112 protein-coding genes, 2 other RNA genes and 1 riboswitch (2 of these 115 running past the window's edge) are annotated in these 110,132 nt (G+C 64.4%); of the genes, 71 read left to right on the forward strand and 43 right to left on the reverse strand.

The window, feature by feature from the left end; all coding sequences use genetic code 11:
• From AT959_RS17360 to AT959_RS17400, 9 genes are all read left to right on the forward strand, one after another.
• Positions 1-317, forward strand: the 3' portion of a protein-coding gene (locus tag AT959_RS17360) for a riboflavin synthase (protein ID WP_066885847.1). The gene continues 277 nt to the left of window position 1, outside the view; the window shows 317 of its 594 coding nt (coding positions 278-594); its start codon lies off the left edge, out of view; the stop codon is at positions 315-317.
• A gap of 26 nt (positions 318-343) precedes the next feature.
• Positions 344-668, forward strand: a transfer-messenger RNA (tmRNA) gene (gene ssrA / locus AT959_RS17365).
• Positions 669-876: 208 nt separating this feature from the next.
• The gene (locus AT959_RS17370; protein WP_240481872.1) at positions 877-1,536 is read left to right on the forward strand and encodes an energy transducer TonB; all 660 of its coding nucleotides are present in this window, start codon (positions 877-879) and stop codon (positions 1,534-1,536) included.
• Between the two features lie 17 nt (positions 1,537-1,553).
• Positions 1,554-2,288 carry a MotA/TolQ/ExbB proton channel family protein gene (locus AT959_RS22045; RefSeq protein WP_066885853.1) on the forward strand — a complete coding sequence of 245 codons (735 nt, stop codon included), beginning with the start codon at positions 1,554-1,556 and terminating at the stop codon, positions 2,286-2,288.
• Between the two features lie 2 nt (positions 2,289-2,290).
• Positions 2,291-2,701 (forward strand): ExbD/TolR family protein, encoded by a 411-nt coding sequence (locus tag AT959_RS17380; RefSeq protein WP_066885856.1) that lies wholly within the window; start codon positions 2,291-2,293, stop codon positions 2,699-2,701.
• 29 nt (positions 2,702-2,730) lie between these two features.
• Positions 2,731-4,974 (forward strand): TonB-dependent receptor, encoded by a 2,244-nt coding sequence (locus AT959_RS17385; RefSeq protein WP_066885859.1) that lies wholly within the window; start codon positions 2,731-2,733, stop codon positions 4,972-4,974.
• Positions 4,961-6,151: a sialidase family protein gene (locus AT959_RS17390; RefSeq protein WP_240481873.1), complete on the forward strand. Its 1,191-nt coding sequence runs from the start codon at positions 4,961-4,963 to the stop codon at positions 6,149-6,151. Before AT959_RS17385 ends, AT959_RS17390 begins: the two co-directional genes overlap by 14 nt.
• Positions 6,148-6,615 (forward strand): TlpA family protein disulfide reductase, encoded by a 468-nt coding sequence (locus AT959_RS17395; protein ID WP_066885865.1) that lies wholly within the window; start codon positions 6,148-6,150, stop codon positions 6,613-6,615. The genes AT959_RS17390 and AT959_RS17395 overlap by 4 nt, the downstream gene beginning before the upstream one ends.
• A gap of 117 nt (positions 6,616-6,732) precedes the next feature.
• A complete protein-coding gene (locus tag AT959_RS17400; protein ID WP_066885868.1) occupies positions 6,733-8,301 on the forward strand; it encodes a bacteriohemerythrin in 1,569 nt (522 codons plus the stop codon).
• Positions 8,302-8,442: 141 nt separating this feature from the next.
• Here AT959_RS17400 and AT959_RS17405 read toward each other — a convergent pair whose 3' ends face one another.
• Positions 8,443-10,683, reverse strand: a complete 2,241-nt coding sequence (locus AT959_RS17405) for a TonB-dependent receptor plug domain-containing protein (protein ID WP_066885871.1) — start codon at positions 10,681-10,683, stop codon at positions 8,443-8,445.
• A 166-nt stretch (positions 10,684-10,849) separates the two neighbouring features.
• Between AT959_RS17405 and AT959_RS17410 the strand changes: the two genes are divergently transcribed.
• Positions 10,850-11,431 carry a tetratricopeptide repeat protein gene (locus tag AT959_RS17410; RefSeq protein WP_066885875.1) on the forward strand — a complete coding sequence of 194 codons (582 nt, stop codon included), beginning with the start codon at positions 10,850-10,852 and terminating at the stop codon, positions 11,429-11,431.
• Positions 11,432-11,473: 42 nt separating this feature from the next.
• On the opposite strand, the gene AT959_RS17415 is transcribed toward AT959_RS17410, so the two are convergent.
• The 6 genes from AT959_RS17415 to AT959_RS17440 are packed head-to-tail and all read right to left on the reverse strand — an operon-like array spanning position 11,474 to position 17,537.
• A complete protein-coding gene (locus AT959_RS17415) occupies positions 11,474-13,375 on the reverse strand; it encodes an ATP-binding protein (protein ID WP_083518467.1) in 1,902 nt (633 codons plus the stop codon).
• A complete protein-coding gene (locus AT959_RS17420) occupies positions 13,372-14,199 on the reverse strand; it encodes a phosphate/phosphite/phosphonate ABC transporter substrate-binding protein (protein ID WP_066885881.1) in 828 nt (275 codons plus the stop codon). Before AT959_RS17420 ends, AT959_RS17415 begins: the two co-directional genes overlap by 4 nt.
• Before the next feature lie 7 nt (positions 14,200-14,206).
• Complete coding sequence (ptsP, locus tag AT959_RS17425) at positions 14,207-15,949, reverse strand: phosphoenolpyruvate--protein phosphotransferase (RefSeq protein WP_066885884.1); 1,743 nt, start codon at positions 15,947-15,949, stop codon at positions 14,207-14,209.
• Positions 15,950-15,955: 6 nt separating this feature from the next.
• Positions 15,956-16,225 carry an HPr family phosphocarrier protein gene (locus AT959_RS17430; protein WP_066885887.1) on the reverse strand — a complete coding sequence of 90 codons (270 nt, stop codon included), beginning with the start codon at positions 16,223-16,225 and terminating at the stop codon, positions 15,956-15,958.
• 1 nt (position 16,226) lies between these two features.
• Entirely contained in the window at positions 16,227-16,616 is a 390-nt protein-coding gene (locus AT959_RS17435) for a PTS sugar transporter subunit IIA (protein ID WP_066885890.1), read from the reverse strand.
• Positions 16,617-16,637: 21 nt separating this feature from the next.
• Positions 16,638-17,537, reverse strand: a complete 900-nt coding sequence (locus tag AT959_RS17440) for a DMT family transporter (RefSeq protein WP_240481874.1) — start codon at positions 17,535-17,537, stop codon at positions 16,638-16,640.
• 89 nt (positions 17,538-17,626) lie between these two features.
• Here AT959_RS17440 and AT959_RS17445 point away from each other — a divergent pair, with 89 nt between their 5' ends.
• Positions 17,627-18,541: a LysR family transcriptional regulator gene (locus AT959_RS17445; RefSeq protein WP_240481875.1), complete on the forward strand. Its 915-nt coding sequence runs from the start codon at positions 17,627-17,629 to the stop codon at positions 18,539-18,541.
• Here AT959_RS17445 and AT959_RS17450 read toward each other — a convergent pair.
• Positions 18,525-19,091, reverse strand: coding sequence for a Tll0287-like domain-containing protein (locus tag AT959_RS17450; RefSeq protein WP_066885896.1), 567 nt, complete (start codon positions 19,089-19,091; stop codon positions 18,525-18,527). The two genes, AT959_RS17445 and AT959_RS17450, sit on opposite strands and share 17 nt — an antisense overlap.
• 125 nt (positions 19,092-19,216) lie before the next feature.
• Entirely contained in the window at positions 19,217-20,836 is a 1,620-nt protein-coding gene (locus AT959_RS17455) for a helicase HerA-like domain-containing protein (RefSeq protein ID WP_066885899.1), read from the reverse strand.
• A 167-nt stretch (positions 20,837-21,003) separates the two neighbouring features.
• Between AT959_RS17455 and AT959_RS17460 the strand changes: the two genes are divergently transcribed.
• The 17 genes from AT959_RS17460 to AT959_RS17540 all read left to right on the forward strand — a co-directional run bounded on the left by AT959_RS17460 (position 21,004) and on the right by AT959_RS17540 (position 34,982).
• The gene (locus AT959_RS17460) at positions 21,004-21,729 is read left to right on the forward strand and encodes a YebC/PmpR family DNA-binding transcriptional regulator (RefSeq protein WP_066885902.1); all 726 of its coding nucleotides are present in this window, start codon (positions 21,004-21,006) and stop codon (positions 21,727-21,729) included.
• A gap of 29 nt (positions 21,730-21,758) precedes the next feature.
• Positions 21,759-22,205, forward strand: a complete 447-nt coding sequence (locus AT959_RS17465) for a hypothetical protein (protein ID WP_066885906.1) — start codon at positions 21,759-21,761, stop codon at positions 22,203-22,205.
• A 19-nt stretch (positions 22,206-22,224) separates the two neighbouring features.
• Positions 22,225-23,079, forward strand: a complete 855-nt coding sequence (locus AT959_RS17470; RefSeq protein ID WP_066886468.1) for a DMT family transporter — start codon at positions 22,225-22,227, stop codon at positions 23,077-23,079.
• Positions 23,076-23,615: a crossover junction endodeoxyribonuclease RuvC gene (gene ruvC / locus AT959_RS17475; protein WP_066885909.1), complete on the forward strand. Its 540-nt coding sequence runs from the start codon at positions 23,076-23,078 to the stop codon at positions 23,613-23,615. The genes AT959_RS17470 and ruvC overlap by 4 nt, the downstream gene beginning before the upstream one ends.
• 49 nt (positions 23,616-23,664) lie before the next feature.
• Positions 23,665-24,243: a Holliday junction branch migration protein RuvA gene (gene ruvA, locus AT959_RS17480; protein WP_066885912.1), complete on the forward strand. Its 579-nt coding sequence runs from the start codon at positions 23,665-23,667 to the stop codon at positions 24,241-24,243.
• A complete protein-coding gene (locus tag AT959_RS17485) occupies positions 24,243-25,298 on the forward strand; it encodes an AI-2E family transporter (RefSeq protein ID WP_066885916.1) in 1,056 nt (351 codons plus the stop codon). Before ruvA ends, AT959_RS17485 begins: the two co-directional genes overlap by 1 nt.
• Entirely contained in the window at positions 25,295-26,356 is a 1,062-nt protein-coding gene (ruvB, locus tag AT959_RS17490; RefSeq protein WP_066885918.1) for a Holliday junction branch migration DNA helicase RuvB, read from the forward strand. Before AT959_RS17485 ends, ruvB begins: the two co-directional genes overlap by 4 nt.
• A gap of 119 nt (positions 26,357-26,475) precedes the next feature.
• Positions 26,476-26,898 carry a tol-pal system-associated acyl-CoA thioesterase gene (gene ybgC, locus AT959_RS17495; protein ID WP_066885921.1) on the forward strand — a complete coding sequence of 141 codons (423 nt, stop codon included), beginning with the start codon at positions 26,476-26,478 and terminating at the stop codon, positions 26,896-26,898.
• Positions 26,895-27,572 (forward strand): protein TolQ, encoded by a 678-nt coding sequence (gene tolQ / locus AT959_RS17500; protein WP_066885924.1) that lies wholly within the window; start codon positions 26,895-26,897, stop codon positions 27,570-27,572. The genes ybgC and tolQ overlap by 4 nt, the downstream gene beginning before the upstream one ends.
• Positions 27,573-27,587: 15 nt before the next feature.
• Positions 27,588-27,989, forward strand: a complete 402-nt coding sequence (locus AT959_RS17505) for an ExbD/TolR family protein (RefSeq protein WP_066885927.1) — start codon at positions 27,588-27,590, stop codon at positions 27,987-27,989.
• A gap of 6 nt (positions 27,990-27,995) precedes the next feature.
• The gene (locus AT959_RS17510) at positions 27,996-28,823 is read left to right on the forward strand and encodes an energy transducer TonB (RefSeq protein WP_066885929.1); all 828 of its coding nucleotides are present in this window, start codon (positions 27,996-27,998) and stop codon (positions 28,821-28,823) included.
• Positions 28,824-28,845: 22 nt separating this feature from the next.
• Positions 28,846-30,126, forward strand: coding sequence for a Tol-Pal system beta propeller repeat protein TolB (gene tolB, locus AT959_RS17515; protein WP_205629952.1), 1,281 nt, complete (start codon positions 28,846-28,848; stop codon positions 30,124-30,126).
• 18 nt (positions 30,127-30,144) lie between these two features.
• Complete coding sequence (gene pal, locus AT959_RS17520) at positions 30,145-30,687, forward strand: peptidoglycan-associated lipoprotein Pal (protein ID WP_066885935.1); 543 nt, start codon at positions 30,145-30,147, stop codon at positions 30,685-30,687.
• Between the two features lie 2 nt (positions 30,688-30,689).
• On the forward strand, positions 30,690-31,430 hold the full coding sequence (gene ybgF, locus AT959_RS17525) for a tol-pal system protein YbgF (RefSeq protein WP_066885938.1): 741 nt from the start codon (positions 30,690-30,692) through the stop codon (positions 31,428-31,430).
• 72 nt (positions 31,431-31,502) lie between these two features.
• The gene (gene queE, locus AT959_RS17530; RefSeq protein ID WP_083518492.1) at positions 31,503-32,141 is read left to right on the forward strand and encodes a 7-carboxy-7-deazaguanine synthase QueE; all 639 of its coding nucleotides are present in this window, start codon (positions 31,503-31,505) and stop codon (positions 32,139-32,141) included.
• A 17-nt stretch (positions 32,142-32,158) separates the two neighbouring features.
• Positions 32,159-32,521, forward strand: a complete 363-nt coding sequence (locus tag AT959_RS17535; protein WP_066885940.1) for a PilZ domain-containing protein — start codon at positions 32,159-32,161, stop codon at positions 32,519-32,521.
• A gap of 265 nt (positions 32,522-32,786) precedes the next feature.
• Positions 32,787-34,982 (forward strand): putative bifunctional diguanylate cyclase/phosphodiesterase, encoded by a 2,196-nt coding sequence (locus AT959_RS17540; protein ID WP_066885943.1) that lies wholly within the window; start codon positions 32,787-32,789, stop codon positions 34,980-34,982.
• On the opposite strand, the gene AT959_RS17545 is transcribed toward AT959_RS17540, so the two are convergent.
• From AT959_RS17545 to AT959_RS17570, 6 genes are all read right to left on the reverse strand, one after another.
• The gene (locus AT959_RS17545; RefSeq protein ID WP_088178995.1) at positions 34,983-35,687 is read right to left on the reverse strand and encodes an ABC transporter ATP-binding protein; all 705 of its coding nucleotides are present in this window, start codon (positions 35,685-35,687) and stop codon (positions 34,983-34,985) included.
• A gap of 2 nt (positions 35,688-35,689) precedes the next feature.
• Positions 35,690-36,445 carry an ABC transporter ATP-binding protein gene (locus AT959_RS17550; protein ID WP_066885946.1) on the reverse strand — a complete coding sequence of 252 codons (756 nt, stop codon included), beginning with the start codon at positions 36,443-36,445 and terminating at the stop codon, positions 35,690-35,692.
• The gene (locus tag AT959_RS17555; protein ID WP_066885949.1) at positions 36,442-37,386 is read right to left on the reverse strand and encodes a branched-chain amino acid ABC transporter permease; all 945 of its coding nucleotides are present in this window, start codon (positions 37,384-37,386) and stop codon (positions 36,442-36,444) included. The genes AT959_RS17550 and AT959_RS17555 overlap by 4 nt, the downstream gene beginning before the upstream one ends.
• A complete protein-coding gene (locus tag AT959_RS17560; RefSeq protein WP_066885952.1) occupies positions 37,386-38,312 on the reverse strand; it encodes a branched-chain amino acid ABC transporter permease in 927 nt (308 codons plus the stop codon). Before AT959_RS17560 ends, AT959_RS17555 begins: the two co-directional genes overlap by 1 nt.
• A gap of 103 nt (positions 38,313-38,415) precedes the next feature.
• Positions 38,416-38,709 carry a GIY-YIG nuclease family protein gene (locus AT959_RS17565; RefSeq protein WP_066885955.1) on the reverse strand — a complete coding sequence of 98 codons (294 nt, stop codon included), beginning with the start codon at positions 38,707-38,709 and terminating at the stop codon, positions 38,416-38,418.
• Between the two features lie 90 nt (positions 38,710-38,799).
• Complete coding sequence (locus tag AT959_RS17570; RefSeq protein WP_066885958.1) at positions 38,800-39,966, reverse strand: ABC transporter substrate-binding protein; 1,167 nt, start codon at positions 39,964-39,966, stop codon at positions 38,800-38,802.
• 97 nt (positions 39,967-40,063) lie between these two features.
• Here AT959_RS17570 and queC point away from each other — a divergent pair, with 97 nt between their 5' ends.
• A complete protein-coding gene (gene queC / locus AT959_RS17575) occupies positions 40,064-40,741 on the forward strand; it encodes a 7-cyano-7-deazaguanine synthase QueC (protein WP_066885961.1) in 678 nt (225 codons plus the stop codon).
• A gap of 2 nt (positions 40,742-40,743) precedes the next feature.
• Positions 40,744-41,847, forward strand: coding sequence for a YeeE/YedE family protein (locus tag AT959_RS17580; protein WP_066885964.1), 1,104 nt, complete (start codon positions 40,744-40,746; stop codon positions 41,845-41,847).
• A 31-nt stretch (positions 41,848-41,878) separates the two neighbouring features.
• Here the strand turns inward: AT959_RS17580 and AT959_RS17585 are convergent, their stop codons facing one another.
• Together AT959_RS17585 and AT959_RS17590 are read right to left on the reverse strand one after the other, a co-directional pair.
• Complete coding sequence (locus AT959_RS17585; RefSeq protein ID WP_066885967.1) at positions 41,879-42,097, reverse strand: hypothetical protein; 219 nt, start codon at positions 42,095-42,097, stop codon at positions 41,879-41,881.
• 154 nt (positions 42,098-42,251) lie between these two features.
• On the reverse strand, positions 42,252-44,861 hold the full coding sequence (locus tag AT959_RS17590; protein WP_066885970.1) for a PAS domain S-box protein: 2,610 nt from the start codon (positions 44,859-44,861) through the stop codon (positions 42,252-42,254).
• 358 nt (positions 44,862-45,219) lie between these two features.
• On the opposite strand from AT959_RS17590, the gene AT959_RS17595 reads away from it, so the two are divergent.
• Together AT959_RS17595 and hybE (AT959_RS17600) are read left to right on the forward strand one after the other, a co-directional pair.
• Positions 45,220-46,719, forward strand: coding sequence for a protein adenylyltransferase SelO (locus tag AT959_RS17595; protein WP_066885973.1), 1,500 nt, complete (start codon positions 45,220-45,222; stop codon positions 46,717-46,719).
• 72 nt (positions 46,720-46,791) lie between these two features.
• The gene (gene hybE / locus AT959_RS17600) at positions 46,792-47,298 is read left to right on the forward strand and encodes a [NiFe]-hydrogenase assembly chaperone HybE (protein WP_083518493.1); all 507 of its coding nucleotides are present in this window, start codon (positions 46,792-46,794) and stop codon (positions 47,296-47,298) included.
• 9 nt (positions 47,299-47,307) lie between these two features.
• Here the strand turns inward: hybE (AT959_RS17600) and AT959_RS17605 are convergent, their stop codons facing one another.
• From AT959_RS17605 to AT959_RS17645, 9 genes are all read right to left on the reverse strand, one after another.
• Complete coding sequence (locus tag AT959_RS17605; RefSeq protein WP_066885978.1) at positions 47,308-49,011, reverse strand: ABC transporter ATP-binding protein/permease; 1,704 nt, start codon at positions 49,009-49,011, stop codon at positions 47,308-47,310.
• A gap of 240 nt (positions 49,012-49,251) precedes the next feature.
• Positions 49,252-50,145, reverse strand: a complete 894-nt coding sequence (locus tag AT959_RS17610; RefSeq protein WP_066885980.1) for a Tim44 domain-containing protein — start codon at positions 50,143-50,145, stop codon at positions 49,252-49,254.
• Between the two features lie 105 nt (positions 50,146-50,250).
• The gene (locus AT959_RS17615; protein ID WP_088178996.1) at positions 50,251-51,531 is read right to left on the reverse strand and encodes a cobyrinic acid a,c-diamide synthase CobB; all 1,281 of its coding nucleotides are present in this window, start codon (positions 51,529-51,531) and stop codon (positions 50,251-50,253) included.
• Between the two features lie 26 nt (positions 51,532-51,557).
• Positions 51,558-53,183, reverse strand: a complete 1,626-nt coding sequence (locus tag AT959_RS20700; RefSeq protein ID WP_083518468.1) for an adenosylcobinamide amidohydrolase — start codon at positions 53,181-53,183, stop codon at positions 51,558-51,560.
• 10 nt (positions 53,184-53,193) lie between these two features.
• Positions 53,194-53,802 (reverse strand): cob(I)yrinic acid a,c-diamide adenosyltransferase, encoded by a 609-nt coding sequence (cobO, locus tag AT959_RS17625; RefSeq protein ID WP_066885986.1) that lies wholly within the window; start codon positions 53,800-53,802, stop codon positions 53,194-53,196.
• Complete coding sequence (locus AT959_RS17630) at positions 53,799-54,596, reverse strand: ABC transporter substrate-binding protein (RefSeq protein WP_066885989.1); 798 nt, start codon at positions 54,594-54,596, stop codon at positions 53,799-53,801. The genes cobO and AT959_RS17630 overlap by 4 nt, the downstream gene beginning before the upstream one ends.
• 28 nt (positions 54,597-54,624) lie before the next feature.
• Positions 54,625-55,401: an ABC transporter ATP-binding protein gene (locus AT959_RS17635; RefSeq protein WP_066885990.1), complete on the reverse strand. Its 777-nt coding sequence runs from the start codon at positions 55,399-55,401 to the stop codon at positions 54,625-54,627.
• A complete protein-coding gene (locus AT959_RS17640) occupies positions 55,398-56,375 on the reverse strand; it encodes a FecCD family ABC transporter permease (RefSeq protein WP_066885991.1) in 978 nt (325 codons plus the stop codon). The genes AT959_RS17635 and AT959_RS17640 overlap by 4 nt, the downstream gene beginning before the upstream one ends.
• Before the next feature lie 6 nt (positions 56,376-56,381).
• The gene (locus AT959_RS17645; RefSeq protein WP_066885993.1) at positions 56,382-58,244 is read right to left on the reverse strand and encodes a TonB-dependent receptor domain-containing protein; all 1,863 of its coding nucleotides are present in this window, start codon (positions 58,242-58,244) and stop codon (positions 56,382-56,384) included.
• Positions 58,245-58,350: 106 nt separating this feature from the next.
• Positions 58,351-58,555: riboswitch (cobalamin riboswitch) on the reverse strand.
• Positions 58,556-58,670: 115 nt separating this feature from the next.
• Between AT959_RS17645 and AT959_RS17650 the strand changes: the two genes are divergently transcribed.
• From AT959_RS17650 to AT959_RS17675, 6 genes are all read left to right on the forward strand, one after another.
• Positions 58,671-58,868 carry a hypothetical protein gene (locus AT959_RS17650; protein ID WP_066885995.1) on the forward strand — a complete coding sequence of 66 codons (198 nt, stop codon included), beginning with the start codon at positions 58,671-58,673 and terminating at the stop codon, positions 58,866-58,868.
• A 1-nt stretch (position 58,869) separates the two neighbouring features.
• Complete coding sequence (locus AT959_RS17655; protein WP_066885998.1) at positions 58,870-59,205, forward strand: cell division protein ZapA; 336 nt, start codon at positions 58,870-58,872, stop codon at positions 59,203-59,205.
• A gap of 34 nt (positions 59,206-59,239) precedes the next feature.
• Positions 59,240-59,419: non-coding RNA, 6S RNA (gene ssrS / locus AT959_RS17660), on the forward strand.
• Between the two features lie 15 nt (positions 59,420-59,434).
• Positions 59,435-59,857, forward strand: a complete 423-nt coding sequence (locus AT959_RS17665) for an META domain-containing protein (protein ID WP_066886000.1) — start codon at positions 59,435-59,437, stop codon at positions 59,855-59,857.
• A gap of 9 nt (positions 59,858-59,866) precedes the next feature.
• The gene (locus tag AT959_RS17670; protein WP_066886003.1) at positions 59,867-60,331 is read left to right on the forward strand and encodes an EVE domain-containing protein; all 465 of its coding nucleotides are present in this window, start codon (positions 59,867-59,869) and stop codon (positions 60,329-60,331) included.
• The gene (locus tag AT959_RS17675) at positions 60,331-61,131 is read left to right on the forward strand and encodes a sulfite exporter TauE/SafE family protein (RefSeq protein ID WP_066886006.1); all 801 of its coding nucleotides are present in this window, start codon (positions 60,331-60,333) and stop codon (positions 61,129-61,131) included. Before AT959_RS17670 ends, AT959_RS17675 begins: the two co-directional genes overlap by 1 nt.
• A 2-nt stretch (positions 61,132-61,133) precedes the next feature.
• On the opposite strand, the gene AT959_RS17680 is transcribed toward AT959_RS17675, so the two are convergent.
• Positions 61,134-61,820 (reverse strand): GntR family transcriptional regulator, encoded by a 687-nt coding sequence (locus tag AT959_RS17680; protein ID WP_066886009.1) that lies wholly within the window; start codon positions 61,818-61,820, stop codon positions 61,134-61,136.
• A gap of 196 nt (positions 61,821-62,016) precedes the next feature.
• Between AT959_RS17680 and dctP the strand changes: the two genes are divergently transcribed.
• From dctP to AT959_RS17735, 11 genes are read left to right on the forward strand one after another with little or no spacing between them, the layout of a single operon-like run.
• A complete protein-coding gene (gene dctP, locus AT959_RS17685; protein WP_066886011.1) occupies positions 62,017-63,042 on the forward strand; it encodes a TRAP transporter substrate-binding protein DctP in 1,026 nt (341 codons plus the stop codon).
• The gene (locus tag AT959_RS17690) at positions 63,039-63,590 is read left to right on the forward strand and encodes a TRAP transporter small permease (RefSeq protein ID WP_066886014.1); all 552 of its coding nucleotides are present in this window, start codon (positions 63,039-63,041) and stop codon (positions 63,588-63,590) included. Before dctP ends, AT959_RS17690 begins: the two co-directional genes overlap by 4 nt.
• 1 nt (position 63,591) lies before the next feature.
• A complete protein-coding gene (locus AT959_RS17695; protein ID WP_066886017.1) occupies positions 63,592-64,944 on the forward strand; it encodes a TRAP transporter large permease in 1,353 nt (450 codons plus the stop codon).
• A gap of 13 nt (positions 64,945-64,957) precedes the next feature.
• Positions 64,958-66,622, forward strand: a complete 1,665-nt coding sequence (gene mdcA, locus AT959_RS17700) for a malonate decarboxylase subunit alpha (protein ID WP_066886019.1) — start codon at positions 64,958-64,960, stop codon at positions 66,620-66,622.
• Between the two features lie 5 nt (positions 66,623-66,627).
• Positions 66,628-66,942 (forward strand): malonate decarboxylase acyl carrier protein, encoded by a 315-nt coding sequence (gene mdcC, locus AT959_RS17705; RefSeq protein ID WP_066886022.1) that lies wholly within the window; start codon positions 66,628-66,630, stop codon positions 66,940-66,942.
• Positions 66,939-67,841, forward strand: a complete 903-nt coding sequence (locus AT959_RS17710) for a biotin-independent malonate decarboxylase subunit beta (RefSeq protein WP_066886025.1) — start codon at positions 66,939-66,941, stop codon at positions 67,839-67,841. Before mdcC ends, AT959_RS17710 begins: the two co-directional genes overlap by 4 nt.
• Positions 67,838-68,560: a biotin-independent malonate decarboxylase subunit gamma gene (gene mdcE, locus AT959_RS17715; RefSeq protein ID WP_066886028.1), complete on the forward strand. Its 723-nt coding sequence runs from the start codon at positions 67,838-67,840 to the stop codon at positions 68,558-68,560. The genes AT959_RS17710 and mdcE overlap by 4 nt, the downstream gene beginning before the upstream one ends.
• A gap of 4 nt (positions 68,561-68,564) precedes the next feature.
• Positions 68,565-69,233, forward strand: a complete 669-nt coding sequence (gene mdcG, locus AT959_RS17720) for a malonate decarboxylase holo-[acyl-carrier-protein] synthase (protein WP_066886031.1) — start codon at positions 68,565-68,567, stop codon at positions 69,231-69,233.
• Positions 69,226-70,119 (forward strand): triphosphoribosyl-dephospho-CoA synthase MdcB, encoded by an 894-nt coding sequence (gene mdcB, locus AT959_RS17725; RefSeq protein WP_083518471.1) that lies wholly within the window; start codon positions 69,226-69,228, stop codon positions 70,117-70,119. Before mdcG ends, mdcB begins: the two co-directional genes overlap by 8 nt.
• 2 nt (positions 70,120-70,121) lie before the next feature.
• Complete coding sequence (gene mdcH, locus AT959_RS17730; RefSeq protein ID WP_066886034.1) at positions 70,122-71,063, forward strand: malonate decarboxylase subunit epsilon; 942 nt, start codon at positions 70,122-70,124, stop codon at positions 71,061-71,063.
• Positions 71,064-71,078: 15 nt separating this feature from the next.
• Positions 71,079-71,885: a sulfite exporter TauE/SafE family protein gene (locus tag AT959_RS17735; protein WP_066886037.1), complete on the forward strand. Its 807-nt coding sequence runs from the start codon at positions 71,079-71,081 to the stop codon at positions 71,883-71,885.
• Positions 71,886-71,894: 9 nt separating this feature from the next.
• Here AT959_RS17735 and AT959_RS17740 read toward each other — a convergent pair whose 3' ends face one another.
• Positions 71,895-72,671, reverse strand: a complete 777-nt coding sequence (locus AT959_RS17740) for an enoyl-CoA hydratase/isomerase family protein (RefSeq protein WP_066886040.1) — start codon at positions 72,669-72,671, stop codon at positions 71,895-71,897.
• A 127-nt stretch (positions 72,672-72,798) separates the two neighbouring features.
• Here AT959_RS17740 and AT959_RS17745 point away from each other — a divergent pair, with 127 nt between their 5' ends.
• The 4 genes from AT959_RS17745 (at position 72,799) to AT959_RS22050 (ending at position 76,701) form a co-directional block, all read left to right on the forward strand.
• On the forward strand, positions 72,799-73,119 hold the full coding sequence (locus tag AT959_RS17745; RefSeq protein WP_205629953.1) for a DUF485 domain-containing protein: 321 nt from the start codon (positions 72,799-72,801) through the stop codon (positions 73,117-73,119).
• Positions 73,116-74,783: a cation acetate symporter gene (locus tag AT959_RS17750; protein ID WP_066886043.1), complete on the forward strand. Its 1,668-nt coding sequence runs from the start codon at positions 73,116-73,118 to the stop codon at positions 74,781-74,783. The genes AT959_RS17745 and AT959_RS17750 overlap by 4 nt, the downstream gene beginning before the upstream one ends.
• Before the next feature lie 141 nt (positions 74,784-74,924).
• A complete protein-coding gene (locus tag AT959_RS17755) occupies positions 74,925-75,443 on the forward strand; it encodes a PAS domain-containing protein (protein ID WP_066886046.1) in 519 nt (172 codons plus the stop codon).
• Positions 75,418-76,701, forward strand: a complete 1,284-nt coding sequence (locus AT959_RS22050; protein ID WP_066886049.1) for a methyl-accepting chemotaxis protein — start codon at positions 75,418-75,420, stop codon at positions 76,699-76,701. The genes AT959_RS17755 and AT959_RS22050 overlap by 26 nt, the downstream gene beginning before the upstream one ends.
• A gap of 57 nt (positions 76,702-76,758) precedes the next feature.
• Here the strand turns inward: AT959_RS22050 and AT959_RS17765 are convergent, their stop codons facing one another.
• The gene (locus AT959_RS17765; RefSeq protein ID WP_066886051.1) at positions 76,759-77,427 is read right to left on the reverse strand and encodes a GntR family transcriptional regulator; all 669 of its coding nucleotides are present in this window, start codon (positions 77,425-77,427) and stop codon (positions 76,759-76,761) included.
• Positions 77,428-77,593: 166 nt separating this feature from the next.
• Between AT959_RS17765 and scpA the strand changes: the two genes are divergently transcribed.
• Genes scpA through accC form a run of 4 tightly spaced genes read left to right on the forward strand, consistent with a single transcriptional unit; the run spans position 77,594 to position 84,355 of the window.
• Entirely contained in the window at positions 77,594-79,744 is a 2,151-nt protein-coding gene (gene scpA, locus AT959_RS17770) for a methylmalonyl-CoA mutase (RefSeq protein WP_066886054.1), read from the forward strand.
• 6 nt (positions 79,745-79,750) lie between these two features.
• Positions 79,751-80,761 carry a methylmalonyl Co-A mutase-associated GTPase MeaB gene (gene meaB / locus AT959_RS17775; protein ID WP_066886057.1) on the forward strand — a complete coding sequence of 337 codons (1,011 nt, stop codon included), beginning with the start codon at positions 79,751-79,753 and terminating at the stop codon, positions 80,759-80,761.
• A gap of 33 nt (positions 80,762-80,794) precedes the next feature.
• The gene (locus tag AT959_RS17780) at positions 80,795-82,330 is read left to right on the forward strand and encodes an acyl-CoA carboxylase subunit beta (RefSeq protein ID WP_066886060.1); all 1,536 of its coding nucleotides are present in this window, start codon (positions 80,795-80,797) and stop codon (positions 82,328-82,330) included.
• A gap of 21 nt (positions 82,331-82,351) precedes the next feature.
• Positions 82,352-84,355 carry an acetyl-CoA carboxylase biotin carboxylase subunit gene (accC, locus tag AT959_RS17785; protein ID WP_066886063.1) on the forward strand — a complete coding sequence of 668 codons (2,004 nt, stop codon included), beginning with the start codon at positions 82,352-82,354 and terminating at the stop codon, positions 84,353-84,355.
• 106 nt (positions 84,356-84,461) lie between these two features.
• Here the strand turns inward: accC and AT959_RS17790 are convergent, their stop codons facing one another.
• Positions 84,462-85,994 carry a hypothetical protein gene (locus AT959_RS17790; RefSeq protein WP_066886067.1) on the reverse strand — a complete coding sequence of 511 codons (1,533 nt, stop codon included), beginning with the start codon at positions 85,992-85,994 and terminating at the stop codon, positions 84,462-84,464.
• Positions 85,995-86,023: 29 nt separating this feature from the next.
• On the opposite strand from AT959_RS17790, the gene AT959_RS17795 reads away from it, so the two are divergent.
• Entirely contained in the window at positions 86,024-86,287 is a 264-nt protein-coding gene (locus AT959_RS17795; protein WP_066886070.1) for a hypothetical protein, read from the forward strand.
• Here AT959_RS17795 and AT959_RS17800 read toward each other — a convergent pair whose 3' ends face one another.
• The 12 genes from AT959_RS17800 to AT959_RS17855 all read right to left on the reverse strand — a co-directional run bounded on the left by AT959_RS17800 (position 86,288) and on the right by AT959_RS17855 (position 95,541).
• Positions 86,288-87,220 (reverse strand): exopolyphosphatase, encoded by a 933-nt coding sequence (locus AT959_RS17800; protein ID WP_066886073.1) that lies wholly within the window; start codon positions 87,218-87,220, stop codon positions 86,288-86,290.
• A 79-nt stretch (positions 87,221-87,299) separates the two neighbouring features.
• Positions 87,300-87,779 carry a ferredoxin-type protein NapF gene (gene napF / locus AT959_RS17805; protein WP_066886075.1) on the reverse strand — a complete coding sequence of 160 codons (480 nt, stop codon included), beginning with the start codon at positions 87,777-87,779 and terminating at the stop codon, positions 87,300-87,302.
• A gap of 3 nt (positions 87,780-87,782) precedes the next feature.
• Positions 87,783-88,625 carry a c-type cytochrome biogenesis protein CcmI gene (ccmI, locus tag AT959_RS17810; RefSeq protein WP_066886078.1) on the reverse strand — a complete coding sequence of 281 codons (843 nt, stop codon included), beginning with the start codon at positions 88,623-88,625 and terminating at the stop codon, positions 87,783-87,785.
• Positions 88,622-89,104, reverse strand: coding sequence for a cytochrome c-type biogenesis protein (locus AT959_RS17815; protein WP_066886082.1), 483 nt, complete (start codon positions 89,102-89,104; stop codon positions 88,622-88,624). The genes ccmI and AT959_RS17815 overlap by 4 nt, the downstream gene beginning before the upstream one ends.
• Entirely contained in the window at positions 89,101-89,685 is a 585-nt protein-coding gene (locus AT959_RS17820; protein ID WP_066886086.1) for a DsbE family thiol:disulfide interchange protein, read from the reverse strand. Before AT959_RS17820 ends, AT959_RS17815 begins: the two co-directional genes overlap by 4 nt.
• Complete coding sequence (locus tag AT959_RS17825) at positions 89,682-91,670, reverse strand: heme lyase CcmF/NrfE family subunit (protein ID WP_066886089.1); 1,989 nt, start codon at positions 91,668-91,670, stop codon at positions 89,682-89,684. Before AT959_RS17825 ends, AT959_RS17820 begins: the two co-directional genes overlap by 4 nt.
• Positions 91,671-91,672: 2 nt before the next feature.
• A complete protein-coding gene (ccmE, locus tag AT959_RS17830) occupies positions 91,673-92,158 on the reverse strand; it encodes a cytochrome c maturation protein CcmE (protein WP_066886091.1) in 486 nt (161 codons plus the stop codon).
• Positions 92,155-92,355 carry a heme exporter protein CcmD gene (gene ccmD / locus AT959_RS17835; RefSeq protein ID WP_066886094.1) on the reverse strand — a complete coding sequence of 67 codons (201 nt, stop codon included), beginning with the start codon at positions 92,353-92,355 and terminating at the stop codon, positions 92,155-92,157. The genes ccmE and ccmD overlap by 4 nt, the downstream gene beginning before the upstream one ends.
• Complete coding sequence (gene ccmC / locus AT959_RS17840) at positions 92,352-93,110, reverse strand: heme ABC transporter permease CcmC (protein WP_066886097.1); 759 nt, start codon at positions 93,108-93,110, stop codon at positions 92,352-92,354. Before ccmC ends, ccmD begins: the two co-directional genes overlap by 4 nt.
• Complete coding sequence (gene ccmB / locus AT959_RS17845) at positions 93,107-93,775, reverse strand: heme exporter protein CcmB (RefSeq protein ID WP_066886100.1); 669 nt, start codon at positions 93,773-93,775, stop codon at positions 93,107-93,109. Before ccmB ends, ccmC begins: the two co-directional genes overlap by 4 nt.
• A 10-nt stretch (positions 93,776-93,785) precedes the next feature.
• Entirely contained in the window at positions 93,786-94,403 is a 618-nt protein-coding gene (gene ccmA, locus AT959_RS17850) for a cytochrome c biogenesis heme-transporting ATPase CcmA (RefSeq protein ID WP_066886103.1), read from the reverse strand.
• A 130-nt stretch (positions 94,404-94,533) separates the two neighbouring features.
• A complete protein-coding gene (locus AT959_RS17855; protein ID WP_066886106.1) occupies positions 94,534-95,541 on the reverse strand; it encodes a cytochrome-c peroxidase in 1,008 nt (335 codons plus the stop codon).
• 170 nt (positions 95,542-95,711) lie between these two features.
• On the opposite strand from AT959_RS17855, the gene AT959_RS17860 reads away from it, so the two are divergent.
• Positions 95,712-96,617 (forward strand): hydrogen peroxide-inducible genes activator, encoded by a 906-nt coding sequence (locus AT959_RS17860; RefSeq protein ID WP_066886109.1) that lies wholly within the window; start codon positions 95,712-95,714, stop codon positions 96,615-96,617.
• Here the strand turns inward: AT959_RS17860 and AT959_RS20705 are convergent.
• On the reverse strand, positions 96,599-101,605 hold the full coding sequence (locus AT959_RS20705) for an EAL domain-containing protein (RefSeq protein ID WP_169795482.1): 5,007 nt from the start codon (positions 101,603-101,605) through the stop codon (positions 96,599-96,601). The genes AT959_RS17860 and AT959_RS20705 overlap by 19 nt on opposite strands.
• Positions 101,606-101,882: 277 nt before the next feature.
• On the opposite strand from AT959_RS20705, the gene AT959_RS17870 reads away from it, so the two are divergent.
• From AT959_RS17870 to hypB, 12 genes are all read left to right on the forward strand, one after another.
• On the forward strand, positions 101,883-102,974 hold the full coding sequence (locus AT959_RS17870) for a hydrogenase small subunit (protein WP_066886112.1): 1,092 nt from the start codon (positions 101,883-101,885) through the stop codon (positions 102,972-102,974).
• A gap of 1 nt (position 102,975) precedes the next feature.
• Complete coding sequence (locus AT959_RS17875) at positions 102,976-104,772, forward strand: nickel-dependent hydrogenase large subunit (protein ID WP_066886116.1); 1,797 nt, start codon at positions 102,976-102,978, stop codon at positions 104,770-104,772.
• A 22-nt stretch (positions 104,773-104,794) separates the two neighbouring features.
• Positions 104,795-105,499, forward strand: coding sequence for a Ni/Fe-hydrogenase, b-type cytochrome subunit (gene cybH / locus AT959_RS17880; protein WP_066886119.1), 705 nt, complete (start codon positions 104,795-104,797; stop codon positions 105,497-105,499).
• A 68-nt stretch (positions 105,500-105,567) separates the two neighbouring features.
• Positions 105,568-106,182, forward strand: coding sequence for a HyaD/HybD family hydrogenase maturation endopeptidase (locus AT959_RS17885; protein ID WP_066886122.1), 615 nt, complete (start codon positions 105,568-105,570; stop codon positions 106,180-106,182).
• A 1-nt stretch (position 106,183) separates the two neighbouring features.
• On the forward strand, positions 106,184-106,486 hold the full coding sequence (locus tag AT959_RS17890; protein ID WP_066886125.1) for a HypC/HybG/HupF family hydrogenase formation chaperone: 303 nt from the start codon (positions 106,184-106,186) through the stop codon (positions 106,484-106,486).
• Positions 106,483-106,941: a thioredoxin domain-containing protein gene (locus tag AT959_RS17895; RefSeq protein WP_066886128.1), complete on the forward strand. Its 459-nt coding sequence runs from the start codon at positions 106,483-106,485 to the stop codon at positions 106,939-106,941. The genes AT959_RS17890 and AT959_RS17895 overlap by 4 nt, the downstream gene beginning before the upstream one ends.
• Positions 106,938-107,801, forward strand: a complete 864-nt coding sequence (locus tag AT959_RS17900; RefSeq protein ID WP_066886131.1) for a hydrogenase expression/formation protein — start codon at positions 106,938-106,940, stop codon at positions 107,799-107,801. The genes AT959_RS17895 and AT959_RS17900 overlap by 4 nt, the downstream gene beginning before the upstream one ends.
• A gap of 212 nt (positions 107,802-108,013) precedes the next feature.
• Positions 108,014-108,214: a rubredoxin gene (locus AT959_RS17905; RefSeq protein WP_066886488.1), complete on the forward strand. Its 201-nt coding sequence runs from the start codon at positions 108,014-108,016 to the stop codon at positions 108,212-108,214.
• Positions 108,211-108,678 (forward strand): [NiFe]-hydrogenase assembly chaperone HybE, encoded by a 468-nt coding sequence (gene hybE, locus AT959_RS17910; RefSeq protein WP_066886134.1) that lies wholly within the window; start codon positions 108,211-108,213, stop codon positions 108,676-108,678. The genes AT959_RS17905 and hybE (AT959_RS17910) overlap by 4 nt, the downstream gene beginning before the upstream one ends.
• Positions 108,675-109,577: a hypothetical protein gene (locus AT959_RS17915; protein WP_066886137.1), complete on the forward strand. Its 903-nt coding sequence runs from the start codon at positions 108,675-108,677 to the stop codon at positions 109,575-109,577. Before hybE (AT959_RS17910) ends, AT959_RS17915 begins: the two co-directional genes overlap by 4 nt.
• Positions 109,570-109,911: a hydrogenase maturation nickel metallochaperone HypA gene (gene hypA / locus AT959_RS17920; RefSeq protein ID WP_066886141.1), complete on the forward strand. Its 342-nt coding sequence runs from the start codon at positions 109,570-109,572 to the stop codon at positions 109,909-109,911. The genes AT959_RS17915 and hypA overlap by 8 nt, the downstream gene beginning before the upstream one ends.
• Positions 109,912-109,924: 13 nt before the next feature.
• Positions 109,925-110,132, forward strand: the 5' portion of a protein-coding gene (gene hypB / locus AT959_RS17925; RefSeq protein WP_066886144.1) for a hydrogenase nickel incorporation protein HypB. Its footprint extends 815 nt past the window's final position; 208 of the gene's 1,023 nt are visible here — the first part of the coding sequence; the start codon lies at positions 109,925-109,927; its stop codon lies off the right edge, out of view.

Consider the following 110,132-nt stretch of genomic DNA (forward strand, 5'->3'; position numbering starts at 1 on the left):
GCGGCCACCTGGTCTCCGGCCATGTCGACGGCGTCGGCGAGGTGCTGCGTTTCGACCCGGTCGGCGACAACCGCCTGCTCGAAATCCGCGCCCCGAAAGACATTGCCAAGTTCATCGCACGCAAGGGTTCGGTCACCGTCAACGGCACTAGCCTGACCACCAACGAGGTGGCCGGCGAAATCTTCACCATCAACCTGATCCCCCACACCCTGGAAAACACCACCCTGCATCTGCTGCAGGCGGGCTGCCGGGTCAATCTCGAAGTCGACCTGATCGCCCGCTACTGCGAACGCCTGCTGAGCGCCGAGCGCGGCTGAGGGTTACAAACAGTAACCATTTGTTTGCCGGCAAATCTTGTAAAACCGGCCACCCGCCCCCATAATTCGATGCATGGTTGTAACTCCGGCGAGCTGGAGACGTTCTGGACAGGGGTTCGACTCCCCTCATCTCCACCTAAGCGCATCGCGGTGCGTTTAGATGGGGGTGTACCGGTTTCGACAGGGCGGGTGAAGGTGAGCAGGCAACTCGTCAGGCGATCGACGTTAATGAAGCAAATTCATAAATGCCAATGATGAGCATTTCGCTATTGCCGCCTAAAAACGGCTAGCCGGGGCTGCTAGAGCCTTGTTACCAAAGATAGCCGGCGGGGACTTCGGTCCCCGTCGTCAATTCCGGCGCCGGGTTTGCGCCGGCCACGGACTGCCCCCCCCCCGCTGATTTCACAGTTGCCAGCCTTGCCGTGGCGACGCGCTCCCCTGTGACAATTTGCCGCATCGGCAGCGCCGTCCGGATCAAATAGAATTCGCGCACTCCAAAACATTGTTTTTAAAGTGTTTTTGATCTCCGTCAATATTAGGGAATGCTGTGGTTTCTGCCGTGCTGCCGCCTCTGGATTGTTCCGAAGTTCCGCCGTCGACATTCGAGCGCCTGGCGCACCTGAGTCTGGTCGTCGGGCTGCATCTTCTATTGGGCTACGCGGCGCTCTATCTGTCGGTCAAGAACGAGTTGATCCAGTTGCCGTCGAGCATCAGCGTCCGGCTGCTGCCGATGATCGAGGAAAAAAAGCTCGAACCGGCCAAGCCCCTGCCGCCACCGAAGCCGCTGCCGCCAGCCCGCCGGCCGCCGGTGGCGCAACCGCAGCCGGTCCTGGCCGTGGCCAGCACGGCACCGGCCAGCAGCAGCTTTGCCGTGCCGCCGCAGCCGCCGGCACCGCCCGTCCAGCCGATCGCCGCCGCCCCGGCGCCGGTGGCGACGTTGGTCGCGGCCCGCTTCGACGCCGATTACCTGCATAACCCGAAACCGGTCTACCCGGCGATGTCCCGGCGCAATGGCGAGGAAGGCAAGGTCCTGTTGAAAGTCCGGGTCAGCGCCCAAGGCACGGCGCTCGATGTGGCACTCGCCAAGTCGAGCGGCTTTGCCCGGCTCGACGGGGCTGCCGCCGAGGCCGTCACGCGCTGGCGTTTCGTGCCGGCGCGGCGGGGTGAGGAAGCCGTTGAATCTTCGGTGGTCGTCCCGATCACCTTTGCACTTGATTGAGTAAGGAAAGGGAAAACATGCAATCGCAAATGGGCATCGCCCACTTCTGGAGCCAGGGCGACCTGGTGACCCATAGCACCGCCTTCATTCTGGCCCTGCTTTCGCTGGCTTCGTGGACGGTGATCCTGAGCAAGCTGATGTCGGCCTGGCGGGCCTCGCGTTCGCAGGAGCGGGCGCTGAACAGTTTCTGGAGCGCCAATTCGCTGCCCGAGGCGCTCGAAGCGCTGCGCCGCGACGACCCGTCGGGCATCTTCGCCGGCCTGGCGCTGACCGGCGCCCATTCGGCGCAGGCCCACCAGCAGAACGCGGCGCGCGGCATCGGGGCCGGCGTCAATGCCAGCGAGTTCGTCACCCGCTCGATGCGTTCGCATATCGTCAATACCCAGGCCCGCATCGAGCGCGGCCAGACTTTTCTCGCCTCGGTCGGCTCGACGGCGCCTTTCATTGGCCTGTTCGGCACGGTCTGGGGCATCTATCACGCGCTGGTCGGTCTCTCCGGCGCCACCCAGGTTGTCCTCGACAAGGTGGCCGGCCCGGTCGGCGAGGCGCTGATCATGACCGCGGCCGGCCTCTTCGTCGCCATCCCGGCCGTGCTCGCCTACAACGCCTTCACCCGTGCCAACCGCCTGGTCGCTGTCCAACTGGACGGTTTCGCCCACGACCTGCACGCCTACCTGACGACCGGCGTCCGCGTCGGTGGCAGCGTCAATCTGGTCGATATCGGCGCCGCCCGCGCCAGTCGGCAGGGTTGATCATGGCCTTCGGCAGCTTTGACGAAGGCGGCAGCGGCCAGCCGATGGCCGAAATCAACACGACGCCGCTGGTCGATGTGATGCTGGTGCTGCTGGTCATCTTCATCATCACCGCACCCCTCTTTCACCAGGCAGTGCCGATCGACCTGCCGCAGGTCAGCGCCAGCAAGCTCGACGACAAGCCGGAAGTGATCCAGCTGGCGATCGATGGCGACGGGGGGCTCTTCTGGAACGGCGAGGCCATCCCGCGTGACGGGCTGGATGCCCGCTTTGCCGCGGCCAGCGCCCGTCAGCCGGAACTGCATCTGCGGGCCGACCGCAAGGTGGCCTACGAAAAGGTGGCCGATGTGATGGCCGCGGCGCAACGGGCCAGCATTGTCAAGATCGCTTTCCTGACCCAACCCAATTCCTGATTCCTGATTCCGATTGCCGAGACAAACCGATGAAACACCCGCGCCCCAAGCCGCTCGCGCTGGCGATTGCCGCCCTGATTACTTCCGGTCAGTTGCTGGCGGCCGACGATGAAGATGCCAAGCAGCTGTCCGAAATGACGGTGCGCCAGAGCCGGCCGAGCGCCGTCGTCCAGAACCCTTCGCCGCAGGCCGAAGTGACCGGCGAACAGGCGCGCAACATGAACGTCGTCAATACTGAGGACGTCGTCAAATACATGCCCAGCCTGCAGATCCGCAAGCGCTACGTCGGCGACCGCAATGCGATCATCGCGGCGCGCACCACCGGCACCGTGCAGAGCGCCCGTTCGCTGGTCTATGCCGACGGCCTGCTGCTCTCCAACCTGCTCGGCAATAGCTACGCCTACCCGGCGCGCTGGAACCTGGTCGGCAGCGAGGAGATCGATACGGTCAACGTGCTGTACGGGCCGTTTTCCGCGCTGCTGCCGGGCAATTCGGCGGGGGCGACGATCCTGATGACGACGCGGCAGCCGGAAGGGGCCGAGGCGCATGTCCGGACCCAGATGTTCTCGTCCAATTTCAAGCTCTACAACACCGACATGACGGCGCACGGCCATCAGGAGCAGGGCAGCGGCGCCGTGCGCTACGGCAAGCTGAGCATTTCGGCGATGGCCAACCATCTCGACAGCTACGGCCAGCCGATGAGCTTTGCCACGGCGACCCCGGTGACTGGCGGTTCGGGCGGGACACCGGTCAGCGGCGCGGTGATCGACAGCGACCCGACCGGCGCCCGCCGCGTCATCGTCGGCGCCTACGGCATGGACCACACCATCCAGGACGTCGGCAAGGTTCGCCTGGCCTATGACTTCGCGCCGGGTACCCGGCTCGCCTTTACCTTCGGCGAATGGCGCAACGATTCGACCAGCCGCCAGGACAGCTACCTGAAGAATGCCGCCGGCCAGACGGTGAGCAGTGGCACGGTGCTGATCAACGGCCAGCGCTATACGCTGACCGCCGGCAATTTCGCGCCGTCGCGCAGCGATACGGTGAACCGCCTGTACGGCCTGACTTTCGATAGCCGACTGGCCGACGACTGGCGCTTCGAAAGCGCCTTCTCGGTGTACCAGACACCGACCGACCTGACGCGGACGGCAAACACGGCCAGTTCGAGCGCCGGTTCGCTGGCCTATAACGACGGTTCCGGCTGGAACAACGCCGACCTGCGCCTGATCTGGAAGCCGAGCGGCAGCGGCCACGCAGTGACGGCCGGCTTCCATCAGGATGCCTACCGCTACGACTACAGCAAGTACAACGCCAGCAACTGGCTGAACGAGGCCAGCCGGACGACGCTGAGCAACCGCAACGAGGGGCGGACGCAGACGCAGGCCTTCTATCTGCAGGACGAATGGAAATTTGCCCAAAACTGGACGTTGACCGCCGGCGTGCGCCAGGAATCCTGGCAGGCCACCGATGGCCGGATCTATACCCCGGCCCTGGGCAACAACAGCTTCAACGACCGCGAAGAAAGCGGCACCTCGCCCAAGCTCAGCCTGGCCTGGCAGGCGACCGCCGACTGGACGCTGCGCGCCTCGCTCGGCAAGGCCTACCGCTTCCCGACCGTGACCGAACTGTTCCAGACCGAAACCACCGGCTCGACGACCCGGATCAGCGACCCCAACCTGAAGCCGGAAAAGGTCTTCGCCAAGGATCTGAGCGCCGAGGGGGCGGTCGGCCAGGGCATCCTGCGCCTGTCGCTGTTCGAGGAAGTGGTCGAGGATGCGCTGTACAGCTTCACCGACTACAGCAACACGACGCGCAACCAGAATATCGACAAGCTGCGCGCCCGCGGCACCGAAGCCGCCTACACGGCACCCGAGGTGCTGCGCGGCCTCGACCTGACGGCCAGCCTGACCTACGTCCATTCACGCGTCCTGGAAAACCAGCTCAATCCGGCAATGGTCGGCAAATGGATGGTCCGCGTCCCGGACTGGCGGGCCTCGCTGCTGGCGATCTATCGCTTCAACGAGCAATGGACCGGCTCGCTCGGCTACAAGTACAGCGGCCGCCAGTACAACAACCCGGACAATTCCGACCAGTGGCCCGATACCTACGGCGGCAACAGCAAGTTCTCCACCTTCGATGCCAAGGTCTCCTACCGGCTGGCCAAGCAGGCCGCCGTCGCCTTCGGCGTCGATAACCTGACCAACGAAAAATACTATGCCTTCCACCCCTACCCGCAGCGCACCTTCCATGGCGAAGTCCGTGTCGATTTCTAGGCTGCTCGCTGCCGGGCTGCTGCTCGCTCTGGCCGGGGCCGGCGCGCTGGCGGCGGACGGCATGCCGGGCATGGCCAAGGCCAAGGCCGCCAAGCAGGAACTCGGCGCCTCGGCCATTTTCACGCCGGACGGCAGCCTGCTGGTCGCCGCCAAGCAGGGCGAGCACGTCATGCTCTACCGTAGTCGCGACGAGGGCCAGAACTGGTCGGCGCCGGCTGCGGTCAACGCCCGGCCGGAGCCCATTTCCGCCGACGGCGAGAATCGCCCGAAGCTCGCCTTCGCGGCCGATGGCGGCTTGCTGGTGTCCTGGACGCGGCCGCTCGGCAAACCGTACAGCGGCGCCATCCGGCTGGCCCGGGCCGACGACGGCCAGAACTTCGCGGCGCCGCTCACCGTACACAAGGACCCGGCCGAAATCACCCACCGTTTCGAATCGCTGCTGACGACGCCGGACAACAAGGTCATCGTCGCCTGGATCGACAAGCGCGACCTCGAAGCGGCCAAGGCTGGCAAGAGCACCTACCGCGGTGCCGCCATCTACAGCGCCGTGTCGACCGACGGCGGGCGCAGCTTCCAGGCCGAGCGCAAGCTGGCCGACCATTCCTGCGAGTGCTGCCGGATTACCAGTGCGCTGGACCATGACGGCACGCCGCTCTTCATGTGGCGCCACGTCTATGCCCCGAACGAGCGCGATCATGCGCTGGCCCGCCTGGCGGCTGACGGCACGCCGGCCAGCGTGCAGCGCGCCACCTTCGACCGCTGGAAGGTCGATGGCTGCCCGCATCACGGCCCGTCGCTGGTCGTTGATGAGGCCGGTGTCCGCCATGCCGTCTGGTTCAACCAGAAGGACGGTGAAGGCCGGGTCTTCTACGGTCGACTGTTGCCCGGGGCCGAAATCCGCGTCGAAGCTCAGCGGCCGGTCGGCGGGCCGCGCGCCGCGCATGCCGATCTGGCGACGGCGGGCGGCAAGCTGGCCATCGTCTGGAAAGAGTTCGATGGCGAACGGACCCAGTTGCGCGGCCTGCTTTCCGGCGACGGCGGCCAGCGTTTCGACGAACTCCAGCTCGCCGCCACCGAAGGCGCCTCCGACCAGCCACGCCTCATCCAGCGCCAGGACAAGCTGTACGCTTTCTGGCACACCGAGAAGGAAGGCTTCCGCGTGCTGGTGCTGCCATGAGCCGCCGCCTGCTCGCCGGGCTGGCCCTGGCCCTGGCCGTCATGCCCTTGCTGGCGGCCGGATTCACTCCGCTCGATCGGGCCGCCGCCCGGCAACTGACCGAGGCCGGCAGCTATCGGCAGCCGACCGTCGTCGCACTGTGGTCGGCCGACTGCAGTCACTGCAAGAAAAACCTGCAACTGCTCGCCGGCCTGGTCAAACGCAACAAGCAGTTGCGGGTCATCACCGTCGCCGCGGAAGTGGCCGAGGCCGGCCATGTCCCGTTGCTCGACCGCTACGCCTTGCCCGGGCCGCGCTATGCCTATGGCAGCGACAGCCCGGAGGCGATTGCCTACGCCATCGACCCGAGCTGGGCCGGCGAGTTGCCGCGGACGTTTCTGTTCGACGGGGCCGGCGGCAAGGCAAAACTGTCCGGCGTCCTCGACCAGCCGACCATCGAAAAGGCCACCGGCTTGCGTTTCTGATCCGCGCCGTTCCCGGATGGCATCTCAAAGCTCTTCTGGCACAAGCATCTTGCCGCCCTGAGCCGGGGCTTTCCGTGTAATCTTCGATCCTTACTTTGGTACTAGCCCAAAAAGATAATGGACAAAGATCAGGAGATTTTGGCGATCAGCCGGCTGGTGTTCGAGTTGACCAAAATTGGCGATGCCGATCCGGACAAGATGCTGGCGCGCCTGTTCGATTTGCTGCAAACCTTGCCCGGCATCCGCGTTCAGCCGCGTAGCCTGATCCTGTTGCGCAATTCGCGCGGGGCGCTGATCCAGGTCGCCCAGCATGGCCTGCCGCCGGTCTGGGCGCAGGCCGAGATGACGATTCCGCCGGCCGGGCCGACGGCAGCCGACGCGGCCGAGGCTTTCCTGGCCACCCCGGCCAGCCTCGACCCGCCGCTGGCCCTGCCCGAGGTGGCGGCCGAGGCGCCCTGTTTCGTCCTGCCCTTGAACGAAGGGGAGCAGGTCGCCGGGCGGGCATTGCTTTTCATCGACCCGGCCTGGCAGCCCGATGCGATCGAGTTCGAATTCATGACCGACCTGGCCAAGGCGCTGTCGGTCCTCGTCTCGCGTTGCGTCATCAACGAAACCCTGCGCGTCCGCGAGGTCGAGCTGGAGGATGCCCGCACCGACGCCATCCGGCGCCTGGGGACCGCCTCCGAGTACCGCGACAACGAAACCGGCATGCACATCATGCGGATGACGCATTTCGCCACGGCAATCGCCAAGGCGATGGGCCTGCCGGCCGAAACCCGGGAACTGCTGACCATCTGCGCACCGATGCATGACGTCGGCAAGATCGGCATTCCCGATGCCATCCTGCTCAAGCCCGGCCGGCTGTCGAGCGACGAGTTCGAGGTCATGAAGCGCCATACCGACATCGGCAAGCGTCTGCTGACCGGCGAGGACAGTTTGATCCAGGTGGCACGCGACATTGCCGCCAGCCACCACGAGCGCTGGGATGGCACGGGTTATCCCGACGGCCTGGCCGGCGAGGCGATTCCGCTGCTGGCGCGCATTTGTGCGGTATCCGATGTGTTCGATGCGCTGACCTCGGTCCGCCCCTACAAGCGGCCGTGGCCGCTGGACGAGGCGGTGGCCTGGGTGCGCGAGAATTCCGGCACCCATTTCGACCCGGCCGTGGTCGCCGCCTTCGATCTGGCCCTGCCGGAAATCATGCGCATCCGCGAACTGTACCGGGACGACATCATCGATCCCAACCAGGTGCTGAGTTTCCCGGAAACGCTGTACAACAGCGCCGACTGGGTGCGCTGGGAGGACAGCCTCCGGGTCGGTATCGACGTTATCGACGAGCATCATCGCTACCTGTTCGATCTGACCAACGATCTGTTCGAAGTGGTTTCCAACAAGCGCGGTGCGCGCGAAGTGGCCCGCGTGCTGAAGGCGCTCGACCAGTACGTCCAGGTCCATTTCCGGGCCGAGGAACGGATGATGGAGCACTACGGCCACCGGGCGCTGCAGCACCAGCAGCATCAGCACGGCCGGTTCGAGGAACGCCTGCGCGAGTTCTACACCGAACTGCACAGCAATCCGCTGACTGCGCAGTTCGATGTGCTGGTCTATTTGCGCCACTGGCTGGTCAAGCACATCGTGCATGAGGATGCGCAGTTGCGCGAGCTGGTGACCAGCCCCGCCGTCTGAGTTTCTGCCCGGCCAGAATGGCAAAAGCCCGGTGTCTGCTACGGTCAACCGGGAAAAACCGACTGATTTGAAAACGCCTGGCCTGAACGCCATCGCCCCGAGTTGTCTCGGGGCGATGGTTGGGGTGTGTTGCAGAGGCGATCAGAACTTCAGGTTGAACCCGGCATAGAACGAACGGCCCATGCCGGGAACGCCAATACCCCAGGGGATGCTGTTGATCCCCATGGTTGTTCCCTGGCCGGTGTAGGCGCCGCCCAGCGGCAGGTAGTAGAACTTGTCGAAGAGGTTTTCGACGCCGAAATCGATCCGTGCCGTCTTGTTCCAGGTATAGCTGGCACGCAGGTTGGTCAGGCTGTAGCCGGAAGTCTGGATTTCATTGCGCACGGCCGAGGTGTCGTGCTTGCCGGTGACGCCGATCACTTCGAGGGCGTTGTTCCAGCCGCCGAGTTGATGGGTGAGCGCCAGCTTGGCGTTGAGCGGCATGATGTTGTACAGGTTGCCGCCGGTATCGCGGTTTTCGCCATGGGTGTAGCCGAGCAGGCCGTTCAGGCCGAAGGCGCCGACGCCGGTGCTGGCCAGCGGCATGCGGCCGGAAAGATCAAGACCGTAGAGGCGGGCCGACTGGTTGGTGTATTTGAGGACGACAAACTGGTTGCTGGTCCTGCTGTTGTTCGCGGTGCAGGCGGCGCCGGAGGTACAGCGGACGGCGTCGATGTAGTCGTCGACGTAGGTGAAGTACGGCGTTGCCTTGAATTCCCAACTGCGGTCGGCGGCATGCAGGTCGAAGGTGGTCGAGGCGGTGTAGGCTGTTTCCGGCTTCAGGTCGGGATCGCCGACATAGCCGTTACCGTCGCCGACGAAGTTGTTCATGATCGCCATCATGCCGGCGGTCGACCAGGTGTAGCGCTCATAAAGATTCGGCGAGCGGACCTTGCGGGCGACACCGAATTCGATGTCGGTGGTCTTGCTCGGCGTATAGCGGGCCAGTGCCGTCAGGTCCAGGTTATGGTCAGCTTGGCTGCGGCTGCCATTGTTGAAGCGCACCGCGTCGGTGGTCTGACTCATCATGCCGCCCGAGCCGGAAACGGGGGCGCTCGCCAGGTTGTAGCCGTGGACGGGGTCGGTGCTGGTCCGGACGTATTCGTAACGGGCGCCGATCTGGGTGGTCCATTGCGCGTTCAGGCGGGATTCCCATTCGCCGAACAGGGCGGTGCGATCGCGCTCGCCGTTGTTGATGTTGAGGAAGTCGTTCGGCCCCATGCCCATGCTGCCGACGACGGCCGGCCACCAGTCGTCGAGCTTGTAACGCTGGAATTCAGCACCAACCCGCAACAGGTCCTGCGCCGTCAGGTCGATGTTAAACCTGGCGCTGGCGCCGGTGGTCGTGCTTTCCGAGCGCATCGGCATGCCTTGCGACGTATTGCTGGCGGTGTACTGGAATTTCTTGTCCGGTCCGAACTCCATGAAGTGCTTGACGTCTTCGTGGTAAGCACGGACTTCGGCACTACCCCAGTCGAATTGACCGAGGTAGCGCAGGTTGACGCGCTTCTGCTCGTTGCCCAGCATGTCCATGCGCTGGTTGGGGTAGAGCTGCTGGGGGACGTCCTGGTAGCCGAACTTGGCTTCGACGAGGTGGTTGCCGCCGCGTAGTGCGAAACCGAGGGTGTGCGTTTGCGTTTCGTAGGCCGTCGAGCCGACCTCGTCGAGCGGTAGCGTGTGGCCGGTGCGGCCGGTCGCGGTGGTGCTCTTGAAATCGCCGGCGGCTTTGTAGTTATCGGCCTTGGTGGTGGCACCGGTGTAGTTGATGCTGAAATTCTCGGTGGCCAGCGTCGCTCCGACATTGCCGCCGAGGGCATTGTTGTTGCTGCGATAAAAGCCGCCGATTTCGCCCTGGGTCAGCAGACCCTGGCCGGGCGCGGCGAATTTGGGGGCGGCGGTTTCGGCCACGATGCTGCCGCCGATGCTGTCGCCGCCCACGCTGACCGGGGTAATCCCCGCATAGACCTTGATCTTGGTTACGGCGTTCGGATCGAGGTAGGAAAGCGGCGGGTTCATGTGGTTGGGGCAGGTGGCGATGAAATCCATGCCATCGATCGAAATGCGCAGGCGGTCATCGGCCAGGCCGTGGATGGACGGCAGGCTGGAGATGCCGCCGGCGCCGTACAGGCTGACCCCGGGCACGTCCTGCAGCAAACTGGCGGTATCCCGCGTCACCGCGTGCTTGGCGGCGATCTCGGCCGAGCCGACCTGGCGTGGCGACGTCGCTTCCGGAATCCGGCTGGCGTTGACGACCACCTCGTTCAAGGTGCTCTGCGCGTAGGCGACGGGCGCGGAAAAAATGACGGCCAACGCGGCGGTCAACGGACGAATGCGGTACCCCATGAAACTCTCCCTGAATTATTGGTGTTTTTGCGCGGGGGGATTGTCCGGGATTAGCGGGGCGGTAGGAATGCGACAAATTGCCGCGCGACAATTTGTCTAGTTCCGGCGAGCTAGGGAAAGAACTAGGCTTTGGCAGGTAATTCGCCTCCTTTTCTGGAAGATCATCATGAAGCGACTGCTGGCCTCTCTCTGCTGCACTGTTCTATGGATTGCCGGCGCGCCGCAGGCGATGGCCGACGATGTTGAGCCTGCCCTGTATCGCGCGGCGATGCTGCACAAGGCCGGGGAAAGCGGGGCGGCGCTGGCGATCTGGCAGGACTGGGCAAACCGGGGCAGCGTCGATGCCGCCTACAATCTGGCGCTCATTTACCAGCATGGCGACGGCGTGCCGCTCGATTATGGCCAGGCGATGCACTGGTACAAGGTGGCGGCGGCCAAGGGCGACAAGGCTTCCCGCATCCAGCTTGGCTTGATGTACCAGATCGGACAGGGCGTGGCGGCCGACCAGGATGAGGCGCATCGCTGGTACACGATGGATCGGCGCCACCATCTGCACCATGAGCATGATCCGCAGCTTGTCGCCTGGCGTCGGCAGGCGCTGGCCCTGATCGACGAGCGCGACCGCCGGGCGCAGATAGCGGCCTCCCGTGCGTCATCAATCCAGATCGTGGCCGATCTGCAACGGCGCGCCGGCATGCTGGCTGAACCACCGGCAGCTAAGGCAATGCTGGCTTCTTCAGGGCGCTAGCCTTGGCGGTTTTTGCCTTTTCTGGCAGGTCGACTGCAGCAATCAGCAAAAACGCTGGATAACCTCAAGCATTTCATCGGCGCTGAACGGCTTGGCGATGAAATCATCCATGCCGGCTGCCAGGCAGTGCTCGCGGTCGGTGGTCAGTGCATTGGCGGTCAGCGCGATGACCGGCAGGCGCGGCAGGCCATGTTCGATTTCGTGGGCGCGCAGGTGGCGGGTCGCTTCCACGCCATCCATGTGGGGCATCTGCATGTCCATCAGCACCAGATTGAACGGCGTCCTGGTGCCGGCAATGGCACTCAGCGCCTGCAAGCCGTCTTCGGCCAGGACGACCTGGCAGCCGAACTTGGTGAGCAGTTTCTGGGCGAGCATCTGATTGACCGGCGTGTCTTCGACCAGCAGCACGCGCTTGTTGCGCAACAGGCCGATGGCCGCCGGCTGCGGCTCGCCCTGGTCGTTGGCAGGTTGCGTCGTGGCGGCCAGCTTGCAGTCGATGGCAAAGATAAAGGTGCTGCCCTGCCCCGGCTGGCTGTCGAGACGGATTTCACCACCCATCAGATCGACCAGGCGGCGAACGATGGCCAGCCCGAGGCCGGTACCGCCGTATTTGCGGGTGGTGGAACTCTCCGCCTGCGAGAAGGGGGCGAAGATCATCTGCTGCTTGTCGGGGGCGATGCCGATGCCGGTATCGCTCACCGTGAACTGCAGCCGCCACTCGTCCACTGCCGCCTTGGGTTCGGCCCGGACAGTGATCACGACGCCGCCCTGTTCGGTGAACTTCAGCGCATTCGACAGCAGATTGGTCAGGATCTGGCGCAGCCGGAAGGGGTCGCCAATAATTCGCTGCGGCAGGTCGCCATTTGCCTGCCAGCGCAGGCTCAGGCCCTTTTCCCGGGCCTGGACGGCGTAGATGCCGACCAGGCTGTCGAGCAGTTCGGGCAGGAAGAGCGGAATCTTTTCCAGGCCGAGATGGCCGGCATCGATCTTGGAAAAGTCGAGAATGTCGTTCAGGACCTGCATCAGGCTCTCGCCGGAGAGCTTCACCCAGGTCAGATATTCGCGTTGTTCGGCGGTCAACTCGGTGGCCAGCGCCAGATCGGTCATGCCGAGAATGCCGTTCATCGGCGTCCGGATTTCATGGCTCATCGTTGCCAGAAAATCGGTCTTCGCCTGGGCGCCCGCCTCGGCGGCCAGGGCCAGGGCCTTGGCTTGGTCGCGGGCGGTGGTCAGGTCGCGGATCCGTTCGTCGACGGCGCGCGACATCGCATTAAAGGCGGCACCGAGACGGCCGACGTCGTCGTCGCCCTCGGCCACCGGTGGCGGCGTCAGGTTGCCGGCGGTTACCGCTTCGCTGGCCCGGGTCAGGTCGCTCAGGTGGCGGGTCAGGAAATAGCCGAGCAAGCCCATCAGGCCGGCCGAAAAAATGATTTCGAGCAGCGCGATGCCGACCCCCTGCTTGAGCAACTGGCCGTGTGCTTCAATGATCTGCTTGAGGTCGAGGCCGAACTGCAGCACGCCCAGCTTCTGGCCGTAGGCTTCGACCGGCAGCGCGACGTCGTAGCGCGGCGCGTCGCCTTCCTCTTCGAAGAGGTGAAAGTCCTTGTCCGGCAAGGGCAGCGGCTTGTTGTCCGGCCAGCCGCTGCCGGCCAGGCGCCGACCACTGGCGTCGCTCACCGCCAGGTAGTCGATGCCGCTGGCCGCGGCGCTCTCGTCGAGCACGGCCTGGACGGTGGCGTAGTCGCGCTGGGCCATCGGCGCCAGGATGGCGGCGATCAGCACCGGGGCGATCTGTTCGGCATGGCGCCGGGCCTGGCCGCCCATGTGGTCGGTCAGCAGGCGCAGGCTGTTGGCGACGAGCAGGGTCAGCATCAGCGCTTCGACGGCAACAGCGAGGATTAGCAGGCGGCCGCGGACGGAACGCAAAGGAGAGATGGGGGTCATTTGCCCTTGATCTGGAGCAGCGTTTCCGCGGCGTAAGGTTCCATCGCCTCGAGCTCCTTCGGACGCAGCTTGCGATAGCCGCCAAGCTTGTTATCTTCAAAGTACTTTTTGCCTTCGGCCGTCTCGGCAAAGGTCCACAGTGCCGCGTCGATCTTGCCCTGTTGGCTGCTGCGCTGTCGGTTCAACACGTATACGCGGCCGGCCATCGGCTCGCTCTCGGCCAGAATGCGCAGGGCGGCCTGCTGCTCGGCCGGCAGCTTCTGGTAGTTGGCGAGCGAGGTGAAGGCAACGGCGGCATCGCCGGCCAGCACCTGCCGGCTGACGCTGTCGGCGGCGGAGATGTAACGCAGCGTGACGTCGTTCAGGTCGTTGATTTTCAGCCAGTGCTGGCCCCACAGCGTGACCAGCGAACTGCGCGACAGGCCGAGTCCCGTCGTCCCCCTGAGGTCGGCCGCCTTGCGGTATTTGCTCTGGCGGGCGACCAGCGCCACCGCCTTGAAGTCGGCCTTGTAGGTGAGCAGCGGCAGATAGCCGGCCTCCGTCTGGTAGAGGCGGGCCTGATGGCCGGTGGTGACGGCGAGGTCGTATTCCTGGTTCAGCGCGCGGCGGCCGAATTCGGTGAAATCCGGCGCGGTCTGTACCTCGACCGGCAGGCCCAGTGTGCTCTCGAGATGCTGGCGCAGCGGCTGGTACATTTCGAGAATGACCCGGGCGCTGGTGTGCGGGGCGATGCCCAGTTTGAAGGTGGCGTCCTGGCTGCGGGCCGGGTCGGCGAACAGCGCGAGGAGGGAAAACAGGATGGCGAAGGTCGGACGGGCCAGCATGCAATCCTTAGCCGTTCAGCTTGTCGAGCGCCTCACGCAGCTTGCCGGGCTCATCCAGGCGCAGCATGCGGCGAACGTTGGGGGTCAGCTCGCTGACGTCGGATTTGAGCACCCGGTTTTTCACTTCCAGCACCTGCGACGGGTGCATCGAGAAAATGCGCAGCCCCATGCCGAGCAGCAGGCGGGTCAGGTTCGGGTCGCCGGCCATTTCGCCGCAGACGGAGACCGGCACGCCGACCTTCTCGGCGCTCGACAGCGTGTGGGCGAGCAGCATCAGCACGGCCGGGTGCAGCGGGTCGTAGAGGTTGGCGACTTGCTCGTCGGAACGGTCGATGGCCAGCGTGTACTGGATCAGGTCGTTGGTTCCGATCGACAGGAAATCGAGGCGGCGCAGGAAGAGGCCGACGGCCAGCGCGGCGGCCGGAATCTCGATCATGCCGCCGACCTGGATGTTTTCGTCGAACGTCACCTTTTCGCCACGCAGGCTGGATTTGGCCTGCTCGAGCGCGGCCAGCGTCTGGTCGATCTCGTGGGCGTGGGCCAGCATCGGAATCAGCAACTTGATCGGCCCGTATTTCGAGGCGCGCAGGATGGCTCGCAACTGGGTCTGGAACATCCGCGGCTCGGCCAGCGACAGCCGGATGGCGCGGCGGCCGAGGGCCGGGTTGGTCTTGACGCGGTCGTTGACGATGCTGTCCGGACGGATGTCCTTGTCGTTGCCGAGGTCGAAGGTGCGGATGGTGACCGGGCGGCCGGCCATGCCCTTGACCACCTTCTTGTAGGCCTCGTACTGCTCGCGCTCGTCCGGCATGTCGCCGCGGTCGAGAAAGAGGAACTCGGTGCGGAACAGGCCGACGCCTTCGGCGCCGGCTTCGAGGGCGATCGGCACGTCGCCGGGCAGTTCGATGTTGGCAAACAACTGCACGTCAATGCCGTCGATTGTCTGCGAACGGGCGGTCTTCAGGCGCTTCAGTTTCGAGCGTTCCAGCTCGATCTGGTTCTTGCGAAGCTGGTATTCCTCGAGCACCCGCGGGTCGGGATTGACGATGACGACGCCGCGCTTGCCGTCGACGATGATCTGCTCGCCATCGCGGATCAGCGAGCGTGCCGTTTCGAGGCCGACGATCGACGGGATCGCCATGCTGCGGGCAAGGATCGCGGTGTGCGAGGTGGCGCCGCCGACATCGGTGATGAAGGAGGCGAAGCGGTGGTCCTTGAAGGCGATGACGTCGGCCGGCGACAGGTCGTGGGCGACGACGATCAACTGCTCTTCCTTGACTCCCTTGGCCGTCTTCATCACGGCCCGGCCGGGGTGACCGAGCAGTTCCTTGATGACGCGCTCGACGACCTGGACGACGTCGAACTTGCGCTCGCGCAGGTAGGGGTCGTCGAACTGCTCGAACTGGGCGACCAGCGTTTCCATCTGCTGGACCAGCGCCCATTCGGCATTGCAGCGTCGTTCGCGGATGATCTCGCGCGGCTTGTCGACCAGTTCCGGGTCTTCCAGGAACATGGTGTGGATGTCGATGAAGGCGGCGAGCTCGGCCGGCGCGTGCTCGGTGGTTTCCTTCATCGTCATCAGCTCGCCCTTGACGGCGTGCATGGCCGCCGCAAAGCGGGCAATTTCCTTTTCGACCATGCGCGGCGCGATGGTCAGGTGCGACACTTCCAGCGTCGCGTGCGACATCAGCATGGCCCGCCCGATGGCGATGCCGCCCGAGACACCGAGACCGTGCAGGGTAAAGCTCATATCGTCCTACTCTCCCTCGCCGAAGTAGTCGGCAATCAGCGCCAGCAGCGCCGCCATCGCCTCGGCCTCGTCGGCGCCGTCGGTTTCGATGCTGACTTTGGACCCCTTGCCGGCGGCCAGCATCATGACGCCCATGATGCTCTTGGCGTTGATGCGGCGTGTCCCCTTGGTCATCCAGACCTCGCATTTGTACTTGCCTGCCAGTTGGGTCAGCTTGGCGGAGGCGCGGGCATGCAGCCCGAGCTTGTTGATGATTTCGGCTTCCTGAGTCAGCATTTTAGTGATCCAGCATGTTGAAGACACCGTCGCGGCCGCCGTCGCGGGCTCGGGTGAGCAGAGTTTCCATGCCCTTGTCGCGGTAAGTCAGCGCGCGCAGCAGCATGGGCAGATTGACGCCGGTCAGGCCTTCGATACGGCCGGGTTCGAGCAGTTTGGTGGCGAGATTGGCCGGCGTCGCGCCGAAAATATCGGTGAGGACGAGGACGCCCCGGCCATTGTCGACCAGGCGGAGCATCTCACGGGCCAGCGGCAACAGGTCGAGCGGGTCGTCCTGCGCGGCAACGCCGAGCTGGTTGAGCTGGGGCGGGCGTTTGTTGAGGACGTGACAGGCATTCTGGACGAGCGCCTCGCCAAAGCTGCCGTGGGTGATGAGTAGAATTCCGATCATGCGCCGGATTCTACCGCCCTTTCAGCGTCGGCTGACGATCAGGATGCCGACGACGACAAGGGCCGCGCCGGCCGTCTGGGCCAGCGAAATATGTTCGGCGAGCAGCCACCAGCCGAAGCCGATGGTGAGCAGCGGTCCGACCATGCTGAACAGCGACGAACGACCGGCGCCGAGCCGGCGGATTGCCGCCGATTGGGCGAAGACCGGGATGATGGTGGCGAACAGCGCCATCGCCAGGCCCCAGCCATAAACCGGCAGCGGCTGGATGAAGGCGGTCAACGGGTGGGCGGCGGCAAAATGCAGCAGCGTCACCGCCGATGAAACCAGCGAGGCCAGCGCCGTGAAGCGCATGGCGCCGAGGCGGCCGATCATCGGCGCGCTGCCCGACAGGTAGATGGCGTAGGAGACGCTGGAGCCGAAGACCAGCGCGCCGCCGAGCCAGACGTCGCGGGCCTCGTTGAGGCCGAGGTCGTGCATGAAGGCGAAGCCGATGCCGCAGTAGCAGAGGACAAGGGCGATGCCTTCGCGTTTGGTGAACGCCCGGCCCTGGAAAAGGACGCCGATCAGGATGGTCAGCGTCGGGTAGGTGAACAGGATCAGCCGTTCCAGCCCGGCCGAAATGTATTCCAGGCCCCAGAAGTCGAGAATGCTGGCACCGTAGTAGCCGAAGCAGCCGAGCAGGATCAGCCGGCCCCAGTCGCCGCCGGACAGGCTGGCGCCGGCCCGCTGTTCGGCCAGGCCGATCCACAGGAAGACCGGCAGCGAGAAGCCCATGCGCAGCGCGAGCAGCGTGATGGCATCGACGCCATACGGGTAGGCCAGCTTGACGAAAATGGCTTTCAGCGAAAAACCGAAGGCGGCGAGCAGGGCGAGGGCTGCCCCGGCGGCGCTACTGTCTTTCCAGGCATTCGATTTTTGCAAAGTCATTCTCGGTGGGTGGGGGGCAGGTAGCCATTGAATACGCCACCCGAACGCCTGGCAATTGGTAATATCCAAAGCCTGCGTTCGTTATGGACGAAACCATGTATTACGACCTACCCGATTTGCGCCTGGTTGCCGCCATTGCCGACAGCGGCAGCCTGACCCGCGCCGCCGGCCGCGTCCATCTGGCGCCCTCCTCGGCCAGCCACCGGCTGACCCAGCTCGAGGCGGCGCTCGGCGTGCCGCTCTTCGCCCGCCACCATCGCGGCCTGACGCCGACGGCGGCCGGCGAATCGCTGCTCCGTCACGCCCGCCAGGTCTTTGCCCAGCTCGAACAGATGCATGCCGATCTGGCGCCCTACGCCAGCGGCCTGAACAGCCAGGTCACGGTGTTCGCCAATACCAATGCGATCAACTGCTTTTTGCCGGAAGATCTCGGCGATTTTCTGCGCGAACAGCCGCGTATCCGGGTCAGTCTGGAAGAGCAGCCGAGTCCGGCGATCATTCAGGCGGTGGCGGCCGGCCAGGTCGAGATCGGCGTCGTTGCCGCCGAACGCAGCCTGAACGGCCTGGAAACCCAGCCCTACCGGCGCGACCGGCTGGTGTTCGTGGTGCCGGCCGGGCATCCGCTGGCCGGCCGGGCCGCCGTCGATTTCGCCGACGTGCTCGACCAGCCCTTCGTCTGCCTGCATGCCGGCAGCGCCATTCACACCTTCATGATGAACGCTGCCGCCCAGCTTGGGCGTAGTCTCGACGTACGTATCCAGGTCCGCAGCTTCAATGCGGTGTGCCGGATGGTGGCAGCCGGGGTCGGCATCGGCATGGTGCCGAATTCATCGATTCCCGTGGTCGACGCGCTGGAAACCGTAAAAATCAACGACCCCTGGGCGCCGCGCGACCTGCAGTTGTGTGTCCGGGCGCGGGCGGCGCTCAGTCCGGCCGCCGCCGCCCTTTTCGACCATCTGGCCGGCAAGGGCCGGCTGGCGCTTACAGCGGTCGCTTGACGGTCAGCGCACCGCGAATCTGGCCCTTGCCGTAGCCAGTCGCCTGGTCGTGCGGGTAGCTTTCGGTCAGCTTCGCCTTCAGGCCGGCGTCCAGACCCTCGGCCGGGCCGTGGCACTGCAGGCAGACATCGCCGACCGGCAGCGCCTTCATGTAACGGAAGACCGGCTTGCCGTCGAGGCTGACAATCTCGCTCTTTTCCAGCGTGTCCGGCTTCTCGCCATTGGCGGCGCGAATATTGAACTCGGCCAGTTGGCGCGCTTCCCACAGATCCGGCGTACCGCGTTCGGCATTGCGCGTCTTCAGGCTGACCCGGCGGATATCCCAGCCGGTTTCCTGACGCTTGGCCTTGATCAGCGCCGGCGCCTGTTCCTTGCACACCGGAATCGCCCCGGCCACGCCTTTCTCGGCCACCGCTTCCTGCATCGCGCTGACCACCTTGGGGACGACCGGCAGCACGGCCTTCCTGGTTTCTGCGGTCAGCGCGCCGATGTCCTGGGCGAGGGTGGGCCAGGCGGCAAGCAGCAGGCTGAGCGGGAGAAAGGCTTTCATGGCGGACTCCGAACGTATATAAGAAAACACTTATTCTACGCCGGCTGGTGTGCGTCCGTCATGATGCTGTTGGGCGAGCCCTGCAGTCGACCGGAGAAAAAAGCCGAAAATGCTCCCGGGCTGGTTTAGCGGCGGCGGCCGCCGAGGATCGAGCCGAGCACACCGCGCAGGATCTGCTGGCCGAGTTCGCGGCCGATGGTGCCGGCCATGCCGCGGGCGGCGCTCTTGGCGGCCGCTTCGATCATGCCTTCACGCTTGCCGCCGCGCGGGCCGGTAGTACCGCCGAGCATGTCGCCGATCGTGCCAAAGATGCCGCCGGATTCCTGCGCGGCCGGGGCGCTCTGGCGCGGCTGCGATGTCGAGCGGGGGCGGGCTTCGGCGGCGCTGTGGTTGCCCCAGTCATTGACATCGGGCGCACCGTTGCCGGCCGGCGGGGCGGGGATGGCGCCGGGCGCCGGCTGGCTGGCGGCCGGTTTGCCGCGCAGGATTTCGTAGGCCGATTCGCGGTCGATGGTTTGGCCGTAGGTGGCGAGCAACGGCGAGGCCTGGATCATGGCCTGGCGCTCGGCAGCGGTCAGCGGGCCGAGGCGGGAGGCGGGCGGGAAGATGGTGCTGCGGTCGACCACCGTCGGCCGGCCTTTTTCGTCGAGGAAGGAAACCAGCGCTTCGCCGACGCCGAGTTCGGTGATCACCGTGGCGGCATCGAATTTCGGGTTGGCGCGCATGGTCTGGGCCGCCGCCTGGACGGCTTTCTGGTCGCGCGGCGTGAAGGCGCGCAGGGCGTGCTGGACGCGGTTGCCGAGCTGGCCGAGGATCTTTTCCGGGACGTCGAGCGGGTTCTGCGTGACGAAATAGACGCCGACCCCTTTCGAGCGGATCAGGCGGACGACCTGTTCGACCTTGTCGGTCAGCGCTTGCGGCGCATCGCTGAACAGCAGGTGGGCTTCGTCGAAGAAGAAGACCAGCTTCGGCTTGTCGAGGTCGCCGGCTTCCGGCAGTTGCTCGAATAGCTCGGAGAGCAGCCAGAGCAGGAAGGTCGAGTAGAGGGCCGGTGAGTGGATGAGCTTTTCGGCGGCCAGCACGTTGATGACGCCGCGGCCGTTGGCGTCCACCTGCATCAGGTCGTGGATGTCGAGCATCGGCTCGCCGAAGAAGAGGTCGCCGCCCTGCTCTTCCAAGGTCAGCAGGCCGCGCTGGATGGCGCCGATCGAGGCGGTCGAGACGTTGCCGTATTCGGTGGTGAATTCCTTGGCGTTTTCGCCGACGTACTGGATGCAGGCGCGCAGGTCTTTCAAGTCGAGCAGCAGCAGGCCCTGGTCGTCGGCGATCTTGAAGACCAGTTGCAGGACGCCGGTTTGCGTGTCGTTCAGGTTGAGCAGGCGGGCGAGCAGCAGCGGCCCCATGTCGGAAATGGTGGCGCGAACCGGAATGCCGCCCTGGCCGAACACATCCCAGAAAGCGACCGGGTTGGCGTAGGGCACGAAGCCTTCGAGGCCGAGATCCTTCAGGCGCGTTTCCAGCTTCGGCGTGACGACGCCGGCCGCCGCCATGCCGGAGAGGTCGCCCTTGACGTCGGCCATGAAGACGGGGACGCCGGCGTAGGACAGGCGCTCGGCCATCGACTGCAGCGTGACTGTCTTGCCGGTGCCGGTGGCGCCGGTGATCAGGCCGTGGCGGTTGGCCATCTGCGGCAGCAGCGCCGGGTAGCCGTCGTCGGATTTGGCGAGGTAAAGGGGCTCGGACATGGTGCGGACTTCTCCTGGATAGGTTGTTGGCATTCTAGCAATGCTTGGCCGGGCGCAATGTGAAAGAGCGTAACGGCACCGCCCGGAAAAGCGCGATCCCGGCCTGACGAGAGCGCCGGCTGCGGGTAAAATCCCGGCTTCTTTGTTTACTGCAGTGAGAGAAGACCATGGCAGGTCATTCCAAGTGGGCCAATATCCAGCACCGTAAGGGGCGTCAGGACGAAAAGCGCGGCGCCGCTTTCTCCAAGATCGCCAAGGAAATTACCGTGGCCGCCAAGATGGGCGGCGGCGATGCCGGTTTCAATCCGCGCCTGCGGGTTGCGGTCGACAAGGCGAAGGGCGTCAATATGCCCAAGGACAAGATCGACACCGCGATCAAGAAGGGCACCGGCGAGCTGGAAGGCGTCGATTACGTCGAGATCCGCTACGAAGGCTACGGTATCGGCGGCGCGGCGATCATGGTCGACTGCCTGACCGACAACAAGACGCGGACCGTCGCCGAAGTGCGCCACGCCTTCAACAAGTACGGCGGCAACATGGGCACCGAAGGCTGCGTCGTTTTCCAGTTCAAGCATTGTGGCCAGATGATCTTCGCCCCGGGCACCGACGAAGCGGCGCTGATGGATGCGGCGATCGAAGCCGGCGCCGAGGACGTGGCGACCAATGAGGACGGCTCGATCGAAGTGATCACCGGGCCGACCGATTTCATCACCGTCAAGGATGCGCTGGCCGCCGCCGGCTTCACGCCGGAATTCGCCGAAGTGACGATGAAGCCGGAAGGCGAGACCGAACTGGCCGGCGACGATGCCGCCAAGATGCAGCGTCTGCTCGATGTGCTGGAAGGCCTCGACGACGTTCAGGAAATCTACACCACCGCGGTGATGGACGAATAAATGTCCATTCAGCGCCGTCAGGAGTTGTCGTGAATCAAACCCGTGCCTTGCTTGCCGTGCTGCTTGCTTCACTGAGCCTGACCGCGTCGGCGACGACCCTGGTCTGCCCCGAATTGTCCGGGGCGGCCCAGGTCAATGCCTGCCCGCAGGAAGAAGAACTGAAATACACCTACAACGGCTATTGCAGCGATTCGGCCAAGGCCTACGCCAACCAGACCGATTCCTGCATCCGTTACGAAGACTACCGGGTGATGAAGAATGTCGCCCTCTGGGAGTCGAAGGATGGCGTCTTCGACGGCTACGTGTCGTGCGATCTGCCGCCGGCCCAGGTCAAGGCGCTGCGCCCGACCGGCATGCAACTCGAAAAGCAGGGCAAGCTGAACAAGCTGGTCTGCAGTTACCCGAACGGGGTGAAATTCACCTACCGGACCAAGGGCAAGTGCACCGTCGCCAACGCACAGGCGACTTGCGATTGAGTCTTGAGGCGCCTTGCTGATGCAGCGCCTCTACCCCTTCCTCTTCGTCTTCCTGTGGAGCACCGGCTTCATCGGCGCCAAGTACGGCCTGCCCGATGCCGAGCCGCTGTCCTTCCTGCTCGCCCGCTACGGTCTGGTCATCGGGCTGATGCTGGTCATCGCGCTGGCCACCCGCGCCCCGTGGCCGAAGCAGCCGATGCAGTGGCTGCACATCGGCGTTTCCGGCCTGCTCGTCCATGCCGTCTATCTCGGCGGCGTCTTCATCGCCATCAAGCACGGCCTGCCGGCCGGGGTGACGGCGCTGGTCGTGGGCATGCAGCCGCTGCTGACCGCGGTTGGTGCCGGCTGGCTATTGGGTGAAAAAGTGGTCGGCCGGCAGTGGGCCGGTCTCGGCCTCGGCTTGGTCGGCGTCGCGCTGGTCGTCTCCGGTAAGTTCGGCGAAGCGGCGGCGCTCGGCCCGATGCTGCTGCCGGCGCTGGTTGCCTTGCTCGGCATTACGATCGGCACGTTGTACCAGAAGCGCTTCTGCGCCAGCTTCGACCTGCGCACCGGTTCGGTCATCCAGTTCGTGCCGACGGCCATGGTCACGGCGCTGGCCGTCGCCGTCTTCGAGGATTTCCACATCGCATGGACCGGCGATTTCATCTTTGCGCTCGGCTGGCTGGTGCTGGTGCTGTCGATCGGTGCCATCAGCCTGCTCAACCTGCTGATCCGCAGTGGCAGCGCGGTCAATGTCGCCAGCCTGTTCTACCTGACGCCCTTGAGCACGGCGTTGATCGCCTTCGCGGTTTTTGGCGAAAAACTGACGTTGACCGCCGGACTCGGCATGCTGATCGCCGTCAGCGGCGTCTATCTGGTGGCGCGCAGCAAATGAGCCTGGCGGCGCCGCGCATCCTCGGTATCGACCCCGGCCTGCGGGTGACCGGCTTCGGCGTCATCGAAAAGCACGGCAACCAGTTGCTCTACGTCGCCAGCGGTTGCATCAAGTCGAACGACAAGCAGTCGCTGCCGGAACGGATCAAGACTCTGTTCGCCGGCATCAGCGAGGTGATCGCCACCTACCGGCCGGATCAGGCGGCGGTCGAGAAGGTCTTCGTCAATGTGAACCCGCAATCGACGCTGCTGCTCGGCCAGGCGCGCGGAGCAGCGCTCAGTGCGCTGGTTCATGCCGACCTGCCGGTTGCCGAATACACCGCGCTGCAGGTCAAGCAGGCCGTGGTCGGCCACGGCAAGGCGGCCAAGGAGCAGGTCCAGGATATGGTCGTCCGCCTGCTCAAGCTGCCCGGCGCACCGACCGCCGATGCCGCCGACGCGCTCGCCTGCGCCATTGCCCATGCCCATGGCGGGCAGGGGCTGGGGGCGCTGGCGACGGCCGGCTATCGCGTTAAAGGTGGGCGACTGATAGGATGAGAACCTGTGTGAAAATACAGTACTTTTTCCAGAAAGAGACCACCCCGCAATGATCGGAAGACTGACCGGCACCCTCGCCGAAAAAAATCCGCCGCAGATCGTGCTCGATGTGAACGGCGTCGGCTACGAGCTGGATGTGCCGATGAGCACTTTCTACAACCTGCCAGCCGGCGGCGAGAAGACCACCCTGCTGACCCATTTCGCGGTGCGCGAGGACGGCCACTACCTGTACGGTTTCCTGACCCAGGGCGAGCGCTTCGCCTTCCGCCAGCTGCTGAAAGTCTCCGGCATCGGCGCCCGCACTGCGCTGTCGGTGCTCTCCGGGCTGTCGGTCGGTGATCTCGCCGCTGCCGTCGCCCAGCAGGAACTCGGCCGGCTGATCAAGATTCCCGGCATCGGCAAGAAGACGGCCGAACGCCTGCTGCTCGAACTGAAGGGCAAACTGGCCGAAACGACCGGCGTTTCGCTGAGCGCTGCGGTCGACGATGCGAAACAGGACATTTCCAACGCCCTGCTCGCCCTCGGCTACAACGAGAAGGAAGCGGCGGCGGCGATGAAGCAGCTGCCGGCCGAGATCGGCACCTCGGATGGCATCCGGGCAGCCCTCAAGCTGCTGTCGAAGGTCTGATGTTCACCGAAGAAAATCCCAAGCGGCTGGCGCAGATCGCGCTGGTCGTGCTGCTCATCGTCGGCTGTATCGCGGTGCTGTGGCCGATGATCGGTGCCGTGCTCTTCGCCTTCGTGGTCTGGATTTGCACCTGGCCGCTCTATTCGGAAAAGCTGCTGCCCCGCCTCGGTGGGCGCGACACGCTGGGGGCCAGCCTGATGACGCTGCTGCTGGTCCTGCTGACACTGCTGCCGCTGGCCTTCCTGGCCGGCAGCCTGGCGAGCAGCGCCGACAACCTGATCGATTTCGTCCGACCTTATGTCGAGAACGGTCTGCCCAGCGCCCCGCCGGCCTGGATCAGCGGCCTGCCGTTGTTCGGCGCGGACATCGACAGTTTCTGGCATCAGCTGGCCAGCAACCGGGCCGAACTGAACGCCCTGCTCAAGCAACTGATCGCGCCGGCCCGCCAGTTCGCCCTGGCGCTCGGCGGCATCGCCGCCAATGGCCTGCTGCAACTGGCGCTGGTCCTCTTCGTCGTCTTCTTTCTTTACCGTGACGGGGCCAAGGTCAGCCATGCGCTGTATGTCGGCGCCCACAAGCTGGGCGGCGAACTGGGCGAGGAAATGCTGGAAAAGACGCGCGGCACCGTCGTCGGCGTCATGCTCGGCATCGTCGGCACTGCCGCAGCGCAGGGTACGGTGGCGATGCTCGGCTTTCTGATCGCCGGCATTCCGGCCGCCGTACTGCTCGGTTTCGCCACCTTCTTCCTGTCGATGATCCCGATCGGTCCGCCGCTGATCTGGGGGGGGGCGGCCGCCTGGCTCTATGCCCAGGACCAGACCGGCTGGGCGATTTTCATGGTGCTCTACGGCGTCCTGATCATCAGCAGCATCGACAATTTCGTCAAACCGATCCTGATGGCGCGCGGCGCCGGCATCTCCATCCTGCTCATTGCCCTCGGCGTGCTCGGCGGCGTGCTGGTCTTCGGCTTCATCGGCATCTTTCTCGGGCCGGTGCTGCTCGCCCTGGGCCACATGCTGTTCGGACGCTGGACGCGCGAGGAAAACCCGACATGATCGAAACCGACAAGCTGACCCCTACCGTCGACCGCATCATTGCGCCGCAAACCAAGTCGGCGCAGGAAGAAGCGCTCGAACGGGCGCTGCGCCCGAAGCGGCTGGCCGACTACACCGGCCAGGTGAAAATTCGCGAACAGCTGGAAATCTTCATCCAGGCCGCCAAGAACCGCAGCGAATCGCTCGACCACGTGCTGCTCTTCGGCCCCCCCGGCCTGGGCAAGACGACGCTGGCCCACATCGTCGCTGCCGAAATGGGCGTCAACCTGCGCCAGACCTCCGGTCCGGTGCTCGAACGGGCCGGCGACCTGGCCGCCATCCTGACCAATCTCGAACCGCACGATGTGCTGTTCATCGACGAAATCCACCGTTTGAGCCCGGTGGTCGAGGAAATCCTCTACCCGGCGCTGGAAGATTTCCAGATCGACATCATGATCGGCGAAGGCCCGGCGGCGCGTTCGGTCAAGCTCGATTTGCCGCCGTTCACGCTGGTTGGCGCGACGACCCGGGCCGGCATGCTGACCAACCCGCTGCGCGACCGCTTCGGCATCGTCGCCCGCCTCGAATTCTACAATGCCGAGGAGCTGAAGAGCATCGTCAGCCGCTCGGCCTCGCTGCTCAATGCACCGATCGACCCGGAAGGTGCCTTCGAGATCGCCAAGCGCTCGCGTGGCACGCCGCGCATCGCCAACCGGTTGCTGCGCCGGGTCCGCGACTACGCCGAGGTCAAGGCCGACGGCAACATCACCCGGCAAGTCGCCGATGCCGCGCTGCACATGCTCGACGTCGACCCGGCCGGGCTTGATCTGATGGACCGCAAGCTGCTGTCCGCGGTGATCGACAAGTTCGGCGGCGGCCCGGTCGGCGTGGACAACCTGGCGGCGGCGATCGGCGAGGCGCGCGACACCATCGAGGACGTGCTGGAGCCCTACCTGATCCAGCAGGGCTACCTGCAACGCACCCTGCGCGGCCGGATCGCGACGCCGGCCATCTACCGCCACCTCGGGCTGGTCGAACCGGCCAGCGCCATCGTCCGGGACGCCTTGGCCGACGAGTAATTCGGGCGATAAGGGACTTTTCTTCGCTAGTCGGCCATTTCCTGGCGAACAGGCCGCCGTATTTGCCGCAGAAACATCCCGTTACACATCTATGCTGCGGCGCAAGGTAAAATTCCCGGATGAAATACGAGCCCAAGCCCAACGCCTTCGCCATCCCCGTGCGCGTTTATTACGAGGATACGGACGCCGGCGGTGTCGTGTATTACGCCAATTACCTGAAATTCTTCGAGCGCTGCCGCACCGAATGGATGCGCTTCGCCGGCCACGATCAGTCGGCGCTGGCTGCTGAATCCGGCATCGGCTTCGTCGCCCGCAAGGCCAGTTGCGAATACCTGAAGCCGGCCCGCCTCGACGATGAATTGACGGTCGGGCTCGAAGTCGAAAAGTTGACCCGCGTCCGCGTCGTCTTCCGCCAGCATGTCCGCCGCGGCGATGTCGAGCTGGTCACCGGCACCGTCGAAATCGCCTGCGTCAACATGGCGACCATGACGCCGGCCGCCATCCCCGATTTCCTGCATCAAAAACTGGAAGCGCTTAAATGAACGTCACCCAGGATCTCTCCATCCTCCACCTGATTCTCCAGGCCAGCGCGGTCGTCCAGGCCGTCATGGCGCTGCTCGCCGGCGTCTCCTTCATGTCCTGGTACTACATCTTCATGAAGTGGTTCTCGGTCCGCCAGTCGCGGGCCAAGACCGAGACTTTCGAGCGCGATTTCTGGTCCGGCGGCGATCTCAACAACCTGTACAACAGTGCGGTCAACGACCGCCACCATGCCGGTTCCATGGAACGCATCTTCGAAGCCGGCTTCCGCGAATTCACCAAGCTCAAGGGCCAGAAGAACCTCGAAGCCAAGGACGTGGTCGACGGTTCGCGTCGCGCCATGCGCGCCACCTACCAGCGTGAGATGGATGCCCTCGAATCGCACCTCGCCTTCCTCGCCTCGGTCGGTTCGGTCTCCCCGTACATCGGCCTGTTCGGCACCGTCTGGGGCATCATGCATGCCTTCCGCGCCCTCTCCAATGTCGGCTCGGCGACGCTCGCCTCGGTCGCCCCGGGTATCGCCGAAGCGCTGGTCGCCACCGCCATTGGCCTCTTCGCCGCCATTCCGGCCGTTCTTGCCTACAACCGCTTTTCGCACGATATCGACCGCCTCGCCGTCCGCTACGAGTCGTTCATGGAAGAGTTTTCCAACATCCTGCAGCGGCAGATGCGTTAAGGAAAAGGTCAGGCCATGCGTCAGCGCCGCCTCAAAAACGAAATCAACGTCGTGCCCTATATCGACGTCATGCTGGTGCTGCTCGTCATCTTCATGGTGGCGACACCGATGATGACGACCGGCTCGGTCGAGCTGCCGAGTTCCGGCACGGCACCGCAAAAGCCGGACAAGTTCACCCGGGTGCAGATCAAGGATGACGGCTCGCTGTCGATCTTCGACACCAACGGCAAGGAAAGAAGTGTCAAGGGCATCAAGGAACTGAAAGGCGAACTGGCCGCGCTGAAGGAAGCCGACGAGAAAATGGCGATCCTGATCGCCGGCGCCAAGGAAACCCAGTACAAGAACGTCATCGAAGTGCTCGATGAGGCCAAGCGCGCCGGGTTCCAGAAGGTCGGCCTGGAAACCGCCAGCAAATAAGCCGCGATGATCGACGAAAAACGCGAAGAGCCCGGCAAGAAATACGCGCTGGCGTTCACCATCCTGGTGCACGTCGGGCTGCTGGTCGTGCTCTTTTTCGGCGTGCAGTGGAAGCGCAGCGCGCCGGAGGTGATGGAAGTCGAACTGTGGTCGGCCAAGCCGACGCCGGCGACCTATGTCCCGCCGCCACCACCGCCGCCGCCCGAACCCGAGGTCAAGCCGGAGCCGAAACCGGTGCCCAAGGTCGAGCCGAAGCCAGAACCGCCGCCGAAAAAGCCGGATATCGCGGTCAAGGAAGAAAAGAAGAAGCCCGAACCGAAGAAACCGGAACCCAAGCCGGAGCCGCCGAAGCCGGAACCGAAAAAGCCGGAACCCAAGCCAGAACCGAAGAAACCCGAGCCGGCAAAGCCGGAAGCCAAGCCGCAGCCGAAGTTCGATTTCAACAAGGAACTGGCCAATGAAACCAGCCAGTTGCGGTCGAAGAACAATCCGAGCGCCCAGCAGATGGCCAATGCCGCCGCCGCCGAGTCCGAGCAGCGCGCCTCATCGAACAAGCGCGGGCTGGCCGATTACGCGACCAAGATTCGCACCAAAGTGCGCGGCAACATCGTGCTGCCGCCGAATATCCAGGGCAACCCGGAGGCCGTTTTCGAGGTCAACCAATTGCCGACCGGGGAAGTGCTGGCTGTAAAACTCAAGCGCTCAAGCGGCAATCCCGGCCTGGATGCGGCCATCGAGCGCGCCATCCTGAAATCCTCGCCCCTTCCCAAGCCCGACGATGCGGCCCTGTTCCAGCGCACGCTGGAAATCAAATACAAGCCGTTTGAAGAGTAAAATCGCGCGAAACTTATTGAAAATGAAGACAATGCAACGAATTACCCGCCGTGCTTTTCTGGCTTTTGCGCTGTTGACCGCAGGCATCGCGCAGGCCCAGCTTTCGATCGAAATTACCGGCGCCGGCGCCAACCGCATTCCGGTGGCGATTGCCGATCTGCTCGGTGATGCCACCGCTTCGCGCATCATCACCTCGACCGTGCGCTCCGACCTCGAACGCAGCGGCCTGTTCAAGCTGATCGATACGACCGGTGCCGCCCTCGACGAGAACGCCCAGGTCAATCATGCCGACTGGAAGAGCCGTGGCGCCGATGCGCTGGCCGCCGGCAGCATCGGGCGCAGCCCGGACGGCCGGATGGAAGCGCGCTTCCGCCTCTACGACACGCAAAAAGCCGTGTCGCTCGGCGGTGCCGCCTACATCACCAGCAACGAGCAGTTGCGCGCCGCCGGCCATCGCATCGCCGATTACATCTACGAAAAACTGACCGGCGAAAAGGGCATCTTCTCGACCCGCATCGCCTACGTCGTCAAGTCGCGCGGCCAGTTCCTGCTGCAGATTGCCGATGCCGACGGCCAGGGCGCCGCCACCGCGCTGACCTCGACCGAACCGATCATCTCGCCGGCCTGGTCGCCGGATGGCAGCAAGCTGGCCTACGTCTCCTTCGAGAAGAAGAAGCCGGTGATCTACGTCCATTCGCTGGCTTCCGGCCAGCGCAGCATCGTTGCCAATTTCAAGGGCTCCAACTCGGCGCCGGCCTGGTCGCCGGATGGCCGCAAGCTGGCCATCGTCCTCTCCAAGGACGGCAATTCGCAGCTCTATGTGGTCAATGCCGACGGCAGCGGCCTGCAGCGCCTGACCCAGTCCGGCGGTATCGATACCGAACCGCGCTACGCGGCCGACGGCGGCACGATTTTCTTCACCTCCGACCGTGGCGGCAGCCCGCAGATCTATCAGGTCGGCGCCAGTGGCGGCGAAGCCCGCCGGGTCACCTTCGAAGGCAGCTACAACGTCTCGCCGCGGCCGTCGCCGGATGGCAAGAGCCTGGCCTTCATCAGCCGCCGCGAAGGCCGTTTCCAGTTGGCGACGATGGATCTGGCCAGCCGCCAGGTGCAGGTGCTGACCGACTCGAACAAGGACGAATCCCCAAGTTTTGCCCCCAATAGCCGCATGATCCTGATCGCCACTGAAGTCGGCGGGCGCGGCGTACTATCGGCTGTGTCCAGCGATGGCAGGATCAAACAGCGCCTCTCGGTTGCCGCAGGTGATGTGCGGGAACCGGCCTGGGGCCCTTTCTATAAATAATCCTCCCCGGAGAATGTTGTGAAAAAACTGCTAATTCCCGCTCTGCTGTCCGCCCTGATCCTCGGTTGCAGCTCGACCCCGATCCCCGATGAAAATGGTGGTGCCCCGGTCGAATCCCGCGGTGCCAGTTCCGGCGTCGCGCCGGTGACGGCGGGTGGCGTCGATGCCAACGGCCTGCCGCGCGAACTGACCGATCCGAAGAGCAAGCTGTCGCAGCGCAGCATCTACTTCGACCTCGACAAGTACGAAGTCAAGGACGAGTACAAGGATCTGGTCGCTTCCCACGCCAAGTATCTGGTCGCCAACCGCGGTTTCAAGATGCTGATCCAGGGCAACACCGACGAACGCGGCAGCCGTGAATACAACCTGTCGCTCGGCCAGAAGCGCGCCGAAGCCGTCAAGCGTTCGCTGGTCCTGCTCGGCGCCAAGGAAGAGCAACTGGAATCGGTCAGCCTCGGCGAGGAAAAGCCGAAGAACGCCGGTCATGACGAATCCGCCTGGTCGGAAAACCGTCGTGCCGACATGCTGTACAAGGCTGCCGACGGCCGCGGCGAGTTCTAATCATGCGCCCGGTTCGAATCGCCCTTTTCATCGCCGCGCTGGGGGCCGCCCAGGCCCAGGCCGGCATGTTTGACGACGAAGAAGCGCGTCGCCAGGTGACGGATCTGCGGATCAAGAACGAGGCGCGATTCGACCAGCAGGCCAAGGCCCAGCTGGATCTGGCCAGCCAGATCCAGCGCCAGGCCGAAGAAATCGCCCGCCTGCGCGGACAGATTGAAACGCTGAATTACGAGCTGGAAACCGCCAAGAAGCGGCAGCAGGACTTCTACCTCGATCTCGATACCCGCCTGCGCAAGTTCGAAGGCGGCGCCAGCCCGAGTGCTGCGGTCGACCCGGCCAGCGGGGCAAATTCCAGGCCGGCCGCTGATCCGGCCAAGGAAAGCCAGGACTACGAAGCGGCCCTGAACCAGTTCAAGGCCGGCAAATACAAGGAAGCCGCCGCCGGCTTCGGTGCCTTCGTGCAGAAATACCCGGACAGTTCGCTGGCGCCCAATGCCCAGTACTGGCTGGGCAATGCCTGGTACGCCCAGCGCGACTGCAAGCGGGCGATCGAGGCGCAGAGTGTGGTCACCACCAGGTATGCCGAGAGCGCCAAGGCGCCGGATGCCTGGCTGGCCATCGCGACCTGCCAGCAGGAACTCGGCAATCCGACCGGCGTCAAACGCTCGCTCGAAACCCTGATCGCCAAGTACCCGACTTCGCCGGCCGCCGAAACGGCGCAGCAGCGGCTGAAGAAAAAGTAAGCGGCAGCGCTTCCGGTGTTGGGAGCGCTGCGCAATTCCCCCGGCCGTGACGGCCATTCCCGAAAGCTGGCCGTGGCTCTACGTCTTACCGAAATTTTCTATTCCCTGCAGGGCGAGGCGTCGCGCGTCGGCCTGCCGACCGTCTTCGTCCGCCTGACCGGCTGCCCGCTGCGCTGCGTCTGGTGCGACACCGAATATAGCTTCACCGGCGGCGAGCCGGCTACCATCGAATCGGTGCTGGCTGAGGTCGGCAAGTACCCGGCCCGTCAGGTCTGCGTCACCGGTGGCGAACCGCTGTCGCAGAAGGAATGCCTGCCCTTGCTGCAGGCTCTGTGCGATGCCGGTTACGAGGTTTCGCTGGAAACCTCGGGCGCCCTCGACATTGCGGCGGTCGACCCGCGCGTGGCGCGAATCATGGACCTCAAGGCGCCCGATTCCGGCGAATCGGCCAAGAACCGCTGGGAAAACCTGGCGCTGCTCAATGGTCGCGACGAGATCAAGATCGTCATCGCCTCACGGGATGATTACCTGTGGGCCCGTGAGGTCCTGCGCGAGCGTTCGCTGGCGTCTATCTGCCCGGTCCTTTTCTCGCCGGCCCAAGGCCGTGTCGAGCCCGCCGAGCTGGCCGCCTGGATACTCGAAGACGGCCTCGAGGTGCGCTTCCAGCTACAGTTGCACAAGCTGCTTTGGGGTAACATGAAGGGCAAATAAAGCCCAGGGAGACACGCATGACCAGCAACCGCCGCCAGTTTTCCCGCATTCGCTTCGAGACGGACGCCCGCCTTTTTTTGCCGAGTGGCGAAGTGACCGTCGAGGTTCTCGACCTGTCGCTGAAAGGGGCGCTGATCAAGCCGGGTGAGCCGATTTTTGCCAATGTCGGCAGCAAATGCACGCTGAAAGTCCGGCTCGACGAGGTCGGTACGGTGATCCGCATGGAGTGCACCATCGTTCATCGACGGGGCCTGCTGGTCGGCCTGATCTGCCGTGAAATCGACCTCGACAGCATCACCCATCTACGCCGTCTGGTGGCGCTCAACCTGGGCGACGAAGCCCTGCTCGAACGTGAGTTCGGCCTGCTCACCCAGGCTTGAGATGGCCCCGGGCGCTGCCCCGGGGGGAATACCAAATAACTATGATTTGGCTGGGCAATCGGCTATGCAGGCCTTGATCGCCAAGGCTGGTTTTTTCCGCAAAAATAACTAATATAGCTAACTCGAACGATGGTCAGCATTTAGTACTTCGGTGCAGCATTTTCTTTCGGGGGGGAGAAATGTCGGGCGAACAGGGGCTGGTGGCTTCAGCGGTAGTGCGGGCGTGGTCGCATTGGGCGCAGGGCTCGATGGGAGGTGAAGCAGCATGAACGATATGCTGCCCATCCTCTGCGTCCGCGCCAGTCATGAAGTCCTACCCGGCAAGACCCTGCCGGAGCTTTGCGAAATCCAGCACGCCGTGCTCGAAAGCGCCGGCCGCTCGATCATTGCCACCGACGTCTACGGCACCGTCATCTATTTAAATCGGGCCGCCCAGCATCTGCTCGGCTATAGCTGGGACGAGGTGGTCGGCCACCAGGTGGCGGCAATCTTTCACCTCGAGGACGAGGTCAGGGAACGGGCACAGCTTCTGTCGGCCGAACTGCAGAGCGACATTGCCCCCGGTTTCGAGGTTTTCGTGGCGCGGCTGGCCCGGGGCGGCTGCGATGAAAACGACTGGACCTATGTTCGCAAGGATGGCAGCCGGCTGCCGGTGACGCTGTCGGTTAGCGCGCTGCACGACGGCCGCGGCCAACTGATCGGTTATGTCGGGGTGGCCAGCGATATCAGCGACCGGCAACGGCGCGAGCAAGACCTGCAAATCGCCGCGCTGGCTTTCGACTCGCAGGCGGCGATCATGGTCACCGATGCCGAGCAGCGCATTCTGCGGGTCAATCCGGCCTTCACAACGCTGACCGGCTATAGCGCTGAGGAGGCGGTCGGCCGCATCCCGTCGATGTTGAAATCGGGGCGGCAGGACGCCGATTTTTACCGCAAGATGTGGCTCAGCCTGAGCGCCACCGGCCACTGGCAGGGCGAGATCTGGAACCGGCGCAAATGCGGCGGCATCTACCCGGAATGGCTGACGATCAGCGAGGTGCGCGACGAATGCGGTCAGCTGACGCATTACGTCAGCACCTTTTCTGACATCACCGATTTGAAGCTGGCCGAATCCGAGATTCACAGCCTGGCCTTCTACGACCCGTTGACGGCGCTGCCCAACCGTCGCCTGTTGCTCAACCGGCTCGGCCAGGCCCGGGTGACCAGCAAGCGCAGCCAGCAGTACGGTGCGCTGCTGATCATCGACCTCGATCATTTCAAGAATCTCAACGACACGCTCGGCCACGATATCGGCGACCGTCTGCTGATCGAGGTGGCGCGCCGCCTCAAGCACTGCGTCCGGGAAGGCGACACTGCGGCCCGACAGGGCGGCGACGAATTCATCGTCATGCTCGAGAATCTCGGCCTGGAGGCGGCCGGGGCGGCGATCCAGGCTGAGGCGGTGGCGGAAAAGCTGCGCCTTGAATTGAACAAGCCCTATGTTGTCGCCGGCGATGTCGAAAATTTCCATTCGGCCAGCATCGGCATCAGCCTGTTCTGCGGCCACGACAAGAGTACCGAAGCGCTGCTCAAGCAGGCCGACATCGCGCTCTACAAGGCCAAGGATGCCGGTCGCAACATGATCCGCTTCTTCGACAACGAGATGCAGACCGCGCTCGATGCCCGGGCCTTGCTCGAATCGCAACTGCATCAGGCGCTGACCCGCAACGAACTGCTGCTCTACGTCCAGCCGCAGCTGGACAAACAGCGCCGGCTGGTCGGTGCCGAAGCCTTGCTGCGCTGGCGCATGCCCGATGGCAAGATGGTACCGCCGGGCGATTTCATTCCGCTCGCCGAGGAAACCGGGCTGATCATCGCCATCGGCAACTGGGTACTCGATACCGCCTGCGCCCGCTTGAAATGCTGGGCGGCCAATCCGCTGGCGGCCGACCTCTACATTGCGGTCAATGTCAGTGCGCGCCAGTTCCGGCAGGCCGATTTCGTCGAACAGGTCTGCCTGGCACTGGCCAAACACGAGGTCAATCCGGCCCGCCTGAAGCTCGAACTGACCGAGAGCCTGCTGCTTGACCATGTCGATGGCGTTGTCGCCAAGATGCAGGCCCTGCGCCGGATCGGCGTCCGTTTCTCGCTCGACGATTTCGGCACCGGCTACGCCTCGCTGTCCTATCTGAAGCGCTTCCCATTCGAGCAATTGAAGGTCGATCGTTCCTTCATCCGCGATATCGCCGTCGACCCCGACGATGCGGCGATCGTCCGGGCCATCATCGCCATGGGCAACGCCCTGCGCCTCAGTGTCGTGGCCGAAGGGGTCGAAACCGAAGCCCAGCTCGACTATCTGCTGCTGCACGGCTGCACCCGCTTCCAGGGTTTCCTGCTCGGCCGGCCGGTCTCCTTTGCCGACTTCGAGCACAGCCTGCAGAGCGGCGCATTGATCCCGGCTGCCGGCCGTACCGGCGATTAGTTACAGGCCCAGGTAGCGCTGCCAGACGCCGTGATCGGCATCCAGCACCGCTGATGAACCGTGCCAGACGACCTGGCCGCGTTCGATGATGGTGTGGTGGTCGGCCAGCCCAATCAGCTTTTCGACATACTTGTCGATGACCAGGATGCTTTGCCCGGCCGCCCGCAGGCGGCGCAGGCAGGCCCAGATTTCCTCGCGGACGAGCGGGGCGAGGCCTTCGCTGGCTTCGTCGAGAATCAGCAGGCGTGGATTGGTCACCAGGGCGCGGCCGATCGCCAGCATCTGCTGTTCGCCGCCGGAGAGCTGGTTGCCGAGATTTCTGCAACGTTCGCTCAGGCGCGGGAAGAGTTCGTAGACGCGGGCCGGCGTCCAGGCTTCGGCGACGCCGCGCCGGTTGGCGAAAAAGGCGACCAGATGCTCGTCCACCGTCAGATTTGGGAAACACTGGCGTCCTTCCGGGACCAGCGCGATGCCGGCCCGGCCAATGCGGTCCGGGCGCCAACCGTCGATACGCTCGCCGGCAAAGCGGATGGTCCCGCCCTTGACCGGCTGCAGGCCGCAGATGGCGCGCAGCGTCGTCGTCTTGCCCATGCCGTTGCGGCCGAGCAGGGTCGCCGCCTCACCTTCGTGCATCGCCAGGTCGAGGCCGAACAGCACCTGGCTGGTGCCGTAGGCGACTTCCAGGCCGCTGACTTCGAGCAGCATGCTCACAGGTGGTCTCCGAGATAGGCACGGCGGACATCGCCGTTCTGGCGCACTGCCTCCGGTGTGCCGGTACAGATCAACTGGCCGTTGACCAGCACCGAAATACGGTCGGCCAGCCGGAAGACGGCGGCCATGTCGTGCTCGACGAGCAGGATGGTGACGTGGCGGGCCAGTTGCTCGATCAGTTCGACCATGCGCGCCGATTCCTCGGGGCCGGTGCCGGCCATCGGCTCGTCGAGCAGCAGCAGTTTGGGGCGGGTGGCCAGCGCCATGGCCAGTTCCAGCGCCCGCTGTTCGCCATGCGACAGATTGCCGGCGACGGTCTCGACCTGGTCGGCCAGGCCGACTTGCGCCAGATAGTCGCGTGCCTCGTCGAACAGTGCCGTTTCGCAGCGCACCGGGCGCCAGAAGCGGAAGCTGCTGCCGCTATCGGCGCGCCCCTGGACGGCGAGTGCGACATTGTCGAGCGCCGACAGGCCGCGGAAGACATTGGTGATCTGGTAGGAGCGCGCCATGCCGGCGGCAACGCGCTGGTGCATCGAGCGCCGGGTCACGTCGCGGCCGGCGAAGTGGATGCTGCCCGAATCGGGCTGCAGGGCGCCGGAAACGTGGTGGATGAAAGTCGTCTTGCCGGCGCCGTTGGGGCCGATCAGCGCATGCACCTCGCCGGCCTCGACGCTGAAATTGACCGTTTTCAGAGCGTCGACCGCAGCAAAGCGGCGGGAAAGCTGGCGGACGTCGAGCAGGGCCTCAGTCATGTCTTTTTTCCGAACAAGGCGGCGACGCCTTTGGGGGCAAAGAGCACGACGCCGAGCAGCAGCAGGCCGAGGCCGATATGCCAGTGCAGCGTGAATCCGGCCAGCACTTCCTCCAGGCCGAGCAGCACGACGGCGCCAACAACACCGCCGTACAAGTAGCCGACGCCGCCGATGATCAGCATCACCAGCAACGTGCCGGACTGCGTCCATTGCAGCAGGTTGGGGCTGGCCAGCCCGCTCAGATTGGCGAGCAGGGCGCCGGCCAGGCCGGCCAGGGCGCCGCCGAGCGCGAAGCAGAGCAGGCGGTAGCGGAAGACCGGGTAGCCGAGCGCCTCCATCCGTGTTTCGTTTTCGCGGATGGCCTGGATGACGCGGCCGAAACGCGCCTCGGCCAGCCGGCCGAGCAGGACGATGACCAGCCCGAGGCAGCCGAGCGCCGTGTAGAACAGTGCGGCATCGCCGGCCAGCTGCAGGCCGCCGAGCGTCATCCGGGCCGGCAGCGGCAAGCCGTCGTCACCACCCCAGGCGCGCGCCGAAACGAACAGGTAATAGGCCATCTGGGCGAAAGCCAGCGTGATCATGATGAAATAGACGCCGCGCGTGCGCAGGCTGACGGCGCCGACCAGCAGGGCGAAGAGACCGGCGGCGAGCATGGCCAGCGGCAAGGCGAACAGCGCCTCGCTGATGCCGCTGTTCAGGCAGATCGCCGCGGCATAGGCGCCGGCCCCGAAAAAGGCGGCGTGGCCGAGCGAGAACATGCCGCCGAAACCGAGTACCAGATTCAGGCTGGAGGCGGCCAGCGCGAAGATCAGGATGCGCGTCGCAAAGCCGATGTAGAACTCCTGGCCAAAGGCGGTGAGCAGCGTCGGCAGGGCGAGCAAGGCCAGCAGCTGGATGGCGGCCAACGGCTTCTGATAGGGAGCGGGACGATAGAAGGCCATCAGGCGCGTGCCGGGAACAGGCCTTGCGGCTTGAAGAAGAGGATGCCGGCCATCAGCAGATAGATCAGGATCGAGGCCAGCGCCGGGCCGAGCGTCGACGCGGCGTCGGCCGGCAGCGCGGCGCGCAGCAGGGTCGGCAAAAGGGCCCGGCCCAGCGTGTCGACCGTACCGACGATCAGGCTGCCGACCAGGGCGCCGCGGATCGAGCCGATACCGCCGATGATGATGACGACGAAGGCGAGGATCAGCACGCTCTCGCCCATGCCGACCTGCACCGCGAGCAGCGGCCCGAGCAGGCCGCCGGCCAGTGCGCAAAGGGCGGCGCCGAAGACGAAGACGGCGGTGAACAGGCGCTGGACGTTGATGCCGAGGGCCTCGGTCATTTCCCGATTCGAGGCGCCGGCCCGCACCCACATGCCGACCCGGCTTTTCGCGACGAGCAGGTAGAGCAGGCCGCCGACGGCAAGGCCGACGGCGATGATCAGCAGCCGGTAGGCCGGGTAGAAGAAGGTTTCGCCGAACAGTTCGAATTCGACCGGGCCGGCCAGGGCCTCGGGCGGATTCAGCATCACCGGCTGGGCGCCCCAGATCATCCGCACCGCCTCGTTGGCGATCAGGATCAGCGCGAAGGTGGCGAGCACCTGGGACAGGTGGTCGCGCTTGTACAACCGGCGGAACAGCGACAGTTCGAGCAGCAGGCCGAGCACGGCAGCGCCAGCCACTCCGGCGCCGAGGCCGATCCAGAACGAATCGGCGGCCTGTGCGGCCGCGGCAACGAAGTAAGCGCCCACCATGTAGAGCGAACCGTGGGCCAGGTTGATGCAGTCCATGATGCCGAAGACCAGCGTCAGGCCGGCGGCAAGCAGGAAGAGCATGAGGCCGAATTGCAGGCCGTTCAGGGCCTGCTCGAGGATGAGCTGGGTCATTCGCCGAACTCCGTCACTCCCGCATAGGCGGGAGTCCAGTGCGGTGTTCGTGTATTTCGAGGCATCTCTGGATTCCCGCCTACGCGGGAATGACGGGGGCGGCTCATGCGCAAATCTCCGGCCACAGGTCGCGCCAGGTCGGGTTTTCCTTTTCGATCAGCGCCAATTTCCAGGCACGGTTCCATTTTTTCATTTGCTTCTCGCGCAGGATGGCTGCGCTCATTTCCGCATGTTGCTCAAAGTAGACCAGGGTGTGACAGCCGTATTCCTTGGTAAACCCCTCAGCCAGATTTTCCTTGTGCTCCCAGATGCGTTTGACAAGGTCGCTGGTGACACCGATGTACAAGGTGCCGTTGCGCTGACTGGCCAGGATGTAGACGGCGGGGTGCTTTGCCATGGTCGGCTGGGGTACGTCATTCCCGCGCAGGCGGGAATCCAGAATTCAAGGCACTGGGTCCCCGCCTGCGCGGGGACGACGATCGGATGGTCATTTCATCTTGCAGGAGGCGACATAAGCGTCCGCATGATTGGTGAAGATCGTGCCCATCGTCTTGTTCGTCACCCGGCCGGCGGCGTCCTTGCCGATGGCGCGCAGGTAGTAGTTCTGCACCGGGTAGTGGTTGCTGTTGAACTTGAAGTCGCCGCGTACCGACTTGAAGCGCTTGGCTTCGAGCGCCTTCTGTAGCGCCGCCTTGTCCTCGACCTTGCCCTTCACGTCGCGGACGGCGCCGTCCATCATCAGCGCGGCGTCATAGCCCTGCGAGGCGTAGAGCGAGGGCAGGCGGCCGTAGTCCTTCAAGAAATCGACGACGAAACGCTTGTTCTCGCTGTTTTCCATGTCGTGCGCCCAGTGCGAGGAATTGAACATGCCCATCATCGGCGCGCCAACCGCCTTGATGACGTCCTCGTCGGCCGAGAAGCCGGGGGCGAACAGTTGCGTGTCGCGCGACAGGCCGGCGGCGACGAACTGCTTGACGAAGTTGATGCCCATGCCGCCGGGCAGGAAGAAGAACAGCGCATCCGGCTTGGTGGCGCGAATCTGCGCCAGTTCGGCAGCGTAGTCGAGCTGGCCGAGCTTGGTATAGACCTCGTCGGCGACCTTGCCCTTGTAGTAGCGCTTGAAGCCGGCCACCGCATCCTTGCCGCCCGGGTAGTTCGGGGTGACGATCACGACATTCTTGAAGCCCTTGTCCTGCACCACCTTGCCGACCGCTTCGTGCAGGTTGTCGTTCTGCCAGGCGACGTTGAAGAAGAAGGGATTGCACTGCTCGCCGGCGTATTGCGACGGGCCGGCGTTGGCCGAGATGTAGAAGGTCTTGTTGTCGAAGACGGCCGGGCCGACGGCGAGCATGATGTTGGAGAAGACGATGCCGGTCATGAAATCGACCTTGTCCTTCTTCAGGAACTTGTCGGCCGTCTGCTTGGCAACGTCGGGGCTCTGCTGGTCGTCGGCGATCAGGATTTCGGCCGGCAGGCCGCCGAGCTTGCCGTTCAGGTGCTTCATCGCCAGGTTGAAACCGTCGCGGATATCGACACCGAGGCCGGCACCGGGACCGGACAGGGTCGACACGAGGCCGACCTTGATCTGCTCGGCGGCGTGAGCGGAGCCGGCAAGCATCAGGGCGGCGGCAAGGGCAGTCAGGCGAAGCGACATCGAAATCTCCGGGGCGGCGTCAAAGCGGCAAATTGTAGCGCAGGAACAAGCAGATACCGGCTGAGTCCAAGCCTGATTTCGGGTATATTCGCGCCCCATGATGAAGCCTGCTGTCGTTCTCCTGTCCGGTGGACTCGATTCCGCCACCTGCCTTGCCCTTGCCCGTAGCCAGGGTTTTGATTGTTATTGCCTGTCGTTCGATTATGGCCAGCGCCACAATGCCGAACTGCAGGCGGCCGAACGCGTCGTCAAGGCGCTTGGCGCCGCCGAGCACCGGGTGATCAACTTCGGCCTCGCCCAGTTCGGCGGTTCGGCCCTGACCGACACCAACATTGCCGTGCCGACCGCCGGCGTCCAGCCCGGCATTCCGGTCACCTACGTGCCGGCCCGCAACACCATCATGCTGTCGCTCGCCTTGGCCTGGGCCGAAGTGCTCGGCAGCCGCGACATCTTCGTCGGCGTCAATGCGGTCGACTACTCCGGCTACCCGGATTGCCGGCCGGAATACATCGCCGCCTTCGAAACGATGGCCAACCTGGCGACCAAGGCCGGCGTCGAAGGCGTCAAGCTGAGCATTCACGCGCCGCTGATCGACATGTCGAAGGCCGAGATCATCCGGACCGGTACCACGCTCGGCGTCGATTACGGCCTGACCGTCTCCTGCTACCAGGCGGACAGCGCCGGCCGTGCCTGCGGCGAGTGCGACTCCTGCCGGCTGCGGGCCGAAGGCTTCGCGGCGGCCGGTCTGGCCGACCCGACCATTTACCGCGTCTGAGCATGGAAGCCGGCAGTTCGGTCAACCTCGTTCTCTGGCTGGTCTTTGCAGTTTCCTTCGTGTTCGGCGCAATCGGCCAGAAAACCCATTTCTGCACGATGGGCGCGGTTTCGGACATCGTCAATATGGGCGACTGGAGCCGCATGCGGATGTGGCTGCTCGCCATCGGCGTCGCCATTCTCGGCGCGGCGGCACTGCACGCGGCGGGCCTGATCGACCTCGGCAAATCGATCTACCGGACGCCCAATTTCACCTGGCTGTCCTACCTGGTCGGCGGTTTCTGTTTCGGCATCGGCATGGTGCTCGCCTCCGGCTGCGGTTCGAAGACGCTGATCCGCATCGGCGCCGGCAACCTGAAATCGCTGGTCGTCTTCATGGTCCTCGGGCTGGTCGCCTACATGACGATCCGTGGCGTATTCGGCAGTTTCCGCGTCAACGTGCTGGAAAAGGCCGCCCTCAACCTGCCTGGCGGCCAGGATATCCCGGCCCTGCTGACCGCCGCCGGCCTCGAAGCGAAAACCGCCTTCATGTTGGCGGTACTGGCGATCGGTGGTGGCCTGACCGCCTTTTGCCTGCTTAAGCGTGATTTCTGGAGCTTCGACAACCTGCTCGGTGGCCTCGGCACCGGCCTGGCCGTCGTCGCCGCCTGGTACATCAGCGGCCACCTCGGCTATCTCGCCGAACACCCGGAGACGCTGGAAGAAGCCTTCCTCACCACCAACAGCGGCCGCATGGAAGCGCTGACCTTCGTCGCGCCGCAGGCCTACGCACTGGAACTGCTGCTGCTGTGGTCCGACGCCAGCCGCAAGCTGAGTTTCGGCATCGCCTCGCTGCTCGGCGTCATCGCTGGTTCGGCGGCCTGCGCCCTGCTGACCCGCAATTTCCGCTGGGAAGGCTTTGCCAGCGTCGAAGACACCGCCAGCCACCTGCTCGGTGCAGCGCTGATGGGCTTCGGCGGCGTCGTCGCCATGGGCTGCACGGTCGGCCAGGGGATCAGCGGGTTCTCGACGCTGGCCCTCGGTTCCATTATCACCTTCCTGGCCATCGTCGCCGGTGCCGCCGCCATGCTCAAAGTCCAGTACTGGCGACTGATGCGCGAAGCCTGAGCGGCAGCGCAGCTCGATCCAGCGGGGGCGCTCAGGCGCCCTCTTTTTCTTTCAGCTTCTCGATGACCAGCGGAAAGGCGCCCGAGCCGAAGAGGGCGATGGCCGAAACGACGAAGGCCAGCCCGGCCATCGGGTCGTCGAGCAGCGGGTGAATGGAAGCGCCGAAGCCGGCCAGGCTGAGCAGCCCGGGGATGGCGCACAGCACGCCGAGGGCGGTCAGGGCGATGAAGGAAAAGGGATAGCGGCGCATGGTGCTAGTTTAAGGCGATTACGGTTGAGCGCTAAGCGCCGGTCGCGGCCGGAAATTGCCCGAAAAAACGGGTTGACCGCCGGAGTGGCTCAAAGCAACCTTGGATTCGACCGGCCAAGAATCCGACGACAGGAATCGGCCATAAACCTACCGATTAGCCCCGCCCTTTCTCAAACCACTTCAGCAAGGTCTCGTAAAGCACTTCCGGTATGACCGGCTTGGAAATAAAGTCATCCATCCCGGCCTCGAAGCACTGATCCTTATTCTCGGCAAAGGCATTCGCCGTTATCGCCAGGATGGGCGTCGCCGTGCAGCCGGGCAGTTGCCGGATCTGCCGCGTCGCATCCAGACCATCCAGTACCGGCATCTGCATGTCCATCAGGATCAGGGCGTAATCGCCTGAACTTGCCTTTGCCACGGCTTCCTGGCCGTTCTCGGCCAGATCGAGCTTGAGTCCGACACTCTCCAGCAGCATCTGGGCGACTTCCCGGTTGACCGGCTCGTCTTCCGCAAGCAGGATGCGCTGGCCGACATGCTCACGCTGGATAAGCTGCTCGGCGGTTTCGCCTCCGGTCCTGGTGGTTTTCACTGCGGCCGGCAGCCTCTTCCTGAGCACGGCCGTTAACCAGAAGGTGCTGCCTTGGCCTTCGATACTGGTGGCGCCGGCGGTGCCGCCCATCACTTCGGCAATCTTCTTGGTGATCGCCAGGCCGAGGCCGGTGCCACCGTACTTGCGGGTGGTCGAGTTGTCGGCCTGTTCGAAGGCACTGAAGAGCTTGGGCAGGGCCTCGGAAGCGATGCCGATGCCGGTATCCTCGACTTCGAAGCGCAGGGTGGCGGTCGTATCGGTCTGCGCTTCTTCCTTCACCCGCAGGATGATGTGGCCGGTATCGGTGAATTTGAGGGCATTGGACGCATAGTTGAGCAGGGCTTGTTGCAGCCGGGTGGGGTCGCCATGGAGGTTGTGGGGCAAGGAGACGGTCTCGACCTGGAAGCGCAGCCCCTTGTTCTGCGCCTTCTGGCCGAGCATGGAGGCAATGTTGCCGAATATGGCCTCAACACGAATCGGGGCGTCTTCCAGCGTGAATTTGCCGGCTTCGATCTTGGACAGGTCGAGTACGGCATTGATGATCTCGAGCAGGTGATTGCCGGCATTTTCGATCTTGTCCAGCTTTTCAGCCTGCTGCGGGGTCAGGCCGCTCCGGCGCAAGATGTTGGACATGCCGGTGATGGCATTGAGCGGGGTGCGGATCTCGTGGCTCATGTTGGCCAGGAAGGCGCTCTTGGCCACGTTGGCGGTTTCCGCGACTTCCTTGGCGACGCGTAGCTCCTGGGTTTGCGCTTCGACCAGTTTCTGCAGGTGATGGCGATGCTGCACCAGTTCGAGTTCATCCTGCTTGCGCGCGGTAATGTCGGTATGGGTTCCGCACATGCGCACTGGCTTGCCATCCGCGTCACGCTGCATCACGCTGGCCCGGTCGAGAATCCACCGGATGCTGCCGTCCTTGTGGAGCATCCGGTACTCAAGCCGATGGAAGTTGGAGCGCTCTTCTATCACTGCCTTGATGGAATCCCATGCGCGCTCGCGATCATCCGGGTGAATGAAGTCGGTCCACTGCATCACCGTATGCTGGATTTCGCTATGTGAGTAGCCCAACATCACGGCCCACCGCTCGTTCCGGTCTACTTTGCCGGCTGCAATGTCCCAGTCCCAAAAACCGAGTTCCGACCCTTCCAGCACGAAGCGTAGCTGTTTCTCGCTGTTCTCCAGGGCAAGTTCCGAATGTTTGCGTTCGGTAATGTCCTCGACCATCGCTACGACATAATCGAGACTGCCATCCGGCTTGCGCACATGGCTGACCGCCAGTCGCGTATAGATCAGGTGACCATCCTTGTGGATAAAGCGCTTATCCATCGCATAGCTGTTGATTTCACCAGCCAGCATGCGGTTGAACTGGGCCAGGTCGGGCGCAAGATCCTCAGGGTAGGTCAGTTCTGTCCAGGTCATGCGGGTCAGTTCATCCCGCGTGTATCCCAGCGTCTGGCAAAGGGCGTCATTGACCTCGATCCAACCCTTTTCCAAGCTGGTGATGGCAAGACCGACAATGGAATGATCGAAGTAGGCATGGAAGCGTTCCATACTGGCGCGCTCTTCTGCTATGACGGCTTTCTGGGCCGCTTGCAACGCCTCCCGCTCCTCAAACTGCTGCTCGAAATTGCGAAAGATCAGGCACAGCAGGGCGGTCGCGAGAGGATAGAACAGCAACAGTACCCACCAGGCCTGTTCGATGAACGCATACCCGGCGCGACCGGGAACTTGCGTGAAGGCGGCCAACTGCATCAACTGCACCACCACCCCGAGCGCAAGGTAGTGCCCGTAGTGCGGAGGGGCGCTGCGTCGTTGCCACCACTGCCGTGCCAGCACCCCCAGCAACGCCGCAAGCAGAATGACCGTGATACCGACGGGGGCGCCGATGCCGCCCAATTGGTAGCGATAATAGGTGGCCATTCCTGCGGCGATGGCGGCGGCCAGGCTTCCGCCGACCACGCCGGCGACCGCCAGCACGATCGACCTCCCATCAAAAAACACGCCGGGGGCAAAGTTCACCGGATTCGCCATGCCGAGCAAAGCCACACTGCCAAACAGAACCCCGAACACCAGCCGGTATTTCAGAGAGGACTTGTGAAATCGTGAAACGACAAGCTGGCCTGCTGCTGCCAGAGCAATCAGGAAAGCGATGTTATCGATCAGGTTGGTCAGCATTTGTCAGCCGCTCTTGGGGTTAGCCAGCAGGATGTTCAGGAGCTTCATTCGGGGCAACCTGTCCTGCAATTAGCGATGGTTGAGTCTACTCCAGCATCTGCTTGCCAGAACTAAGCGGACCTGTTTGATGTGTATTGGCCGAATCCTGTCAGGTATCAAAAGACTTGCCGGGTGCCAAGCAGGCCGCTACGGTCAGAAATCACCCCAAAAAGCAGGTTGACCGCAGCACTGCCCAAAAAGCCGGGCTGGCCTGAACCAATTGCCGTTTTTCGCCTCTGATCAGCAGAAGGTTCGGCACGCCATTTGCTGCGTGTTCGGCCTGCCTGCCACTTTTGCCTGAAAACCGACAAAGCCGCCGATGAACGCCCCGGAATCCCTGCCGCTCGACCTGCCCGTCTTCGACAACAGCTTCGCTGCCCTGCCCGACGCCTTTTATACCCGCCTCAACCCGCATCCCTTGCCCGCCCCTTATGTCGTTGGGGTCAGCGACGAGGTGGCCGGTTTGCTCGGCTTGCCGGAGGCCCTGCTGAACAGCCCGGCCTTTGCCGAAATCTTTGCCGGCAACCGTTTGCTGCCCGGCAGCGAGCCGCTGGCGGCGGTCTATTCCGGCCACCAGTTCGGGGTCTGGGCCGGCCAGCTCGGCGATGGCCGGGCGCATCTGCTCGGCGGCCTGCGCAACGAACTCGGCCATTGGGAAATCCAGCTCAAGGGGGCGGGGCGGACGCCCTATTCGCGCGGCGCCGACGGTCGTGCCGTGCTGCGTTCGTCGATCCGCGAATTTCTCTGTTCGGAGGCGATGGCCGGCCTCGGCGTGCCGACGACGCGCGCCTTGTGCGTGATCGGCGCCGACCATCCGGTACGGCGCGAGGAAATCGAGACGGCGGCGGTCGTCGCCCGCGTCGCGCCCGGTTTTGTCCGCTTCGGCTCCTTCGAGCACTGGGCGTCGCGCGACCGTCAGGTCGAACTGAAACAGCTGGCCGATTATGTCATCGACACTTTCCGGCCGGCCTGCCGCTTCGCAGCCAACCCCTACGCCGAACTGCTGGCCGATGCCGCGCGCCGCACCGGGGAGCTGATCGCGCACTGGATGGCGGTCGGTTTCATGCATGGCGTGATGAATACCGACAACATGTCGATCCTCGGCCTGACGCTGGATTACGGTCCCTTCGGCTTCATGGAGGCGTTCGACGCCGGCCACATCTGCAACCATTCCGACAATCACGGCCGCTACAGCTACCGCAATCAGCCGGCGGTCGCCCAGTGGAATCTCTACCGGCTGGCCGATGCGCTGCTGCCGCTGATCGGGCGGCCGGCGCTGGCCCAGGCGGCGGTGGACGAGCAGTTCGGCCCGGCCTTCGAAGGCAAGTTCGAGCAGCTGTTCGGCGCCAAGCTCGGCTTGCGCGCCAAGCTGGACGGTGACGAGGACTTCATCGGCGAAACCTTCGGTTTCCTGCAGCAGCACCGGCCGGACTTCACGCTGTTCTTCCGCGCGCTGTCGCGGCTGCCTGGCGCGGTCGACCCGGAAAATGCGGCAAAAACCGATGCCCCGCTGCGCGACATGTTCGTCGACCGCAGCGCCTGCGACGTCTGGCTCGCCGGTTGGCGGGCCCGTCTGGCACAGACGCCGTGGGACGATGCCGAACGCCAAGCGGCGATGCTCGCCGCCAACCCCAAATACGTGCTGCGCAACTGGCTGGCCGAAGTTGCCATCCGCCAGGCCAAGGCCGGCGACTTTTCCGAAGTGCAGCGCCTGCTGGCCTGCCTGCGCCACCCTTACGACGAACAGCCGGAATTCGAGGCCTACGCAGCCTTGCCGCCGGACTGGGCGAACGGCCTGGCGGTCAGTTGTTCCAGCTGATTTTGATCCCGCCGGCTTGTTCGGCCGGCAGCGGCAGCGGACAATGCCGGCGACTTTTTATTGATCGCCGCCATGTCTGAGCACCTCTCACTGCCCACCACGCTCCACCGCGAAAATCCGTCGGCCTTGCTGGAAGCCCATTTTGGCGCCCGGCCGGCGGCGCATGCCGAGGCCCAGGCGCACAATCCGGCCTTGCGCGTCGAGGCGATCGGTTTCGTCCGTTATCGCGGCGATTGGCTCGGCGTGCTGGTCACGCCCTGGCGTCTCGACCTGCTGCTGCTGGCCGGCGGCGGCGACCTGTGGGGTGACATTCCGGCCGGCCAGCGGCGCTACCTCGATCTCTACGGCGCCACCCTGCCCTTCGTCGCGGTCGATGAACCGCGCTTGGGGCCTTACCAGTACAGTTCGCTGGTCGATCAGGTCGGCCGTATTCCCGACATGGCGGCGGCCCGGGAAATTGCCCTTGATGCGCTGCACTCCTACCTGCCGCCGCAGCCGCCACCGGTCAGCCCGCCGATAGCGCCGGCCGAGTCGGTTTCCCGCCGTGGCTTCTTCCGGCGCCTGGCCGGCAAGCACTGAGCGCCGGCTTCAGCCGGCGAACTGGTAGGTCGCCGCCGGCTCGGCCCGCCACTCGCCGTTGCCGGTCAGCTCCAGCACCTGGGCGTGGTATTTGAGGATGCCGGGGCGGTGCCCGACGCTGATCAGCGTCGTTTCGCTGTTCAGCAACTGCTGGTAGAGGTGTTCCTCATTGGCGATGTCGAGGGCGCTGGTTGCTTCGTCGAGCACCGCGTAGCGCGGCTTGCAGAGGAGGACGCGGGCGAAGGCCAGGCGCTGCTGCTCGCCGATCGACAGCAGTTTCTCCCAGTCATGAATGGCATCGAGTCCGCCGACGCGGGCGGCGAGTTCGGGCAGGTTGACGCGCTCGAGCAGGCTTAGCAGGTCGGCGTCGTGCACCGGACGGTCTTCGTTCGGGTAGAGCAGTTGGCTGCGCAGCGTGCCGAGCAGCATGTAGGGCTGTTGCGGCAGGAACAGCATATCTTGCGGCAAGGGGCGACAGATGGTGCCGCTGCCGGCATACCACAGGCCGGCCAGGGCGCGCAGCAGCGAACTCTTGCCGCTGCCGCTCTGGCCGACGATGATCAGGCCCTGGCCGGGCTTGATGTGCAGCGACAGTTCCTTGATCAGCGTCCGCTCGTAATTCGGCGTTTGCAGCGTGACACGCTCCAGCCACAGTTGGCTGCCTTCGACCGATTCGATGACGCCCAGCGCGCTGGCCCGGCTCGTTGATTCGCCAGCCAGGTACTGGGTGAAGGTGTTCAGGCGATCGACCCCGGCGGTGAACCGGCTGAGCGCCTCGAAGTTTTCAATGATCACCGAAATGGCGCTGAGTACGGCGGCAAAGGCACCGGCCGCCTGTACGGCACGGCCGACTTCGAGTTCCCCGGAGAGCACCTGCGGCGCGATGATGATGCTGGGCAGCACGATGGTGAGCAGGCCGAAACCGTACTGGAACAGGTTGAGGAAAAGCTGTGTCCGGATCAGCTGTTTGAAGTTGCGGAAGGCATTGGTGAAGCGCTGCCTGACCTGCTGCAATTCCTGCGCTTCGCCGTGATAGAGGGCGATCGCTTCGGCATTTTCACGAAAGCGCACCAGGCTGAAGCGGAAATCGGCTTCGCGGCGCAGTTGCTGGAAATTGAGGCCGATCAGCCGCCGGCCAAAGCCGAAGATGATGATGACGGTGCCGATCGCGGCATAAAAGACGAGGAAATAGACCAGTTCGCGGGAAATCGACCACAACACGGCACTGAAGGCGACCAGTTGCAGGATGGAACCGATCAGGATGAGCAGGAAGTACAGCGAGCGCTGGGTGAAGGTATTGATGTCCTCGGCAATCCGCTGGTCCGGGTTGTCGATCTCGGCGTGGGCGTTCAGTTCGTAGAAATGGCGATGGCTGAAGTACTTGTCGAGCAGGCGATAGGTCAGCCAGCGCCGCCAGTGCAGGGCCAGCGTGTCGCGCACGAAGTAGTAGGAGGCGAAGAAGGGAATGGCGACGATCAGCAGGCCGAGGCAGTACTTGATCGACACCCAGAAGCGTTCCTCGTCGCGCGCCGCCAGCGCCGAGGTGAATTCGCCGGTCTGCTCGTTGAACAGTACGGCAAAGCGGGTTTGCCCGAGCAGCAGCAGGATGGAGAGCAGGAGCAGGCTCCAGGCCTTCCATTTTTCCTCATGGCGCCAGTAAGGCGTTGCAATGGCCAGGAAGCGCTGCCACAAGTGGCGATCGACGGTCTTCATTGTCCGTTCTGATACTGAACCTGCGTTGGGGAGGCAAGGCAGCCGGCGCCGGCCGCCGTGCATGACGGGATTGTATGCCTCAATCCGGCCCGGAGATAAGCTTGGCTACTGTTTTCCGGGTAGTGCGAAGGGTGTTGAAAAATGCCCGATTGCCGCGGTCGACCGCAGCAATCGGGCAAATTCCGGTCGAAAAAAAGCCGGCTGGATTGCTCCGCCGGCGTTTGGGTGTTCAGTCCAGGATTACTGGACTTGCTGGATACCGGCCAGCACCCAGCCACCGCTGCCGTTGCGCGGCTTGGTCATGTGCCAGATTTCATCGAAGGCTTCGGCCGAAGCGGCCTTTTCTTCGCGGATCAGGCCATGGAAGCGAACGCTGACGATGTAGCGGCTGCTTTCCTCGGCAACATCGAGCACTTCGGCGTTGAGCTGGACGACGTCGGTTTCCTGCTTTTCGGTACCGCGTTCGCCCATTGCCAGCTTGATCTCGGCGAACATTTCCGGCGCGGTGAATTCGCGGATGTCGTCGAGGTTGCCGGCATCGTTGGCAGCCTGCAGGCGAATGAAGTTGACCTTGGCGTTACGGACGAAGCCATCGACATCGAAGTCGGCCGGGATATGGCCGCTGTTGCCGGTGTTGGCGGCCAGCGGGGCAGCGGCGGCGCTGCCGCCGGCCGGCGTGAAGTCAGGCTGGACCGGGGCGCGGTTGTCATAGTTGGCACCGGCACCGGCGTACTGCATGCCGTGGTTCGTGCCGGCCTGTGTCGCGCCGGCCTTCTTGCGCATGACGAAGCCGATGACCATGACCACCGCCATGACCAGCAGGCCGATCATCATCATGTTGGCGAGGCCTTCGCCGAAACCGAAGTGGGAGGCCAGGGCGGCCAGGCCGAGACCGGCGGCAAGACCGGCCAGCGGGCCCATCCACGAACGCTTGGGTTGAGCTTGCGGGGCGGCGGCCGGGGCGGCAGCCTGCTGCTGAGTCGGGGCGGCATTGGTCGCCTTGTTCGGGGTGACGGCCTGGCGCTGCATGCCGGACGAGCTGCCTCCGCCCAGACGGCGGGCGGCTTCGGCATCGCCGGTGGTCAGCGTGAAGCCGAGCACCAGGGCGGCGGCCATCAATGCAAAGGATTTCATGTTTGTCTCCATCGGGGTGAATGTTACGAGGCGAAGAATAGCCCTAATTCGGTTACCGAAAAATATGTATTAAGCGCAACAACGATTCGTAAAAATCGAATTGTTTCAGCCGAACAAGGCGGCCGTCGCCACCGGATTGGACGCGAAGTAAAAGTGGACATAGGAAGCGGTCAGTCGTTCCCGGCGGTAGATCGCCTCGCCCTCCCGGCCATCCTGGGTCTGGGCGCGCACGATCGGCGTCAGCGGCGTTTCGCTCTTCGAGTAATGGAAGGTGTGGCCCTGCAGGCGGCCTTCCGGCAGGTCGGCGAATTGCATGCCGAGTGCGGCCAGGCGTTTCTGCATCACCGAAATGCCGGGCAGCAGGCCGGCGAAGGCATGGGTGTCGCCGGCCTTGTCGGTGACCTGCTCGAACAGGCTCATCATGCCGCCGCATTCGGCGAGCAAGGGCTTGCCGGCGGCGACGTGGGCGCGCAGCTCGTTCCACAAAGGCTGGTTGGCCGACAGCGTCGGGGCATGCAGTTCCGGGTAGCCGCCGGGCAGCCAGACGGCATCGCAGGCCGGCAGCGGCTCGCCGGCGACCGGCGAGAAGTAGCGCAGTTCGGCGCCGAGGTCGGCCAGGGTTTCCAGATTGGCCGGGTAGATGAAGCCGTAGGCGGCATCACGGGCGATGGCGATGCGCTTGCCGGCGAGCAGCGGCGCGATGTCTGGTGGTGGAACATCGTCGAAAACGACCGGTGGCGGCAGGTCGACCGTGGCACTGGCGGCCAAGGCATCGGCCAGACGGTCGAGGCGCTCCTCGATATCGTCGATTTCGGCCGCCTGCAGCAGGCCGAGGTGGCGTTCCGGCAGCACCGCGTCCGGGTTGCGCGGTAGCGCGCCGAACCAGCCCATGCCGGCCGGCAGGCTGTCGCGGGCCATCGCGGCGTGGCGTTCGCTGCCAACCCGGTTGGCCAGCACGCCGGCAAAGGGCAGGCCGGGCCGGTAGGTGGCGAGACCGTGGGCAACGGCACCGAAAGTCTGGGCCATGGCGCCGGCGTCGATCATCGCCATCACCGGGATGTTGAAGCGGCAGGCGATGTCGGCCGCCGACGGTGTGCCGTCGAACAGGCCCATGACGCCTTCGACCAGGATCAGGTCGGAATCCTGTGCCGCCCGGCTCAGCCGCCAGCGCGCATCTTCCTCGCCGCACATGCCGAGATCGAGGTTCTGGCACGGTCGACCGCTGGCCACGGCATGAATCTGTGGGTCGAGAAAGTCCGGGCCGCATTTGAAAACGGTGACGCGCCGGCCTTGCCGGGCATGCAGCCGGGCCAGCGCGGCGGTGACGGTGGTCTTGCCCTGGCCGGAGGACGGGGCGGCGATCAAGAGAGCGGGACAGGCGGTCATTTTTCTTCCTTGGCGGTGCATCCGGCTTATCGGGTCGGCTGGCTGAAGCCTTGCCGGCGATCCCAATCGACGTAGAACAGCCGCGACTGGCTGGTACTGAACGAGTACAGCCGTTCGCCGCCAGCCGCGACGACGCTTTCGCCGCGCCTGAAATCGAGCTCCGGCTCGCGCCCGGTGCGGTTGTTGACGATCAGCGGTAGGCCGGTTTCGGCACTGCGCCGTTCCCACAGATCGTCCGGCCCCATGCCGTCGACTGGCGGCCAGTTGGCCGGGGCGAGCAGTATGGCGGCGCCCTGCTCACGGTAGCGGGCGGCTGGCTCCGGCTTGTAGGTGTCGGCACAGATCAGGACGCCGACGGGAATGCCGTCGACCATGAAGGGCGCGCCGCCGGTGCCGGGCGTGGACCAGCTTTCGGCGCCGCCATGCACGCGCTGCTTGCGGTAGGCGCCCTGAATGACGCCGTTGCGGTCGATCACCGCGACGCTATTGTGGAATTTGCCGGTCTTTCCATCGCGTTCGGCGAAACCGACGAACAGCGCCACCCGGTTGTCGCGGGCGATGGCCGCCAGCGTGCTGATCCAGGTATCGGGAAAGGGCGCGATCCAGTCGGTGCCGATCCGGCTGGCGAAGTTGTAGCCGGTCTCGGCCAGTTCGGGCGTCATCACCCAGTCGGCGCCCTGGCCGACCGCCTCCTGGATGCCGGCCTCGATCCGGGCGCGGTTGCCGGCGACGTCGCCGGGTACGGCATCGAGATGGAGCAGGGCGAGACGCAGCGCATCCGGCGCCTTGGCCGGGGCGACTGGCGCGGCGGTAAAACGCTTCGTTCCGGGCAGGAAAAAGCCGTTCTGCTTGCCGAGCGCTTCGAGCACCGCTTCGTAGCTGGCCTTGCCGATCAGTTCGCCGATCCGGCTGTGGCCGCCGGTATAGCTGGCCTGCGGGCCCTGCGTGCCGGAGACGACGATGATGCTGTCGGTGCCGGTCCCCGTCGCCTGCACGGTTTTGGTGTAGGTGCTCGGCACGTTGAGATCCTGCAGCGCTGCCGTCTTGCCTTCGGTGACGGTGATCAGGGCGCGGGCCAGCGCCGCGTCGGTCAGCCGGATATTGGTCAGCAGCATGATGTTGATGGTGCCGGCCGGCGTCTGGCCTTCGATATAGGTCCCGGCATCGACGCCAGTGCGGATGGCATTGGTCTTGGCGCCGGCCGTCGCCAGCACGGTGACGGTCAGCGGGCCGTAGTGCTTGGTGATCACCGCCAGATTGTCCATGTCGGCGGCGGTGGCCATCCGGGCGACGGCCGGCTTGTCCAGCTGCAACTGGCCGGCCATCTTGGCGTGCACATGCTCGGCATAGGCCTTGCCACCCCGGCCATCCTGGCCCATGAAGCGGTGGCCGAGCGTTTTCCAGAGCACCGGGTGGGCGGCATGGTTGAGTGCTGCCCGGGCATCGAGCAGGCCGTCGGAGGTCGACAAGGTGCGGCGCGCCTCGGGAAAGCGGACGAGCAACACTTTCTCCCAAAGCCCGTCGCGCTCGCTGCGCACGATCTGCGCCTCGGCCCGGATATTGGCCGGGAGATTGCTCAGAACATCGCTTTCCGCCGCCCAGGCGGCCGCGGAAAAGAACAGCAGGCAGGCCAGCCGGCCAAGCGCATTCATCGGCGCGGACTCAGAATTCGAGGCCGGGCATGGCCTTGATGCCGCTCTGGAAGGCGTGCTTCTCCATGCCGATGTCGCTGACCGTGTCGGCCGCCTCGCGCAGGGCTTGCGGCGCGGCGCGACCGGTGATGATGACGTGCTGCATGTGCGGGCGGGTGAGCAGCTTGGCGATGACTTCGTCGAGTTCCAGCCAGCCGTATTTGAAGGCGTAGGTCATTTCGTCGAGGACGACGAGGCCGATCTCCGGGTTGCTCAGGTGGCCGCAGGCGACTTCCCAGGCGGCCTGGGCGGCGCGGGCGTCGCGCTCCTTGTCCTGGGTTTCCCAGGTGAAGCCTTCGCCACCGACATGCCAGGCGACATTCGGCTGCTGGCGGAAGAAGGCCTCCTCGCCGGTATCCGAGCGGCCCTTGACGAATTGCACGACGCCGACCTTCAGGCCGTGGCCGAGGGCACGGGCGACGACGCCGAAGGCAGCCGAGGACTTGCCCTTGCCGTTGCCGGTGTTGATGACCAGCACGCCGCGTTCTTCCTGGGCGGCGGCGATCTTGCCGTCGACCACTTCCTTCTTGCGCTGCATGCGGTTGCTGTGGCGGGATTCCTGGTCCAGGGGTTCGGTCATGGCTTCAGCGCCTCCTTCAGTTCGTCCAGGCCTTCGAGCAGGCGGGGACCGGGGTAGAAAAAATTGTCGCCGGAGAGCATGACCAGCGGCACCGGCAGGCTGCCGAGGCTGGCGTCGCACTGGCTGGCTGCGGTCGACATGAAATTGATCACCAAATCCGGCCGGGTGGCCGCGACCAGGGCCGGAATGCCGTCGATGGCCTGGCCTTCGCGCAGATGGTGGATACCTTCGGCCGGGTCGGCCAGGGTCAGGCCGGCCTGCTCGGCGAGATCGCCGAGCAGCGTGTTGTGGCCGTAGGAATAGGGCTTCGCGGCGCAGGCCGAGAGCAGCAGCACGCGGCGCTTGCGGCCGGGAAATTCGCTCAGCCGGCGATGGGCTTCGCGGCTGAATTCGGCGGCCCGGGCGGCGCCGTTCGGCGCGCCGCTGGCTTCGGCGAGCGCCACCAGCATCTGTTCGGTCTCGGCCAGCGAGCGCGAACCGCCAACGCGCAGCGTACGGGTGCCGGCCGGCGTGACCTGCTGCAGCGTTTGCTCGCTGGTCAGCGTCGAGGTGACGATCAGGTCGGGGCGTAGCGCGGCGATGGCGGCGGCATCCGGATCGCTGACCCCGCCGGTGCGTGGCAGATCCTTCTTGTCGTAGCGCGAAACGCCGACGATGCACTCGCCACGGCCGAGCCAGTCGAGGGCGATGCTCAGATAGGGCGACTGGCTGACGATGCGCGGACAGGCGGCTTGGGCGTTCAGCGCGCTCAGGCCAAGCAGGAAACAACACAGGAAACGAAACAGGGGACGCATGGGGAATCCTTGCAACAAAGACGGCCGCTCAGCGCGGGATGAAGCCGATCCGGCCATCGATCTCGACGGCTTGCAGCGGGTGCTGGTAAAGGGCCGACAGGTGTTCGGCGGTCAGCATCTGGCGGACCGGCCCGAGTTCGTGCCGGCCATCGCCGTGAATGAGCAGGGCGCGGTCGCAATAACGCCAGGCCAGCGCCGGTTCGTGCAGCACCATGATGACGCCGGCGCCGTTGTCGCGCGCGGCACCGGCAAACAGTTCGAGGACGGCGATCTGGTGATTGAGGTCGAGATGGGCGAGCGGCTCGTCGAGCAGGTAGAGCGGCGCCGCCTGGGTGAGCAGGGTGGCGATGGCCAGTCGCTGGCGTTCGCCGCCGGACAGGGTCTGCACGTCGCGCTGTTCCATCTCGGCCAAGCCGACGGCACGCAAGGCGGCGCGGGCGATATCGGCATCCTGGGCGCTTTCCCAGTCCCAGCGCCCGAGGTGCGGGTGGCGGCCGGTCAGCGTCGTTTCCAGTACCGTTGAGGCGAAGGCGTCGCCATGGCGCTGCTCCAGCCAGCCGCGGCGGAGCGCTGCCTGGCGCGGGCCGAGTTCGGCGTAGGAAGTGCCGCCGAGCAGGATTTCGCCGGTATCCGGGGGGCGCAGGCCGGCCAGCACCGAGAGCAGTGTCGACTTGCCGGCGCCGTTGCGACCGAGAATGGCCAGCCGTTCACCGGCCTGCAGCGTGAAGTTGAGGTTGGTGCACACCTGATGCTGGCCGACACTGACGCTCAGCGTCTGGGCTTCGATCAACGGGGCGGTGCTCATCGCTGATGCCTCGAGAGCAGGAAGAGGAAGACCGGCACACCGATCAGCGCGGTCAGCACGCCGACCGGCAGTTGCTGCGGCGCAATCAGCGTGCGGGCCAGGGTGTCGGCCAGCACCAGCAGCGAGCCACCGGCCAGTACCGAGGCCGGCAGCAGCAGACGCTGGTCGTTGCCGGTGGCGAGGCGGACCAGATGCGGCACGACCAGACCGACGAAGCCGATCGAGCCAGCGGTGGTCACCGAGGCGGCGGTGGCCAGCGAGGCAAGCAGATAAATCGCATAGCGCAGCCGGTTGACCGCAACCCCCAGTGCCTGCGCCTGCATCAGGCCGCGCGCCAGCAAATTCAGTTCGCGGGCGAACGGCATGGCCAGCAGCAGGGCGACACCGAGCGCCAGCAGCGGCGGCCACCACTGGCCGCTCTGGCCGAGGTCGCCCATCAGCCAGAAGAGCATGCCGCGCAGCTTGTGTTCGGGGGCGATGGCCAGCATCAGCGCGACCAGCGCGCCGCAGCCGGCGGCAACGATGACGCCGGTCAGCAGCAGCCGCGTCTGCGTCCAGCTGCCGTCGCCGTGGGCCAGCCCGAAGACAATGAACATCGCACTCAGGGCGCCGAGGAAAGCCAGCCCATCGATGCCGAGCACCGGCAGGCCGAGCAGGATGGCGAACATCGCCCCGACCCCGGCGCCGCCGGAAATACCCAGCACGTAAGGGTCGGCCAGCGGATTGCGCAACAGTACCTGCATCAGCGCGCCGGCCAGGGCGAGCAGGCCGCCGCAGGCAAAGCCGGCCAGCGCCCGCGGCAGGCGCAGTTCGAGCACGACGTCGATACCCGCTACCTCGCGCCCGGCCAGGGCGGCCAGCACATCCGGCAAGGGAATGCGTAGACTGCCCACCGTCAACGCCAGCCCGATACTGAGCCCGGCGAGCAGGCCGAGGCTGACGAGGATCAGAAGAGCGCGGTGACGAGTGGGCACAGGAGCTTACTTGGGACTGTAGCGGACACCGACAAAGGCATTAACGCCCGGTGTCGCGAAATCGGCAGCGAGTTCGTAATCGCGATCGAAGACGTTGTTGACCCGGGCGAAGACAGACCAGTCGCCGGTAAAGCGGTAGGCCCCGTACAGGTTGGTGAGCGCGTAGCCGCTCAGCTTGCGGGTATTGGTCGCGTTGTCGAAACGACGGTCGCTGGCGACCATCTCGGCGCGCCATTCCCAGGGGCCGATCTGCTGGCCGATGCTGGCGGCGCCGAAATTGGTGGCGCGGCGTGCCAACTGGCGTCCGCTATCGGTGTCGCGCGGGTCGAGGTAGTTGTAGCTGGCCTGCAGGTTGAAGTTGCTGATCTGGCCGTCGTAGGCCAGGGTCGTGCCTTCCAGCCTGGCCTTGCCGACATTGACCGGTGTGTAGGCGAATGATCCCGGTGCCGTCTCGTTCCACGAGATGAGGTTGTCGACCTGGTTCAGATACCAGGTCAGGGAAACGTGATGCAGGCCCCGCTCGTAGTGAATCGCCGCCTCGCGGTTGCGCGAGGATTCGGGGAGCAGGTTCGGATTGCCGTAGCTGCCGAAGGTCAGCGGGTAGTAGAGATCGTTGAACGATGGTGCCTTGAAGGCCGTGCCGTAGCTGACGTTGGCCCGCCAGTTGGGATCGATGCGATAGCCGTAGGCGATCGAACCGGTCGTCTTGTCGCCGAACTGCGAGTTGTTGTCAGTGCGCAGGTTGGCCTGCAGGCGGTGCGCCAGGTAGCTGCCGCTCCAGCCGGCCAGCACCGAGTTGATGCTGCGTGAATCGACGCTGTAGTTGCCGGTGCCGCTGACCGTCTGGTCGAGTCGTTCGACCGCCAGCAGGAACTTGCCGACGCCGGTCTTGATGTCGTTTTGCCAGGAATACAGGTCCTGGTCGGTGCGGAACAGGCTGCTTTGGACCCCGTCGGTGGTGTTCATCGAATCGTCGGTGCTGTGGCCGATGCGCAGGGTGCTCGTCCAGTTGCTGGTAAAGGCATCCTTCAGGTAGGTACTGAAGTTGGAGACGGCGAGCTGGTTGCGGTAATCCATGGCGGCGGTCGTCTTCGAGAAACCACCGTCGTACTTGTTCTCGCCGTCGCTGTAGAGGAAGCTGGCGCCGGCTTCGTGGCCGGGTGCGAAGGCATAGCCGAGGCTGCCGCTGACGCTGTTGTTGTCGAAACCGTCGCGGTCGGGGTTATAGGCGCTGTTTTTCGGATTCTTGATGCTGTTGAAGCCTTCGGTCCGGTAGGTCGAGGCATCGAGCGCATAGCGCCAGCCGTTCTGGCTGCCCGAGAAACCGGCGCTGGCGGCGCCCGAGTGGTAGGTGCCGCCGCCGACTTCGCCATGGGCTTGGAATGGGCCATGGCCCTGGCGGGTGAAGATCTGGATGACGCCGCCGATGGCGTCGCTGCCATAGAGTGAGGAGGCCGGTCCGCGCAGGATTTCGATGCGCTCGATCTGGCTGGCCGGAAGGCGCGACCAGGAGGACATCTGGCCCAGGGTGGCGGAGCCGGTCCGCATGCCGTCGATCAGGACCAGGGTGTGGCCGCTGTTGGTGCCGCGCATGTAGACGCTGGCATTGGCGCCATTGCTGCCGTTCGTGCTGATCTCGATGCCGGGCTGGCGAGCGAGGATGTCGATCAGCGTCGACTGGCTGGCCTGCTCCAGTTCTTCACGATCAATGACGGAAACGTCGGAGAGCAGTTCCGAGGTGCGCGTTGCCTGGCGCGTCGCGGTGACCATGATGGGGTCGAGGCTGGCCACCTGCAGCGTTTCGGCCTGGGCCTGGGCGGTGAAAATGAAGGGCAGCAGCGCTGCCAGCGGTTTCAAGCGTGGATTCATGAATCTTCCTTTCCCGGCGGGCGTCCCCGCATGCCGGAACAGCATTGAGAAGGAAGCGCAGGGGGAACGGCGGCTCGCAGGAACCGGCGCCACACCCCCGTGGCACTTCCGTGATTTGTCTCAGGCCGGTATCCGGGCTCGCAAGTCTTGACGTACCGCCTTCCCAGGTTTGAACCCAGTGGCCTTGTGGTACGCCCGCACTTGTTACCGTTGCGGGGGCAGCAGCGGATTGGTCTCGTGGAGACGCACCGCTTTCCCGTTTAACTGCGCTTGGAAGAACCTTGCGCAGCACCTGACACGGCGCGCATTCTACATGGCAAGTTGTTGCGCCGCATCAGAAAAGTACTGTTAAATTCCGATAAAGCACTTTGAGAATAAAGGCTTAGTCCTTGACCACACGCTGTTTTTCCCTCTATAGTTCGCGCCATGAATACCGAACTCGAAGCGCTCGAAGCCAAGATTGAACAGGTGGTCGCCCTGGTTCACCAGTTGCGCGCCGAGAACGAAGTGCTGAAGAATCAGATGGCAGCGGCCGAAACCGAAAGACTGCACTTGCGCCAGACAATGACGGCCGCTCGCGAGCGTCTGGAAGGTCTGATGGACAAGTTGCCCGAGGATGCCTGAGATGAGCAGCGAGCCGAATTTCCTCGACGTCAAGATCATGGGCCGCGAATACCGCGTCGCCTGCGCCCCGGCCGAGCGCGATGCGCTGCTGTCGGCGGTCGATCTGGTCGACAACAAGATGCGTGAAATCGCCCAGCGGACCAAGAGCACCATCGCCGAGCGCGTTGCCGTGATGGCCGCCTTGAACATCGCGCACGAACACCTGTCCGGCGCCGCCGGCAATCCTTCGGAAACTGTTTTCGAAGCGGTTGATACTTCCGACGCAAAGCGTAGAATCAGCGACATGGGAGCACGGATCGATGCCGTGCTTGCGCCCCAGCAGAACTTGGACCTGTAGTCACTTTCTGCTGACCCCGGCGCCGCCCGCCGAGCGTCCCCTGCGGTGTTTGTTAAGACCATACATTCCTTGAACCAATGCTAATTGGCATCGGTTGTGGACCATCAAGCTGCTGTTGTGAGCGCCTCTAGTCAGGAGCTTCTGATGCAGCGGGAAAGCGACCATTCTGGACCCAGGTTCAGGATGCCGGTCTGACGGCACTTGCGGGGGCCTTTTTTTGGCCGAAGACATGAAAAATCTCCTTTCCGCTTTGGGCATTCCGCTGCTCCTGGCCGCCTGTGCGGTCGGACCGACGGTGCAGGATGAACCGCTGGTCGAACGTTACTGGCGGGTGCTCGCCATCGACGGCCAGCCGCTGCCGGCTGGCGTCAATCGCGCCGAGCCGCATATCGTGTTGACGGCGGCGCTGCGCACTCACGGTTCGGACGGCTGCAACCGCTTTCACGGCAGTTACGATACGGCGGCCGGCCTGCAATTCGGGCAGATGGCGAGCACGATGATGGCCTGTCCGCCGCCGCTCGATGCGCTGGCCCGCCAGTTCAGCGCCGCCATCGGGGCGACGGCGGATTACCGGATCACCGGCCGGGTCATGGAATTGCTGGACGCCCGGGGCAAGGTTCGCCTGCGCCTGGAAGCGACCGCGCTCAAGTAGGTCCGGCCGATGCACTACTGGCTGATGAAATCGGAGCCGGACGAGGTTTCGATCGACGACCTGGCGGCGGCACCCGGGCAGAGCGTGCCGTGGTTCGGGGTGCGCAATTACCAGGCGCGCAATTTCATGCGTAACGGCATGGCAATCGGCGATCTGGCCTTCTTCTATCACTCCGGTTGTGCCGAGCCGGGCATTGCCGGCATTTGCGAGGTTTGTTCCGAGCCTTATCCGGACGACACCCAGTTTGCGCCGGACAGCCCGTATTTCGATGCCAAATCCGACCGGGAAAAGCCGCGCTGGTGGCTGCGCGACGTCCGTTTCGTCAGTAAAACCCGCTATCTGCCGTTGGCCGAACTGCGCCGTTACCCGGAACTTGCTAACATGCGCCTCCTTGCCCGCGGCAACCGGCTGTCGATCACGCCGCTGAGCGCTGATGAATGGGCCTTTATCAATCGGCGTCTGGCAGAAAACTGATGACACTCTGGTGGTTGACCTACCCCTTGCTGGGGATTTTCGGCGGTTTTGTCGCCGGCTTGTTCGGCGTTGGCGGCGGCCTGACCCTGGTCCCCTTCATGTACATGCTGTTCGTCGCTCAGCAATTCCCGCCCGAGCATGTCATGCATCTGGCACTGGGTACCTCGATGGCAACCATCGTCTTCACATCGATTTCCAGCATGCGCGCCCACCACGCGCATGGCGCGGTGCGCTGGGATGTCGTGCGCAGCCTGGCGCCGGGCCTGGTACTCGGCACCTTCGGTGGTTCGCTGGTCGCCGGCCAGGTGCCGACCGGGCCGATGACGGCGATTTTCGTCGTCATCGTCTATTACGCCTCGCTGCAGATGATCCTCGACTTCAAGCCGCACGCCCATCGCCAACTGCCCGGTCCGCTCGGCCTGTTCGGGGTCGGCGGCATCATTGGTGTGATTTCCAGCCTGGTCGCGGCCGGTGGCGGTTTCCTGTCGATTCCTTTCATGCTCTTCTGCAACGTCGCCATTCACGCGGCGGTCGGCACCTCGTCGGCGCTCGGCTTTCCGATTGCGGTGGCGGGGGCGATCGGCTACATCGTCGCCGGCTGGAGTGACAGTGGCTTGCCGCCCTATACCCTGGGCTACATCTACCTGCCGGCTTTTTTCGGCATTGTCGTGATGAGCATTACGATGGCGCCGGTCGGCGCCCGGCTGGCCCACCGGCTGCCGGTCAAGAAGCTGAAGCGGGCGTTCGGCGGCTTTCTCGCCCTGCTCGCCAGCAAGATGCTGTACAGCCTGATCGGCTGAGTTTAGGCGCCGGCCTTGAAGTCGCGCAGCGTCGCGACGAGGTCGGCGAAACGCTCGCCCTGGACCGTGACATGCGCCCGCAGTTGGGCCGCGGCGAGGTCGCTGTCGCCCTTGATGATCGCTTCAACGATCGCCTGATGTTCGTTGAACGAGGTCGCCATTCGGTTGCGCACGCGCAACTGTAGCCGCCGGTAGGGGCGCAGCCGGCGGTGCAGCGCCGTGGCCTGCTCGACCAGGAAGCCATTGTGGCTGGCCTCGTAGATGCGCTGGTGAAACACTTCATTCAACTGGTAATAGATATCCGGTGTGTTCGCATCGCGCGCCGCTTCGCAGGCGCGGTGCGCTTCCTGCAGGGCCAGTTGTTCGCCCGGCGTGATCCGGCGAGCGGCCAGCCGGCCGCACATCGCCTCCAGTTCGGCCATCACCTCGAACATTTCGCAGACCCGGTCGGCGCCGACTTCCGGCACGGTGGCGCCGCGCCGTGGCCTGATCTCGATCAGGCCGACCGAGGATAACTGGATCAGCGCTTCGCGCACCGGCGTCCGCGAGACGCCGAAGGTGTCGGCCAGTTCCTGCTCGTCGAGCCGCGTGCCGGGGGGGTAGACACCGGTGACGATGCGTTCCTCGATCAGTTCGCCGAGGCGTTCCGACTGGCGGGTGGTGGCGGGTATTTCGGCAGGGCTGTTCACGATTGATGCTCCGGCTTGTGGCAGTGATTTAATTATACGAAATTAGTTGACCAGTATTCAATCATTGCCTATCTTGTATACACAACGGTGATTTTTGAACACAAAACAAGAGTGCGGTATTCCGGAAGTCAGGATAAGCCAGCCAGTGAGGTTTCACCGTCTTCGTTATTTGTTCATTTATCCGGAGGAGACAATCATGAACGAAACACGGCGCAATATCCTTAAAGGTCTGGCTGCCAGTCCCGCCCTGGCCCTTTCCCCCAATCTGCTGTGGGCGCAAAGCGCCGGCGAACTCAAGATATCCCACCAGTTTCCCGGTGGCACGGCGACCGAGGGTGACTTCCGCGACCGTCTGTGCCGCCGCTTCAGTGCCGAGATCGGCAAGCGGACCAACGGCGCGCTGCGTGGTACGGTCTATCCGGGCTCGTCGCTGATGAAGACCAATGCCCAGTTCAGTTCGGTGCGCAAGGGCGCCCTCGACATGACGCTGGTCCCGCTTTCCTATGCCGGCGGCGAAGTGCCGGAAACCAACATCGGCCTGATGCCCGGCATCGTCACCAATTACGACCAGGCAGTGAGCTGGAAGAAGGCCGAAGTCGGCAAGGCGCTGGCCAATATCCTGGCCGACAAGGGCGTGCTGATCGTCAGCTGGATCTGGCAGGCCGGCGGAGTTGCCAGCCGGACGGTGCCGATCGTCAATCCGGAAGATGCCAAGGGCCTCAAGGTCCGCGGCGGCAGCCGTGAAATGGACATGGTGCTGAAGGCTGCCGGTTCGACGGTGCTGACTTTGCCTTCCAACGAAATCTACGCCGCGATGCAGACCGGCGCGCTCGATGCGGCGATGACCTCGTCGACCAGCCTGATTTCCTTCCGCCTTGAAGAAGTGGCCAAGGCGCTGACCACTGGCCGTGGCAAGACTTACTGGTTCATGTTCGAGCCGCTGCTGATTTCGCGCACCGTCTTCGAAAAGCTGCCCAAGGCGCAGCAGGACGTCATCATGGCGGTTGGCGCCGAGATGGAAGCCTTTGCGCTGGAAGGTGCCAAGGCCGACGACCAGGCGGTGGCGGCGGTTTATCAGAAGGCCGGCGGCAAGGCCTACGACCTCAACGATGCCGCCGTCAAGAAGTGGCAGGCGATTGCCCGCGATACCGCCTGGAAGGATTTCGCCGGCAAGAACGAAAGCTGTGCCCGCATCCTCAAGCTGGCCGAGGCGACGCTATGAGCCACGGCTTCGAACTGGAGGGCGCCGTCAAGGCGCCCGAGATTCCCGAGGGAGGAATTCTGGAGGGCATCAATCGCCTGATGCAGGGTCTGCATACGGCGATCATGTTCCTGTCGTCGATCGCCTTGCTGCTTGCCTCGCTGATCCTGTGCAGCAGCGTCTTCCTGCGCTATTTCCTGAAGATTCCGACCGACTGGCAGGACGAGATGTCGGTCTTCCTGTTGGTCGGCGCCACCTTCATGTGCGCCGGCTATGTCCAGTCGCAGCGCGGCCATATCGGCATCGAGGCGGTCGCAAGCCTGTTGCCGCCCCTGGTCAATCGGTTGCGCCTGGTCTTCTGCGACCTGGTTTCCTTCCTGTTCTGCAGCTTCTTTTCCTGGAAGTCGATGCTGCTGTTGCATGAAGCCTGGGTTGATGGGCAGACCACCTCTTCGTCGTGGGCGCCACCGCTGTGGATTCCCTATGGCTTCATGACCACCGGCATGACCCTGTTGTCGCTGCAGATCCTGCTGCAGTTGCTTGCCGGTATCGTTCGGAAGGAGAAATAACATGGCCGAATCCACTATCGGCATGCTCTACGGGCTGGGCACCCTGATCGTGATGTTCTCCGGCATCCCGATCGCCTTTGCCCTCGGCACCATCGCCGTCCTTTTCATGCTGGTCTTCATGCCGGCCGCCGCCACCGATACGATCACCCAGAACGTGTTCGAGGAAATGGCCAACATCACGCTGCTCTCGATCCCGCTGTTCATCCTCAAGGGTGCGGCGATCGGCCGCTCGCGGGCCGGTGCCGACCTCTACCTGGCGATCCATGCCTGGATGCACAAGATACCGGGCGGCCTCGGCATTGCCAACGTCTTCGCCTGCGCGCTGTTCGCGGCGATGGCCGGCTCCAGCCCGGCGACCTGCTCCGCCATTGGCGGCGCCGGCATCCCGGAAATGCGCTCGCGTGGCTACTCGCCGGGCTTCGCGGCCGGCATCATCGCCGCCGGCGGTACGCTGGGCATCCTGCTGCCGCCGTCGATCACGATGATCCTCTTCGCGGTGGCCGCCGAGCAGTCGCTCGGTCGCCTGTTCCTTGCCGGTATCGGGCCCGGCCTGCTGCTGGTCGCCCTCTTTGCCGGCTATGCCGTGTTCCGCTTCAAGGTCGAATACAACTCGGCGCTCGACGTCTGGCATTCCGGCGGCGCCAAGTCGGCCTACCTCGACGAAATGAAGATGACCCGGGCCGACAAGACCCGCATGCTGCCGCGCGTCATTCCTTTCGTGCTGCTGCTGATCGGCGTCATGGCTGCGCTCTACGGCGGCTACGCGACGCCGTCGGAAACCGCAGGTCTCGGCGGCATCCTGGCCCTCGCCTTGATCGCCGGTATCTACGGCGTCTGGCGGCCGGCGCAGCTGAAGCCGATCCTCAACAGCACGTTGAAGGAATCGACCATGCTGATGTTCATCATCGGCATGTCGCTGCTCTACTCCTATGTGATGAGCTACCTGCACATCAGCCAGGGCGCCGCCGAGTGGATCGTCGCCATGCACCTGTCGAAGTGGCTGCTGCTCGCCGCCATCCTGCTCTTCGTCGTGGTCCTCGGCTTCTTCCTGCCGCCGGTGTCGATCATCCTGATGACTGCGCCGATCATCCTGCCGCCGCTGAAGGATGCCGGTTTCGACTTGATCTGGTTCGGCATCGTGATGACCGTGGTCATGGAAATGGGCCTGATCCATCCGCCGGTCGGGCTGAACATCTTCGTCATCAAGAACGTCGCACCGGATATTCCGTTGAAGGACATCGTCTGGGGCGTCATGCCTTTCCTTGGCCTGATGTTCCTCGCCGTACTGCTGCTCTGCCTCTTCCCGGGCATCGCCACCTGGCTGCCGGATCTGGTCATGGGCGTGGCGAGCTGAGAGGCCGATCATCATGAACGCACCGCTCCCCCGCAACTGGGACAGCCTGCGCCAGAGCCGTGGCCGCCGCCTGGAGCGGGCGGCGAGCCTCGGCCTGGCTGGCAAAAATGGCAAGGAAATCCCGGTCGACCGCATCATTGACCTGCTCGAAGCCGTCATCCAGCCGGGCGACCGCGTCTGTCTGGAAGGCAACAACCAGAAGCAGGCCGATTTCCTCTCCGAGTCCCTGGCTGATTGCAGCCCGGAACGTATCAATCACCTCAGTCTGGTCCAGTCAGTCCTGGCTCTGCCGAGCCATGTGGACCTTTTCGAGCGCGGCCTGGCAAACCGCCTCGACTTTTCTTTCAGCGGCCCGCAGGGCGCCCGGCTGGCCAAGCTGGTCCAGGAGCAGCGCATCGAGATCGGGGCGATTCATACCTATCTCGAACTGTTCGGCCGCTACTTCCTCGACCTGACGCCGAATGTGGCGCTGATCGCGGCGCAGGCGGCCGATGCCGACGGCAATCTCTACCTCGGGCCGAACACCGAGGACACGCCGGCCATCGTCGAAGCCACCGCCTTCAAGGGCGGCATCGTGATCGCCCAGGTCAATGAGCGGCTGGAAAAACTGCCGCGTGTCGACGTGCCGGCCGACTGGGTCGATTTCACCGTGCTGGCACCGAAGCCGAACTACATCGAGCCGCTGTTCACCCGCGACCCGGCGCAGATCACCGAAGTCCAGGTATTGATGGCGATGATGGCGATCAAGGGCATCTACGCGGAATATGGCGTCACCCGCCTGAACCACGGCATCGGCTTCGACACTGCGGCGATCGAACTGCTGTTGCCGACCTATGCCGCCGATCTCGGCCTGAAGGGCAAGATCTGCACGCATTGGGCGCTCAATCCGCACCCGACGCTGATCCCGGCCATCGAATCCGGTTTCGTCGAATCGGTGCATTGCTTCGGTTCGGAAGTCGGCATGGATGCCTACATTTCGGCCCGTTCCGACGTCTTTTTCACCGGCGCCGACGGCAGCATGCGTTCGAACCGGGCCTTCAGCCAGACGGCCGGCCTCTACGCCTGCGACATGTTCATCGGCTCGACCTTGCAGATGGACATGGCCGGCAACAGTTCGACGGCGACGCTGGGCCGGATCACCGGTTTCGGCGGCGCCCCGAATATGGGCTCCGACCCGCACGGCCGGCGGCATGCCAGTCCGGCCTGGTTGAAAGCCGGGCGCGAGGCCTACGGGCCGAACGCCATTCGCGGCCGCAAGCTGGTCGTGCAGATGGTCGAAACCTTCCGCGAGCACATGGCGCCGGTTTTCGTCGAGGAACTTGACGCCTGGCAGCTGCAGAAAACGATGGGCGCCGAACTGCCGCCGATCATGATCTACGGCGATGACGTCAGCCATGTCGTCACCGAGGAAGGCATCGCCAACCTGCTGCTCTGCCGTAGCCCGGAAGAGCGCGAACAGGCCATCCGCGGTGTCGCCGGCTTCACGCCGGTCGGCCTGGCGCGCGACAAGGCGATGGTCGAGAACCTGCGCGACCGCGGCATCGTCCGCCGTCCTGAAGACCTCGGCATCGACCCGCGCCAGGCGACGCGCGATCTATTGGCCGCCCGTTCCGTCAAGGATCTGGTGCGCTGGTCCGGCGGCCTCTACGCCCCACCGTCCCGCTTCCGCAATTGGTGAACGCCATGGAAACTCTCGATTTTCGTTTCGACTCGGCGCCCGTTTCCCGGGCGGCCAACCCGGCGCTGTGCGGTGTTGTCGGCTCCGGCAACCTGGAAATCCTGGTCAAGGCCGGCGATGAACCGACCGCCTGCGCGGTCCGCATCAAGACCTCGGCCCGTGGTTTCGGCGAGACCTGGCGTGCCGTGCTGGGCAGCTTCGCCGCGGCCCATGCTGCCGGCGGCACCGCCATCGCCATCAACGATATGGGGGCAACCCCTGCTGTCGTCACGCTGCGCCTGGCGCAGGCGCTGGCCGAATACCAGGGAGGTGCGCAATGAACCCGTCACTCGCGACCCGTCATAGTTGGTTCGAGGCGACTGCCCGCGCCCGCCTTGCCGGCCTGCTCGACGCCGGCAGTTTCCGCGAAATCCTGCCGCCGGCCGAAGCGCAGCCCAGCCCGCATCTGGCCCAGCTCGACCTGCCCGGCGCCTTTGACGACGGCGTGGTCATTGGCTGCGGTCGACTGGCTGGCAAGGCTGTTTTTGCCGCAGCCCAGGAAGGCCAGTTCATGGGGGGGGCCGTCGGCGAAATCCACGGCGCCAAGATCGTCGGCCTGCTGCGCCGGGCGGTCAAGGAAAAGCCGGCCGCCGTGCTCTTCCTGATCGACTCCGGCGGCGTTCGGCTGCATGAGGCCAACGCCGGCCTGATCGCCATTTCCGAAATCATGCGCGCCGTGCTCGACGTCCGCGCCGCCGGCGTCCCGGTCGTCGCGCTGGTCGGCGGCAGCTGCGGCGCCTTCGGCGGCATGGGTATCGTCGCCAAGCTCTGTTCGGCCATCCTGATTTCCGAGGAAGGCCGGCTGGCGCTGTCCGGGCCGGAGGTCATCGAAACGGTGGCCGGCGTCGAGGAATTCGATGCCAAGGACCGGGCGCTGGTCTGGCGCGTCACCGGCGGCAAGCATCGCTACCTGATGGGCGACTGCGCGATGCTGGTCGAAGACGACCTCGCCGCCTTCCGCCGCGGCGCCACGGAGTTTCTCGCCGGCTGGACGGAACCGGCACCGAGCCTCGCCGGCCTGCGTGCCCGGCAGCAGGTGCTGAAAAACCGCCTCGCCGCCTATGGCGCGCTGCGCGACGGCCTGCAGGTGTGGGCGGCGCTCGGCGTTGCCGAGCCGGAAAGCGTGCCGCTGCTCGACCGCGATAGCCTGGTCGCCTTGAAGGAAGGATTGCCGACATGAGCCTCAACGACATTCTCGATAGCCTGTTCCCGGCCGGTCATGCGGTCGACGTCGCCAATTCGGTGATTACCGGCCAGGCGCAGACGGCGCAGGGTCCGGTTGCCGTGCTCGGCACCACCGACGCGGCGGCGATTGACCATGCGATGGCGCTGGCACTGGCCGATTTCATCCTCGACACCGTCGAGCAGCACCCCGGCCGGCCGCTGGTCTTCCTGGTCGATACCAGCGGCCAGGCCCTGTCGCGCAGTCAGGAACTGTTGTGCCTGAACGGCTCGCTGGCCCATCTCGCCAGTTGCGTCGATCTGGCGCGCCGCCAGGGCCACGCCTCGCTCAGCCTGGTCACCGCCAATGCGGTCAGCGGCGGCTTCCTGTCCTTCGGGCTGATGGCCGACAAGGCTTATGCGCTGGCTGACGCCCAGGTCCGCGTCATGGATCTGCGGGCGATGGCGCGGGTGACCAAGATCGCCCACGAGCGACTGGTCGAGTTGGCGGCCAGTTCGCCGATTTTCGCGCCGGGCGCCGAGAGCTATGTCCGGATGGGCGGCATCGAGGCGATCTGGCCCGCGGCTTCGGCCGAGTTGCTGGAGCGGGCGCTGCTCGCCGCCGTGCAGACGACGCCGGTGACCGATCAGCGGATGGGCTGCGGCCTGAGCCGCGGTGGCCGCCAACTGGCGGCCGGTGTCGCCAAGATGGTCCAGAACACCGTGCTCGGCGCCTGATCCGATGCGCCGCCACGATCTCGTCTATCTGCAGCCGGACGCGGCCTTTGTGACGCCCTGCAGCGAGCCCGGCGATGCCTACTGGCAAGCCGCCCGGCAATGGATCGACGACGGGCGGCCGCTGGTCGCCGCCCGCCAGTCGGCCGACGGCGAGTGCCGGCTGCTTGGCCTCAGCCTGCCGACGACGTTGCAGCGAAAAAGGCTGTCGCTCAGCGTCGACCGCAGCGCCATTGCCGCGATTCGGCGGCCGCTGGCCATTGCCGACTGTCTGTCCCGGTTGCCGGCCGGGCAGGCCGTCGTGCTGGCCCGGCTGGCGGCCCAGGCAGCTACCTGTTCGGCCCGCCTCGGCGTGTACGGCTCGCTGGCCTGGGAGGTGCTGAGCGGGGAAAGCTACCGCCATGCCGACTCCGACATCGACCTGATTTGCGATATCGAGCAGGTCGGCCAATTCGCCGCCATGTTGCCGGCCATGCAGCAGGCGGCCGCCGAACTGCCCTGCCGGCTGGATGGCGAGTTGCGCTTCCCCGGCGGCCATGCCGCCGCCTGGCGGGAAATCGCCGGGCAGCTCGGCCAGCCGGGTGCCCAGGTCCTGGTCAAGGGCGAGCACGAGGTCGGCCTGTGGCCGCTGCACGCCTTGACCGCCAGCTTGTTGCCGGAGCTTTGCCATGCTTGAACGCGCCCTGCCGCGCCATCGCCCGCAGCCAATTGCTGCGCCGGCCGGCGAACTGTTTGCCGCCCGCGTCGGCCGGCTGGCCATCCGCAGCCTGTACCGCGAAGTGGCGCTCGACGGCAAGCCCGGCCTGGTCGGCCCGACTGGTAACGGCAGCCACCCCGACATGGATTTCACCACCTTCATGCGCAGCCTGCAGGCCTTGCGGGGCTACTTCCCGGCGATTGCCGCCTGCGGTTTGCAGCGCCCCGGTTTCGCGCCGCTGCGGGCGCTCGGCATCGCGGCCGAAGCGGACATGCTGGCGGCGACCGCTGCGGTCAACACCCATCGCGGGGCAATTTTCAACCTCGGCCTGCTCTGTGCGGCACTCGGTGTTCTGCAGGCCGAGGGCGCGGCGAGCAGTGCCGAAGCGGCCTGTGCCGTTGTCCGCCGCTGCTGGGGGGCGGACATTCTGGCCGGCCTGAGCGAGACAAGCGCCGACGCACCGCTCAGCCACGGCCTGATCGTCGCCCGCCGCGATGGCAGCGGCGGCGCAAGGCAGGAAGCGGCGAGCGGCTTTCCGGCCGCCCTCAACGTCGGTCTGCCGGCCTACCGCGCGGCCCTGGCCGCCACCGGCGATGGCGAACTGGCTGCGATGCAGGCGCTGTTCGCGCTGATCGCCGAGCTGGAAGACACCAACCTGCTCTGGCGCGGCGGGCGTGCCGGGCTGGACTACGGCCGCCGTGCCGCTGCCGATTTCCTGGCCGCTGGTGGCGTGCTCGCCGCCGACTGGCGGACCCGCGCTGTCGGCATCGACCGTGATTTCGTCGCCCGTCGCCTCAGCCCCGGCGGCAGTGCCGACCTGCTCGGCATCACGCTGTTCCTGGCCGAACTCGACGGCCTGGCCTGAACATGCGCCTCGCCCTCCTCTTCAGCGGCCAGGGCGGGCAAGGCCCGGCCCACTGGCAACAGGTGATGGACGGGCCCGATGCGGCGCTGCGCGATCAACTGCGCCATTTGCTGCCGGAGTTGGCCGGGCCGGCGGCGACCACGGAAACAACGGCTGGCCCTGGGGGCGATGCGGAAAAACTGGCAAAAAACAGCATCGCCCAGCCGCTGATCTTCGCGCAGCAGATGCTGCTCTGGGGGCAGTTGCAGCCGCGCCTGCCCCGGCCAATCTGTGCCGCCGGCTATTCGCTGGGCGAAATGGCGGCCTGTAGCGCGGCAGGCGCTTTTTCCGCCAGCGCCGGCCTGGACTTGTGCGCCAAACGCGCCGCCCTGATGGATGCTGCGGTGAGCGGTGAACAGGGAATGTTGGCCGTGCTCGGTCTCGACGAAGCGCTGGTCGAGGGTATGGCCGCCGCCGCCGGCCTCGCCGTCGCCATCCGCAATGCACCGCGCCATCTGGTGGTGGCCGGGCCGCGCCCCGGCCTGCTCGCCGTCGCCGAGCAGTTCACGGCGGCCGGCGCCAGTCGCCTGGTCCAGCTGGCGGTACGCACGCCGTCGCATACGCCGCAACTGAGGAGTGCTGCGGTCGACTTCCAGAAATGCCTTGATTTGCTGCCCGATGCCCGCCTGGCTTTTCCGGTACTCAGCGCCATCGATGCGACGCCGGCCCGGACGGCCCGTCCGGCACTCGATGCGCTGGCCCGCCAGATCTGCACGCCGCTCGACTGGGCGGCCTGCCTGCAGGCGGTGGCTGAAATGCAGCCGGATGCGGTGCTCGAAATCGGCCCCGGCAATGCGCTGAGCCGGCTCTTCGCCGAACTGGCGCCGAATGTGCCGGTGCGGGCTTGCGACGATTTCCGCAGTGTCGACGGCATCGTCCGCTGGGTCGAATCCGGCGGCCGCTAAACGCCGGCCCCGGTAATGCCGCTCGATGTCATTCCGATCTATCTGCTGACCGGCGCCGCGGCCGGTTTCTTTGCCGGCCTGCTCGGCGTCGGCGGCGGTGTGGTGGTGGTGCCGGTGCTGACCGTCATCTTCACCTGGCAAGGCTTTCCCGGCCGCGAGGTGCTGCATCTGGCGCTCGGCACGGCGATGGCGACCATCCTGTTCACCTCGCTGTCCAGCCTGCGCGCCCATCACGCCCACCGCGCCGTACTGTGGCCGGTGATGCGCCGCCTGACCCCGGGCATCCTGCTCTGTACGCTGCTCGGCGCCCAACTGGCGGCCGGCATTTCGTCGCGGGCGCTGGCCATCTTCTACGTCGCCTTCATGCTGTTCATTGCCCTGCAGATGTTCGCCAACCTGCGCCCGACGCCGAGCCGCAGCTTGCCCGGGCGGGCCGGCCTCGGGTTGGCCGGCAGCCTGATCGGCGCCATCGCCAGCCTGGCGGCGATGGGCGGCGGCGCGCTGACCGTGCCTTACCTGATCTGGTGCAATGTCCGGCCGCACCAGGCGATCGGCACCTCGGCCGCGGTCGGCCTGCCGATCGCCGTCGGCGGCACCCTCGGCTATGTCTGGAACGGCTGGGGGCATGGCGAGCTGCCGGCCGGCAGCCTCGGCTTCGTCTACCTGCCGGCGCTGGTCGTCATCCTGCTCGCCAGTGTGGCGGTGGCGCCGCTCGGCGCCGGCCTCGCCCATCGCCTGCCGGTTGTCGTCCTCAAGCGCATTTTTGCCGGCCTGCTGCTCGTCCTTTCGGCAAAAATGCTGTGGAGCCTGTACGGCGCCTGAGCACGGGGCTTACTGTGCCTTGAAAACCGGCTTGCGCTTTTCCAGGAAGGCGGCGAGGCCTTCCTTGTAATCTTCGGTGTCGAGGAAGGCGAAGGAGGCCGCCTTTTCTTCGTCGTTCAGTGGCTTGCCGCTTTGCAGCCGGCGTATCCACTGCTTGTGCCAGCCGGCGACCAGGGGGGCACCGGCGCCGATGCGGCGGGCCGTGGCATAGGCTTCGTCCTCGACCTGCGACTCGGGTACGACGCGGGTGACCAGGCCTTTTTCGTAGGCTTCGGTGGCGGTCAGGATGCGCCCTTCGAGCAGGATTTCCTTGATCACCGCCGCTCCGGCCAGCTTGAGCAGACCTTCCATTTCGCCGGGATACATCGAGAAACCGAGCTTGTTGATCGGTGCCCCGAAGCGGGCGTTCTCGGCGCAGATGCGCAGATCGCAGACGCCGGCTATTTCCAGGCCGCCACCGATGCAGGCGCCCTGGATCAGGGCGACGGTCGGGTGCGGGCAATCGGCAATGGCGTTCAGCGCGCTGGCGACCTGGCCGTGATAGTGCAGCGCCTGTTCCAGCGTGGCGCGGCCGGTGACGAACTCTTCCAGATCGCCGCCGGCGGCGAAGGCCTCGTGGCCGGCACCGCGGATGACGACGCAGCGAATGCTGCGGTCGACCGACAATTTGGCCATGTTTTCGGCCAGTTGCTGCCACATCGCCAGATCGATGGCGTTCAGCTTGCCGGGGTTGTTCAGGGTCAGGGTGGCGATTTCGCCAGTGCAGGAAAGGTCGACCGTGGCCATCACATATATCCATTATGGGAAGTCCGCCATTATAGGCGGCGCCCAATTCATTATTCGTTAATGTCTTATATAAGATACAATACTGCCGCCGGTTTTTTCGGTAATTATTAATTAGGGAGATCAAGCCATGAGCAGCGCGATGTATGAGCGAATGCGGGCCAACCCGAAGTTCCAGGAACTCGTCGCCCGACGGGGACGCTTTGCCTGGACGTTGGCATTTATCGTTTTGACCATGTTTTACGGCTTCGTGATGGTGGTTGCCTTTAATCCGGCATCCCTCGGCCAGCCGCTTGCTGAAGGTTCGATGTGGACGGTGGGGGTCGCCGTCGAACTGTTCATGTTCATTTTCTTCTGGGTGCTGACCGCCGTGTATGTGAAGCGGGCCAACACCGAGTTCGATAGCTTGACGCAGGAAATCGTCAAGGAAGCCTGGAAGGAGCAGAAATGATGCGCCAACTGATTACCGCGCTCGGACTGCTGAGCCTCTCCGCGCTGGCCGTTGCGGCCGGCGATCCGCTGGGCGCCGCTGAAAAGCAGGCGACCAACTGGCACGCCATCATCATGTTCTGCATCTTCGTCTTCATGACGATGGGCATTACCTACTGGGCGGCCAGCCGCACCAAGTCGACCGCCGATTTCTACACCGCCGGCGGCGGCATCACCGGCTTCCAGAACGGTCTGGCGATTGCCGGCGACTACATGTCGGCCGCCACCCTGCTCGGTCTGACCGCCATGGTCTACAGCCAGGGTTACGACGGCTACATCTACATGCTGGCCTTCTTCGCCGGCTGGCCGATCATCCTGTTCCTGATGGCCGAACGTCTGCGCAATCTCGGCAAGTTCACCTTCTCCGACATCACCGCCTACCGCCTCGACCAGGGTAAGGTGCGCACCATGGCGGCGATTTCCTCGCTGATCGTGGTCTGCTTCTACCTGATCGCCCAGATGGTCGGTGCCGGTCAGTTGATCAAGCTGCTCTTCGGCCTGGAATACAACGTCGCCATCTTCGCCGTCGGCATCCTGATGATGGTCTATGTCACCTTCGGTGGCATGGTCGCGACGACCTGGGTGCAGATCATCAAGGCCTGCATGCTGCTTGCCGGCGGTACGCTGGTCATGTTCCTCGCCTTCGGCCAGTTCGGCTTCTCGTTCCAGACCTTGCTGGAAAAGGCGACTTCGGTGCATAAGCTGGGCAACAAGCTGATGTATCCGGGTAGCCTGCTGGCCGATCCGGTCACCGCCATTTCGCTCGGTCTCGGCCTGATGTTCGGCACCGCCGGCCTGCCGCACATCCTGATGCGCTTCTTCACGGTGACCGACGCCAAGGAAGCGCGCAAGTCGGTGCTCTACGCCTCCGGCTTCGTTGCCTACTTCTTCAACGTCATCTTCATCATGGGCCTGTGCGGCATCATCATCGTCGGCCAGAACCCCGAGTTCTTCGAAGGTGGCACGGTCGGCGCCAAGCTGATCGGCGGCGGCAACATGGTCGCCATGCACCTGGCCAAGGCGGTCGGCGGCAACATGCTGCTCGGCTTCCTGGCCGCGGTCGCCTTCGCCACCATCCTGGCCGTCGTCTCCGGTCTGGCCCTGGCCGGTGCCTCGGCCATCTCGCATGACCTCTACGCCCGCGTCATCATGAAGGGAACGGCTTCGGAAGAGAAGGAAATCCGCGTCTCGAAGATCGCCACCATCTGCCTCGGCTTTGTCGCCATCATCCTCGGCATCCTGTTCGAGAAGCAGAACATCGCCTTCATGGTCGGCCTCGCCTTCGGGGTGGCGGCCGCTGCCAACTTCCCGGTACTCATCCTGTCCATGTACTGGAAGGGTCTGACCACCCGCGGCGCGCTGTTCGGCGGCTACGGCGGTCTGGTCTCCGCCGTCCTCTTCGTACTTTTCTCGAAGTCGGTTTGGGTCGATGTGCTGCATAACGCGGCACCGCTCTTCCCCTACACGCAGCCGGCACTGTTTGCCATGCCGATTGCTTTCCTGCTTGCCTTCATCTTCTCGAAGACCGACTCCAGCGTACGCGCTGGCAAGGAAATCGAAGCCTTCGAAGATCAGTACGTCCGGGCGCAGACCGGTTACGGCGCCGCCTCGGCCAGCAACCACTGATTTTCCAGTTGCTCCGCAAAACCCCGATGGCAGGCGCCATCGGGGTTTTTTTATTGCGCCATCGCTTGGCGAAAGTCGTGTGGTGTGTAGTAAATTCGACGCCTGCTTCGGCAGGGCTGCAGAATTAAAGGAGGGCCAGCAATGAAACGCGGAATCGCACCGACAACGGTCGAGCGCCTGATGCGGGAGGATGATTTCATCGTCTCGAAAACCAGCGCCAAGGGCATTATTACTTACGGAAATCCGATCTTCATCGAGTTTTCCGGCTACAGCGAGGCCGAATTGCTAGGCTCGCAGCACAACATCATTCGTCACCCCGACATGCCGCGGGCTGCCTTCAAGCTGGCCTGGGACACCATCCAGGCGGGGCAGGAGTTCTTTGGCTACGTCAAGAACCTGGCCAAGGATGGTAGTTTCTACTGGGTATTTACCCATATTTCGCCGGATTTCGACCTGCGGCGCAACATCGTCGGCTACACCTCGGTGCGCCGTTGCCCGCAGCGTTCCGCCCTCGCCAAAATTGAACCGGTGTACCAGCAGATGCTGGCGGCCGAACGTGCGGCCGGAGCGCGCGACGCTATCGCCGCCGGCACCCAGGTCCTGCTCGACCTGCTGAAACAGACTGGAATGGGTTATGAAGAACTCGTCTTTTCCCTTTAAGCGCCTGCTGCTGGTCGCGCTGATCGCCCTCGGTCTGGGCGCGGCGTTTTACGCGCCCTGGGCGGCGGCACTCTGCCTGCTCCCGGCCATGCTATTCGCTCTCTGGCCGGACCGCCAAACCGCAGGGCCGCTGGTCGATCTCGACCACCTGCTGCAAAGGGTCGGCCAGGGCGAACTGGTGGCGAGAATGCCGAATGCCGTGAATTCGCCGCGGCTGGAGGCGATCCGGGTCAATCTGAACTCGGTGCTCGACCAGACGGAAACCACCTTCCGCGAAATTCTCGGCGCGATGAACGCGACCTCCGAGAGCCGGCATTGGCGTCGCCTGCAAACCACCGGCCTGCACGGCACCTTCAAGGATGTGCTGGCCCAGATGCAGAGCCTGCTCGACCAGTTGAGCGTGGCGCAGGAGTCGATTGCCCGGGAAGCGCTGCTTTCCCGGATCTTCCTCCGTTCCGAGCGCGGTCTGTCGATGGCGATCGAGCACGTCAGTGCCGCCTTGCAGGAAGTCGGTGTGCATTCCCGTCATTCCGAGTCGCTGGCCGGCGATTTCGCCCATTCGGCCAGCGAGATGGCCGATGCGGCCAACCGGATGTCCGGCGCCCTTGGCGGCGCCCAGCATTCGGCCGAGAGTGGGGTGCAGGCCCTGGCCGACCTCAATGACAAGGCCGATGCCATTCGCGACCTGACCGGTCGCATCGACGGCATTGCCAAGCAGACCAATCTGCTGGCGCTCAATGCCGCCATCGAAGCGGCGCGCGCCGGCGAGGCGGGCCGCGGCTTTGCCGTGGTTGCCGACGAGGTCCGCAAGCTGGCCGATCAGTCGCTGAAGGCTTCAGAGGAAATCGCCGGGGCGATTGCCGCTATTTCCAGTTCGATGGCCGCAGCAACCACGCAGATCGGCGAACTTAGCCACTCCGTCTCGGATGCCCGGGAAACGGCGAACGAGTTCTCGCAGAAGCTGACGGTTTCGGCCACCTCCGCCGCCGAGGTCGGCGCCTTGTCCGGAACGATCGGCGGCGGCGCGCAGACGATGACCGACTCGATGCGTCTGGTCGCCCTCGCCCAGAAGGCGCGGGCCGATGTGACGGCGATCCTGCATGGCGAGGAAATCAATATCGCCAGTCTGCCGGAAATTGAAAAAGAAGCGATCGCCGCCGTGCAGAGCCGGCAGTGGGTCAAGGGCAGTGCCGACCGCGATGCCCTGGTCGCCATTTACGACAGGTTGTTCAGTAGTATCGAAAACCAGATGCGCTAGCCGCCCGGCGAGTCAAACGGCTCATTCCCGTTGCGGCGGGAATGAGCCGGCGGCAGCCTAGCCGGATTTGCCGCCGGTCGAGGTCTCGATCTTGGCCAGCGCTTCACGACCGGACAACAGGTGATCGTGCATCACCTTTTCGGCCCGGCCCGCATCGCCGGATTCCATCGCCGCCATGATCAGGCGATGCTCGTCCAGCGACTGCTGCAGGCGCCCTTCCAGCGACAGTGAATGCAGGCGCGACAGTTTGAGCACCTTGCGCAAATCCTGGATGACCGAGAGCAGCCAGCGATTGCCCGACAATTCCTGGATTTTCCGGTGGAATTCCTGGTTGGCTTCGAAGAAGGCATCGATCCGGCCTTCGCGCGCCGCCGATTCGAGTTCGGCATGGATGTTCTTGAGCGCGGTGATGTCAGCCGTCTTGGCCGCCTTGACCGCTTCCGCAGCGCAGCGTCCTTCCAGCATCGCCATCAGCGGGAAGATGTCGTCGAGATCCTGCCGGGAAATTTCGGTGACGTAGCAGCCGCGCCGCGGCTTCAGTTCAACCAGACCTTCCGAAGCGAGCACCTTGAGCGCTTCGCGCAAAGGGGTACGGGAGATACCGTATTGTTCGGCGAGTTTCTGCTCGTCGATCCAGGTACCGGGAGTCAGCTCGTGGGCGAAGATGCGTTGGCGCAAACGTTCGGCCACTTCCTGATAAAGCGCGGTTGGTGCAATACGGTTCATGTTTTCGGTGTGGTGTGATTGAGCAAGCCGGTACTTGGCTGACTTGCGTCCATAATTATGGATAAAGTATTATGCTGGGCTTGGTATGTCAAGCTGGGTCCAGAGGCGTAGAATTTTGAATTCTGCATCATCGGCCTGAAAAAATCGAATCAGCGAGGGGTGTGTCATGTCTGAAAAGTTCTTTGATTCCAATAATCTGGATGCCTGGGAAAAGGCCGCCGCGAAACACTCACCGGGTGGCGACGTCAAGAATCTGAACTGGAATACCCCGGAAGGCCTGAGCGTCAAGCCGCTGTATACGAAATCGGACGTCGACGGTCTGGACTTTGCCGACACCCTGCCCGGCTTCGCGCCCTACCTGCGCGGCCCGCAGCCGACGATGTATGCCGTCAAGCCGTGGACCATCCGCCAGTACGCCGGCTTCTCCACCGCCGAGGCCTCCAACGCCTTCTACCGCAAGGCGCTGGCCGCCGGCGGCCAGGGTGTTTCGGTCGCCTTCGACCTGGCGACCCACCGTGGTTACGACTCGGACAATGCCCGCGTCACCGGCGACGTCGGCAAGGCCGGCGTGGCGATCGACTCGGTCGAAGACATGAAGATCCTCTTCGACAGCATTCCGCTCGACAAGGTGTCGGTGTCAATGACGATGAACGGCGCCGTGCTGCCGATTCTCGCCGGCTACATCGTCGCCGCCGAGGAACAGGGTGTGGCGCAGGACAAGCTGTCCGGCACCATCCAGAACGACATCCTCAAAGAGTTTATGGTGCGGAATACCTATATCTATCCGCCCAAACCGTCGATGAAGATCATTGCCGACATTTTCGGCTACACGGCGCAGCACATGCCGAAGTTCAACTCGATCTCGATTTCCGGTTATCACATCCAGGAAGCCGGCGCCAACCAGGCCATCGAACTGGCCTTCACGCTGGCCGACGGCATGGAATACGTCCGCACCGGCGTCGCTTCCGGCATGGATGTCGACACCTTTGCCGGCCGCCTGTCCTTCTTCTGGGCGGTGGGCATGAACTTCTATCTGGAAATCGCCAAGATGCGCGCCGCCCGTTTGCTGTGGCACCGCATCATGACCAAGTTCAACGCCAAGAGCCCGAAGTCGATGATGCTGCGTACGCACAGCCAGACTTCCGGCTGGTCGCTGACCGAGCAGGATCCTTACAACAACGTCGTCCGCACCACCATCGAAGCGATGGCGGCGGTCTTCGGCGGTACCCAGTCGCTGCACACCAACGCGCTCGACGAAGCGATCGCGCTGCCGACCGAGTTCTCGTCGCGTATCGCCCGCAACACGCAGCTGATCATCCAGGAAGAAACCCACATCACCAACGTCGTCGATCCGTGGGCCGGCTCCTACATGATGGAAAAGCTGACCCAGGACATGGCCGACAAGGCCTGGAGCATCATCGAGGAAATCGAGGCGATGGGCGGCATGACCAAGGCCGTCGAATCGGGCTGGGCCAAGATGCAGGTCGAAACCTGTGCCGCCGACAAGCAGGCGCGCATCGACTCCGGCAAGGACGTCATCGTCGGCGTCAACAAGTACAAGCTGGCCAAGGAAGACGCGATCGACATCCTCGATATCGACAACCACGCCGTGCGTGACGCGCAGGTCGCCCGCCTCAAGCAGATTCGTGCGACGCGCGACAGTGCTGCGGTCAACGCTGCGCTGGAGGCATTAACCAAGGCGGCCGAAACCGGCGACGGCAACCTGCTCGACCTGACCGTCAAGGCGATGCGCCTGCGGGCCACGGTCGGTGAAGTGTCCGATGCGCTGGAAAAGATCTTTGGTCGTTTCCGCGCCAACAACCAGACCATTTCGGGTGTGTACGGAGGTGTCGTGGAAGGTCAGGAAAGCTGGGAAAGCATCAAGGCCGATATCGCCAAGTTTGCCGAGGAAGAAGGCCGTCGGCCGCGCATCATGATCGCCAAGCTCGGCCAGGATGGCCATGACCGGGGCGCCAAGGTCGTCGCCACGGCATTTGCCGACCTCGGTTTCGACATCGACATGGGGCCGCTGTTCCAGACGCCGGAAGAAGCCGCCCGTCAGGCCATCGAAAACGACGTCCATGCAATCGGCGTTTCCTCGCTGGCGGCCGGGCACAAGACCCTGCTGCCGGAGCTGGTCAAGTCGCTGCAGGCCCAGGGCGCCGACGACATCATTGTCTTCGCCGGCGGTGTCATCCCGGCCCAGGACTACGATTACCTGTACAACGCCGGGGCCAAGGCCATTTTCGGGCCGGGCACGCGGATCGAGGATTCGGCGATCAAGGTGCTGGCCGAAATCCGCAAGGCCCGCGGCTAAGTCCGGATGAAGCTGGGCGAAGCTCCCGTGTTGGCTCATTCGCTTTCTACCGCCGATCAGGCGCTGGTCGACGGCGTGCTGGCCGGTCAGCGCCGTGCGCTGGCCAAGGCCATCACGCTGATCGAATCGACCCGCCATGATCATCAGCAGCGCGCCCAGCAGGTGCTCAACGCGTTGCTGCCGCAGACCGGCAACGCGATCCGCATCGGCATCTCCGGCGTGCCAGGGGCGGGCAAGTCCACCTTCATCGAGGCGCTTGGCGTCTGGCTGATCGAGCAAGGCAAGAAGCTGGCCGTGCTCGCCGTCGACCCGTCGTCGTCGGTGTCGGGCGGTTCCATCCTCGGCGACAAGACGCGCATGGAGCAGCTGTGCCAGCGCGAGGAAGCCTTCATCCGGCCCAGCCCGTCGGCCGGTTCGCTGGGCGGCGTTGCCGAAAAGACGCGCGAGGCGATGCTGCTCTGCGAGGCGGCCGGTTTCGACGTCATCATCGTCGAGACGGTCGGCGTCGGCCAGTCGGAAACGACGGTGGCCGGCATGGTCGACATGTTCTGTCTGCTGCAGTTGCCGAATGCCGGCGACGACCTGCAGGCGATCAAGAAGGGTATTGTCGAGATCGCCGATCTGGTGGTCATCAACAAGGCCGATATCGACCGCCAGGCGACGGCGGTGGTTCGCGCCCAGTGGCGCAACGCGCTGCACATGCTGCGCCCGGCGTCACCGAACTGGGCGCCGCCGGTGATCGCGCTGTCGGCCCTGCACAAGGAAGGCATCGTCGATTTCTGGGAACAGATCGAGAAATACCAGGCGGCGCTGAAGCCGACCGGCGAGTTCGCCGCCAAGCGCCAGCACCAGTCGCTGAGCTGGATGTGGCAACTGATCGATTCCGGCCTGCGTCAGCACTTCCGTCATCATCCGCGCGTGCAGGAAAACCTGCCGGCGCTGACTCTCTCCGTCGAACAGGGCCATACGACCCCGGCTGCCGCCGCGTATGCGCTGCTCGACTATCTGAAACACTGATTTCAAATTACCCGAACCACTAAGGGAGTTTCTATGCACGACATCATCCGCCAGCTGGAAAAAAAGCGTGAACTGGCCCGCCTCGGCGGTGGCCAGAAACGTATCGACAGCCAGCACAAGAAGGGCAAGCTGACCGCCCGCGAACGTCTCGAACTGCTGCTCGATCCCAATTCCTTCGAAGAATGGGACATGTTCAAGGAACACCGCTGCGTCGATTTCGGCATGAATGAAGCCGAAAAGACCCCGGGTGACGGTGTCGTCGTCGGTTACGGCACGATCAACGGTCGTCTGGTCTTCGTCTTCTCGCAGGACTTCACCGTTTTCGGCGGCTCGCTGTCGGAAACCCACGCCGAGAAGATCTGCAAGGTGATGGACCAGGCGATGAAGGTCGGTGCCCCGGTGATCGGCTTGAACGATTCGGGCGGCGCCCGCATCCAGGAAGGCGTTGCCTCCCTCGGTGGTTACGCCGACGTCTTTCAGCGCAACGTGATGGCTTCCGGCGTCGTGCCGCAGATCTCGATGATCATGGGCCCCTGTGCCGGTGGCGCGGTGTACTCGCCGTCGATGACCGATTTCATCTTCATGGTCAAGGACTCCTCCTACATGTTCGTGACCGGTCCGGAAGTCGTCAAGACGGTGACCCACGAAGACGTGACCGCCGAGGAACTGGGCGGTGCGGTGACCCACACCAGCAAGTCGGGCGTTGCTGACCTGGCTTTCGAGAACGACGTCGAAGCCCTCTCCATGCTGCGCCGCTTCATGAATTTCGTGCCGGCCAACAACCGCGAAAAGCCGCCGGTGACGCCGACCAACGACCCGGTCGACCGCTTCGACCATTCGCTCGACACGCTGGTCCCGGACAACGCCAACAAGCCGTACGACATGAAGGAACTGCTGATCAAGGTGGTCGACGACAACGACTTCTTCGAACTGCAGCCGGATTACGCCAAGAACATCATCATCGGTTTCGGCCGCGTTGACGGCCACCCGGTCGGCATCGTCGCCAACCAGCCGCTGGTCCTGGCCGGCTGTCTGGACATCAAGTCCTCGATCAAGGCGGCCCGCTTCGTCCGCTTCTGCGATGCCTTCAACATTCCGGTCGTCACCTTCGTCGACGTCCCGGGCTTCATGCCAGGCACCACGCAGGAATACGGCGGCATTATCAAGCACGGCGCCAAGCTGCTCTATGCCTACGCCGAATGTACCGTGCCGAAGGTCACCGTGATTACCCGCAAGGCTTACGGCGGTGCCTACGACGTGATGTCGTCGAAGCACCTGCGCGGCGACGTCAACCTGGCCTGGCCGTCGGCTGAAATCGCCGTGATGGGCCCGAAGGGCGCTGTCGAAATCATCTTCCGTGAAGAAAAGAACAATCCGGAAAAGCTGGCCGAGCGCGAAGCCGAGTACAAGGAAAAGTTCGCCAACCCGTTCGTGGCCGGCGCCCGTGGCTTCATCGACGACGTCATCATGCCGCACGCTACCCGCAAGCGCATCGCCCGTTCGCTGGCCATGCTGCGTGACAAGAAACTCGACAACCCGTGGCGCAAGCACGGCAACATTCCTCTGTAAGCGTCAGGGAGAAACAGGAATATGTTCAAGAAGATTCTGATTGCCAACCGCGGCGAAATTGCCTGCCGCGTCATCAAGACCGCCCGCAAGATGGGCATCAAGACCGTCGCCGTCTATTCCGAAGCCGACAAGGATGCGCTGCACGTCGATCTGGCCGACGAAGCCGTCTGTATCGGCCCGGCTGCGTCGAAAGAGTCCTACCTGGTGATGGACAAGATCATCGCTGCCTGCAAGCAGACCGGCGCTGAAGCAGTCCACCCGGGCTACGGCTTTCTGTCCGAGAACGCCGAGTTCTCGCGTCGCTTGGAAGAAGAAGGCATCAAGTTCATCGGTCCGAAGCACTACTCGGTGGCCAAGATGGGTGACAAGATCGAGTCCAAGAAGCTCGCCATCGCCGCCAAGGTCAACACCATTCCGGGTTACAACGATGCCATCGCCGGTCCGGACGAAGCGGTCGCGATTGCCAAGAACATCGGCTATCCGGTGATGATCAAGGCCTCCGCCGGCGGCGGCGGCAAGGGTCTGCGCGTCGCCTTCAACGATGCCGAAGCGCACGAAGGTTTCTCTTCCTGCGTCAATGAAGCCCGCAACTCCTTCGGCGACGACCGCGTCTTCATCGAAAAATACGTGCTCGAACCGCGCCACATCGAAATCCAGGTGCTGGGCGACTCGCACGGCAACTACGTGTACCTGAACGAGCGCGACTGCTCGATCCAGCGTCGTCACCAGAAGGTCATCGAAGAGGCGCCGAGCCCCTTCGTCGACCCCGAGATGCGCAAGGCGATGGGCGAACAGGCCGTGGCCCTGGCTCGCGCGGTGAACTACGAATCGGCCGGCACGGTCGAGTTCGTCGTCAGCGGCGCGACCAAGGAGTTCTACTTCCTGGAAATGAACACCCGTCTGCAGGTCGAACACCCGGTCACCGAGCTGATCACCGGCCTCGACCTGGTCGAGCAGATGATCCGCGTCGCCTACGGCGAAAAGCTGCCGCTGGCCCAGGCCGATGTCACCATCAACGGCTGGGCGATGGAATGCCGGATCAATGCCGAAGACCCGTTCCGCGGCTTCCTGCCCTCGACCGGTCGTCTGGTCAAGTTCCAGCCGCCGGCCGAGATTCCGGGTCAGGTTCGGGTCGATACCGGCGTTTACGACGGTGGCGAGATCTCGATGTTCTACGACTCGATGATCGCCAAGCTGATCGTGCACGGTGCTACCCGCGAGCAAGCCATTTCCCGCATGCGTGACGCGCTGAACGGTTTCGTGATCCGCGGTATTTCCTCGAACATTCCGTTCCAGGCGGCCCTGATGCAGCACCCGCGCTTCCAGTCCGGCAACTTCAACACCGGCTTCATCGCCGAGGAATATCCGAAGGGCTTCGATGCCTCGATGGTGCCGCACGATGATCCGGCCCTGCTGGTTTCGGTTGCCGCCTATGTGTACCGTGCCTTTACCGACCGTTCCGCTTCGATCACTGGCCAGCTGCAGGGCCATGAGCGCATCGTCGGCGACAACTGGTGCGTCGTCCGCCTCAACCCGAACGGCAACGAGAACCATCTGGTGGTCGCCCGTCCGATTCCCGGCGGCTACCATGTCGAGTACAAGGGTGAGACCTACGAGATCCTGTCCGGCTGGAAACTCGGCGAGTCGCTGTTCAATGGCACCTGCAACGGCGAGGAATTCACGCTGCAGGTCGAACGTCACAAGACCAAGTACAGCCTGTTCCACTGGGGCACCCGCGCCGACTTCATGGTGATGAGCGCTCGCGCTGCCGAACTGTTGGCCCTGATGCCCGAGAAGGCCGCACCGGATCTTTCCAAGTTCCTGCTCTCGCCGATGCCGGGCCTGCTCCGCGAAGTCGCGGTCAAGGTCGGTCAGGACGTCAAGGCCGGCGAAAAATTGGCCGTGATCGAAGCCATGAAGATGGAAAACATCCTCAAGGCCGACCAGGACTGCAAGGTGAAAAAGATTTCGGCGGCGGCCGGCGAAAGCCTGTCGGTGGACCAGATTATCATCGAGTTCGAGTAATCCGGCTCAGCCACCGGTTTTTGCCCAAAACCGGTGGTCCACCGCAGCCCTCGGGCTGCGGCCAGCAAGGCCCGTCGCCGGACGGGCCTTTTTCTTGGCGGGTAAGTTAAGCCGGCCGGCAGGCGTAACGGACGAAGTCGGCACCGCGCTCGATGACTTCCCTCGGCACCAGGTGCACGACCGAGGCGCATTCCAGCGCCACCCCGATATCGAGCCGGATGCCGGCGGTGACCGGGACCAGCAGCGAGATGTCGCTGCCGCTGCGCAGCACGAAGGCGGCGTGGCGTGGCTGGCCCGGCGGGCTGGCGGCGACTCGTTGCAGGGTGCAGGCTTCGATCTGTTCCGAGTACCAGTCGAGCCGGGCATGGAGTTGCCCGTCTTCCGCGGCGAGCAGCCGGGAGAGCACGCCGAGGCAGGGCTGATCGCCTTGCAGGGTGGCAATCAGGCAGGGCGCCTGCAGGCGTGGGCCATTGGCTTCGAGCCGCGTCACTTGCCCGTCGGTTCGCGACCAGGTTTCGCTGGGAACGTCGATGCGCTGGACGGCGGTGGGCATCTGCGAAAGGCTGTCGAAGCCGAAGAGGGCCATCCGTTGATGGGCAATCGAAGTGCTGCGCGCATTCATGCCGCTCCCCGGGTTGAGTTCTTCTCCCTTGAAAATGGCGTAGGCGTCTTCGGCGCCAAAGGCCAGTTCGATTTCGCCGCTGGCCTGGCTGGGGACCGAGGGTGGCGTGCGCAGATGGTGGTCGATGTCACTGAGCAAACGGATACAGGCGGCGGCCGATAGTTCGCGGCCGAGCTTGAGGGCCTCCGGCGCTTCGCCGGCGCGCAGCGATTCGATCCGCAAACGGATCTTGCGGTCGACCGAACGCACGTTGAGCCAGCCCGGCAGACCAGCCGGCAGCGGGCCGCCGAACAGCGGGGCGAGCGGGATGGTCAGTGTTTTTCGATCACTGTCCGGCGCACTCTGGAACGCGCACAGTTCACGCCAGCGGCTGAGCGCCCGGTTGGCGACGGCCAGTTGGGCCGAGGAAAAGTGATAGGGGTCGGCCAGGCGAAGCAGGATCGCCCAGCTCAGCAGCCCGGCAATATTCGCTTCGCCGAGGTGCGGGTAGTCCGGATCGCCCAGCGCCTGGCGCAGGACCCCGGCGCTCTCGGCTTGGGCGAGGATGGCCAGCAGCAGGTGGTCGAGCTCGGGCGGACAGGCCTGGCTGGCCTGGTAGCAGGTGAATTGAGCGAGCCGGATGGCGTTGGCGGCGCGGTGCAGCGACAGGCACTTGTCGGTGCCGGCAAAGTGCGGTGCCAGGCGCAGGTAGGCGATGCCCAGTTGGCGCCACAGGCGCTGAGCCATCGCGAAAACCTGCTGTTCGTCGGCGGTCAGGGGCAGTGCCTTGCGGTTGTAGCGTGCCTCCTGGCTGGCCTGCACGGGCAGGGCGGCAGAGCGCAGGCGATTGAGCAGTTGCAGGCTGAGCGGTGGTGGCAGGGCCGCGGCATCGATTGCCTCGATCTGGCCAGTCAGGGCGCTCAACAGCGGCCAGGGCTGGTTGGCGGCTTGCGCGGCAAGCCAGCGTTCGGCGGCGACGATATCCTGAAATGCCGGTGCCAGCTTGCTGTGGGCGGCGGGAAGTTGCAGCCTGTGCATGGTCGCTCCTTTCAGGGTATGCTCGATCCATGAGCGGATTTGAACATTATGAGCGCGAATTGGCCGATCTTGATCACGAGATTCGGCGTTATGCCGCCATTTGCGGCGTCAGCCTGGCCAATCGTTACGAGGTCGAGCGCTGTCTGGGCGAGCATCACGCCACCTGGGCCGACGACAAGGCCCGGGAGAGTTTGCAGGGCCTGCTGGTGCTGCGCATCAAGCTGGAGACGGAGATGATCGAACTGGGCTTTTCGCCGCCGCCGCTCATCCCGCCTGTCCCGCTCGAAGACTGATCAGCCCTCGGCGTTGATCTTGGCGATCAGCGCCTGCAGCGTCTCCGCCGCCTGATCGTTGGCGACCTGACAGGTGCCGGCCGCCTGGTGACCGCCGCCGCCGTAGGCCAGCATCAGTTCGCCGACATTGGTCTTGCTGCCGCGATCGAGAATCGACTTGCCGGTGGCGAAGACGGTGTTCTGCTTCTGGACGCCCCACATTACGTGGATCGAAATGTTGGTCTGCGGGAACAGCGCGTAGATCATGAAGCGGTTGGTCGCCCAGATCGTTTCTTCGTTGCGCAGGTCGAGTACGGCCAGGTTCTTGTGCACGGTGGTGCAGCGCAGGATCTGGTCCTTGGCTTTTTCCGCCTGGTCGACATAGAGTTCGACGCGTTCCTTGACGTCCGGCAGGGCGAGGATTTCATCGATGCCGTGATTGCGGCAGTACTTGATCAGATCCATCATCAGCGCGTAGTTGCTGATCCGGAACTCGCGGAAGCGGCCGAGGCCGGTGCGGGCATCCATCAGGTAATTGAGCAGCACCCAGTCCTTTGGATTGAGGATCTCGTCGCGGCTGAATTGTGCCGAATCGGCCTTGTCGACCGCATCCATCATGTCGTCGGTGATGTTCGGGAAGGCTTCCTTGCCGCCGTAGTAGTTGTACACGACGCGCGCCGCCGAGGGGGCGTCGGCTTCGATGATGTGGTTCTTGCGCTCGCCTGTATTGCGGATGGTTTCCGACAGGTGGTGGTCGAAAGCGAGATGGGCGGCGGCGACGTAGGGCAGGTTGGTCGTGATGTCATTGCCGGTGATATCCACCTTGCCGTCCTGCATGTCCTTCGGGTGCACGAACTTGATGTCGTCGATCAGGTCAAGTTCGTTGAGCAGCACGGCGCAGACCAGGCCGTCAAAGTCGCTGCGGGTCACGAGGCGGTATTTTTGTTGCGTCATTGCTTGTCTCCGGGTGGCGAATTGCGTTGTAGCGACAAGCATAGCGCCATTGGCGGCCGAGCGGAACGCGCCCGGCGATTTAGCTGCGTATGGTGACGGCCAGCGTCGGACAGGGGGCAACGCAGGCGCCGCAGCCGGTACATTTTTCGCGGTCGATTTCCGGCAGCGGACTACCGCCGAGGCGCGGCGTGAAGCGGATGGCGCGGGCGTCGCAATAGTCGCCGCAGACCCGGCATTCGACGCCCTGATGCGGCAGGCAGTCTTCGCCGATGCTGGCGGTGTACGGCCAGGGGGCGGCATTTTTGGCGCGCAACAGGGCCTTCGGCTGGCAGGCGCTGACGCAATCGCCGCAGAAGGTGCATTCGCCGACCTTGAAATCGACGGTCGGGTAGCCGCCGTCGCCGGCGACCAGGATGTGCTGCGGGCAGGCCTTCAGGCAGTCGTTGCAGCGTGTGCAGTGATCGATGAAGGCCGCCTCGTCGCGCGCCCAGGGCGGCCGGATTTCGGCCTTCGGACGCGGTCGACCGCGGAAGAAGGCGCGGCGCCCTGCATCGACCATTGTTTAGCCGCCGGCTTTCATCTTGTCGATGCCGCTACGCAGCATCTGGTCGATTTCCGAACCCGGCTCGACCTGCAGCAGCAGGGCTTCCCAATAGGCGATGCCCTTCTTGTTGTCACCGGCTTCCATCGCTCCGGCGCCGGCCAGGAACAGGCTGTGGCCGTGCTTGGGATCGAGCTTCAGGGCCTTTTCGACAAGCTGTATCGGCTTGCCCTTGAGGCCTTCGCCGCGGGCCATGGCGATCGTTTCGGCGTAGGCGGCAAGCAGATCGGGGTCTTCGTTGACCAGCTTTTCGGCCTTGCCGTAGGCGGCCGCAGCTTCTTCGTAGCGGCCCATGGTCTTGTAGGAACGGGCCAGCATCAGCCAGCCCTTGAGGTCGTCCGGATTGGCCTGCATGCGTTCGGCCAGCTTGGCGACCATGCCGTTGATTTGTTCCGGCGTCATCTGTGGCTTGGCAACGGTCTGGGCCGGGTCGAGGGCGCGCGGATTGCCGAGAATGCCGTAGCCGAGCAGGCCGAGGATGGGCAGCAGCAGGAGCAGGGCGATTGCCGTCTTGCGGCTCGGGCCGTGGCTGGCGGGGACGGTCGCCTCGGCGGTGGCCGGTTCGACTTCCTCCAGCAGGCGCCGTTGCAGTTCGCGCTTGGCCTGCTCGAAGTCGCTATCGGCCAGCGTGCCGTTGTCCTTCTCGCGTTCGAGTTCGGTCAACTGGTCGCGGAAGATGGCGAGGTTGGCTTCCTTGCGGTCGGCTTTCGGCTTGGGGGCGCGCAGGCCGAGCCAAAGCGGCGGCAAAATGAAGGCGGCGACCACCACGATGAGCAGGATGGCGAAAAGGGCGAACTGGGTCATTTCGGGGTGTTTTCCTTGAGCAGCGCGTCGGCGCGGCTGGCTTCGTCAGCCGAGAGCGGCTGGTCTTCGGCATTGATGCGGGTGGTCCGGCGGCGCAGATAGCGTTGCAGGATGAACAGGCCAAGCAGCATCAGGGCGACCGGGCCACCCCAGAGGAGCAGCGTGATGCCCTTGACCGGCGGCCGGTAGAGCACGAAATCGCCGTAGCGGGTGACCATGAAATCGACGATTTCCTTGTCCGTCTTGCCGTCCTTGATCATCGTCCGCACTTCGCGGCGCAAATCCTGGGCCAGTTCGGCATTGGAGTCGGCGATGGTCTGGTTCTGGCAGACCAGGCAGCGCAGTTCCTCGGACAGCTTCTGCAGGCGCTTTTCGGCAACCGGGTCGGCGGCCAGCGCCGCTTCGGTGGCGCTGTCCACGGCCAGTGCGGCGGTCGACGCGATAAAAAGGGCAAAAACCAGCGTCAGCAAGCGCTTCATTTGTTGAGCTCCGCGAGCAGCGGCATGATCTTCTTGCCGAGCACTTCGGGCGTGATCGGGCCGGTATGCTTCATGCGGATCAGGCCGGCCTTGTCGATGACGTAGGTTTCCGGCACGCCATAGACGCCGTAGTCGATACCGACCCGGCCGTCGAGGTCCATCACGGTCAGCGTGTACGGGTCGCCGTGGTCGGCCAGCCATTTGTTGGCGCGCTCGAAGGCGAGTTTTTTCTCTTCATCGGCCGCCATCTTGCTCATGTCGAAACCGCCGTCGCCCCGCACTTCCTTGTAGTTGAGGCCGATCAGCGGGACATTCACTTTCTTCGAGAACTCGACCAGCACCGGGTGTTCCTGGCGGCAGGAGACGCACCACGAGGCCCAGACGTTGAGCAGCCAGACCTTGCCCTGCATGTCCTTCGGGCCGAGCGTGGTTTCCGGTTTGGCCAGCACGTTCAGGTTGAAGGCCGGCGCCGGCTTGCCGACCAGCGGTGACGGCACGTCGCGCGGGTTGAGGTTGAGGCCGATGGCGAGCAGGGCGACGAGGGCGGCAAAGGCGCCCAGAATCCAGTAGTAACGGTTCATGCTTGTTGGGTTCCAGCGGGAATGGTGGCGGCAGCGCGGGCCTTGACGCGATAGCGGCGGTCGAGCAGGGCCAGGCAGCCGCCCAGCGCCATCAGCACGCACCCGCCCCAGATCCAGTCGACATAGGGTTTGTAATAGACGCGCACCGCCCATTCGCCTTCCGGCTTGTCGCGGTCGATCGGCTCGCCGAGCGAGACATAGACGTCGCGCAGCAGACCGGCATCGATCGCGGCTTCGGTCATCGGCATCGTCGAGGAATGGTAATTGCGCTTTTCCGGATTCATTTTGTGCAGGAATTTACCGTTCACCGCCAGATCGAAATCGCCTTGGGCGGCGACGTAGTTCGGCCCCTCGACCGCCTTCACGCCGTTGAAGGTGAAGTGGTAGCCGGCGACATCGACGCTTTCACCGGGCGCCATCTTGACGTCCTTTTCTTCCTGGAAGCTGCTCACCATGGTGACGCCGACGACGAAGACGGCGATACCAATGTGGGCGACATGCATGCCGAAGAAGCTGCGCGGCTGCTTGAGCGCAGCACTCAGGAAGGACTGGCCGGCCCGGGTGTGCTGGACGCGTTCGACGAAGTTGATCAGCGCGGTGAATACGATCCAGGCGGCGAGCAGGATGCCGAGCGCGGTCAACGCCGACCACTGGCCATAAAGCAGCGGCAGGGCGATGGCGACGATGGCTGCGGCGGCCAGCGCCCAGCGCACGGTGCGGGCGATGTCGGGAATCGATGCTTCCTTCCAGCGAGCGAAGGGGCCGACGCCCATCAGGAATAGAATTGGCGTCATCACCGGCACGAAGACGGCATTGAAGTACGGTGGGCCGACCGAAATCTTGCCGACACCGAGAGCGTCGATCAGCAACGGGTAGAGCGTGCCGAGCAGCACCGTGGCGCAGGCGACGACGAGCAGCACGTTATTGGTGAGCAGCAGCGATTCGCGCGAAACCAGCCCGAAGCGGCCGCCCAGCCCGACTTTCGGGGCGCGCCAGGCGAACAGTGCGAGCGAGGTGCCGATCACAGCGACCAGGAAGATCAGGATGAAAATGCCGCGCCGTGGGTCGGTGGCGAAGGCATGGACCGAAGTCAGCACGCCGGAACGGACCAGGAAGGTGCCGAGCAGCGACAGCGAGAAGGCGGAAATCGCCAGCAGGACCGTCCAGTTCTTGAAGCTGCCGCGCTTTTCGGTGACCGCCAGCGAATGGATCAGCGCCGTACCGACCAGCCAGGGCATGAAGGAGGCGTTTTCGACCGGATCCCAGAACCACCAGCCGCCCCAGCCCAGTTCGTAATAAGCCCACCACGAGCCCATGGCGATGCCGAGGGTCAGGAAGACCCAGGCGGCGGTTGTCCACGGCCGCGACCAGCGCGCCCAGGCGGCGTCCAACTGACCGGAGAGCAGCGCCGCGATGGCGAAGGCGTAGGCCACCGAGAAGCCGACGTAGCCCATGTAAAGCAGCGGCGGGTGGATGACCAGGCCGAAGTCCTGGAGCAGCGGATTGAGGTCGCGCCCTTCGGCGGCCCCCGGCAGCAGGCGCTCGAAGGGGCTGGAGGTGATCAGGATGAAGAGCAGGAAGCCGAAGGCGACCAGGCCGAGCGTGCCGAGGACGCGGGCGACCATGGTTTCCGGCAACTGGCGCGACAGCATGGCGACGGCGAAGGCCCACCAGGTCAGCATCAGCATCCACAGCAGCAGCGAGCCTTCATGGCCACCCCAGACGGCGGCGACGCGGTATTGCAGCGGCAGCAGCGAATTGGAGTGCTGGGCGACATAGACCACCGAGAAATCGTTGCTGACGAAAGCCTGGGTCAGGCAGGCGAAGGAGAAGGTGACGAGCAGCGCCAGCGCCGAGGCGGCCGGGCGGGCGACGGCGACCCAGGCCAGGCGGTTGTTGTGGGCGCCGATCAGCGGCAGGGTGCCGAGGACCAGCGCGACCAGCGCAGCGAGGATCAGCGCGAAATGGCCGAGTTCGGGAATCATGCTCAGTAACTCGCTTTCGGTTGGGCGCCACTGGCAGCCGCGGCCGCCTTCTTTTCGGCAGCGCGTTCGTGGGCGTCGCCGACGGCCTTGGCGGCTTCCGGCGGCATGTAGTTCTCGTCATGCTTGGCGAGCACTTCGTTGGCGCTGAAAGTGCCGTTGTCCACCATCTTGCCCTGGGCGACGACGCCTTTGCCTTCCTTGAAGAGGTCGGGCAGGATGCCCTTGTAGTTCACGGTGATGTCCTGGTCGGTATCGGTGACGATGAAGGCGATGGTGACGCCATCGGCCTGTCGCTGCAGGCTGCCTTCCTTGACCAGGCCGCCGATGCGGAAGACCTTGCCCTGCGGAGCCTTGCCGGCGGCGACGTCGGTCGGCGAAATGTAGAGGGCGATGTTGCTGTTCAGCGCATTGAGAACGAGGGCGGCGATGATGCCGACGACAGCCAGCGCGCCGCCGATCAGGGCGAGTTTCTTGTGACGGGATTTCATTCTGCGGTGTTCCTGTTTTCAGCGCGGGTTTCTGCCCTCATCTGGCGCTGCAGACGAGTAATGGTGGTCTTTCGATTGCGGGCGACCATGATCGGTTCAATCGCCATGATCAGCACGGTGGCGCCGAAGGAGCCCCAGACGTAAAAGCCGTAGCCGCCCATGGCGAGAAAGTCGGCAAAGCTGTTCCAGTGGATCATTTTTTACCTCCGGCCACTTGTCCGGCCAGTTCGGCCTTGACCCAGTCGGTATGGCGCTCGCGTTCGAGCATGATGGTGCGCACCCGCATCAGGGCGACGGCGATCGAGTACATCCAGAAGCACATCGCCATCAGCAGCATGCCCCAGAGCATGGTCTCGGCCATCGACGACTTGGTCAGGTTGACGCTGGAACCCTGGTGCAGCGTGTTCCACCACTTCACCGAGAAATAGATGATCGGCACATTGACGACGCCGACCAGCAGCAACAGGCCGCCCGCCTTGTCGGCGCGGCGGGCATCGTCGATCGCTGCGGTCAACGCCATGTAGCCGATATAAAGGAAGAGCAGGATCAGTTCCGAGGTCAGCCGGGCATCCCACACCCACCAGGCGCCCCACATCGGCTTGCCCCACAGGGCGCCGGTCCACAGCGACAGGAAGGCCATCAGCGCGCCGGTCGGGGCCAGTGCCTGCGCCATCATGCCGGACAGCCGGGTGTTGAAGGCGAGGCCAATGGCGGCCCAGAAAGCCATGACCAGATAGATGAACATCGACATCCAGGAGGCCGGGACGTGGATGAAGATGATGCGGTAGCCCTCGCCCTGCTGGAAGTCGGTCGGCGCGACCAGCATGCCGAGATAGAGTCCGGCCAGGCCGAAGATGACCGAGATGGCGGCGAAATAGGGAATCAGCGTACCGGCCAGCGGGTAGAACGTTGCCGGCGAGGCGAAGCGGTAGAGATTGAAGCGATCTTTCATTCGAGGGCGATCTTCAAGGCAGCGGCCGTCGCCCAGGGGGCGAAGCCGACAGAGGCAAAAGTAATGGCAGCGAGCAGGGAAAGATGACCTTCCCCCCCGAGACCGGTCACCGTGGCATCGACTGCGCCAGCGCCGAATATTAGCACCGGGATGTAGAGCGGCAGCACGAGCAGCGACAGCAGCACGCCGCCGCCGCGCAGACCGAGGGTCAGTGCCGCGCCGATGGCGCCGATGCCGGACAGGGCCGGGGTGCCGAGCAGGATGGCGCCGGTCAGCACGAGCAGCGCGTCGGCCGAGAGGTCGAACTGGATGCCGAGGACCGGGGCGATCAGCGCCAGCGGCAGGCCGGAAACCAGCCAGTGAGCGATCACTTTGCCGGTGACGACCAGGCCGAGCGGGTGTGGCGCCAGCGCCAGTTGCTCCAGCGTGCCGTCGCGGTGATCGTCGGCGAACAGCCGGGGCAGCGACAGCATGGTCGCCAGCAGCGCCGCCACCCACAGCACGCCGGGGGCCAGCTTGCGCAACAAATCGGGTTCGGGGCCGATGCCGAGCGGGAACAGGCTGACCACGATGATGAAGAAGAACAGTGCCGAGACGATGTCCGCCTGGCGGCGCATGGCCAGTTTGAGGTCGCGGCCGATCACCGCGCTGACGATTTTCAGCATGGGCGAGCGCTCATCCGCCGATCCGCAATTCGCGGACCTGGCCGGCCGGGATATTGACCAGCTGGTGCGTTGTCATCACGGCCAGGCCGCCGCGTTGCAGGTGGCCGGAAATGATGCCGGCCAGCCAGTCGACCGCAGCGACGTCGAGGGCGACGAAAGGTTCGTCGAGGATCCACAGCGGGCGTTTCTCGGTGACCAGGCGGGCCAAGGCGACGCGGCGCTTCTGGCCTTGCGACAGGTATTTGCAGGCGAGGTCTTCGCGGCCGGCCAGGCCGACCTGTTCCAGTGCGTCGATGGCGTCGTCCTCGGACAGCGTTTCGTCGGCCAGGCGGGCGGCAGCCAGCAGGTTTTCGAGTGGCGTCAATTCTTCCTTGATGGCGTTCAGGTGGCCGAGGTAGCAGAGATCGGCCCGGAATTCGTCGGCCAGCTTGTCGATGGCCATGCCCCGCCAGCGGATTTCGCCGGCTTCCGGCGGCAGCAGGCCGATCAGCATGCGCAGCAGACTGGTCTTGCCGGCGCCGTTGCGGCCTTGCAGATACAGCAGTTCGCCGCCTTCCAACTTGAAGTTGAGGCCTGCGAACAGGCGGCGCTCGCCGCGCACGCATTCCAGATTGTCAGCTTCAAGCATCAGGGGAAAAACCGAAAGAAATCAGGCGCAAATTATGAACGCGCAAGTGTACCGACAGATTGATGATCATCAAACAAAAAGACCAAGAAAAACGGGGGCCGCAGCCCCCGTGGCGGGATGGTCGGGGAGATTACTTCTTCTCGAACGGGGTCGGCCGCGGCGTTGCATCGGCCGACGGCGGCAGGATCGGCATCTTGAAGTTCGGCTGGTCGCCGGTCAGGGTCTTCAGGAAGGCGACGATCTTGGCATTTTCATCATCGCTGAACTTCTTGCCCAACTGCAGGCGGCCCATCGTGTCGACGGCTTCCTTCAGCGTGTTGGCGGCGCCGTCGTGGAAGTACGGATAGGTCATTTCGACGTTGCGCAAGGTCGGCACCTTGAAGTTGAAGCGGTCGGCGTCCTTGCCGGTGACGGCGGAGCGGCCTTCGGCCGGACTGGAGGCCTTGTAGGCTTCGACGACGCCCATTTTCTGGAAGGAATTGCCGCCGACGGCCGGGCCGTTATGGCAGGCGACGCAGCCGCTGTCCTTGAACAACTGGTAGCCGGCCAGTTCATTCTTGCTCAGCGCCTTCTTGTCGCCCTTCAGCCACTTGTCGAAGCGGGAGTTCGGGGTGACCAGGGTTTCCTCGAAGGCGGCGATGGCTTTGGTCACTTTTTCGATGTCGACCGTCTCGCTGCCGAAGGCTTTCTTGAATTCGCCGACGTAAGCCGGAATCGACTGCAGCACGTTGATCGCCAGGGTATGGGTGAAGGCCATTTCGCCCGGATTGGCGATCGGCCCGCCGGCCTGCGCCTTGAGGTCGGCGGCACGGCCGTCCCAGAACTGCGCGAGATTGAGGCTGGAGTTCAGCACGGTCGGTGCGTTGATCGGGCCTTCCTGCCAGTTGTGGCCGATCGAGGTCTTGATGTTGTCGGTGCCGCCCATCGACAGGTTGTGGCAGGAGTTGCAGGAAATGAAGCCGGACTTGGAGAGACGCGGGTCGAAATAGAGCTTCTTGCCCAGTTCGACGAGGGCCGGGTTGGTGACCTTGGCCGGGGTGATCGGCTGGATCGGTTCCTGGTTGGCGGCAACTGCCGCCTGGCTGATCAGGGCGCCGGAAAGTAGTGCAATTGTGCTGGCCAACATGCTGCGTTTCATCTTGTGTTCTCCCTGGTTGAAATGCTCGGTTCGGGCATTCTCCCCTTGGGGGCTATGCTAGTATTGATCCAAGTCAATGATTTTTATGGGTTTTGGTTATGGAGGCTATAGGTATTCCCTATAGCTGAAAGGGGCTTTAGACCCCATTTTGTTTTATGGAGAGCAGTTAGATGACACTGACCGAGTTGCGTTACATCGTGGCGCTGGCCCAGGACGGTAGTTTCAGTCGGGCGGCCGAGCGCTGTTCCGTCAGCCAGCCAACGCTGAGCGTGGCGATCGCCCGGCTGGAGGATGAACTGGGGGTGCAGTTGTTCGAGCGCGGCAAGGGCTTTGTCAGTCCGAGTGCGGTCGGCCTGAAGGTGGTCGAGCAGGCGCAGCTCGCCCTCCAGGAAGCGGAAAAAGTCCGTCAGATCGCCATGTGCGGCCGCGATCAGCTGGAGGGGCCGCTGCGCCTGGGCATCATCCATACGATCGGGCCGTATCTGCTGCCGCAACTGATCCATGCCCTGAAATCGGTAGCGCCGGAAATGCCGCTGGCCATCGAGGAAAACATGACGGCCAACCTGGCCGACATGCTGCGCGACAACGAACTGGACGTGGTCATCATCGCCCTGCCCTTCGAGATACCCGGCGTACTGACCCGGCCGCTCTACGACGAGTCGTTCAAGGTCATCGTGCCGCGCGGCCATCCGTGGGAAGGCAAGGAGAGCATCAGCCCGGAGGAGGTGGCCGGTGATGAAGTGCTGCTGCTCAAGGCTGGCAACTGTTTCCGCGATCAGGTGCTGGGCGCCTGTCCGCAGGTGAGCAGTCCGGAAACCGATATCCGGCTGGGTCATTCGATCGGCACCATTCGCTGCATGGTGGCCTCCGGCCTTGGCGTCTCCGTCCTGCCCGATGGCGCCTTGCGCCATCCCTACAGCAACGACATGATCAGCGTCATTCCCTTCCGGCCGCCGGAACCGGCACGCCGCATCGCCCTTGGCTGGCGCGCCGGCTTTGTCCGGCCGAAGGCGATCGATGCCCTGCTGGCCGCGGTGCGTGGCCTGAAAACGCCGGCCTATCGCCTGGTCGATTGATCGGAGAGTAGAACCTCCGCCTGGATTTGCTGCAAATGACTGCTCATCTGGCTGGCGAGCTCTTCCAGTTCGGCCAATAAGGGCCGGCTGGCCGGCTCGTCGCTGCCGCGGCCGGCGCACAGTTCACGGCCGATTTCGTGCAGGCGGCGGTGCACCTGCTCCAGTTCGGCAAAACCGTCCAGCGCACGGTAGCGCTGGCTGTGCGGGCCGTAATACCAGCGACCAAAGCGGCAGTTTTGGTGGTCGTCGTGGGGCGCCGGCAAGGTTCCGCTGGTGTCGTCGAGATAGGCCTGCAGCTTGAGTTTCCAGCGTTTGTGTTCGACCTCGGCAATCAGCATCGGCAAGTCGTCGCGCGACCAGAGAAAGGCGGTGCTCGAACTCCACAATTCATCGGGTCGGAAGCTGTCGACCCAGGCCGGTAGCTCGCCGGCCGGCATCGGGCGGGCGATGCCGAAACCTTGCGCCATGTCGCAGCCGAGTTGCAGCAGCACCATGCCGTGTTCGACCGTTTCGACGCCCTCGGCGATCACCTTGCGCTGGAAGGCCCGGGTCAGGCCGATGACGCCTTCGACGATGGCCAGGTCGTCCGGGTCGTCGAGCATGTCGCGGACGAAGGATTGGTCGATTTTCAGGATGTCGGCCGGCAGTCGGCGGAAATAGGTCAGCGATGAATAGCCGGTGCCGAAATCGTCGAGCGAGAAGCTGACCCCGTGGCGTCGGCATTCGGCAAAAAGTGCGGCGACGTTGGCGATATCTTCCAGTGCCGCCGTCTCCAGCACCTCCAGTTCGAGGCTGTGCGGCGGGACATCCGGATGGGCGGCGAGCAGTTCGCCGAGGCGGGCCGCGAAGCCGGGAGCCTGCAGATGGTTGCCGGCAATATTGACGCTGACCGCGATCTCGAGGCCGGCGCTACGCCAGAGCGAAAGTTGCTGCAATGCTTCGCGGATCACCCAGTCGCCGAGGGTGATCGACAGTTCGCTGCCTTCGATGGCGGGCAGGAAATCGGCCGGCAGCAGCAGGCCGCGCTCCGGGTGCTGCCAGCGGATCAGCGCTTCGGCCCCGATCACGCTGCCCTGGCGCATGTCGACCTTGGGCTGGTAGTGAAGAACGAACTCGTGGTCGTTCAGGGCCTGACGAATGCGGCTGATTTCCTCACGGCGCAGGCGGGCACGGCGGTCGTTTTCCGGGTCGAACAGGTGAAAACGGTTGCGCCCGGCCTGTTTGGCGGCATACATCGCCTGGTCGGCGTGGCGGAGCAGGGTGTCGCTGTCCGAGCCGTCTTGCGGGTAGAGGGTGACACCGATACTGGCTGATATCGAGATTTCGTAACCACCGATGCGGAAGGGTGTGGTCAGTTGCCCGATGACGCGGCCGATGGCGTGGTCGCATTCATGGACATCGTCGAGATCGGAGAAGAGCAGCACGAACTCGTCGCCGCCCAGCCGGGATACCGTGTCGCCGGCCCGGACGCAGGCTTTCAGACGCTGGCCGACCTCGACCAGCAGGCGGTCGCCGATGGCGTGGCCGAACTGGTCGTTGACCGGCTTGAAGCCGTCGAGGTCAAGATAGCAGACGGCCAGTGTCTTGCCGTTGCGTTCGGATTGTGCCATCGCCAACTGCATCCGGTCGCCGAGCAGCATGCGGTTGGGCAACTGGGTCAGGGCATCGAAATGGGCCAGGTGTTCCAGCCGTTTCTGGTGTTCCTTGATCAGCGTGATGTCGGAAAAGATGCCGACGAAGTGCGATACCGCGCCGTCGCGGTTGCGCACGGTCGAGATGGTCAGCAGTTCGGCGAAGATTTCGCCGGTCTTCTTGCGGTTCCAGACTTCGCCGCGCCAGAAACCCTGCTCGCGGATGGTCTGCCACATCGTGGCATAGAACTCGGGCGGGTGATGGCCAGACTTGAGCAAATCCGCCGTCTGGCCGATTGCTTCGCTGCGCGCATAGCCGGTCAGTTCGCTGAAGGTGCCGTTGACTTCGACGATGCGGCCGGCCGGGTCGGTGATCATGATGCCTTCGTGGGCGTTGTCGAAGACGCTGGCCGCCAGCTTCTGGCGTTCCTCGGCGATCAGCCGCTCGCGAATGTCCTGGGCAATGGCGATCAGCGCCGGCTGGCCGTCCCAGTAGCCGGTGATGATCCGGGTATCGACCATGACCGGGCTGCCGTCGGCATGCAGCAGCGGCAGCGGACAGGTCGAACGCTGGCCGGCAACGATTTCGCCCAGGTAGTGCGTGGCCATTTCCCGCGTTTCCGGCGGGTGGACCGCAGCAATGTGCTGCGTCTTGAGTGTGTCCGGCGGGTAGCCCAGGCGTTCGTTGACCGCCTGGTTGTGATGCAGGATGCGACCGCTGGTGTCGAAGATGAAGATCAGGTCGGTCAGCGCGTTGAACAGGCCGCTCAGGTTGTGTTGCAGGCGTGCGGCCTCTTCCTGGGCATCGAGGCGGAGCAGGGTCTGGCCGAAATTGCCGGCCAGCGTTTCCAGCGCCTGCAGGGTGTCCGGCGAAATCTGGCTGGCCTGGCGACCGGCCAGGTAGAGGCCGGCCACCGCCTGGCCGGCAACCAGCACCGGCAGCACGGTCAGGCAGCGCAGGCCTTCGGCGGCCAGATCGGGCGAGGCAATCAGTTCGTCATCGTTGCAATGCTTGTTGAAGTCATTGCAACTGCAGACCAGCTTGCCGTCGGCGATGCTTAGGGCCTGTGGATGGTCGGCCGGCAGCGTGCGATGTTCGGCAACGAATTTTGCCGACAGGCCCTGGTCGGCGAGCAGCCGATAGCCGCCGTCCGGGGTGCGCTGGTAGATACAGCCGGCATCGAGGTCGGGGAAGCGCAGCGCCGCCTTGAGAATGGTGCTGAGCACTTCTTCGCGCTGCAGGCCGGCGGCCAGGGCCTGGGCCAGGTCGTGCTCGATTTCGAGACGCAGCGCCGCCCGTTTGCGTTCGCTGATGTCGACCACCGAGGCGATCATCACCGGCCGGCCGAAATAGGAGCCGGGGTGCAGCCGGACATCGACCGGAAAGATGCGGCCGCCGGCACTGCGCGCCCAGTATTCGAAATACTGCGGGGTACCGGCGATGGCGGCCTTGATCCGCTGCGCTACCAGTGCCATGTCGTTCAGCCCCGGGGCGCCGAGCATGGCCTGGGTTTGACCGAGCAGGCGGGCGCGGGGATGGCCGAACAGGGCTTCGACCCCGATGTTCACATCGAGGATGCAGCCGTCTTCGCTCTGGATGAAGACCGCTTCGCTGATGCTGTCGAAAATGCCGCGGAAGGTCTCCAGGCTTTTTTGCAGCTGGTCGCCCCCCTGCTGGTGCGCCAGGATCAGCGCCGTCAGTTGGCTGGACTGGGTGAGCAGGGCGATATCTTCATGGCTGGGCGCGCCGGGCTGGCGGTTGTAGGCAGCAAAGGTGCCGAGCAACTGGCCCTGCGGGCTGAGGATCGGTTCCGACCAGCAGGCGGCAAAGCCCGCTTCGCGGGCGGCATCCAGATATTGTTCCCAGTAAGGCTGATCGGCGATTTCTTCGAGGAGCACCCGCTGGTGCAGGAAGGCTGCTGCACCGCTGCCCGCAGCGAGCGGAATGCTGCCGATTCTTCTGGCATAGCTGTCGGGCAGGCGTGGCGCGGCGAAGGGGCGCAGGTGCAGGCCGTCGTCGTCGAGCAGTTGGATGGCGCAGGTCCAGGCCGGCATTTCCGTTTCGACGGAGAGGACGATCAGTTCCAGCACGCCGATCAGCGGTTCGTTGCGGATCAGGCCGGCGAGTGCCGCGTTGCGCAGCAGGATCGCCTCCTCGGAGCGGCGTTGCCGGGAAATGTCGAGCGCGAAGCCGACCGTGCCGAGCAGGGTGCCGTCGTCGTCGATGACCGGCGCCTTGTAGGTCTCGTGCCAGGCCAGCCCGTCGGCGCGGGCGATCGGCTCAGCGACGATCTTCTTCTGCTGGCTGGCCATCACGGCCGCGTCGTCGGCACGGTAGCGTTCAGCCAGCTCCGGTGGCCAGAAGTCGAAATCGGTCTTGCCGATCAGGTTGGCGGTCGAGCTCTCGCCGACGGCGGTCGCATAGACCCGGTTGACGGCCAGAAAGCGCGACTCGGTGTCCTTGAGCCAGACCAGATAGGGGAAATTGTCGAGCAGGGCGCGCTGATAGCGTTCGTTGCGGGCCTTTTCATCCTGCGTCTGGTCGCGCTGCCTAGTCAGGGCCAGGCGGTCGGCCAGCGCGTCGTCCACCAGGTCAAGCTTGAGCGGGCGCATCAGCGCATGTTCGGAAAGCAGGCCGACCAGGCGATTGCTGCGGTCGACTACCGTCAAATGCCGAATTCCGCGGTCCAGCATGCATTGGGCCGCATCGGCCAGGGCGCTGTCTTCGTGGATGCTGATCGGCGGCTGCGTCATCACCGCCCCGAGTGGCGGATTGCCGGCGCCACTGGCGAACAGGCGAACCACATCGCGTTCGGTGACGATGCCGAGCGGCTGGCGACCGTCAACGACCACAGCGCAACTGGCGCGGACGGCTTCCATGGCGGCCAGCGCTTCATCGAGCGTGGCGGTGGCCGGCAGGCGCGGGAAAAGCCGTTCCATCAGCGTATCGACGCTGTTCAGGTGATGGAAGAAATCGGCCCCGAGATGGCGGCGCAAATCGGCCTCGCTGACGACGCCGAGCGGCTTGCCGGCCTCGTCGATGACGATGATGTGGCGAATGCCGAGGCTGGCCGCCTCGCGGTAGGCCTGGCGGAAATCCATCGCGGCCGGCACGCAGTGCACCGGTTGGGTCATGCTGTCGCGGACTGCGGCGGTGGGGGCCAGATGCTGACGCTGGATACGCAGCATGTCGCTTTCGGTGACGATGCCGAGTACCTTGTCCTGGTCGATCTCCCGGTCGATGACGATGACCGAGGAAGTGCCGGAGTTGACCATCAGCGCGGCAATCCGGCCCAGGCTGGTATCGGGTGAAACCTGCTCGCAGGCAGACGAAATCAGTTCAGCAATCTTCGGCACAGTCCCCCCTCTTTTTTTCCGCGATTGTAAGCGCGCCAAGGGGAATCGCCTTAACTGCCGTCAATCCCTGGCGGCGACTGTCGAAACGGGGTGGAAACTGTGCTTTCACTATGGATTGTCTGTAACCATTGTTTTGCCCGGGAGGCAGGGCTGGCGGTCCTCGCCGCAAGGCGACTTAATGCCTTGATTCCTATCGCGAATGATCAGTTCCTTGGCAGGTGGCACAAGGCTTGCACCTGTCGTTCCACTGCACGCGACAAAAACGGGGGAACAACAAGTGACCGAGACATTCTACGAAGTGCTGCGCCGTCAGGGTATCACCCGGCGCAGCTTCCTGAAATTCTGCAGCCTGACGGCGACTTCGCTCGGCCTGGGCAGCGCCGCCGCACCGCGCATCGCCCACGCGCTGGAAAACAAGCCGCGCACCCCGGTGCTCTGGCTGCACGGCCTGGAATGCACCTGCTGCTCCGAATCCTTCATCCGCTCGGCGCACCCGCTGACCAAGGACGTCGTGCTCTCGATGCTCTCCCTCGACTACGACGACACGCTGATGGCCGCCGCCGGCCACCAGGCCGAAGCGATCCTCGACGAGGTCAAGAAGAAGTACAAGGGCAACTACATCGTCGCCGTCGAAGGCAATCCGCCGCTCAACGAAGACGGCATGTTCTGTATCCAGGGCGGCCGCCCGTTCGTGGAAAAGCTGCGCGAAACCTGTGCCGACGCCAAGGCGATCATTTCCTGGGGCGCTTGTGCGTCCTACGGCTGCGTGCAGGCCGCCAAGCCGAACCCGACCCGGGCGACGCCGGTGCACAAGGTGATCACCGACAAGCCGATCATCAACGTGCCGGGCTGCCCGCCGATCGCCGAAGTGATGACCGGCGTCGTGACCTACATGCTGACTTTCGACCGCATCCCCGAACTCGACCGCCAGGGGCGGCCGAAGATGTTCTACGGCCAGCGCATCCACGACAAGTGCTATCGCCGCGGCCACTTCGACGCCGGCCAGTTCGCCGAAGCCTGGGACGACGAAGGGTCGCGCAAGGGCTACTGCCTGTACAAGATGGGCTGCAAGGGGCCGACCACCTACAACGCCTGTTCGTCGATGCGCTGGAATGGCGGCGTCAGCTGGCCGGTGCAGTCCGGCCACGGTTGTATCGGCTGCTCCGAGGAAGGCTTCTGGGACAAGGGTTCGTTCTACGACCGCGTCACCGACATCAAGGCCTTCGGCGTCGAAGCCAATGCCGACACCATCGGCAAGGCGGCAGCCGGCACCGTCGGTGCGGCGATTGCCGCCCATGCTGCCGTGACGGCACTGGCCCGCGCCCGCCAGAAGGCTGGCGAGACTGAAGAACAAAAGGGAGAAAAATAAGATGGCTGCCTACGAAACCCAGGGCTTCAAGGTTGATAACTCCGGCAAACGCGTCGTCGTCGACCCGGTTTGCCGCATCGAAGGGCACATGCGGGTCGAGGTCAATCTCGACAGCAACAACGTCATCCGCAACGCGGTGTCCACCGGCACCATGTGGCGCGGTCTGGAAGTGATTCTCAAGGGCCGCGATCCGCGCGACGCCTGGGCCTTCACCGAGCGCATCTGCGGCGTCTGCACCGGCACCCATGCGCTGACTTCGGTGCGCGCCGTCGAGGATGCGCTGAAGATCCAGATTCCGGAAAACGCCAACACCATCCGCAACCTGATGCAGCTGAACCTCTACGTTCACGACCATCTGGTGCACTTCTATCACCTGCACGCGCTCGACTGGGTCGATGTCGTGTCGGCGCTGAAGGCCGATCCGAAAGCAACGTCGACGCTGGCCCAGAGCATTTCCAGCTGGCCGCTGTCCTCGCCGGGCTATTTCCGCGACATCCAGAACCGCCTGAAGAAGTTCGTCGAATCCGGCCAGCTCGGCCCCTTCATGAACGGCTACTGGGGCAACCCGGCCTACAAGCTGCCGCCGGAAGCCAACCTGATGGCGGTGGCGCATTACCTGGAGGCGCTCGATTTCCAGAAGGAAATCGTCAAGGTGCACACCATTTTCGGCGGCAAGAACCCGCACCCGAACTGGCTGGTCGGCGGCGTGCCCTGCGCCATCAACCTCGAAGGGGTCGGCGCCGTCGGCGCGGTGAACATGGAGCGCCTGAACCTGGTCAAGAGCATCATCGACCGCTGCGCCGAGTTCGTCGAACAGGTCTACATCCCCGACCTGCTCGCCATCGGCAGCTTCTACAAGGGCTGGGGCTACGGCGGCGGCCTGTCGTCGAAGAACATGCTGTCCTACGGCGACATTCCGCAGAAGGCCAACGACTACACCAGCGGCAACCTGCTGCTGCCGCGCGGCGCGATCATCAACGGCAAGCTCGACGAAATCCACCCGGTCGACCTGAAAGACCCGGAACAGGTGCAGGAATTCGTCGCCCACTCCTGGTACAAGTACCCGGACGAAACCAAGGGCCTGCACCCGTTCGACGGCGTCACCGAACCCAATTTCGAACTTGGTCCGAAGACCAAGGGCAGCAAGACCCGCATCGAGGAACTCGACGAAGGCGGCAAATACTCGTGGATCAAGGCGCCGCGCTGGCGCGGCCACGCCATGGAGGTCGGCTGCCTGCCGCGCATGGTGCTCGGCTACCTGCAGCCGAAGCAGTACCCGGAAATCCACGGCCTGGTCGAAGGCGCCCTGAAAAAGCTCGACGTGCCGGTTACCGCGCTGTTCTCGACCTTGGGCCGCACCGCGGCGCGCGGTCTGGAAACGGCCTACTGCGTCAAACTCCAGCAGGAACAGTTCGCCAAGCTGATGGCCAACCTGAAGGCCGGCGACCTCAACACCGCCAATATCGAGAAATGGGAGCCGAGCACCTGGCCGAAAGAGGCCATGGGGGCCGGGTTCACCGAAGCGCCGCGTGGTGCGCTCGGCCACTGGATCCGCATCAAGGACACCAAGATCGACAACTACCAGTGCGTCGTTCCCACTACCTGGAACGGCGGGCCGCGCGACCACAAGGGCCAGATCGGCGCTTTCGAGGCGGCGCTGATGGACACCCCGGTCGCCAAGGCCGACGAGCCGCTGGAAATCCTGCGCACGCTGCATTCCTTCGATCCCTGCCTGGCCTGCTCGACGCACGTGATGAGCCCGGACGGCCAGGAAATGACGACGGTCAAGGTCCGCTGAGCGGTCCGGAAAGGAGGCAATCATGCTCTCTCAACAGGACATGCTGGAGGCCGAACGGCACGGCAAACAGGTCCGTTCGATCTATGTCTACGAAGCGCCAGTCCGTCTGTGGCACTGGCTGAATGCGCTGGCCATGGTGGTGCTGGCGGTGACTGGCTATTTCATCGGCACACCCTTGCCGACCCAGCCAGGTGAGGCATCGGCCAATTTCCTGATGGGCTACATCCGTTTCGCCCATTTCGCCGCCGCCTACATCTTCGCCATCGGCCTGGCGGCGCGTATCTACTGGGCCTTCGTCGGCAATCACCACGCCCGGCAGATCTTCATGCTGCCGATCAGCAACAAGCACTGGTGGAGCGAAGTCTTCTTCGAACTGCGCTGGTATCTCTTCCTCGAAAAGACGCCGAAAAAATACGTCGGGCACAACCCGATGGCGCAGTTGATGATGTTCTTCTTCTTCACGGTACTGGCGGTCGGCATGGTGTTCACCGGCTTCGCCATCTACAGCGAAGGAGCCGGCCTCGGCCACTGGAGCGACCTCGCCTTCGGCTGGGTGATCCCGGCGCTGGGCGGCTCGATGCAGGTGCATAACCTGCACCGCCTGGGCATGTGGATCATGATGACTTTCGCGCTGGTGCACATTTACGCGGCGATCCGCGAGGACATCATGAGTCGGCAGAGCCTGATCTCGACGATGATTTCCGGCTGGCGGATGTTCAAGGATTAGGTGTCTTACCTTGCATTGGCCCCGGCTCGCACCTGACGCGACCGGGGCATTTTTTTCTGGAGGTAACGATGAATTCCAAACGCATTCTTGTGCTCGGTATCGGCAACCTGTTGTGGGCCGACGAGGGCTTTGGCGTGCGCTGCGTCGAGGCGCTGAATGCCGGCTGGGAGTTTCCGCCGCAGGTCGAGCTGATGGATGGCGGCACGCAAGGCCTCTATCTGCTGCCTTACGTCCAGGAGGCTGATTGCCTGCTGGTTTTCGACGCGGTCGATTACGGCGATGCACCCGGCAACTTGCGCGAAGTGGTCGGTGACCAGGTACCGCGCTTCATGGGCGCCAAGAAAATGAGCCTGCACCAGACCGGTTTCCAGGAAGTGCTGATGGCGGCCGAACTGACCGGCAAGCTGCCGGCCGAACTGGTGCTGATCGGCGTCCAGCCGGAAGAACTGGAAGACTACGGCGGCAGCCTGCGCGATATCGTCAAGGCGCAGATGGCACCGGCCCTCGATATCGCCTTTTCCTGGCTGGAACGCTGGGGGGCGCCGGCCCGCGTGCGCCAGGGCAAGGCCGCCAGCCTCACCGATGCGGCACTGGCGATCGAGGTTTACGAAGGCGAGCGGCCGTCGGCCAGCCAGGCCTACCGCTTGGGCGACGCCCGTTTCCTGAATCTGGAAGAAGCCTGAGATGTGTCTCGGCATCCCCGTCCAGGTGCTCGAATGCGGCGCCCATTTCGCGCGCTGTGTCGGCCGCAACGGCGAGGTCCGCATCGACCTCAGCCTGGTCGGCGCGCAGCCGGTCGGCAGCTGGCTGCTTTGCTTTCTCGATGCGGCGCGCGAGGTGATCGATGCCGAGCGGGCGGCCAGCATCAATGCCGCACTGAATGCGCTGGCCGCCGTGCAGTCGGGTGAAACCGACCTGTCCGCCTTCTTCGCCGATCTTGACCGCGAACCGCAACTTCCCGAATTCCTGAGGACACAAACATCATGAGTCTCGAACTCAAAGCCGGCCCGACCTCGCTTGAGCGGCTGGAAACGGCACTCGGCCGGATGCAGCAAAAACACGGTTTTTACCGGGTCGACCGCAGGGATCCGGAATTTCCGGCCGGCCTGACCGCGCTGCTGCTGACCGAAGACCCGCAGCGCAATCTGGAAGTGCTCGATGCCTGCGTCATCCTGCCCGAGGCGCTGAAGCCGGTCGGCGCGCAGATCGCGCGCTGGGTGGCCGGCCCCGATTTTGCGCCGGGCCTGATGCAGCAATACGGCGTGCCGCGCGCGCCGGCCGTCGTCTTCCTGCGCGATGGCGCTTTCGTCGGCGTGCTCAACGGCATTCGCGACTGGGTCGACTACCAGAACGAAGTCGTCCGGCTGCTCAGCGGCCCGGCCCAGCCGAAGCCGATCGGCATTCCCGTCCGCGTCGCCGGTAACCCAGGAGTCTGTGCATGAACCCCTCGATGATGCGTCCCTTCCCGATTTCCGTCGTCGCCATGGGCCCCGGCTCGCAAGGCGACGAGGCGCCGGATTACCTGCCGATGCCGAAAGGCATGGAAACCTTCTCGGCGCCCAGCCTGCCCTACGATGCGCCGGCCGCTGCGGTGGCTCAGGCGGCTCGCCTGCTCGACATTTTTGTCGACGGGGCGGTCGCGGTCGGCTTCGCCGGCGGCGCCAAGCTCGAATTGCTCGGCCTGGAAGCGCTGCTGCGTGAAGTCATCAACCAGTCGATGGGCTTCGGCGAAGTCAGCGCCTTCACCACCGCGCCGGCCCACTGGCGCGTCCAGGAAACCGCCTTCGCCGGCCTCTGGCGCGTGCTGCAGGTGGCCGACGACGGGACGATGCTGGTCGACCGGCTGGAAACCGGCATCATCCCGAGCGTGCTGACCGATGCCATGCTGCAGACGGCGGTCGCCGATCTGCCGGCCCCGGCCTACCCGGCCGGCTGCATGAATGCCCAAGCGCTGGTCGAGGAAATCCGCCAGCAGGCGGCGGCCTGGCGGGCCGGCGACGGCGCGCACGTCATCAACCTGACCCTGCTGCCGGTCAGCGATGCCGACCTCGATACGCTGTACGGCTGGCTCGGCCACCGCGAGGTGTCGATCCTGTCGCGCGGCTACGGCAACTGCCGGATCACCAGCACGCGGCTGAAGAATGTCTGGTGGGTGCAGTATTTCAACAGCATGGATACGCTGATCCTCAATTCGATCGAGATCGTCGCCATGCCGGAAGTGGCGCTCGCTTCCGACGAGGATTTCAGCGACTCGATCGAGCGCCTGCGCGAGTATCTCGAGATGATGCGTGAGCCGGTTTGAGTTGGGGAAACGCTGAAATATTCGTCATCCCCGCGAAGGCGGGGATCCAGTTCGTTGGTTTTTCTGGATTCCCGCCTTCGCGGGAATGACATTTCTGAATAAATCAGAACTTCCTTAGTTGCACCGCCGCCCCGTACTTGGTGTACTGTCGGTGGCGGTAGTTCCGGCGTGCCGGATGGCACGCTGTCCGATTTGCCTTTTCAGGGTTGATCATGCGTTTCGAAGGTTCATTTCTGGCGGTCAAGCCGGATGACAGGCTTGAGTGCGGCATCTGCTGGTGGGTTTACGACCCGGCGCAGGGCGACGACGTGCGCGGCATTCCGCCCGGCACCTCCTTTGCCGCGCTGCCGGATGACTGGTGCTGCCCGGGCTGCGATGCGCCGCGCCACAAGTTCATGGTGCTCGGCGCATGAAAATCTGGGCCAGCGATCCGTCGCCCGATCTGGTTGCCGTCTTCAGAGATATCGCGGCGACGCGGATGGCCGATCTGCCGATCTGCAACGCCCGCCTGCAGGTCGAGGCCGTCGGCTTTCAGCGGACGGCGGCCGGCCACTGGGCGGGGGTGATGATTACGCCGTGGGCGATCAACCTGCTCTGCCTGCCCGGCCAGCTTGACGGCTGGCCGGCCCTGGCCGCCTGCAGCAAGCACGACTGGCGTTTCCCGTCCGGCGATTACGAATTCACCGTCGCCGACGAGGCCAGCCTGGGCAATTACCATTTGTGTTCGCTGTTCTCGCCGGTCCTCGAATTCGACAGCCACGAGCAGGCCCGGCTGACCGCACTGGCTGCCGCCCATGCGCTGTTTGCCGAACCGCTGAGCGCCCCGGCGAGTGCGCCGGCGCCGACCCGGCGTGCCTTTCTCGGTTTGTCCGGATGACGACCAGCGGCGGCCTGCTGACGGTGCGCGCCCGCTACGCCAACGGCGGGCTGAGCGACATCGCGGTCGATCTGCAACGGCCGCCGGTGACGCGCCTGTTCATCGGCCAGCCGCCGGAAGCCGTGATCAAGACCGTGCCCTACATCTACACACTGTGCGCCCATGCTCAGCGCGCCGCTGCGCAGGCGGCGCTGGCCGCGGCCGACGGTGTCGAGCGTCGGCCGGTCGATGACGCCGAATTGTGGATCGAACTGCTGCACGAGAATTTCTGGCGCCTGCTCCTCGACTGGCCGCCGACGCTCGGCCTGCCGCCGGCCAAGGAGGCCTTCGTCGCCTGGCGGGCCGAGCGCCTCGGCACCAACCGTGTGGCCGCGACGCAAAGCCTGGTTGACGGCACGCTGGCCGAGCTCGCCGAAAAATGCCGTTTACAACTGGTCGACCGCCGGCATGCGCTGAATTTTGCCTTTCCTGCGCTCAATCCGCAGGCCTGGCTGGCTTACTGGCAGGGGGCGGTCGCCGAGCATCCGGCGGTGCGGCATCCGGTCTCGATCGGCGCCGCTTTCGCCCACCGCCTGGCCGAAGTCGAGGCGGCAACCGCGGCGCTGGCCGAAAACCGTCCCTATCCGCTGGCCGCGGCCGGCGACGATGGTTGGGGCGTCGCCCAGACGATCACGGCGCGCGGGGCGCTGACCCACGCCGTGCGGGTGGTCGAGGGCAAGGTGATGAACTACCGGGTATGGGCGCCGACCGATTGCCATTTTGCCGCGGCCGGCCCGCTCGCCGCGCTGCTGGCCGGGGCTCGGGTTGCCGATTTCTGCGCCGCCCGACGGCTGGTCGAGCAGGCGGTGCTGGCGCTCGATCCCTGTCTGCCTTACGTGCTGGAGCTGGAAGATGCATGAAATGTCGCTCGCCGAGGGCGTGCTGCAGCTGGTCGAAGATACGGCCCGGCGCGAAAATGCGCAGCGGGTCAAACTGGTCGTGTTGGAAATCGGCCAGATGTCCTCGGTCGAGCCGGAAGCGCTGAAATTCTGCTTCGAGGTGGTGACCCGGGGTAGTCTGGCCGACGGCGCGGCGCTGGAAATCGCCGAGGTGCCGGGGGCGGGCTGGTGCATGCAGTGCGCCGCGACGGTGCCGATGCGCGAGCTGTTCGGCGCCTGCCCGACCTGCGGCAGCTACCAGGTGCAGGCCACCGGCGGCACCGAAATGCGGGTCAAGGAAATCGAAATCGAGTAAGAGGAGAAGCTTTATGTGTACGGTTTGTGGCTGCGGGGCAGGGGAAACGAAAATCGAAGGCGGGGCGCATGCGCACAGTCATGTCCACGCCGATGGCACGGTGCATAGCCATGACCATGCGCACGAACATACGCACAGCCACCCGCACGCCGACGGCAGCGTCCATGCGCATCCGCACGACCATCACGGCGAGCATCAGCACGACCACGACCACGACCATG

This window comes from Dechloromonas denitrificans (assembly GCF_001551835.1).
Lineage (GTDB): Bacteria > Pseudomonadota > Gammaproteobacteria > Burkholderiales > Rhodocyclaceae > Azonexus > Azonexus denitrificans.

What these genes read in the sequence shown, in the direction of transcription:
- hypA (WP_066886141.1), top strand. Translation starts at nt 109,570, where the DNA reads ATGCATGAAATGTCGCTCGCCGAGGGCGTGCTGCAGCTGGTCGAAGAT.
- AT959_RS17815 (WP_066886082.1), bottom strand. Translation starts at nt 89,104, where the DNA reads ATGAAGCGCTTGCTGACGCTGGTTTTTGCCCTTTTTATCGCGTCGACC.
- AT959_RS17820 (WP_066886086.1), bottom strand. Translation starts at nt 89,685, where the DNA reads ATGAACCGTTACTACTGGATTCTGGGCGCCTTTGCCGCCCTCGTCGCC.
- hybE (WP_066886134.1), top strand. Translation starts at nt 108,211, where the DNA reads ATGAAAATCTGGGCCAGCGATCCGTCGCCCGATCTGGTTGCCGTCTTC.
- AT959_RS17745 (WP_205629953.1), top strand. Translation starts at nt 72,799, where the DNA reads ATGAGCAGCGCGATGTATGAGCGAATGCGGGCCAACCCGAAGTTCCAG.
- queC (WP_066885961.1), top strand. Translation starts at nt 40,064, where the DNA reads ATGATGAAGCCTGCTGTCGTTCTCCTGTCCGGTGGACTCGATTCCGCC.
- AT959_RS17590 (WP_066885970.1), bottom strand. Translation starts at nt 44,861, where the DNA reads ATGCTGACCAACCTGATCGATAACATCGCTTTCCTGATTGCTCTGGCA.
- AT959_RS17605 (WP_066885978.1), bottom strand. Translation starts at nt 49,011, where the DNA reads ATGAAGACCGTCGATCGCCACTTGTGGCAGCGCTTCCTGGCCATTGCA.
- AT959_RS17790 (WP_066886067.1), bottom strand. Translation starts at nt 85,994, where the DNA reads ATGCACAGGCTGCAACTTCCCGCCGCCCACAGCAAGCTGGCACCGGCA.
- AT959_RS17855 (WP_066886106.1), bottom strand. Translation starts at nt 95,541, where the DNA reads ATGAAACGCAGCATGTTGGCCAGCACAATTGCACTACTTTCCGGCGCC.
- ccmE (WP_066886091.1), bottom strand. Translation starts at nt 92,158, where the DNA reads ATGAAATCCCGTCACAAGAAACTCGCCCTGATCGGCGGCGCGCTGGCT.
- tolQ (WP_066885924.1), top strand. Translation starts at nt 26,895, where the DNA reads ATGAACGTCACCCAGGATCTCTCCATCCTCCACCTGATTCTCCAGGCC.
- AT959_RS17555 (WP_066885949.1), bottom strand. Translation starts at nt 37,386, where the DNA reads ATGGCCTTCTATCGTCCCGCTCCCTATCAGAAGCCGTTGGCCGCCATC.
- ruvA (WP_066885912.1), top strand. Translation starts at nt 23,665, where the DNA reads ATGATCGGAAGACTGACCGGCACCCTCGCCGAAAAAAATCCGCCGCAG.
- tolB (WP_205629952.1), top strand. Translation starts at nt 28,846, where the DNA reads ATGAAGACAATGCAACGAATTACCCGCCGTGCTTTTCTGGCTTTTGCG.
- AT959_RS17545 (WP_088178995.1), bottom strand. Translation starts at nt 35,687, where the DNA reads ATGCTGCTCGAAGTCAGCGGCCTGGAAGTCGCCTACGGCACCAGCCAG.
- AT959_RS22050 (WP_066886049.1), top strand. Translation starts at nt 75,418, where the DNA reads ATGAAGAACTCGTCTTTTCCCTTTAAGCGCCTGCTGCTGGTCGCGCTG.
- scpA (WP_066886054.1), top strand. Translation starts at nt 77,594, where the DNA reads ATGTCTGAAAAGTTCTTTGATTCCAATAATCTGGATGCCTGGGAAAAG.
- AT959_RS17380 (WP_066885856.1), top strand. Translation starts at nt 2,291, where the DNA reads ATGGCCTTCGGCAGCTTTGACGAAGGCGGCAGCGGCCAGCCGATGGCC.
- AT959_RS17615 (WP_088178996.1), bottom strand. Translation starts at nt 51,531, where the DNA reads ATGACCGCCTGTCCCGCTCTCTTGATCGCCGCCCCGTCCTCCGGCCAG.
- hybE (WP_083518493.1), top strand. Translation starts at nt 46,792, where the DNA reads ATGTCTGAGCACCTCTCACTGCCCACCACGCTCCACCGCGAAAATCCG.
- AT959_RS17630 (WP_066885989.1), bottom strand. Translation starts at nt 54,596, where the DNA reads ATGCGTCCCCTGTTTCGTTTCCTGTGTTGTTTCCTGCTTGGCCTGAGC.
- mdcC (WP_066886022.1), top strand. Translation starts at nt 66,628, where the DNA reads ATGGAAACTCTCGATTTTCGTTTCGACTCGGCGCCCGTTTCCCGGGCG.
- AT959_RS17885 (WP_066886122.1), top strand. Translation starts at nt 105,568, where the DNA reads ATGAATTCCAAACGCATTCTTGTGCTCGGTATCGGCAACCTGTTGTGG.
- AT959_RS17400 (WP_066885868.1), top strand. Translation starts at nt 6,733, where the DNA reads ATGGACAAAGATCAGGAGATTTTGGCGATCAGCCGGCTGGTGTTCGAG.
- ybgC (WP_066885921.1), top strand. Translation starts at nt 26,476, where the DNA reads ATGAAATACGAGCCCAAGCCCAACGCCTTCGCCATCCCCGTGCGCGTT.
- mdcH (WP_066886034.1), top strand. Translation starts at nt 70,122, where the DNA reads ATGCGCCTCGCCCTCCTCTTCAGCGGCCAGGGCGGGCAAGGCCCGGCC.
- AT959_RS17565 (WP_066885955.1), bottom strand. Translation starts at nt 38,709, where the DNA reads ATGGCAAAGCACCCCGCCGTCTACATCCTGGCCAGTCAGCGCAACGGC.
- AT959_RS17415 (WP_083518467.1), bottom strand. Translation starts at nt 13,375, where the DNA reads ATGACCCCCATCTCTCCTTTGCGTTCCGTCCGCGGCCGCCTGCTAATC.
- AT959_RS17405 (WP_066885871.1), bottom strand. Translation starts at nt 10,683, where the DNA reads ATGGGGTACCGCATTCGTCCGTTGACCGCCGCGTTGGCCGTCATTTTT.
- AT959_RS17420 (WP_066885881.1), bottom strand. Translation starts at nt 14,199, where the DNA reads ATGCTGGCCCGTCCGACCTTCGCCATCCTGTTTTCCCTCCTCGCGCTG.
- mdcB (WP_083518471.1), top strand. Translation starts at nt 69,226, where the DNA reads ATGCTTGAACGCGCCCTGCCGCGCCATCGCCCGCAGCCAATTGCTGCG.
- AT959_RS17675 (WP_066886006.1), top strand. Translation starts at nt 60,331, where the DNA reads ATGACACTCTGGTGGTTGACCTACCCCTTGCTGGGGATTTTCGGCGGT.
- AT959_RS17665 (WP_066886000.1), top strand. Translation starts at nt 59,435, where the DNA reads ATGAAAAATCTCCTTTCCGCTTTGGGCATTCCGCTGCTCCTGGCCGCC.
- AT959_RS17485 (WP_066885916.1), top strand. Translation starts at nt 24,243, where the DNA reads ATGTTCACCGAAGAAAATCCCAAGCGGCTGGCGCAGATCGCGCTGGTC.
- AT959_RS17780 (WP_066886060.1), top strand. Translation starts at nt 80,795, where the DNA reads ATGCACGACATCATCCGCCAGCTGGAAAAAAAGCGTGAACTGGCCCGC.
- cobO (WP_066885986.1), bottom strand. Translation starts at nt 53,802, where the DNA reads ATGACCGAACCCCTGGACCAGGAATCCCGCCACAGCAACCGCATGCAG.
- AT959_RS17410 (WP_066885875.1), top strand. Translation starts at nt 10,850, where the DNA reads ATGAAGCGACTGCTGGCCTCTCTCTGCTGCACTGTTCTATGGATTGCC.
- AT959_RS17460 (WP_066885902.1), top strand. Translation starts at nt 21,004, where the DNA reads ATGGCAGGTCATTCCAAGTGGGCCAATATCCAGCACCGTAAGGGGCGT.
- AT959_RS22045 (WP_066885853.1), top strand. Translation starts at nt 1,554, where the DNA reads ATGCAATCGCAAATGGGCATCGCCCACTTCTGGAGCCAGGGCGACCTG.
- cybH (WP_066886119.1), top strand. Translation starts at nt 104,795, where the DNA reads ATGCTCTCTCAACAGGACATGCTGGAGGCCGAACGGCACGGCAAACAG.
- AT959_RS17610 (WP_066885980.1), bottom strand. Translation starts at nt 50,145, where the DNA reads ATGAAATCCTTTGCATTGATGGCCGCCGCCCTGGTGCTCGGCTTCACG.
- AT959_RS17765 (WP_066886051.1), bottom strand. Translation starts at nt 77,427, where the DNA reads ATGAACCGTATTGCACCAACCGCGCTTTATCAGGAAGTGGCCGAACGT.
- ccmD (WP_066886094.1), bottom strand. Translation starts at nt 92,355, where the DNA reads ATGATCCACTGGAACAGCTTTGCCGACTTTCTCGCCATGGGCGGCTAC.
- ruvC (WP_066885909.1), top strand. Translation starts at nt 23,076, where the DNA reads ATGAGCCTGGCGGCGCCGCGCATCCTCGGTATCGACCCCGGCCTGCGG.
- AT959_RS17755 (WP_066886046.1), top strand. Translation starts at nt 74,925, where the DNA reads ATGAAACGCGGAATCGCACCGACAACGGTCGAGCGCCTGATGCGGGAG.
- AT959_RS17735 (WP_066886037.1), top strand. Translation starts at nt 71,079, where the DNA reads ATGCCGCTCGATGTCATTCCGATCTATCTGCTGACCGGCGCCGCGGCC.
- napF (WP_066886075.1), bottom strand. Translation starts at nt 87,779, where the DNA reads ATGGTCGATGCAGGGCGCCGCGCCTTCTTCCGCGGTCGACCGCGTCCG.
- AT959_RS17395 (WP_066885865.1), top strand. Translation starts at nt 6,148, where the DNA reads ATGAGCCGCCGCCTGCTCGCCGGGCTGGCCCTGGCCCTGGCCGTCATG.
- mdcG (WP_066886031.1), top strand. Translation starts at nt 68,565, where the DNA reads ATGCGCCGCCACGATCTCGTCTATCTGCAGCCGGACGCGGCCTTTGTG.
- AT959_RS17875 (WP_066886116.1), top strand. Translation starts at nt 102,976, where the DNA reads ATGGCTGCCTACGAAACCCAGGGCTTCAAGGTTGATAACTCCGGCAAA.
- AT959_RS17430 (WP_066885887.1), bottom strand. Translation starts at nt 16,225, where the DNA reads ATGCTGACTCAGGAAGCCGAAATCATCAACAAGCTCGGGCTGCATGCC.
- AT959_RS17670 (WP_066886003.1), top strand. Translation starts at nt 59,867, where the DNA reads ATGCACTACTGGCTGATGAAATCGGAGCCGGACGAGGTTTCGATCGAC.
- AT959_RS17650 (WP_066885995.1), top strand. Translation starts at nt 58,671, where the DNA reads ATGAATACCGAACTCGAAGCGCTCGAAGCCAAGATTGAACAGGTGGTC.
- meaB (WP_066886057.1), top strand. Translation starts at nt 79,751, where the DNA reads ATGAAGCTGGGCGAAGCTCCCGTGTTGGCTCATTCGCTTTCTACCGCC.
- AT959_RS17470 (WP_066886468.1), top strand. Translation starts at nt 22,225, where the DNA reads ATGCAGCGCCTCTACCCCTTCCTCTTCGTCTTCCTGTGGAGCACCGGC.
- ptsP (WP_066885884.1), bottom strand. Translation starts at nt 15,949, where the DNA reads ATGAGCTTTACCCTGCACGGTCTCGGTGTCTCGGGCGGCATCGCCATC.
- AT959_RS17860 (WP_066886109.1), top strand. Translation starts at nt 95,712, where the DNA reads ATGACACTGACCGAGTTGCGTTACATCGTGGCGCTGGCCCAGGACGGT.
- ccmC (WP_066886097.1), bottom strand. Translation starts at nt 93,110, where the DNA reads ATGAAAGATCGCTTCAATCTCTACCGCTTCGCCTCGCCGGCAACGTTC.
- AT959_RS17645 (WP_066885993.1), bottom strand. Translation starts at nt 58,244, where the DNA reads ATGAATCCACGCTTGAAACCGCTGGCAGCGCTGCTGCCCTTCATTTTC.
- AT959_RS20700 (WP_083518468.1), bottom strand. Translation starts at nt 53,183, where the DNA reads ATGAATGCGCTTGGCCGGCTGGCCTGCCTGCTGTTCTTTTCCGCGGCC.
- ccmI (WP_066886078.1), bottom strand. Translation starts at nt 88,625, where the DNA reads ATGACCCAGTTCGCCCTTTTCGCCATCCTGCTCATCGTGGTGGTCGCC.
- ccmA (WP_066886103.1), bottom strand. Translation starts at nt 94,403, where the DNA reads ATGCTTGAAGCTGACAATCTGGAATGCGTGCGCGGCGAGCGCCGCCTG.
- AT959_RS17450 (WP_066885896.1), bottom strand. Translation starts at nt 19,091, where the DNA reads ATGAAAGCCTTTCTCCCGCTCAGCCTGCTGCTTGCCGCCTGGCCCACC.
- AT959_RS17825 (WP_066886089.1), bottom strand. Translation starts at nt 91,670, where the DNA reads ATGATTCCCGAACTCGGCCATTTCGCGCTGATCCTCGCTGCGCTGGTC.
- AT959_RS17635 (WP_066885990.1), bottom strand. Translation starts at nt 55,401, where the DNA reads ATGAGCACCGCCCCGTTGATCGAAGCCCAGACGCTGAGCGTCAGTGTC.
- ybgF (WP_066885938.1), top strand. Translation starts at nt 30,690, where the DNA reads ATGCGCCCGGTTCGAATCGCCCTTTTCATCGCCGCGCTGGGGGCCGCC.
- AT959_RS17915 (WP_066886137.1), top strand. Translation starts at nt 108,675, where the DNA reads ATGACGACCAGCGGCGGCCTGCTGACGGTGCGCGCCCGCTACGCCAAC.
- AT959_RS17800 (WP_066886073.1), bottom strand. Translation starts at nt 87,220, where the DNA reads ATGACGCAACAAAAATACCGCCTCGTGACCCGCAGCGACTTTGACGGC.
- accC (WP_066886063.1), top strand. Translation starts at nt 82,352, where the DNA reads ATGTTCAAGAAGATTCTGATTGCCAACCGCGGCGAAATTGCCTGCCGC.
- mdcE (WP_066886028.1), top strand. Translation starts at nt 67,838, where the DNA reads ATGAGCCTCAACGACATTCTCGATAGCCTGTTCCCGGCCGGTCATGCG.
- AT959_RS17595 (WP_066885973.1), top strand. Translation starts at nt 45,220, where the DNA reads ATGAACGCCCCGGAATCCCTGCCGCTCGACCTGCCCGTCTTCGACAAC.
- ccmB (WP_066886100.1), bottom strand. Translation starts at nt 93,775, where the DNA reads ATGCTGAAAATCGTCAGCGCGGTGATCGGCCGCGACCTCAAACTGGCC.
- dctP (WP_066886011.1), top strand. Translation starts at nt 62,017, where the DNA reads ATGAACGAAACACGGCGCAATATCCTTAAAGGTCTGGCTGCCAGTCCC.
- AT959_RS17540 (WP_066885943.1), top strand. Translation starts at nt 32,787, where the DNA reads ATGAACGATATGCTGCCCATCCTCTGCGTCCGCGCCAGTCATGAAGTC.
- AT959_RS17895 (WP_066886128.1), top strand. Translation starts at nt 106,483, where the DNA reads ATGAGTCTCGAACTCAAAGCCGGCCCGACCTCGCTTGAGCGGCTGGAA.
- AT959_RS17550 (WP_066885946.1), bottom strand. Translation starts at nt 36,445, where the DNA reads ATGACTGAGGCCCTGCTCGACGTCCGCCAGCTTTCCCGCCGCTTTGCT.
- AT959_RS17740 (WP_066886040.1), bottom strand. Translation starts at nt 72,671, where the DNA reads ATGGCCACGGTCGACCTTTCCTGCACTGGCGAAATCGCCACCCTGACC.
- AT959_RS17890 (WP_066886125.1), top strand. Translation starts at nt 106,184, where the DNA reads ATGTGTCTCGGCATCCCCGTCCAGGTGCTCGAATGCGGCGCCCATTTC.
- AT959_RS17710 (WP_066886025.1), top strand. Translation starts at nt 66,939, where the DNA reads ATGAACCCGTCACTCGCGACCCGTCATAGTTGGTTCGAGGCGACTGCC.
- AT959_RS17905 (WP_066886488.1), top strand. Translation starts at nt 108,014, where the DNA reads ATGCGTTTCGAAGGTTCATTTCTGGCGGTCAAGCCGGATGACAGGCTT.
- mdcA (WP_066886019.1), top strand. Translation starts at nt 64,958, where the DNA reads ATGAACGCACCGCTCCCCCGCAACTGGGACAGCCTGCGCCAGAGCCGT.
- AT959_RS17455 (WP_066885899.1), bottom strand. Translation starts at nt 20,836, where the DNA reads ATGTCCGAGCCCCTTTACCTCGCCAAATCCGACGACGGCTACCCGGCG.
- AT959_RS17750 (WP_066886043.1), top strand. Translation starts at nt 73,116, where the DNA reads ATGATGCGCCAACTGATTACCGCGCTCGGACTGCTGAGCCTCTCCGCG.
- AT959_RS17535 (WP_066885940.1), top strand. Translation starts at nt 32,159, where the DNA reads ATGACCAGCAACCGCCGCCAGTTTTCCCGCATTCGCTTCGAGACGGAC.
- AT959_RS17585 (WP_066885967.1), bottom strand. Translation starts at nt 42,097, where the DNA reads ATGCGCCGCTATCCCTTTTCCTTCATCGCCCTGACCGCCCTCGGCGTG.
- AT959_RS17695 (WP_066886017.1), top strand. Translation starts at nt 63,592, where the DNA reads ATGGCCGAATCCACTATCGGCATGCTCTACGGGCTGGGCACCCTGATC.
- AT959_RS17580 (WP_066885964.1), top strand. Translation starts at nt 40,744, where the DNA reads ATGGAAGCCGGCAGTTCGGTCAACCTCGTTCTCTGGCTGGTCTTTGCA.
- AT959_RS17900 (WP_066886131.1), top strand. Translation starts at nt 106,938, where the DNA reads ATGAACCCCTCGATGATGCGTCCCTTCCCGATTTCCGTCGTCGCCATG.
- AT959_RS17385 (WP_066885859.1), top strand. Translation starts at nt 2,731, where the DNA reads ATGAAACACCCGCGCCCCAAGCCGCTCGCGCTGGCGATTGCCGCCCTG.
- AT959_RS17435 (WP_066885890.1), bottom strand. Translation starts at nt 16,616, where the DNA reads ATGATCGGAATTCTACTCATCACCCACGGCAGCTTTGGCGAGGCGCTC.
- ruvB (WP_066885918.1), top strand. Translation starts at nt 25,295, where the DNA reads ATGATCGAAACCGACAAGCTGACCCCTACCGTCGACCGCATCATTGCG.
- AT959_RS17570 (WP_066885958.1), bottom strand. Translation starts at nt 39,966, where the DNA reads ATGTCGCTTCGCCTGACTGCCCTTGCCGCCGCCCTGATGCTTGCCGGC.
- AT959_RS17655 (WP_066885998.1), top strand. Translation starts at nt 58,870, where the DNA reads ATGAGCAGCGAGCCGAATTTCCTCGACGTCAAGATCATGGGCCGCGAA.
- AT959_RS17445 (WP_240481875.1), top strand. Translation starts at nt 17,627, where the DNA reads ATGGACGAAACCATGTATTACGACCTACCCGATTTGCGCCTGGTTGCC.
- AT959_RS17795 (WP_066886070.1), top strand. Translation starts at nt 86,024, where the DNA reads ATGAGCGGATTTGAACATTATGAGCGCGAATTGGCCGATCTTGATCAC.
- AT959_RS17505 (WP_066885927.1), top strand. Translation starts at nt 27,588, where the DNA reads ATGCGTCAGCGCCGCCTCAAAAACGAAATCAACGTCGTGCCCTATATC.
- AT959_RS17560 (WP_066885952.1), bottom strand. Translation starts at nt 38,312, where the DNA reads ATGACCCAGCTCATCCTCGAGCAGGCCCTGAACGGCCTGCAATTCGGC.
- AT959_RS17690 (WP_066886014.1), top strand. Translation starts at nt 63,039, where the DNA reads ATGAGCCACGGCTTCGAACTGGAGGGCGCCGTCAAGGCGCCCGAGATT.
- AT959_RS17510 (WP_066885929.1), top strand. Translation starts at nt 27,996, where the DNA reads ATGATCGACGAAAAACGCGAAGAGCCCGGCAAGAAATACGCGCTGGCG.